The organism is Geobacillus sp. E263, from assembly GCF_007197795.1.
GTDB classification, from domain to species: domain Bacteria; phylum Bacillota; class Bacilli; order Bacillales; family Anoxybacillaceae; genus Parageobacillus_B; species Parageobacillus_B toebii.
On the sequence record NZ_CP041632.1, the window covers coordinates 1 to 115,343 of the forward strand.

Below are 115,343 nucleotides of genomic sequence, written 5' to 3' on the forward strand. Positions count from 1 at the left end.
CTAGTAATAATGCTTGTTGAAATGTGGATAAGTAAAAAAAGTAAAGGAAACACAGTCTGTCCACATGTGGATAGACTGTGTGTAACCATTCACTAGTTATTCACAATTGCTTTAGTTTCTCTTCAATCTCTTTTATATGTTTTTGCAATTGAGCATCTGTTTGGAGAAGCTTAGAAATTTTTTCATGGGCATGAATGACTGTCGTATGGTCACGGCCTCCAAATTCATCACCAATTTTCGGCAATGAACAATCGGTAAGTTCTCGCGAAAGGTACATAGCGATTTGGCGCGGAAAAGCGACAGATTTCGTTCTTTTCTTAGCTTTAAAATCTTCTAGTTTAATATTGAAATGCTGGCCGACAACGCGTTGAATATCTTGAATGGTAATGACTTTTGGTTTTGTACTCGGAATAATATCCTTTAACGCCTCTGCCGCTAAATCAGCAGTAATTTCTTTATTGATCAGCGATGAGTAAGCTACAACGCGTATGAGGGCTCCTTCCAGCTCACGAATGTTAGAGTCAATTTGATTAGCGATATACAGCATCACTTCATTCGGAATATCAAATCCTTCCGCCTTTGCTTTCTTTCTGAGGATAGCGATCCTCGTTTCTAAGTCAGGAGGAGTGATATCCGTAATAAGCCCCCATTCAAACCGTGAGCGAAGGCGGTCTTCCAATGTCGGAATCTCTTTTGGCGGCCGATCGCTGGAGATAACGATTTGTTTACTTTCTTCATGCAATGTATTAAACGTATGGAAAAATTCCTCTTGAGTTTGTTCTTTTCCCGCTAAAAACTGAATATCATCAATTAATAGGACATCAACGTTCCGATATTTGTTGCGAAAATCATCGGGGCGATTGTCACGAATCGCGTTGATAAATTCATTTGTAAATTTTTCTGATGATAAATACACTACTTTCGCGGACGGATTATGTTCAATGACGTAATGGCCGATCGCGTGCATTAAATGCGTTTTGCCTAAGCCAACCCCGCCGTAAATAAATAGCGGATTATATGCTTTCGCCGGCGCTTCTGCCACCGCTAAAGAAGCTGCATGGGCAAAACGATTGCCGGAACCGATGACAAACGTGTCGAACGTATATTTTGGATTCAGCATGCTTTGCGGAAAATCCGTTGATTCCTCGTATGACTTTCGATGCTTTTTCGAAGATCGCTGAAATTCAAAATCATCTTCGGATTGATTAGGGGGAGTAATGAACTTGATCAACAGTTCTTCTCCAGTGATGTCGTAAATGGTTTCAGCAATCAAGCGAGAGTAGCGGGAATCAAGCCAGTCTCTTGCAAATTCGTTTGGGGCTATGATGACAAGCGTGTCACCTCGTAAAGAGTGGGCTTTTGTTGATTTTAACCAAGTTTCAAAGCTTGGCTTGCTAATTTTCTTTTCGATTTCCCCGAGCACACGATTCCATAAATCATGGATGTTTTCCACCCGTTGCCCCCTCCTTTGAATCGTTTAAAAAAAGAATCTGTGGAAATAACATAATAATAAGGAAAAAAGATGGTATTTCGACAAAATCCACTACATGTGGATAACTTTATAAACAAGTTGTAAAAAAACATATCCACAACATATCCACAAAATGTGGATAAATTTTCTTATTCACACAATTATCCATAATGAAAACACAATAATAATAGCAAATAAACTAGCATGTTGCAATGGATTTTTAAAATTATCCACAAAAGAAAGACGTTGTGAAAAAATAATTATCCACATAGGTGAAAGATGTGAAAAAATTGTCGATAAATTATGTGGATATGTAAAATGGTGTCTAAAAAATTATCCACAACTTCGTGAACGAGGGAAAAATCCTGGAGCGGTTGACATTTTGCTAGATTGTTCAATATAATTAGAAAGACTGCCCGTAACAGTTATTCCTCAGGGAGGTGTCATAGATGAAACGGACATACCAACCAAATAAACGGAAGCGTAGCAAAGTTCATGGGTTCCGTGCGCGCATGAGTACGAGAAATGGCAGAAAAGTGCTTGCGCGTCGTCGTCGTAAAGGAAGAAAAGTATTATCCGCATAGGCCACTGAAACTTCAGTGGTCTTTTTTCTCAAGAGGATAGTGATTATAGAGATTGAAAAAGATGGAGTGTTTCCGCACGATGAAGAAAAAGTATCGCATAAAGAAAAACAAAGAATTTCAAGAAGTGTTCCAGCGCGGTACATCGATGGCGAATCGACAGTTTGTTATTTATATGCTTGACCGTCCTGAACAACCGTATTTCCGGATCGGTTTATCAGTGAGTAAAAAGCTTGGGAAGGCGGTTGTAAGAAATCGAATTAAACGTTACATTCGACAAGTTTTTTTGGAGATGAAAGACGATATTATGCCTCAAAAAGATTATGTGATTATTGCTAGGCTCCCAGTTGCAGAAATGACATATTTTGAGGTGAAGAAAAGCTTGCTGCATGTATTGCGCAAGGCGGGCGCGCTGAAAAGAGATATAAAATAAGGCATCTATTTTACTCCCGATGCTACGGTTTCTCGCTGAAAAAAGAGCGCCCATTTTGTTTGAAATGATGCTAAAATACATATTTAGGGTAATGTGAATTTGTCGGTTAGGAGGAAAAAGATGGTGAAGAGGCGAATTTGGTTAACGGTTGGGTTAATGGCATTGCTTGCACTCATATCGGGCTGTACGCAAATTAACGAACCAATTACGCCGGAGAGCAAAGGTTTTTGGAATGAGTATATCGTTTACCCGCTCTCTTGGCTAATTAAATATGTCGCTAATGCTTTAGGCGGAAACTTTGGATTGTCGATTGTTATTGTAACCATCTTCATTCGTTTGCTTATTTTACCGTTAATGATCCAGCAAACAAAAAATGCGAAAGCGATGCAAGCGCTGCAACCGGAAATACAAAAGCTTCGGGAAAAATATAGCTCTAAGGATATGCAAACACAACAAAAGCTCCAGCAAGAAATGATGTTGTTGTTTCAAAAACACGGTGTAAACCCGATGGCAGGTTGTTTCCCAATTCTTATTCAAATGCCGATTTTAATTGGATTTTATCATGCCATTATGCGTACGAGAGAAATTGCGGAACATAACTTTTTATGGTTTGATCTCGGCGAAAAAGACCCATATTTTATTTTACCGATTGTCGCAGGGATTACGACATTTATCCAACAAAAAATAATGATGGCTGGCGCTGGACAACAAAATCCGCAAATGGCGATGATGCTTTGGATGATGCCGATTATGATCGTGATTTTCGCGATTAATTTCCCAGCTGCTTTATCGCTTTATTGGGTAGTCGGGAATATTTTCTCTATTGTGCAAACGTATTTCATTAAAGGGCCGAATGTGGACTCTGCTCATTCAGGAGGAAAGAAAAAGTGAAAGAAGTAACCGCGACCGCCGCGACCGTAGATGAAGCTGTGCAGTTAGCGCTGCAACAGCTCGGTGTTTCGAGGGATCGTGCAGAAATTACGGTGTTGGATAAAGGAAGAAAAGGGCTGTTTGGGATTTTTGGAAGCAGACCTGCAGTGGTAAAAGCAAAACTTATGATAGATCCAGTAGAAGAAGCAGAGTTATTTTTAAAAAATGTTGTAAAACAGATGGGAGTAACAGCAGCAAAAATAGAGAAGCAACAAGATGGCAAGCGGATAACATTCATGATCACAGGAGAACAAGTAGGTTTATTGATCGGAAAACATGGACAAACATTAAATTCATTGCAATTATTGACTCAGCTTGTCGCAAACCGCTATGCAAAAGAATATGTTTCCATTATCGTCGATGCGGAAAATTATCGGGAACGAAGAGAAAAAACGCTGATTCAGCTGGCGCAGAAGTTAGCGGAAAAAGCGATAAAAACTGGAAAAGAAGTAAAGTTGGAGCCGCTTCCAGCGCATGAACGAAAAATTATTCATAATGCGTTAGCGAACTATAAAAAAGTAACTACTTATTCGGTTGGAGAAGAACCACATCGTTATGTTGTAGTATCTCCAATCATGTAAATCCACATTGATGAAAAGGGGCTATCTCTGAAACAAGCGAGGCAGCCTCTTTTTCTTCTTTTTTTGTTTACATTTTTTAGGTTTAAGGATGAGCACTTCATGTTGTTATTCACATGTGGATAAGTTAAAATTGAAATGATTAACGAAAAAATTGTGGATAGATCGTTATTGACAACGGTAGTTGTCTAACATATAGATAGATTGGCTTTTTGTCAGCAAAAAGAGGTGAGGAATTGATGGAATTTGATACGATTGCTGCGATCTCCACGCCGATGGGAGAAGGAGCAATCGCGATTGTCAGACTGAGCGGCGACGAAGCGATTGCGATCGCTGACCGCATTTTTCAAAGTCCAAGCGGAAAGCGTCTTAAAGACGTTCCGTCACATACGATTCATTACGGTCATATTGTGGATCCAAAAAGCGGCCAGACGGTCGAAGAGGTAATGGTATCGGTGATGCGAGCGCCAAAGACGTTTACAAGGGAAGACATCGTTGAAATTAATTGCCACGGTGGCTTAGTATCGGTCAATCGTGTATTGCAGCTCGTATTAACTAATGGGGCGCGGCTTGCTGAGCCAGGAGAATTTACAAAGCGCGCGTTTTTAAACGGACGAATTGACTTGTCTCAAGCGGAAGCGGTTATTGATTTGATTCGAGCGAAAACAGACCGAGCGATGAACGTGGCGCTGCAGCAAATGGAAGGGCGCTTATCGAAACGAATTCGCGAATTGCGGCAAGCGATTTTAGAAACACTTGCCCATGTGGAAGTGAATATTGATTATCCAGAATATGATGATGTGGAAGAGATGACGCCTCATCTGTTAATGGAAAAGGCACAATACGTGCGCGAGCAAATTGAAAAATTGCTGCAAACCGCGCAACAAGGCAAAATTCTGCGCGAAGGTTTAGCAACGGTCATTATCGGCAGACCGAACGTCGGGAAATCGTCGTTATTAAATGCGCTCGTTCACGAAAATAAGGCGATTGTGACGGATATTCCTGGAACGACGCGCGATGTGATCGAAGAGTATGTTAATGTCCGCGGTGTTCCGCTTCGGTTAATCGATACGGCGGGAATTCGCGAAACAGAAGATATCGTCGAGCGAATTGGTGTAGAACGTTCACGGCAAAAGTTAAAAGAGGCCGATTTAATTTTGCTTGTATTAAATTATCATGAGCCGCTGACAGAAGAAGATGAAAAGCTGTTCGAAATGGTAAAAGGGATGGATTTCATCGTTATCGTTAATAAAACAGATTTACCAAAAAATATCGATATGGATCGAGTCAAACAATTAGCGGACGGTCGCCCGATTATTACAACATCTTTATTGCACGAAAAAGGGATTGAAGATTTAGAAACAGCCATTTCCGACATGTTTTTCAGCGGTTCTGTCGAAGCAGGGGATCTTACGTATGTTTCGAATTCGCGTCATATCGCTTTGCTTCATCAAGCAAAAAAGGCGATAGAGGATGCGATTTCTGGAATTGAATCCGGAATGCCAGTCGATCTTGTACAAATCGATTTAACGAGAGCATGGGAGCTTCTTGGAGAAATTATTGGGGATACGGTGCATGAGAGCCTAATTGATCAGCTGTTTTCGCAATTTTGTTTAGGAAAATAATGAAGGAGGCATGTGGCTATGGACTATCATGGAGGTTCATATGACGTCATTGTCGTTGGCGCCGGCCATGCTGGATGCGAAGCGGCGTTAGCGGCAGCGCGCATTGGCGCCAAAACGTTAGTGATTACATTAAACCTTGATATGATCGCATTTATGCCATGTAACCCATCGATCGGCGGTCCAGCAAAAGGAATTGTTGTTCGTGAAATCGATGCGTTAGGCGGAGAAATGGCAAAAAATATCGATAAAACGTACATCCAAATGCGGATGCTCAACACTGGAAAAGGTCCAGCGGTGCGGGCATTGCGCGCGCAAGCAGACAAAGTGTTATATCAACGCGAAATGAAAAAAACGCTTGAAAATCAAGAAAATCTTACATTACTGCAAGGAAAAGTGGAACGTTTGATCGTGGAAGACGGTGTATGCAAAGGGGTTATTACCCATACGGGAGCACATTATTATGCAAAAACGGTTGTTATTACGACAGGGACATTTTTGCGCGGAGAAATTATTATCGGAGACATTAAGTATTCCAGCGGACCAAACAATCAACAACCGTCGATTAAGTTGTCCGAGCATTTAGAAGAGCTGGGTTTTGAGCTTGTCCGCTTTAAAACAGGAACGCCGCCGCGCGTCAACAGCCGCACGATTGACTATAGCAAAACGGAAATCCAGCCAGGTGACGATGTTCCGCGGGCATTTTCGTATGAAACGACGGAATATATTACCGACCAATTGCCATGCTGGCTTACGTATACAACGCCAGAGACACATCGGATTATCGACGAAAACTTACATTTATCGCCAATGTATTCCGGAATGATCAAAGGAACGGGTCCGCGTTATTGCCCATCGATTGAAGATAAAATCGTGCGTTTCCATGATAAACCGCGCCACCAAATCTTTTTAGAACCAGAAGGACGCGAAACGGAAGAAGTATATGTGCAAGGATTGTCGACAAGCTTGCCGGAGCATATTCAACGGCAGCTGCTTACGACGATTCCTGGTCTTGAAAAGGCGCAATTAATGCGGGCAGGCTATGCGATTGAATATGACGCAATCGTTCCAACTCAATTGTGGCCAACGTTGGAAACAAAACTAGTGAAAAACTTGTATACAGCTGGACAAATTAACGGAACGTCCGGATATGAGGAAGCGGCGGGACAAGGAATTATCGCTGGCATTAACGCAGCGCATCGGGCGCTTGGAAAAGAAGAAATTATTTTAAGTCGTTCGGATGCTTATATTGGCGTGTTGATTGACGATCTTGTCACAAAGGGAACGAATGAACCATATCGATTGTTGACATCCCGTGCGGAATATCGCTTGCTTCTTCGCCATGACAATGCCGATTTGCGTCTGACCGAACTTGGGTATAAAATCGGCCTTATTTCTGAGGAACGTTATCAAAAATTTTTGGCGAAAAAAGAAGCGATCGAAAGAGAGAAAAAACGGCTTCAAACCTATATCATTAAACCGACTCCAGAAGTACAAGAAGTGATTCGCCAAGCCGGCGGAAGCGAGTTGAAAGACGGAATTCGCGCTGCTGACTTGCTGCGGCGTCCGGAAATGACATATGAACATATTAAACAGCTTGCTCCGGCGGAAGAAGAGATTTCACCAGAAGTGGCGGAACAAGTAGAAATTCAAATTAAATACGAAGGATATATTCAAAAATCGTTGCAGCAAGTCGAACGCCTCAAAAAAATGGAAAATAAAAAGATTCCGGAAGATATCGATTATGATGCCATTCACGGCTTAGCGACAGAAGCGCGGCAAAAACTAAAACAAGTCCGACCATTGTCGATTGCACAAGCTTCGCGCATCTCAGGGGTAAATCCTGCCGATATTTCGATATTATTAGTGTATTTAGAACAAGGAAGAATCGCACGAGTGTCGAATGAATAAAAATTAGGGAAAGGATTGGAGTATGGATACAGCACAGTTTCATACCATGCTTGAGGAGAAAGGGATTTCTCTCTCTTCTCAAGCATTGGCACAATTTGAGCGGTATTATGAGTTGTTAATGGAATGGAATGAAAAGATGAATTTAACTGCCATCACGGACAAGCCCAGCGTGTATTTAAAACATTTTTTTGATTCTCTTTCTCCGGCTTTTTACTATGATTTTTCCCAATCATTATCCATTTGCGATGTAGGCGCAGGTGCAGGATTTCCAAGCGTTCCGTTAAAAATTTGTTTTCCGCATCTGAAATTGTCGATTGTCGATTCATTGCAAAAGCGCATCGCCTTTCTCGAGCATTTAGCAGCCGAGTTAGGATTAACCGATGTCGCCTTTTATCACGATCGGGCCGAAACGTTTGGAAGAAAAAAAGAATTCCGCGAATCATTTGATATTGTCACTGCAAGGGCAGTGGCGCGAATGTCCGTATTAAGTGAGTTGTGTCTTCCGCTTGTCAAAGTGAATGGCACCTTTATCGCCATGAAAGCCGCCTCGGCACAGGAAGAATTGGAACAAGGGAAAAAAGCGATTGATGTGCTTGGCGGGGAAATTTCCGCGATCGAGCGGTTTATGCTGCCGATAGAACAAAGTGAACGAACGATTATTTTTATTCAAAAAGTGAGAAATACGCCAAACAAATATCCTCGCAAACCGGGAATGCCAAATAAGCAACCAATTCAATGAATTTTTTACAATCTAGGGGAGAGTTTTTAAAGGTGGTGTAAGGGGAATGAAGCATCCTTTCTCTCGCTTCTTTAGCTTTGGAGAAAAGGAACAGGAAGAGACGATGGAAAAACAAGAAAAAGAAGAAGTAAGAAAAATTCCGGTTTCTAAAATTGTTCCAAACCGCTTTCAGCCACGGACGATTTTTGACGAAGAAAAAATTGAAGAACTTGCATTAACGATCCATACGCATGGCATTATCCAGCCGATTGTTGTCCGCGAGTGCGAGGATGGAAAGTTTGAAATTATTGCAGGAGAACGAAGATGGCGCGCCGTTCAAAAGCTCGGTTGGTCGGAAATTCCAGCGATTATTAAAAATCTAAATGACAAAGAAACCGCTTCAGTAGCATTAATTGAGAATTTGCAGCGTGAAGAGTTGACACCGATTGAGGAAGCGATGGCGTATGCGAAGCTATTAGAGCTACATAATTTGACACAAGAGGCGTTAGCGCAACGGCTTGGAAAAGGACAATCGACGATCGCAAATAAACTGCGTCTGCTGAAGCTGCCGCAAGAAGTGCAGGAAGCTTTGTTGCATCGAACCATTACGGAACGTCATGCACGCGCATTAATCGTCTTAAAAGATAAAGAAAAGCAATTAAAATTGTTGCAAGAAATCATTGATAAGCAATTAAACGTGAAACAAACGGAAGATCGTGTATTGAAAATGCTAGAAGCGGCGAATCCGAAACCGAAACCAAAACGAAAAGCATTTAGTAAAGATATGCGCATCGCCGTCAACACCATCCGGCAGTCGCTCACCATGGTGGCAAACAGCGGCGTTGCTGTTGATTCAGAAGAAGAAGAATTTGAAGACTATTATCAAATTACGATTCGCATTCCGAAAAAGTAATGAACCGAAGAATGTTTTGCCTCATCAAGTTATCTTTGATGGGGTTTTTTTTCTTTCTATAAATAGAAAACAAGTCCATTTTATTTGTTTCATGTTAAAATAAACAATATGAGTAAGAATTAGAGGTAGGTGGCATCGTGGGCAAAGTAATTGCAATCGCAAATCAAAAAGGCGGAGTCGGAAAGACGACGACAGCGGTTAATTTAGCAGCTTGTTTAGCGCATATTGGAAAAAAAGTATTACTTGTGGATATTGACCCGCAAGGAAATGCGACGAGCGGAATCGGAATTGAAAAAGGAGACGTCGATGAGTGTATTTATAACGTTATTATTGGGGATTTAAAAGCGAAAGATGTGATAAGACCAACCAATATTGAAAACTTACATATTATCCCGGCAACCATTCAATTAGCAGGGGCGGAAATTGAGCTCGTATCGGTTATTTCGCGTGAAATTCGTTTAAAAAATGCGCTCGATCCGTTGCGGGAAGCATATGACTTTATTATTATCGACTGCCCTCCTTCATTGGGATTATTAACGCTAAACGCGTTAACGGCAGCCAATTCCGTTCTTATTCCTGTTCAATGTGAATATTATGCGCTTGAAGGACTTAGTCAGCTTTTAAATACGATTCGGCTTGTACAAAAACATTTAAATCATGATTTACGGCTTGAAGGCGTTTTGTTAACGATGCTGGATGCCCGTACGAATTTAGGTATTCAAGTTATTCAAGAAGTAAAAAAATATTTCCGCGAAAAAGTATATAACACGATCATCCCGCGAAACGTCCGGTTAAGTGAAGCGCCGAGCCATGGAAAACCAATTATTTTGTACGATGTCAAATCACGGGGCGCGGAAGTATATTTAGAATTGGCGAAGGAGGTGTTAGAGCGTGGCTAAAGGTCTTGGCAAAGGAATTGATGCGTTGTTTTCCAATTTGACGTTAAAGGAAGAAGAAACAATAAAAGAAGTGGATATCCGCGAACTTCACCCAAACCCTTATCAGCCGAGGAAAGTGTTTCATCAGGAAGCGATTGAAGAATTAAAGCAGTCGATTTTGCAGCACGGGATTTTGCAGCCATTGATCGTGCGGAAAAGTATAAAAGGGTTTGAAATTGTCGTTGGGGAACGGCGTTATCGCGCCGCAAAAGAAGCGAATTTAAAAACCGTTCCGGTTGTCGTGCGTGAATTGACAGATGAGCAAATGATGGAACTGGCTCTGTTGGAAAATTTGCAGCGTGAAGATTTAAATCCGATTGAAGAGGCAATGGCTTATAAAATGTTAATGGAAAAGCTGCAGCTTACACAAGAAGAGATTGCCAGCCGCGTAGGAAAAAGCCGCCCTCATATCGCCAATCATCTTCGTTTATTGTCGTTGCCAAAGGACGTACAAAAGATGCTTGTAGATGGAACGCTTTCGATGGGGCATGGCCGTGCGCTGTTAGGGCTGAAGCACAAAAATAAGATGAAATTCGTTGTTGACCGTATTATTCGCGAGCAGTTAAACGTCCGCCAACTAGAAAAGCTCATTCAAGAAATGAATAAAAATGTTTCACGTGAAACACCAAAGCGAAAACCGGTGGAAAAAAGCGTTTTTCTGAAGGAAAGTGAATCTTTATTAAGGGAAAAATTTGGAACGAATGTAACGATTAAACAAACTCGAAAAAAAGGAAAAATTGAGATTGAATTTTTCTCTTCTGAAGATTTAGAAAGAATACTAGAATTGTTAGATGTGCGATTGGATGAATAAGTAGGCCATCATCTTTGGTGGTTTATTTTTTTATGGTAATGAACGGGAGGAAACGCATCGTGGTACTATTAGGGACGATTGTAAATGGAATTTGTATTGTGGTCGGGTCATTGCTAGGGAAATTATTCCAACATATCCCGGAACGATTAAAAGCAACGGTGATGGGAGGAATCGCACTGCTTGCGACGCAAATTGAGCGATGGGTGCCAAAAGAAATTGTCGATTCGTTCATTACTGAATCGACGGCAACAGGAGGAATTTTAATTATGGCGATTGGTTTAAATATGCTTGGTATTACGAACATACGTGTAGCGAATTTGCTGCCTAGCATTATAGTAACTGCTTTCGCGGTTTCCGTTCTTCATTTTTTTTAAAAACAAAGAACCCCCTTCTTGTTCATCACAACAAAGAGGGGATTTTTTATGATTAGAATGGCTGTTGGGAGTCTTTGACGATGGTTGTATTCGTCCAAAATTCCTTTCGGCTTAATTTTCGATCCGCCTCATAAATGCCGTTGGCGATCGTTTTTGCCATGTTCATCACAAGATGAAGACGAGTATTTTGCAAAACGAAAAATTCCATAAATCCGCTAACGTTCACTACTCCGGTAATATGAAGATCACCGACAGGTGGAAGCTGTTTATTCACCCCGGCGCCTGGCCGTACCGGCCCTTTTGCGATCGTAATGGCGCCAACGCTTTTGAGCCGTCCTAAGCAAGCGTCAATTGCAATCATGAATACGTCGTCATGAATTGAACGAATCGCGGTGATTTTTTCTTCTAGGTTTACGGCATGGATCGGCTCTTCCAATGTCCCATATACATGGAAGTGAGAAAGGTGTTTTTCTTTTAGCATCGTACCAACAAGCGGCCCGAGCGAATCGCCGGTAGAGCGATCCGTACCGATACAAACAATGGCGGCAGGCTGCGATAAAGGGGAAGGAAGCAGTGAAATAAGCCGCAGCGCTATTAATGTAGAAGCTCCTTGTTCATCATGAAAAATACGCTCTCTATCATCTTTGGATGAGAAAAAAATAGATGGTATACTCATCATACCCACTCCTAATTGTCATCAAAGTATTAACAGTATACGGAAAAAACGAAAATTATATACATTATGTTTATTGCTACAAATTGATTTGTAATCTTGTTAAAATAGTTGATGCAAAGCGTAAAATGATGCAGAGGTGTGAACAACATTGGATACAGTGAAAAAGATTTTAGACTCTTTATTTGGATTTGCTGCAAATGAAGATTTTTGGGTGAAATTAGGGGCAGGAACGCTCAAAATCATTATTATTTTAGTATTATGCATGATTGTGACGAAGGTTTTAAAAGTTGCGATCCATAATATTTTTAAAATGCGGCAAAAAGCTCCAATCCGCATTTCGGAGCGGCGGGAAGCAACGTTGTTGCGGCTTCTTGATAATGTGATTACGTACGTACTATATTTTATTGCGCTGATTATGATTTTAGATACGTTTGGCGTGGAAGTAAAAGCAATTTTGGCAGGTGCTGGTATTGTTGGACTTGCTGTCGGTTTTGGCGCGCAAAGCTTAGTGAAAGATGTCATTACCGGATTTTTTATTATTTTTGAGGATCAGTTTGCGGTTGGGGATTATGTACGAATAGGTAATTTTGAAGGATATGTTGAGGCAATTGGCCTAAGGGTAACCAAAATTAGAAGTTGGACAGGGGAAGTTCATATTCTGCCAAATGGAAGTATTGCGCAAGTGACGAATTATTCTTTGAATAATAGCATTGCGGTAGTGGATGTCAACATCGCTTATGAAGAGGACATTGAAAAGGTAGAGGAAGCGATTCTCGAACTTCTGCCGCAATTGCCGGCAAAATATGAAGATATGGTTGCCCCGCCTGAGTTGTTAGGCGTTCAAAATTTAACGAATTCTGAAGTGGTCATGCGTATTACTTGTGAAACGAAACCAATGCGCCACGTTTCCGTAGCAAGAGCGATTCGCAAAGAAGTAAAAATGCATTTAGATGAAAAAGGAATTAAAATCCCATATCCACGCTTTGTTCTTCATGATCGCAATGAACAAGAAAAACAATCTGCTCAGCAAGCAAAGGGAAACGCCTAAGCAAAAGACGGGGGTGAGCCAATGGAAAATAAAGAGTTTGGATTATACGATATCGTGGAAATGAAAAAGCCGCATCCGTGCGGAACAAACCGCTGGAAAGTGATTCGTTTAGGCGCCGATATTCGCATCAAATGCGAAGGTTGCGCCCATAGCGTGCTGCTTCCGCGAAAAGAATTTGTACGAAAGATGAAAAAAGTGTTAGTCAAGCATGAGGAGTAACGACCTCATGCTCTTTCTATAACGAAAAGGAGAGGAGAGTTATGGAAGAGATACGCGTCACATCTTGCTCGTTAAATTGTTAGGATGTGTGCGGATTAAAAGTAATGATTCAAAACGGAAAAGCAACAAAAGTAGACGGGGATGAAACACATCCGACATGTATATCGGGGATGGACGCGTTTTTGGCGATGGGAATTATAAAAGAAATGCTGCGCTTAGGTTTGGAAGACTGAGCGTTTATTGAACAGCATACCATTGGGTTTGCCGATGTCGAGGCGGTACTGGAAAGTATAACGATGGAAAAAATTGAGCGTCTCACGGAAGTAGACCGCGACGTGATGACGCAATTAGCTGTTATTTACGGAGAGCGTCCAACTGCGACATATTTAGGGCTTGGCATGCAGCGATATGCCAATGGCGGCAATACGATTCGCTGGATTGACGCGCTTGTAGCGATAAGCGGCAATGTTGGCATTCCGGGGGCGGGGCGAACTTCGGCAATCTACGAATGCGCTTGTCATTTTCTTTTGGACTCACTATAATGAGGAAAGATGTGAACGGAAAAGAGGAGTGGAAAAATTATGGGATTAACAGCAGGAATCGTCGGTTTGCCGAACGTTGGAAAGTCGACGCTATTTAATGCGATTACAAAAGCGGGAGCAGAATCTGCTAATTATCCTTTCTGTACAATTGAACCAAACGTTGGTATTGTTGAAGTGCCGGATGAGCGGTTGAAAGTGTTGACGGAAATGTTCAAACCGCAACGTACGGTACCGACCGTGTTTGAATTTACCGATATTGCCGGAATTGTCAAAGGGGCAAGTAAAGGAGAGGGGCTTGGGAATAAATTTTTATCGCACATTCGCCAAGTCGACGCCATTTGTCAAGTCGTTCGTTGTTTTACGGATGAAAATATCACCCATGTAGCGGGAAGAGTCGATCCGCTTGCCGATATTGAAACGATTAATTTAGAGCTAATTTTCGCCGACTTAGAAACGGTCGATAAACGCATAGACCGCGTCGGCAAAATAGCGAAACAAAAAGATAAAGACGCCGTTTTTGAATATGATATTCTGGTGCGCCTGAAAGAAACGTTCGAAGCAGGAAAACCAGCGCGTACGCTTTCATTTACAGAGGAAGAAATGAAAGTAGTCAAGCAGCTTCACCTATTAACGATCAAACCGATGTTATATGTTGCTAATGTCGGTGAAGAGGATGTCGCTAATCCAGATGCCAACCCGTTCGTCAAACAAGTTCGCGAATTTGCGAAAAGCGACAATGCTGAAGTGATCGTTGTTTGCGCGAAAATTGAAGAAGAAATCGCTCAATTGGATGATGAGGAAAAAGAGTTGTTTTTACAAGAACTTGGCATTCAACAATCGGGTCTAGATCAATTAATTCGTGCATCATATAACTTGCTTGGATTGGCAACGTTCTTCACTGCAGGGGAACAAGAAGTGCGCGCATGGACGTTCCGCCGAGGGATGAAAGCGCCAGAGTGCGCGGGAATTATTCACTCCGATTTTGAACGGGGATTTATTCGTGCGGAAACGGTTTCTTACGAGGATTTAATCGCAGCTGGGTCGATGGCGGCAGCACGCGAGGCAGGAAAAATCCGGTTGGAAGGAAAAGATTATGAAGTACAAGATGGCGATATTATTTATTTCCGCTTCAATGTTTAATATTGCTTATCGTTTTCTAGCATGATATAATCAAAAAATGTGAGTAATCTTTTACTCCTTGCCCTTATCAAAAGGGCCGTTTAGACCAAAAGGAGGTGACTAGCGTGAGAAAGTACGAAATCATGTACATTATCCGCCCAAATTTAGACGATGAAGCGAGACAAGCAGTAGTGGATCGTTTCAATAATATTTTAAAAGAAAATGGTGCGGAAATTACAAATGTGACGGATTGGGGCAAACGCCGCTTAGCATATGAAATTAAAAAATACCGTGACGGTCATTACATGATTTTGAATGTCGTCTCTGAGCCAAAAGCGGTGCAAGAGTTTGACCGTTTAGCAAGAATCAGCGACGATATTATCCGTCATATTGTCGTAAAAGAAGAAAAATAATTTTTTTTAAACATTAAGAGGTGGTTCTGATGATTAATCGCGTAATTCTTGTAGGAAGGTTAACGAGAGATCCGGAATTACGCTATACTCCAAGTGGGGTGGCTGTTGCCACGTTTACGCTTGCTGTCAATCGTCCGTTTACAAACCAGCAAGGTGAACGTGAAGCGGATTTTATTAACTGCGTTGTTTGGCGTCGTCAAGCCGAAAATGTCGCGAATTTCTTAAAAAAGGGAAGTTTAGCCGGAGTAGACGGTCGTTTACAAACCCGCAGCTATGAAGGTCAAGATGGAAGACGTGTATATGTGACGGAAGTGGTTGCTGATAGCGTCCAATTTCTTGAGCCGAAAAGTAGCGCAGAACAGCGTGGAGTGGCAGCAGGCGGCTACTATGGGGAGCCATTCCCATTTGGACCAGATCAGAACCATCGCAATCCAAACGAAAAAGATTTTAGTCGCATAGATGAAGATCCTTTTGCAAACGATGGTCAAACGATCGATATTTCGGATGATGACCTACCGTTTTAATCAAAAAGCAAAAGGCGCCTTGATCGGATAAAGATAAAGGAGAAAGGAGGATATATGATGGCAGGACGTAAAGGCGGACGCGCAAAACGCCGGAAAGTATGCTATTTCACAGCGAACGGAATTACACATATCGACTATAAAGATGTAGACTTGTTAAAGAAATTCATTTCGGAGCGCGGCAAAATTTTACCTCGCCGTGTTACTGGCACAAGCGCGAAATATCAACGTAAATTGACGGTTGCTATTAAACGCGCTCGTCAAATGGCATTATTGCCATACGTAGCAGACGAATAAAATACGAAAGCAGTAAGGGGGAAATCCTTACTGCTTTTTCTATTTATTTCTCCGTCATTGTGATACGATGGACGTAAGGAGGGAGAATGGAAAATTGCGAAAAACGCACATCATTACGGAGGCGGCGATTCAGCTTGCTCTGTTTGCCGTTTTATTTTTAGTTTCCCTATATGTACCGCTGTTAGGGATGATTGCTATATTATTTTTATCGCTGCCGTTTATGATTTTTACGATGAGGCACGGTTATGCATATGCACTTCTTTTGCTTGTGGCTTCGCTTATTATTTCTACGCTGATTGGTTCGCTTCTTTCCTTGCCGGTTGCATTGATGTTTGGAACAGCAGGGATTGCGATTGGGGGAATGCTTGCCAAAAATAAAAGCCGTTATATGATTTTACTGACGAGCGTGCTTATATTTCTTATGAACATAGTCATCGATTATGTCATCTCCGTAAAATTTTTGCAGATGGATATCATTCAGGAAACGCTCTCAGCATTTCGCCAATCATTTGAGACCGCGATGCAAATTATGAAAGGAATGGGGCAAACGCCGACAAAACAATTACAGGAACAATTTGAACAAGGATTGGAACTTATAAAATACGTAACCCCGACGTTGTTTGTCATCGCTGCTTTCTTGCTTGCCTACGCAACAATGGCCGTCTCTATCCCAATTTTAAAACGATTAAAGCTGCCAGTCGGCACGTGGCCTCCGTTTCGTGATTTTACATTACCAAAAAGCTTATTATGGTGCTATTTGCTCGTGCTTGTTATTTCATTCATTCCGTTAGAAAAAGGAACATTTGCCTATCTTGCCGTTTTAAACGTATATTATTTATTACAGCTGCTTTTTATTGTTCAAGGGTTTTCTTTCTTGTATTATGCTGCCAATAAAAAGAATGTACCGAAAGGAATCGTGATCGGTGGAACGATCCTATGCTTATTCCTGCCTTTTTTACTTTATCTTATCGCGATATTAGGTATAATTGATTTAGGATTTGATTTGCGAAAACGCATATGATAATTGAATAAGGCAGATTATTTTTCTATGTAGGAGCTGACTTTTGAATGTCTCATTTTTATGAAAGGAAAGCGTATCGCTATCCCTTATACGCTTTTATTGCATTATCGGTTGTTTTTGCAGCGTTTTTGTTTTATTTTCAATGGATATTAGGGATAGTTAGCTTTTTGCTCCTTGGTTTTGTACTTTATTACGTGATCCATTCACAACGGTCATTATATGCAGAGCTTGAGCAATATATTTCCAACTTGTCGTATCGAATTAAAAAAGTTGGCGAAGAAGCATTAATGGAAATGCCCATTGGAATCATGTTGATTAATGATGACTATGAGGTAGAATGGGCGAATCAATTTTTAGCTTCTTGCTTTAAAGAGCAGACGTTAATAGGCCGTTCGTTATATGATCTTTCTGATCCATTAGTCGCTTTATTGAAGCAGGAGCAAATAAATGAAGAAATCATTAACATTCATGGAAGGCAATTTAAAGTCATTATAAGACGCGAGGAAAGGCTTCTTTACTTTTTCGATGTGACGGAGCAGGTAGAATTACAAAAACAATATGAGGCAGAACGATTAGTATTGGCCATTATTTTCCTTGATAATTATGATGAAATTACACAAGGAATGGATGACCAGGCGAAAAGCCAGATGAATAGCCATGTGACGTCCATTTTGAACAAATGGGCGAATGATTATGGGCTATTTTTAAAACGGACGTCGTCCGAGCGGTTTATCGCTGTCTTGAATGAGCATATTCTCAAGCAATTGGAAAAAAGCAAGTTTTCCATTTTAGACGAAGTCCGTGAACAGACGATGAAATATAATGTCCAGTTAACGTTAAGTATTGGGATTGGCACTGGTGTATCATCGCTTCCGGAATTGGGATTGTTGGCACAATCCGGTTTAGATTTAGCGCTAGGCCGCGGCGGCGACCAGGTTGCCATTAAACAAGGCAACGGGAAAGTGAAGTTTTATGGTGGAAAGACCAATCCAATGGAGAAACGTACAAGGGTTCGTGCCCGTGTCACTTCTCATGCGCTTAGGGAATTGATTACAGAAAGCGACAAAGTGCTGATTATGGGGCATAAATACCCAGATATGGACGCACTTGGAGCTGCTATCGGAATTTTAAAGTTAGTACAATCCAATCAAAAAGAGGGATTTATCGTCATTGATACGGCACGAACGAATTCTGGGGCACAACGTTTAATTGAGGAATTGAAAAAGCATTCGGAGCTATGGTCAAGATTTATTAAGCCAGAACAAGGGCTTGAGTTGGTTACAGAGGATACGTTGGTTATTGTTGTTGATACGCACCGTCCTTCATTAGTCGTAGAAGAAAGATTATTATACCGTACAGATCATATTGTTGTTATTGACCATCATCGTCGCGGTGAAGAATTTATTAATGATCCGATTCTTGTTTATATGGAACCATATGCGTCTTCCACTTCTGAACTGGTGACTGAACTGTTAGAATACCAGCCAAAACGGATGAAGCTGTCGATGCTGGAGGCGACGGCGCTTCTTGCAGGAATTGTGGTTGATACGAAAAGTTTTACGCTTCGCACAGGTTCACGGACGTTTGATGCTGCTTCTTATTTACGTGCTCAAGGCGCTGACACTGTTTTAGTGCAAAAATTGCTAAAAGAAAGTATCACAAATTATGTAAAGCGGGCAAAAATTATTGAAAATGCGTCTATCGATTCGAGAGGAATCGCCATTGCAAAAGGGGATCCAACAGAAACATATGATCAAGTGTTAATTGCCCAAGCGGCTGATACGCTATTAACATTAAGCGGAGTCGTTGCTTCGTTTGTTATCTCAAAGCGAACGGACCAAACGATTGGCATTAGTGCTCGCTCCTTAGGAGATATCAATGTTCAAATCATTATGGAAAGCTTAGGAGGAGGCGGCCATTTAACCAATGCTGCTACACAGCTTTCCGATATAACGATAGAAGAAGCAGAACAGCGCCTGCGAGCAGCAATTGATGATTATCTAGAAGGAGGTAAGGAATCATGAAAGTCATCTTTCTTAAAGATGTAAAAGGAAAAGGAAAAAAAGGGGAAATTAAAAACGTCGCTGACGGATACGCAAACAATTTCCTTTTTAAACAAGGGCTTGCCATTGAAGCAACACCAGCAAACATAAAAGCGCTAGAGGCGCAAAAACGAAAAGAACAACGGCAAGCGGAAGAGGAGCTTGCAAAAGCAAAACAATTAAAAGAAAAGCTAGAACAAATAACGGTGGAATTGTCCGCGAAAGCTGGGGAAGGCGGTCGTTTATTTGGATCGATTACAAGCAAACAAATTGCTGAAGCTCTTCAATCCCAGCACCAACTTAAAATTGATAAGCGTAAAATCGAACTGGACGATGCCATTCGTTCATTAGGATATACGAATGTACCTGTAAAACTTCATCCGGAAGTCACAGCAACATTAAAAGTACATGTGACCGAACAAAAGTAAATTCGTTTCCCCATCAATATCGGTAACATGAGAATAAAATGTGATTTTATGAGGATGTTTTCCTCATATAATCACATTTTTCTTATGGCAGGAAAAACGGGGGAAAAAGGTGGTGAAATCACATGAACGATCTATTTTCAGAACGAATTCCTCCGCAAAGCATCGAGGCGGAACAGGCTGTGTTAGGTGCTATATTTCTTGATCCTTCCGCCTTAACATTAGCTTCGGAAATTTTAATTCCGGAAGATTTTTATCGTGCTTCCCATCAAAAAATTTTCCATGCGATGCTTCGCGTTGCGGATAAAGGAGAGCCTGTCGATTTAGTCACAGTGACGGCGGAGCTTGCCGATACGCAGCAATTGGAAGAAGTCGGCGGAGTGTCATATTTAAGCGAACTGGCCGATGCTGTACCAACGGCGGCAAACGTTGAATATTACGCGCGCATCGTGGAAGAAAAATCGGTGTTGCGCCGCTTGATTCGCACCGCCACGTCGATTGCGCAAGACGGTTACACAAGAGAAGATGAAGTAGATGTTTTGCTTGACGAAGCAGAACAGAAAATCATGGAGATTTCACAGCGCAAACATTCAGGCGCATTTAAAAATATTAAAGATGTCCTTGTGCAGACGTACGATAATATTGAAATGCTCCATAATCGAAAAGGCGAGGTGACGGGAATCCCGACTGGATTTACCGAGCTTGACCGCATGACATCGGGATTTCAGCGCAGCGATTTTATTATTGTTGCGGCCCGGCCTTCTGTAGGGAAAACGGCATTTGCTTTAAATATTGCGCAAAACGTAGCGACAAAGACGAATGAAAACGTCGCGATTTTTAGTTTGGAAATGAGCGCCCAGCAACTAGTGATGCGGATGTTGTGTGCGGAAGGAAATATCAACGCGCAAAATTTACGGACAGGGAGGTTAACGCCGGAAGACTGGGGCAAGCTAACGATGGCGATGGGAAGCTTGTCGAACGCCGGCATTTATATCGATGATACGCCTAGCGTCCGTGTCAGCGATATTCGCGCCAAATGCCGCCGCTTAAAGCAAGAAAGCGGTCTTGGCATGGTTGTCATCGACTACTTGCAGCTCATTCAAGGAAGTGGCAGAAATAGAGAAAACCGCCAACAAGAAGTTTCGGAAATCTCCCGTTCTTTAAAAGCGTTGGCTCGTGAATTAGAAGTGCCGGTGATCGCTTTATCCCAGCTTTCTCGAAGCGTCGAGCAGCGCCAAGATAAGCGGCCGATGATGTCCGATATCCGCGAATCCGGAAGCATCGAGCAAGATGCGGATATTGTCGCCTTTTTATACCGCGACGATTATTACAATAAAGATTCGGAGAATAAAAATATTATTGAGATCATTATTGCCAAACAGCGGAACGGCCCAGTCGGGACCGTACAGCTTGCATTTATTAAAGAATACAACAAGTTCGTTAATTTGGAACGCCGTTTTGATGATGCGCAAATTCCGCCAGGAGCATAACGAAGAACAGGTGCCGCTTTTTTAGAGGCACCTTATATTTTTTTCATTTTCACGAGAAGCCTCCCGATGCAGGCTCGAGTAGAAGGAGATCACCTTTCTTCTACGCGGAAGCTTTTTCGATGGAGGTAGTAAGAAACTCCCACCTCTTTATGGAATGAAGGTAGGAGAGGTTCATACACGAATAATAAATGATTAATATATATAAATGTTCGTGTTTTATTGACTTTCCCTTGAAAAACTGCTACACTTACAATGTTTATATCGAGTTAAAGGTGGAGGTGCTCGCCATGTCGTCAGTCGTCGTTGTCGGGACGCAATGGGGCGATGAAGGAAAAGGGAAAATTACTGACTTTTTATCAGAAAATGCGGAGGTCATTGCAAGATACCAAGGCGGAAACAATGCTGGGCATACGATTGTCTTTAATGGAGAGAAGTATAAATTGCATTTAATTCCGTCCGGAATTTTTTATAAAGATAAAATTTGTGTCATCGGAAATGGAATGGTAGTTGACCCGAAAGCATTAGTGGCGGAGTTGAAATATTTGCACGATCGCAGCATTTCAACTGATAATTTACGCATTAGCAATCGTGCGCATGTTATTTTGCCATACCATTTAAAACTGGATGAACTCGAAGAAGAGCGGAAAGGCGCAAACAAAATCGGCACGACAAAAAAAGGGATCGGACCTGCGTATATGGATAAGGCGGCGCGCGTCGGCATCCGCATTGTCGATTTGTTAGATCGCGAAGTATTTGAAGAAAAATTGGCTCGTAATTTGCAAGAGAAAAATGTCCTTTTTGAAAAAGTATACGGCGTCGAAGGATTTAAGCTAGAAGATATTTTAGATGAATATTACGAATATGGACAACAAATTGCCAAATATGTTTGCGATACGTCTGTAGTGTTAAATAACGCGCTTGATGAAGGGCGCCGTGTTCTCTTTGAAGGCGCACAAGGCGTCATGCTTGATATTGACCAAGGAACCTATCCATTTGTTACTTCCTCAAATCCAGTCGCTGGTGGCGTGACGATCGGTGCTGGCGTCGGACCAACGAAAATTAAACATGTCGTCGGGGTTGCAAAAGCGTATACGACTCGTGTCGGCGACGGTCCATTCCCGACAGAATTACATGATGAAATTGGCGACCGCATCCGCGAAGTCGGCCGTGAATATGGAACAACGACAGGCCGTCCACGCCGTGTCGGTTGGTTTGATAGCGTTGTTGTTCGCCATGCTCGTCGGGTTAGCGGTATTACAGATTTATCGTTAAACTCGATTGACGTTCTTACCGGTATTGAAACGTTAAAAATATGTGTTGCTTATCGCTATAAGGGAAAAGTGATCGAAGAATTTCCGGCAAGCTTAAAAGTGCTAGCGGAATGTGAGCCAATTTATGAGGAACTTCCAGGATGGTCAGAAGATATTACTGGTGTAAAAAGTCTGGACGAACTGCCAGTCAACGCCCGCCATTATGTAGAACGCATTTCTCAATTAACAGGCATTCCGTTATCGATTTTCTCTGTCGGTCCAGATCGTTCGCAAACAAATGTTGTTCGCAGCGTATATGCGTGAAATATTTATAATATGTATAATAAAAGCGTAGATGCAGCAATGTATCTATGCTTTTCTTTTTGTTTCTTCTTTAAATGGCAAATGGTTATGAGTGATTTCATTTTGATAACATGATAAATTAATAATGGTAAATCTATTTCTGATTCCATCGTAAAAGGAAGGATGTGAAGAGAATGATGGAAAAACGAATTCTCGTTGTTGATGATGAGAAGCCGATTGCGGATATTTTGCAATTTAATTTGCAAAAAGAAGGATATGAGGTAATTTGTGCTTACGATGGAGAAGAAGCGTTGCAAAAAGTCGAGGAAATAATGCCGGATCTTATTTTGCTTGATATTATGCTTCCACAAAAAGACGGTATGGAAGTTTGTCGGGAAGTACGGAAAAAATACGATATGCCAATTATTATGTTAACTGCAAAAGATTCAGAGATTGATAAGGTACTTGGTTTAGAATTAGGGGCGGATGACTATGTAACAAAGCCGTTCAGTACGAGAGAGCTGTTAGCGCGGGTAAGAGCGAATTTACGCCGTCATACACAAATTGTTGCACAGGAAGAAACGAACGATACGAATGAAATTATTATCGGTTCTCTTGTCATTCGTCCTGATGCATACATCGTTTCGAAACGAGGAGAAACGATTGAATTAACGCATCGCGAGTTTGAATTGCTGCATTATTTGGCAAAACATATTGGACAAGTCATGACAAGGGAGCACCTGTTGCAAACCGTATGGGGATACGATTATTACGGTGATGTTCGTACTGTTGATGTCACGGTGCGCCGTCTCCGCGAAAAAATTGAAGATAATCCATCACACCCTTCATGGATTGTCACACGACGGGGAGTCGGATATTATTTGCGCAACCCAGAACAGGAGTAACGAAAACAAATGAAAAAAGTAGGCCCATTTCGTTCGATTCATTTCAAGTTTGCCGTTATATACGTTTTGCTTATTCTCATAGCGATGCAAATTATCGGTGTTTATTTTGTTAGAAAGCTAGAAACGGAGTTAGTGCAAAGTTTTAAAAATTCCCTGAATGAACGGGTGACGCTATTAGCGTATAATGTGGAACAAGCGATGAATAAAGAAAGGGATTCGAAAAGTCCGATGTTAGAAGAAGATATCCGCTCCCTTCTCCGTGATTTTGTTTCCGATGACATTTCTGAAGTCCGTGTCATCGATCATAAAGGCAAAGTGTTAGCTACATCGAATCCATATATGCAAAATATCGTTGGAAAGCGGACAACGGAAATTTATGTGAAGCGATCGCTTGTGACTGGGGAAATCGTCGATCAAATGTTCATAGATCAGAAAGGACACCGTATGTATATTTCTTCTACTCCAATTAAATCGAGTGGAGAAATAAAGGGAGTTATTTACATCATTGCTTCGATGGAGAACGTATTCTCACAAATGAAACAAATTAATACAATTTTAGCAACGGGAACCGGAATTGCTCTTGCTATTACGGCTGTACTCGGTGTTCTTTTGTCACGCACGATTACTCGTCCGATTTCAGATATGCGAAAACAAGCGTTAGCGATGACAAAGGGAGATTTCTCCCGCAAAGTAAAAATTTACGGTTATGATGAAATCGGACAATTAGCAATGACGTTTAATAATTTAACGAAAAAGCTGCAAGAAGCTCAAGCGACAACAGAAGGGGAACGGCGTAAGCTTGAATCCGTATTAACACATATGACGGACGGAGTAATTGCCACGGACCGCCGCGGCAAAATTATACTCATTAATGATGCCGCCTTAAACATTTTGAATGTTTCACGTGAAACGGTACTGTCGAGTTCCATTATCGATGTGCTTGGAATTGGTGACCAATATACGTTTGAAACACTGTTGGAGGAGCAAGATTCGCTCATTTTAGATTTTAGTACGGATGAAGAGCTATATATTTTGCGTGCATCACTTTCTGTGATTCAAAAAGAAACAGGATTTGTTAATGGATTAATTGTCGTATTGCATGATATTACGGAACAAGAAAAAATTGACCGCGAACGTAGAGAATTTGTTGCCAATGTTTCACATGAGCTTCGCACTCCGTTAACAACAATGAAAAGTTATTTGGAAGCACTAGCGGAAGGAGCTTGGCAAGATAAAGCGATTGCTCCTCGATTTATCGAAGTAGTACAAACAGAAACAGAACGAATGATTCGCTTAGTCAATGACTTATTACAGCTTTCTAAACTGGACAGTAAAGATTATAAGCTAAATAAATCATGGGTAAATTTTTCGGAGTACTTTCATAAAGTGATTGACCGTTTTGAATTGACAAAAAGCGAAAACATTACGTTTGTGCGAAAAATCCCAAAAGAAGCGATTTTTATTGAAATCGATAAAGATAAAATTACGCAAGTATTAGATAATATTATTTCCAACGCCATCAAATATTCTCCACAAGGCGGAAAAATTACGTTTCGCGTTAGAGAGCTTGCCGATGAAATTATTGTGAGTGTCAGCGATGAAGGAGTCGGTATTCCTAAGGCGGATCTCGCGAAAGTGTTCGAACGGTTTTATCGTGTCGATAAGGCAAGATCACGCAAACTCGGCGGTACAGGGTTAGGATTAGCAATTGCGAAAGAATTGGTGATCGCTCATGGAGGAACCATTTGGGCGGAAAGTAAGGAGCATAAAGGAACAACGATTTTCTTTACTTTACCGTTGGAAAGAGATCAAAAGGATGACTGGGACGATGTATGAAGCAGCAAAAACAGTCGTGTTGACGTTTTTAGTATTAGTGAGTATTGTGCTGACGTTTGTATTATGGACATACCACCCAAAATACGATGTTTTGCAAAATGATGAGTACGTTCAGAACGTTTCCGTCAGCAACACCCAAGTAGATCCAGCGATGATTGTTCAACCTTCACAGCTGTTGTTTCATAAAAATAATGCTCATTATGGAATTGTACAAGAAGAAGAAGCAAACCAGATTTTAAAAGAAATCAAAAAATGGTCCATTGATGATTTTGAAAACATTTCCGATACGATTCCAAAAGGAAAATTTTTATCGTTTTTACACGAAAAAGAGAGACTAGAACTCGTTTATCCCGATAGCATCCCTATTGATGTTTATCGTTCCATTTTTCAAATTGAAGACAAAGGAATAAAACATATTAGTTTTGACCGTATAATCATTCCATTAGCGAACAAGGACGAGCTTTCTATTTATTTTATTTCTACGGAAAAACGCAGGGTATATAAAGCAATTGCAACGGACGTATCACTTTCTGAAATTAACAAACTAGCAATGGAATTAGATAAATACCCTCGTTATTTTCCTTATGTAATTAATGAAACAAAGCAAATTTTTTTGCCTGAAAAAGAGGTCACAATGAATCGTCTTCAATATTATACGGACGAGCTTGACTCTGATAAATTTAAAGAGGCGCTGTTTAGCGATCCTAGTTTTGTGAAAAAAGATTTAATTACATTTGGCGAGGAATATACCGATGGATCGCGATTAATGGATGTTGATTTTTTACAGCGAATGTTGTTATATGTAAACCCAGCAGCGCGGACATTGAACGGTAGCGAGAATCAAAAAAGCGATAATTTAATTCAAAAGAGCATTGACTTTGTCAATGAGCATGGCGGCTGGACCGATATGTATCGCTTTGCTAGATGGAATGAGGACGAACGGACCGTCGTATTTCGCCTAATAGTCAACAACCACCCTGTATTTAACGAATATGGCATGTCTGAAATAGTACAAATATGGGGAAGCAGCGATCTTGTAAAATATCAGCGTCCTCTATTTCGTTTAGAAGTTGCCGACCGTGTGAATGTGCCAAGGACGTTATTATCCGGTCATGAAGTGATTAAAAAAATAGAAATGATGGAGGGATTTAAAAAAGAATTAGTAAAAGATATTGTGGTAGGATATGAGCTGATAAAAGATCCGGAACGAGAAAAAGTGATTATTTTAGAACCATCATGGTTTTGTTTATACGGTCAGACGTGGAAGAAGATACCTTTAGATGACCAAGAAAAAGAACAAGACAGCAAAAAGAGAGGAGGGAACGTAAGTGGATTGGAGTAAAACAAAAACGATTTTTATTATTACGTTCCTCATCCTCGATTGTTTTTTAGGATATCAATTTATGGAAAAGCGAAATAGCAGCCAATTAGATGTCATTTTGGAAACAACGATTGAAGAACAATTGGAGGCAAACGGCATCACTTATGTAGAGCTTCCAAAAGAAATAACGAAAGCCACTTATGTCAGCGGGGAAAGCAAAAAGTTTACCGATGAAGAAATAAAAAAATTGCCTGGCCAAAAGGTGACGATAAACGATGGAACCGCTTTGAAAGGGACATTTATTCATCCGATATCGTTAAATTTCAAAGATCCATATCGATTGAAAGAATTTTTACAGCGGCATATTGTCAATGGAAAAAAGTATACGTTTTGGACATTTGACGAAAAGTCAAATACCGTCGTTTGCTACCAAACGTATGATGGAAAAATAATTTACAATAATGAAAGCAGTAAACTATTGATACATTTAAATGAAAAAAGCGAAGCGGTATCGTATGAACAAACGATGTTAGATGATTTACAAAAATATGAGAGAAAACAAGATATCGTCCCAGCTATTAAGGCAATTGAAACGTTATACAAAAAAGGGTATTTACAACCCGGGGACCGCGTCACATCGGTTGAACTAGGATATTACGGCCTGGTTCAGTTTACCACTTCTCAAGTATTAACGCCGACGTGGCATATCGTCATTAATGGAAAAAAAGACTATTTTATTAATGCATTCGAAGGACAAATCATTAATGATGAAGGAAAAATTTTGGAGTGAGAAAAATGGCGATGCAGTTTAGCGTTTTAGCAAGCGGCAGTACAGGAAATGCATTTTATATAGAAACAGGACAACAGAGGCTGCTTGTCGATGCGGGATTAAGCGGAAAGCAATTAGAACAATTATTCGAGCAAATTGATCGCGATTTGCGTGACTTAACGGCGATTTTAGTGACACATGAGCATAGCGATCATATTAAAGGATTAGGCGTCATTGCCCGAAAGTATAAACTGCCTATTTATGCGAATGAAAAAACGTGGAAGGCAATGGAAGGGTTAATTGGCGATATTCCCACCGAGCAAAAGTTTATTTTTCCATTAGGCAAAGTGCGTTCTTTTGGCGATCTTGATGTAGAGTCGTTCGGTGTATCACACGATGCGGCAGAGCCGATGTTTTACGTATTTTATCATGAAGGAAAAAAACTTGCGTTAATTACGGATACAGGCTATGTTAGCGATCGGATGAAAGGGACGATCAAAAATGCCGATGTATTTATTTTTGAAAGCAATCATGATGTGGAAATGCTGCGAATGGGAAAGTATCCGTGGAACGTCAAGCGCCGCATTTTAAGCGATGTTGGTCATGTTTCTAATGAAGAGGCGGGGCTAGCGTTAGCCGATGTGATCGGAGACCGCACAAAACGAATTTATTTAGCGCATCTAAGTCAGGATAATAATATAAAGGAATTGGCTCGGATGACGGTGGCGCAAACGTTGGCAAACAGAGGATTGGCAATCGGAGATCAGTTTGATTTATATGATACTGACCCGAAAATAGCAACGAAACTTGTGTATGTATAATCGCCATTTCGTCAAAAATAGGTAAATATGTTTGTCATGAGTGTTGGTTCATCAGCACGTCTATGTGTTGATAAATGGATTTTCTATTCTTTAAAAGAGTATAATGGGAATAGATATGCTTTCTTATTGAACAATTATCGTTGCTGAAAGGGTTGATGCGCATGGGATATTACGATGATCACTACGAATACCAGCAAAAACAAAAGGGAAACCGTGGCCGCTGGTTTTTTTCCGCGTTAGTTGGCGCTGTTTTAGGAGGGTTATTAGTAGTAATTTCTGTTCCAGCTCTTTCAAAATGGAATGTGCTTCCTTATCAAGTTACACCGAGAGAGAGTGAACAGGTACAAAATGAAGAAACAGCAAAAGAACCTGCTATACGGCAACAAGTTTCTGTCGATGTGTCAAGCCAAGTAACAAAAGCGATTGATAAAGTATCCGATGCGGTTGTTGGCATTGTAAACATTCAAGCAGCGAACTTTTGGTCGCAGGGCGGAGAAGCGGGAACTGGTTCAGGCGTCATCTATAAAAAAGAAAATGGGAAAGCATTTATTGTGACGAACCATCATGTTGTCGAAAACGCCAGTGAATTAGAAGTAAGCTTAAAAGATGGAACAAGAGTGCCAGCGAAGCTGTTGGGAAGCGATGTGTTAATGGACTTAGCAGTATTGGAAATTGATGCGAAGCATGTCAAAAAAGTAGCTGAGTTTGGCAATTCAGATACAGTCAAACCGGGAGAACCAGTCATTGCGATCGGAAATCCGCTTGGGTTGCAATTCGCTGGCTCTGTTACGCAAGGAATTATATCAGGAACGAATCGAACCGTAGAAGTTGACTTAGACCAAGATGGTACTCCGGATTGGAATGCAGAAGTATTGCAAACGGATGCTGCCATTAACCCGGGCAATAGCGGTGGCGCCCTTGTCAATATTCAAGGGCAAGTTATTGGCATTAACTCCATGAAAATTGCCCAAGAAGCAGTGGAGGGAATTGGATTTGCCATCCCAATCAATACGGCGATTCCGGTAATTTCAGATTTAGAAAAATACGGACAAGTACGCCGCCCATATATGGGGGTAGAACTTCGCTCCTTAAGCGATATTTCTTCTTATCATTTGCAAGCAACCTTGCACTTGCCAAAAGATGTAACAGAAGGTGTGGCTGTCATTCAAGTAGTGCCAATGTCTCCAGCAGCGCAAGCGGGATTAAAGCAATTTGATGTGATCGTAGCATTAGATGATCACAAAATTCGTGATGTGTTAGATTTAAGAAAATATTTGTACACAAAAAAATCGATTGGCGATACAATGAAAGTAACATTTTATCGAGACGGAAAAAAACATACAGTGACGATAAAATTAGAGAAAGAATCGTTTTAACCATAAATAAAAAAACAAGGAGCGCTATATTCGCTCCTTATTCTTTTTCCACATGTGGATAAAAGGAGATGAGAACATGTTTTTCTGCTGTGAAGAACATATCGATATAGCCATCGACATGTATGTGGATAAAATGGAACAAGCGCCGAATATTTCGTTTATTTCTGTGGATAAGTCAGAGAAATCATGCGATTTTTGTACGAATAAAGCCGTATATATAGTGGGGAACTAATGTTTTTTACACAATATGTGGATATATACTGTGTATATGTGGATAAATGTTGTTGATATTTTGTTTGTAAAGTGGGGATGAGTTGTGCATATTCACATTATTTCTGTTGGTAAGTTAAAAGAAAAATATTTGATGCAAGGGATTGACGAATATAAAAAACGATTATCCAGTTATGCGAAAGTTGATATCATTGAAGTTCCTGATGAAAAAGCGCCAGAACATTTAAGTGAACAAGAAATGGAGCAAATTAAACAGCGGGAAGGGGAACGCATTTTAGCGAAAATTCCCAATGACGCGTATGTGATTGCCTTAGCGATCGAAGGAAAGATGAAATCGTCCGAGCAATTTGCCGCCAGCCTAGACAAACTTGCCACTTACGGAAAAAGCAAAATCGCCTTTATCATCGGCGGTTCGCTCGGCTTAAGCAAACAAGTGATGCAGCGCGCCGATGAAGCGTTATCGTTTTCCAAAATGACGTTCCCGCACCAGCTGATGCGTCTCATTCTCCTTGAACAAATTTACCGTGCGTTTCGGATTAACCGGGGGGAACCGTATCACAAATAGGTAATGGTTAGGTTTAAAATATAACCCTTTCAAGAGAAGAGGGGTTTTATTGTTGGTACTATGTAGGCTTGGATCTGTAGGATCCAAGTCTCTATCTGGAATGTGAGCTATAAAGGAAAAGTAAATATTTTGAAGTTCCTTTTTGTTTGCTTCTATTCTTTCAATAGAAGTAACAAGAAGTTGCCTAAATTCCAAAACCGATAAATATTCTTTCAATTCCAGGAACTCTTGAAGCTGTAATTTAATGAACTCAGGAGAGGCGGAAAACACTGGGGAACAATTCCGGCACCGATAGCGCTTTACCTTGACGAACAAGTACACCGGCTGATGGAAAATCGCCAAATCCCGTACTTTTCTTGTCCGTCTGTCGTGGACAGAGGAAGTGGCAAACCCACAATGAGGGCAACGTTCCTGTGTCTCTGTTTTCTCTACATGAATCGCATAACCATAGGAAAGAAGTTCTTGTTTAATCACTTTAAATTCTGGCAATCCTAGTGATATAGAAAGCACTTACGAGACCTCCTTAATGTTTGTTTCGTCGCTAACATTATTGCCAGGATCTCGTTAGTGCTTTCTCTTTTTTGTCACTAAATCACAAAATTTGGTGATGAACCAAATTTTATACATCATCGTTTAATACTAAGTCATAGAACTACATAATAATTTATTGACAGGACAAGCTAAAAAGTGTTAGCATGAGTTTTAAATAACCAATAATGAATGATGGATATGTAATTGTCTGATTTGATATCCACGTATATGGTTATGAAATATAATACCCTTCATTGATTTTAAGCATTGAATCGATGCGATGACCCGAAAGGTGAGATTACGAGCGGTTGCTTGTCAATCGAAGGTGGATTTGAAAGGAGCTATTCAATGAAAGAGTTTCATACGTTCGGTTGGTATGCCGCCAGGATTTCTCCACATTTGCCGAAAAAGGCGTTTCAACCTGTTCCGTCCCGCCTATTTGGAGGTTTCGCTTATTTGTCGTTAACCATCGGCTGCATCCTCGCTGTTTCTCTCTTGCATCTTCATCCGGTATGGAATCTCCTCCTAGCTGTTGTGTTAGGTTTCAGCTTTGCGGCATTGGGGTTTTTAGGACATGAAATTTTGCACGGCACGGTCGTACGAAAGCCGTGGCTGCGTGATATTCTTGGCGCAATCGCATTTTGGCCGCTATGCACAGGTCCGAAGCTGTGGCGAAAATGGCACAATGTGACTCATCATGTACACACACAAGATGAAGAAATGGATCCGGATGCATGGCCTAGTTTAGAAAGGTTAGCCAAAAGCCGTCTATTGCGCTGGGTATACAAAATTCCGTTTCCAATTCGTGCGTTTTTCGCTTTTAGTTCATTGTCTGTTATGTTTACGCTTCATTCTATCAAGATGTTAATCTATTTCTTCAAAGATTTTCAGCCGAAAAATCGCAGTGTGGTGCTGCTTCAGTTTTTCCTGCCATGGTCCACATGGATTGGGCTGTTGTTTTTCATTGGATTTGAGCGTTGGTTTTTTGCCTTTTTGTTGCCTTTGCTGATTGCTAATTTTATTGTGATGAGCTATATCTCTACGAACCATCGTTTAAATCCGTTAGTGCCGGTAAATGATCCGCTGGCAAACAGCCTTACCGTAACGGTGCCAAAGTGGATAGATGTGCTTCACTTTAACTTCTCGTATCATACCGAACATCATCTGTTTCCAGCGATGAGCTCGAAATATTACCCGTTAGTGAAGGAGCACATTAAACGAATGTGGCCGGATCGGTATCACGAATTGCCAATGGGAAAAGCGTTAGCCGCGCTTTGGAAAACACCGAGAGTATATTATCAGCAAAACGAGCTGATCGAGCCGCGGCAAGGACATGTTTACGGTTCGTTAGGCAATGGGTTGGATCCTGAAAATATTACTTATCGAAACATGGAGGCAATGCCGTTTTCCAGCTTGGAAGAGAAACCGATAATCATAAAAAAAGCAGTGGGAAAAGAGAATAAGTAACAAAAAGGATTCTTCATCATGAGAGTGATGAAGAATCCTTTTTACTTGATGTTGTCTTGTTCATGACGCCTGTCATCCATCGTTTCGTTTGAACCATATTTGACACTCCTTTTTCTTATTTTTACAATCATTATGATAAAAAAGAAAATTGAAGCGATTATTGTGAAAATGTTGAAGAAGGAAGGAGATGTGTTGTATCCATTTACAAAGGGGTTATCGTTAATCGGATGATGAAGATTTTAGGGAGAAATATAGATGTGATGGAATGAGAAGGTATCATTATTGGTTTTGGAGATAAAGAGAAAATTGGTCATGTTCATGAGGGCGTTGTTTGTATGAAAGGGGAATCTGTTATGGATATTCAAGTAAGCGCCGCAGGAGCCATCGTAGCACTGGTTGTTGCCATTGTGTTGATTTTACGGAAAGTTTCCCCCGCCTACGGGATGATTGCTGGTGCTTTTGTCGGCGGAATCATTGGCGGGGGAAACGTGACAGATACGGTCACGGTGATGATGGATGGAGCAAAAGAAATGATTCCTGCGGTATTGCGTATTTTGGCGGCAGGAGTGTTAGCCGGGGTTTTAATGGAATCGGGGGCAGCGGCAGCGATCGCTGAAACGATCGTTCGAAAGCTTGGGGAAACGCGGGCTTTGCTTGCGCTTTCAGTGGCGACAGCGCTGCTGACTGCGATCGGCGTGTTTGTGGATGTCGCAGTCATTACCGTTGCGCCGATTGCGTTAGCGATCGCAAGCCGCGCCAACTTATCAAAAACGGCGATTTTGCTGGCGATGATTGGCGGCGGGAAGGCGGGGAACATTATGTCACCGAACCCGAACGCCATCGCTGCTGCGGATGCATTCCATATTCCGCTGACATCATTAATGGCAGCTGGAGCCGTTCCAGCAATATTCGGGCTCGCTGTTACGTATATCATCGCCAGAAAACTTGCGCAAAAAGGAACGCTTATTTATGACGTGCAGGAAAGAAAAAGCAGCGGACAAACTCCTTCGTTCTTTGCGGCTATTATTGCTCCGCTTGTCGCGATAGTATTGCTTGCATTGCGGCCGTTGTTTGATATTGCGATTGACCCAATGATCGCCCTTCCGGTTGGCGGTATCGTTGGTGCGTTGGCGATGAAAAAAGGGAAGAAGTTGAATGATTATGCCATATCCGGGTTATCCAAAATGTCTGACGTTGCCATCATGTTAGTCGGAACAGGGACATTAGCGGGCATTGTTGCCAATTCCTCGCTAAAAGATGTTATCATTAACGGTTTGGATCATTTCGGGTTACCAGCATACGTGCTGGCGCCGATTTCCGGGATTTTGATGTCTGGGGCGACTGCTTCCACGACGGCGGGAACAGCTGTTGCCAGCAGTGTATTTGGTGAAACGATGATAAGTCTAGGTATTTCCGCATTAGCCGGGGCAGCGATGGTTCATGCCGGGGCGACCGTATTGGATCATTTGCCGCACGGAAGCTTCTTCCACGCGACAGCGGGCAGCGTCCATATGGAGGTCAAAGAACGGCTGAAACTAATTCCGTATGAGTCACTCATCGGCTTGACACTGGCTGTCGTATCGATGCTGATTTTCGGAGTCTTCCAATGATTTTCATAATCACAATGAGGAGGAAAGAGGATGAAAGTGATTATTGCGCCAGATTCGTTTAAAGAAAGCTTATCCGCGCTTGAGGTGGCGAACGCGATTGAAAAAGGGTTCCGCGATATATTTCCTGAAGCGGAATACGTGAAAATTCCGATGGCAGACGGCGGAGAAGGGACGGTTCAATCATTGGTCGATGCGACAGGCGGGCGAATTGTGAAAACGGAAGTGACAGGACCACTTGGGGATCGTGTCCAAGCCTTTTTTGGCATGCTTGGGGATGGAAAAACAGCAGTCATTGAAATGGCGGCCGCCTCTGGATTGCACCTTGTTCCGAGTGAAAAGAGAAATCCGCTTGTGACGACAACGAGAGGGACAGGGGAATTGATTCTCGCTGCGCTAGATGAAGGAGCCGAGCATATTATTATCGGCATCGGTGGAAGCGCGACAAACGATGGCGGGGCTGGCATGATTCAGGCGCTTGGCGGGCGTCTTTTAAACCGACATGGACAGGAAATCGGACCAGGGGGCGGGAGCTTATCCGAGCTTGCCGACATTGATTTGTCAGGACTCGATCAACGGTTAAAATGTGTAAAAATTGAAGTTGCGTGCGATGTTGACAATCCGTTGACAGGTCCAAAAGGCGCCTCGGCGATTTTCGGTCCACAAAAAGGAGCGACGCCCGAAATGGTCGCGACACTGGATAACAATTTAAAGCACTATGCGGATGTCATTGAACGAGTGTTAGGAAAGCAAGTAAAAGATATTCCTGGTGCCGGGGCGGCTGGAGGACTTGGCGCTGGATTGCTTGCCTTTCTCGAGGCGAAGCTGAAGCGCGGAGTGGAGATTGTGTTAGAAACGGTGAATTTTCATGAACGAATTCAAGGCGCATCGCTAGTGATTACGGGGGAAGGACGAATCGATAGGCAGACGATTTTTGGAAAAACGCCGATCGGCGTAGCAAAAGCGGCCAAGCGATACAATATTCCAGTCATTGCCATCGCCGGCTCTGTATCCGATGACAGCGATGTTGTGCGAAGCTATGGAATTGATGCGCTTTATAGCATTGTCCCGGGAATTATTCCATTAGAAAAAGCATTAGCAAATGCTCGGTATTATGTTACTCAAACCGCTCGGAACATTGCAGCGGTTTGCAAAATTGGAACAAATATGAAGTAAAAAAGGTTCTTTATCCCAGAACCTTTTTTAATTTTTACTATTAAAAGAAAATTTAAAATATTTTATAATAAATATTATTATAGTAAATACAGGGGGATGAATATGGAACAATTTGTGAATTGGTTAAACAGCATTATTTGGAGCAAATATTTAGTCTATCTTTGTTTGGCAACCGGTCTTTTCTATTCGTTGCTCACTCGCTTTTTGCAAGTGAGGCATATGAAAGAAATGATTAAACAAATGTTTCAAGGCAAGAGCTCTGAAGCAGGAATTTCTTCTTTCCAGGCTTTATCGCTCGCGTTGTCCGGACGGGTTGGGACAGGAAACATAGCAGGTGTCGCGACTGCTATTGCATATGGAGGTCCTGGTGCCGTATTTTGGATGTGGCTCATTGCTTTCGTAGGGGCAGGTTCCGCTTTTGTGGAAGCAGCGCTCGCGCAGGTGTATAAAACGAAGCAGGACGGTCAGTTTCGCGGCGGACCAGCCTACTATATTGAAAAAGGGCTAAAAATGAAATGGTATGCGGTATTGTTTGCTATTGTTACAGTGTTGGCGACCGGGGTGCTGTTGCCGGGTGTGCAAGCCAACAGCATTGCCGCGGGAATGGAAAACGCGTTTGGCATCAGTCCGACGATTACAGGAATCGGAATTGCCGTTCTTTTAGGCGCCATTATTTTCGGGGGTGTGAAGCGGATTGCCCGTGCGGCCGAATTGATTGTTCCATTTATGGCGTTAGGATACATTATAGTGGCTTTATTTATCGTATTTGCGAATATTACCGAACTCCCTCATGTACTCAGCTTAATTTTCCGAAGCGCCTTTGGTATGGATGCGGCGTTTGGAGGAATTCTTGGTGCCGCAATTTCGTGGGGAGTCAAACGGGGAATTTATTCCAATGAAGCGGGACAAGGAACTGCACCGCATGCAGCCGCTGCCGCAGAGGTGTCGCACCCAGCAAAACAAGGCTTAGTTCAAGCATTTTCAGTCTATGTCGATACATGGTTTGTTTGTTCGGCAACTGCATTTATGATTTTAATTACCGGCATGTATAACGTGACACCGGAAGGAAAGGCGCCGATTGTGCAAAAACTTGGCGATGTAGAGCCGGGACCTATTTTTACGCAGAAAGCAGTTGAAACGGTATTCCCAGGATTCGGTGCTCCATTTGTTGCGATTGCTCTATTTTTCTTTGCGTTTACGACCATTATGGCGTATTACTACATGGCAGAGACAAATTTAGCGTATATTACAAGGAGAATGAAAGCTAGCTGGCCGCAATATGCGTTAAAAGTGGCGATTTTAGGGGTAGTGTTTTACGGATGCGTCAAAACGGCAAAACTCGCTTGGGCACTTGGCGATATCGGTGTCGGAAGCATGGCATGGCTCAACATTATCGCGATTCTTTTATTAACGAAACCAGCATTAAAAGTTCTTAAAGATTTTGAAGAACAGAAAAAGGCTGGCAAAGACCCAGTCTTTGATCCGGTGAAACTAGGCATTACCGGCGCGGACTTTTGGGAAAAAGAATATCCAACTTCCCATGCTAAAGCGGTAAATGAAGATTGATTATATCGTAAAAAGAAAGGGAGCTGTCTCATATTTAAGAGGCAGCTCCTTTTTGTACTAGAGGCCATGAAGCAATCATTTCGAGCGTTCCGTTTATGGAAAAACGCCCAAATTGATATGGAAGAATGAAATGATCCCCTTTTTTTAGATCGTATGAACCGCCTTCCGACACTAGCTTGCCTTCTCCATTAAGGACGCTAACGATGAGAAAATGTTTCGTTTGGTCCAAGTTGACAGTTCCATTAATCTCCCATTTTTGTACGCCAAAGTAGTCGCTTTCGATAAATGTTGTAATGGTGGCATCGTCAACTTGGGTGATGTTCGGATGAACATTCGCGTCGCGATGTGGAACGGTAATGACGTCTAACGCTTTGTCTAAATGCAGTTCGCGTTTTTTCCCGTTGCTGTCGACGCGGTCATAGTCATAGACGCGGTATGTTGTGTCAGAGCTTTGTTGTGTTTCTAAGACAAGCGTCCCTTCGCAAAGGGCGTGAATTGTGCCGCTAGGGACATAGAAAAAGTCGCCAGGTTTAATCGGAATTCTGCGAAGCAACTTGTCCCATTGACCGGTTTCCATCATTTCTTTCAGTTCTTCTTTCGTTTTCGCATGATGTCCGTAAACAAGTTCCGCATCTTTTTTGCAGTCAATAATATACCAACATTCTGTTTTTCCAAATTCGCCATTTTCATGTTTTTGTGCGTATGCGTCATCAGGATGCACTTGCACTGATAAATCAGCGTTGGCATCTAAAATTTTCGTCAACAAAGGAAAACGGTCTGATGGAAAGTGGCCGAATAAGTCGCGTCGCTCTTCCCATAATTGTCCAAGCGTCATTCCTTGAAACGGCCCGTTTTTGATCACGGTTTGTCCGTTTGGATGTGCGGAAACTGCCCAGCATTCCCCTGTGTGTGTTGACGGGATGGAATAGCCGAATTCATCCGCCAATTTCGTGCCGCCCCAAATTCGCTCTTGAAAAATAGGAGTGAGAAAAATTGGTTCGATTTGCACGGAAATCACCCCTTTTATATACAATGTGCCTGATATGATTATACAAAAAAGAAAGGCGTTTTGCACTGATCACGAAGAGCACAAATGTAAGAGCATTCTATTAGCATAATGATATAGTTTGCAGATGCAACAAAGGGCCGCCTTATCGGGCAGCCCTTTGTTATGATGGATCGTCCTCTATTTTGTTTAAAGGATATTTCGCCGGTCCTTCGATGACATCGCCGTGAATGGAGAATCGCGAGCCGTGGCAAGGGCAGTCCCATGTGCGGTCGCCGCTGTTCCATTCCAGTTCACATCCCATGTGGGTGCATGTCGTGTCAACGATGAACAATGTCCCGTTTTCGTCCTTATACGTACCGGCACGTTTCCCGTTCACGACAACAACTGCGCCTTCGCCGTTTGCCAAGTCTTCCGGATTGCGGACGACCACCTCCACTTTTCCTTCGATGAGGTGTTTGGCGACATCAAGGTTTTGCGTGAGAAAATGTTTGACGCTCGGATCGGCATAAAAGCGCGACGGCGTATATAAGTCATGGTAGCGGTTGTTGCGTCCCATGACTAAGTCGCTGAGCAATAGCCCCGCGATTGTCCCGTTGGTCATCCCCCATTTCCGGTATCCTGTCGCGACATAGATGTTCGGCGTGCCTGCGGTCATGTTTCCAATGTAAGGAACTTTATCAAGTGTCGTTAAATCTTGCGCCGACCAACGGTATGGGATGTCAGTGACGGTAAATAGCTGAGAGGCAAAGCTTTGCAGTGCCTCGTAATGTCGCATCGTCGGGACGCCCTGTCCTGTCTTGTGGTTTTCGCCTCCGATTAAAATCAAGTTTTCCCCGTTCATCGTTGTGTAGCGGATGGACCGCTTCGGGTTATCAGCGCTCAAATACATGCCGCCTGGGTATTGCTCCGCTATTTTGGCTGCCAATACGTAAGAGCGCTCTGCGTACATGCGTGAAAAATAAAAGCCGCCGTCATAAAACGGAAAATGGGAACAAATGATGACATGTTTACACGTAACCCGTTTTTTGTCGCGGGTGACGACGGCAAGCGCCGCTCCTTGCTCGATATCGGCGGCGGGCGTGTATTCGTAGATTTTTCCACCTGCCTCGACAACAGCGTCGACTAGTTTCATTAAGTATTTCAGCGGGTGAAATTGCGCTTGATTTTTCATCAACACCGCAGCTTTCACAGGGATCGGAAGAGGAATCGATTCAACAAACGCTCCGTCAATGCCAAGCTTTTCATACGCCTTCCATTCGTTTATTAATTTTGTTAACGATGAGGAGGAATTGGTGTATATATATGCATCTTGCTCAATAAAATCGCAGTCAATCGCTTCTTGTTCGATTGTACTTCGAATAAAACGCAATGCTTCCGTACATGCTTCGTAGTACAGTTTCGCCTTTTCCTGTCCAAGGTGGTTGATTAATTCATCATAAATGATATCATGCTGAGCAGTAATTTTCGCGGTCGTATGCCCTGTCGTTCCGTTCAGAAGACGATCCGCTTCTAATAAAGTGACGCGCACTCCCTGTTTAGCGAGCAAATAAGCGGTCGTGATACCAGAAATTCCTCCGCCGATAATGGCGACATCGGTGCGAATATCTTCTTCTAGTTTCGGAAACGATGGAAGCTTGACAGATGTCCGCCAATACGGCTCTAGTGATGAAGGAAGAGATAGCATATGTAACAAAATCCCCCTTACTGTGTTTTAATTTATATTAGTTTTGCTCACTTTTAGAAAAACTATCCATCTATTTTCCAACATGCAATAAACGTGTTGGGCATCTTCTTTCTTCTTTTTTTGGCAACTACACGCAACGAAAACGAAAGATGATACAATAAGAATAAAGAAGGAAGTAAATATTTTTATAAAATAATAATTAAAGGAAGATCGGAAGTGAATAAATATTCAAGTTTTTATGATGGGAATTCAACTGTTTGGCATGATAGTTCCATTTTGGAACACTATGGACTGCATGAATTAAATTTTGAATCGGTGAAAAGCTACCGGGAAAAGTTTGCAGCTGTCAAGCCAAACCATCCATGGAATGGGTTGGAGACGAAAGAATTTTTATACAAGATCGGTGCATGGGGAAAATTGCGAGATAGCAGCAAAGAAGGAGTTACATTAGCAGGGTTATTGATGTTTAGTGAGGAACGGATTATTACAGAAGTTTTACCGCAATATTTTCTCGAATATCGGGAAAGTTTGAACGGTATAGTAACGAACGATTGGACAAAGCGATTCACCTCTCAAGATGGTACATGGTCTGGCAACTTATACGATTTTTATTTTAAAGTGATCTCACAGCTTAAAAATAATGATATGGATCGCTCCATGCAAATTGCGCTGCACGAGGCGCTTGTAAACGCGATTGTTCATGCGGATTATTTAGGAGAAGGCGGGATTATTGTAGAAAAAGAAAACGGTGTGTTTCGCTTTGCCAATCCAGGATTATTTCGCATTCCGATTGATTCTGCTCTTTCCGGTCATATGAGCAATCTTCGCAATCCGAATTTGTTTAAAATGTTTATTTTGATCGGTCTTTGCAAGCGGGCTGGTTTCGGGTTAAAGCATATTGTTACAACATGGAGCAACCCTCAATACAAGCAGCCTGAATTTATTCAACATTCGAATCCAGAACGAACTGTCGTGATATTATATCCGTTCGATTTTCCAGATGAAACAGCTGCATCATATGAAACAGATATATATCAAGATATAGAACAGCATGATGATAGTGAAATGGATCTTACATTAACGGAAGAAGACTTGAACTCCATAAATAAGCAACAAAACTCCGTAAATAACGAAGATAGCTCTATAAATAGCGAAGAAAAGTCCGTAAATAAACAAGACAACTCCGTAAATAAATCGCCAAACTCCATAAATAACGGCGTTGACTTCGTAAATAACGATGCTGACTCCGTAAATAACGAACCTAACTTCATAAATAAAGGTTCGGACTCCATAAATAATGAACCATCTTCATCTGATCTGTACAAAGAGAAGAGCGAAATCGATGAAAAACTATGGAACATTGCGGAGTTGGCGAGAAGGAAAAAACGATTGCCTCCAAGTGTGATGGAAAATATTATTTTGCAGCTTTGTGCGCTAAGACCGCTGATGTTAAAGGAATTAGCGGCTCTGTTGGAGAGAACACCGGACGGATTAAGGAACAACTATTTAGGGAAATTATTAGAGGAAGGGAAAATTTGCTTGAAATATCCTGACCAACCGAATCATCCGAGACAGGCATATATGAAAGCGCCAGAATAGAGGTTGCCCCATCGATTTAGTTCATATTATTGTCAGTCGTTTAAAGGAGTTTACAACAAGCCTTCTCCATCGAAAAAGGATGGCTCCTATGTTCGCTGGTAAAGCGCGGTGAGCCATCCTTTTTCTGTGTGTATATCCCAAAGTCCCACTCTGCGGCGAAGGAATTGAGAAAGCCATTTGCTGATCTTCTAAACATAATATAGGTGTTAGATTATCTATATATATGTGAAATCAGAAAAAAACTCTTACATTACGTAAGAGGCGTGCTATTTTCCGTTCCATTTAAGATTTGTTGGGCCATTTGTACGCTTTCTTCCGAAGGAGGTTCAATTCCTTCCAAAGGATACTTCAATCCAAGCGCTTTCCATTTGTATACTCCTAATTTATGATATGGGAGAATTTCAATTTTTTCTACATTATTTAACGTGCGAATAAAAGCGGCGAGACTGCGCAAATCATTCGGGTCGTCTGTAATGGTTGGAACGAGAACATGCCGGATCCAAACAGGAACGTTTTTTTCGGATAAGAACCGAGCAAATTGTAAAATATGTTGATTTGTTTTTCCTGTCAGTTTCCGATGTTTTTTTTCATCGATATGTTTTAAATCAAGCAAAATTAAATCCGTATAGGAAAGCAATTCGTTTAATTTTTGCTGGAACGACGCTTCCGCTGTGTAGCATCCTCCTGACGAATCGATCGCTGTATGAATGCCGAGTTTTTTGCATGCTTTAAATAGCTCGATTAAAAAGTCGATTTGCAACAAAGGTTCCCCTCCGCTGACGGTAATTCCGCCGCCGGAAGCGTTGATAAACGGCAAATACGTTTTTACATCATCGATAATTTCTTCTACGGTCATTTCTTTTCCTTTTCCGATTTCCCATGTGTCGGCGTTATGACAATATTGACAGCGCAGCAAGCATCCTTGTGTGAAGATGACATAGCGAAGGCCTGGGCCGTCGACAGTGCCGCATGTCTCAATCGAATGAATAAACCCTTTCATCGGATGGTCTCCTTCCTAAGAGAAATATCCCCCCTCAAGAAGGAGGGGGAGATCGTTACATCGTTTCGTGGAATGTGCGGTTAATGACGTCAATTTGTTGTTCACGAGTTAGTTTAATGAAGTTGACGGCATATCCAGAGACGCGAATCGTTAATTGCGGATATTTTTCTGGATGTTCCATTGCATCTAATAACGTTTCACGATTCAACACGTTAATGTTGAGATGGTGTCCGCCTTTTTCCATGTAACCATCTAAAATGGCGACAAGGTTGCGAACACGGGCATGTTCTTCTTTTCCTAAAGCTTTCGGCACGATTGAGAACGTATTAGAAATGCCATCTAATGCATGTTCAAATGGCAATTTCGCGACAGAGCTTAACGAAGCGAGCGCTCCCTTCGTGTCACGGCCGTGCAGCGGGTTCGCTCCCGGGGCAAACGGTTCGCCAGCGCGACGGCCATCTGGCGTATTTCCTGTCTTTTTCCCGTATACGACGTTCGATGTAATCGTTAAAATCGATAACGTATGTTTCGAATCGCGATACGTTTTATGTTTTTTCAATTTCGTCATAAAACGTTCGACTAAATCAACCGCAATTTGGTCGACGCGATCATCGTTATTTCCGTATTTCGGGAAATCTCCTTCGATGTCAAAATCAACGGCAATGCCGTTTTCATCTCGAATCGGTTTGACTTTTGCGTATTTGATCGCACTTAACGAATCAGCGACAACCGATAGTCCGGCGATACCAGTTGCCATCGTGCGTAAAATATGCGAATCATGAAGCGCCATTTCAATGCGTTCATAACAATATTTATCGTGCATGTAATGAATGACATTGAGTGTATTAATATAAAGTTCCGCAAGCCATTCAAGTACATGATCAAACTTACGCATGACTTCATCGTAATCTAAATATTCGGATGTAATTGGCGCAAACTCAGGACCAACTTGTATTTTTAATTTTTCATCAACGCCGCCATTAATCGCATATAACAATGCTTTCGCAAGGTTGGCGCGCGCTCCGAAAAATTGCATTTGCTTGCCAATTCTCATTGGCGATACGCAGCAAGCAATTCCGTAGTCATCGCCGAATTCCACGCGCATTAAGTCGTCGTTTTCATATTGAATCGAGCTTGTTTTTATCGACATTTTCGCGCAATATTCTTTGAACGCTTCCGGCAATTGTTTCGACCAAAGTACCGTTAAGTTTGGCTCTGGCGCAGGTCCTAAGTTATCCAACGTATGAAGGAAGCGGAACGAGTTTTTCGTGACTAACGGACGACCATCGATCGCCATTCCGCCGATCGATTCTGTTACCCATGTCGGGTCGCCGCTGAATAGTTCGTTATATTCCGGTGTTCTGGCGAATTTGACAAGGCGCAATTTCATCACAAAATGGTCGACAAGTTCTTGCGCTTCTTTTTCTGTTAGCGTACCTTCTTGTAGGTCGCGTTCGATATAAATGTCTAAGAAGGTGGACACGCGGCCTAAGCTCATCGCTGCGCCGTTTTGTTCTTTAATAGCGGCAAGATAAGCGAAATAGAGCCATTGGAATGCTTCGTGTGCGTTTTGCGCTGGTTCGGAAATGTCGTAACCGTAGCTTAATGCCATTTGTTTCAATTCGTTTAACGCGCGAATTTGTTCAGCAATTTCCTCGCGAAGGCGGATAATGTCTTCCGTCATCGTTCTTGCGCCAGTGTTTTTCAAATCCTTTTGTTTTTCTTCAATCAGACGATCGACACCGTATAACGCCACGCGGCGATAGTCGCCAATAATGCGGCCGCGTCCGTATGCGTCTGGAAGGCCGGTGATAATTCCCGCTTTGCGCGCTAATTTCATCTCTTCGGTGTAAACGTCAAACACACCTTGGTTATGGGTTTTTCGGTATTCGGTAAAAATTTTTTTCACTTCGTCGCTTACTTTGTAGCCGTATGCTTCGCATGATTGTTGCGCCATGCGGATGCCTCCGAACGGCATTAATGCGCGCTTAAACGGTTTATCTGTTTGAAAACCAACAATTTTTTCCAAGTCTTTGTTTAAATAACCCGGTCTGTGGGAAGTGATGGTGGAAACAATGGATGTATCCATATCGAGAACGCCGCCTTTTTCGCGTTCTTGTTTCGACAATTCCATCACTTGTTCCCATAGTTTCTTCGTCGCTTCTGTAGGCCCTTCTAGAAATGACTCATCCCCATAGTAAACGGTGACGTTGTTTAAAATAAAGTCACGGACGTCAATGGACTTTTTCCATTTTGACCCTTTAAAATTTCGCCACGGGTCTAATACAGCAGTAGCTTGTTTCATAACAGATCCCCTCCCAATCGCCTGTAACTATAACAGGCTGAAAAAATATATATATAACAGATTTCAACTATACAATACTATATTTATTGGCGCCTAGAACTATCTATTATTGAATAGTTTGTGAAATATTGAACAATATTAAATGAATGATGGTGTTGGTATGTAACAGGGGGAAGGGAGAAAGGATCATCAATGAACATGGAGAAGGATGTAAAAAAATAAACATCTCCATCCCTATAAAAGGGATGGAGACGGTTGTTTAGCTAACTTGTTTTTTATCAGAAGGGTAGGCATGGCGCTTATGCATGCCTTTTGCATAATAGACGACAACGAGCAAGATGAGCCAGGCTGGTCCAATGATAAGTGCGATTCGTGTGTCAGGGAAATATGCCATTAAACCGACAACTCCGACTAAAAAGGCGAGAGCGATATAAGAGCTATAAGGATAAAGCGGCATTTTATACTTTAATTGTTTTTGCTTTTCTGGGCTTAAGCGTTTACGGAAGTGCAATTGCGAAAGCAAAATAATCGCCCATGTCCAAATCGCGCCAAATGTCGCGACACTTGTGACCCATTGGAATACTTTTTCGGAAACGTAGTTTAAATACACACCGACTAACATCGCTAACGCCGTGACGATGAGGGCGACGCCTGGAATTCCGCGCTTTGTCAGTTTAGCGAAGGAAGGCGGTGCTTCTTTTTGCTCAGCCAAGTTGAAGAGCATGCGGCTTGTGCTGAAAATTCCACTGTTGCAGGAAGACAACGCAGCCGTTAAAACGACAAAGTTGATGATTCCCGCAGCGGCGTGAATGCCGATTTTTTCAAATGTTAAGACAAACGGGCTTCCTTTTTCGCCGATTTCGTTCCAAGGGTAAATGGACATGATGACAAATAATGCGCCCACGTAGAAAATTAAAATGCGCCAAAATACGCTATTGACCGCTTTGGTCAGCGATTTTTCCGGATTTTTCACTTCGCCGGCCGTAACGCCGAGCATTTCAATTCCTAAGTAGGCGAACATCACCATTTGCAAAGACATTAACACACCGGTAAAGCCGTTCGGGAGAAATCCGCCATGTTCCCAAAGGTTGCTGATGCCTGTGGCGACTCCGCCATTGCCGATTCCGAACAGAATCATACCCAAGCCAACGATGATCATAAATACAATGGTGACAATTTTAATAAGCGCAAACCAAAATTCTAATTCCCCGTACGCCTTGACAGCGAGGAAATTGATTAATGTCATCATTATTAAAGCGGCTAGCGCCCATATCCATCTTGGCGTATCAGGGAACCAAAATTGCATATAAATGCCGGCAGCGGTGATTTCCGCGATGCAAGTAACTACCCATAAAAACCAATAGTTCCACCCGGTTAAATAACCAGCAAGCGGACCTAAATAGTCGTGTGCATATCGGCTAAATGAACCGGCGACGGGATTTTCCACAGCCATCTCTCCGAGAGCGCGCATAATCAAGAACATGACCGCGCCGCTTATCGCATAAGCAAGCAAAATGGCTGGTCCCGCGAGTTTGATGGTAGATGCAGAGCCAAGAAATAGACCGACCCCAATCGCGGCTCCAAGAGACATAAGAGAAATATGTCTTTCCTCTAATCCACGATGTAATTTTTGTTCATTTTTTGGAGTTTGCATAATCGTTTCCTCCTATCGATCGGGACAATTTTGTAAAAAGCAAATAAAAAAATAAATTATTTTAAAAAATTTTTAAAGCGTTTACATTTAATATAGTACATGCTGGATAAATATTTGTAAATGTATTTATATATGAAATAAGTGGTATCTTTGTTATTTAAATAAAATTAATAATATTCTAATAAATATATCATTTGCTTTGTAATATGTATTATGGTTCATGATAGGCAATAAAAAAATGGGAATGTATGGATTTATTAAGAAGTTTTTCGGCTTGTTGTGTTTGCTCGCATTGTCAAAATTTTGTACAATGAGATTCGTTCTAAGCAAATATAAGAGGAAACGAAGGTGATGGCAATGAACGAGCAAGAAGCAAAAGCGTTCATTGAACAGCTGCAAAAAGAAGGGGTGTTGACGGAAGAAACGCGTCTTATTTGGGAAATGATTTTACCGGAACGGTTAAAGCGGATGTATGATGTACTTCAAAAGCGGACGCGTTATATTACGGTATTGACTGAAGCAGTCGACGATCCGCATAACCAAGCGGCGGTGTTGCGGACAGCGGAAGCGTTTGGCGTGCAGGATGTGTATGTCGTCACTGGAAAAGCGCCGTTTCAGCCGAACCCGCTTGTGACGCGACATGCCGATAAATGGCTGACGCTGCAGCAAAAACCGGATATTGTAACGACGATTAAAGAGCTGCAAGCAAAAGGGTATCAAGTGTATGCCAGCTATCTCGGCGAGGGAACGCTTCGCCTTGGCGACATCGATGTGTCGCGGCCGACGGCGCTTCTATTTGGCAACGAGCATAGCGGTGTGTCGCAAGAGGCGATTCGTGCCGCTGATGCGACGTTTATGATTCCAATGTATGGGTTTGTCCAAAGTTTTAATATATCAGTGGCGGCAGCGCTTTCGTTATATGATGTAACCGAGAGAGCGCGCCAACAAGCAGGCGAGCGCTACTATTTACCATTTCAAGAAAAAAAGGAGCTATTTGAAAAATGGATGTGGCAAACGTTAAATCCGCGCATTCGCGAACGGCTGGCAAAGCAGCTGGGTCGTTCTGTTTAGCCTTCCCTAAATGCGAGGGAAGGATTCTTTTTTGTTTGCGGATGGAAACAGCATGGCGAAGACCAGCTTTTTGCTGTTGTGGTCCGTAAAAAACCTTGTCGCTTCGTCCACTTTTGGCTTCAAGTCGCTTCCTTTTGGGAACATCAGCCCGTAAAACTCAGACTCGAAATGTTCTGGATCGGCGATGGTTTTGATTTTTTTATCCGGATTGTTTTTCACATACTCGCTTGCCACCGCGTTGTCCGTAACGACCGCCTCGACGCCGCCGTTTAATAAGTCCATAATCGCCACAACCGTATTTTCGAATTTTTTAATGTTTTTATTTTCTTTTCCAAGCAATTTTTCTACTGCTGCTTGTCCCGTGGTGCCGTTTTGGACGCCGATCGTTTTTCCTTTTAAGTCAAGCGCATTTTTGATTGGACTATTTTCTTTCACCATAATCATATAGGTGGATTCAAAATAAGGAATGGAGAAATCGTATGTTTGTTTCCGCTTATCATTGATCGTGATGCCGGAGATCGCCATATCGATTTCTTTGCTTTGCAATGCGGCAAAGAGCGGATCCCAGCCGTCTTGAAACAAATGAATATTCATTTTTATAAAATAATGTAGCAGAAGTGGGGTGGTTTATTTTTATATTATAAATTAATTGAATATTCGTTTTGTTTTTTGGAAAACCTTATAATATATTTATGTTCTAAACAATTGGAAAATTATAATTATTATTGTAAAAATAATATTCTTTCGTTATGATGATAGAGAAGGCAACAAAGGAAAGGGGAGAATGCCTTGGTATTGATTTCTGTCGCAGTGTATATGATTGGGATGCTTCTTATTGGGTATTGGGCTTATAAACGTACGTCCAACCTTTCCGATTATATGCTTGGGGGAAGGACGTTAGGCCCTGCGGTCACAGCGCTCAGTGCGGGGGCTTCCGATATGAGCGGTTGGCTGTTGATGGGGCTTCCAGGAGCAATGTATGCGCAAGGATTAAGTGCATCATGGATTGTTATTGGGCTTACGCTCGGAGCATATGCGAACTGGTTATATGTTGCGCCTCGTTTGCGTGTATATACGGAAGTAGCAAATGATTCGATTACGATTCCGGAATTTTTGGAAAATAGATTCGGCGATACATCGAAGCTGCTTCGGTTAATTTCCGGTCTTGTTATTATGATTTTCTTTACCTTTTATGTATCTTCTGGTCTTGTGTCTGGAGCGGTGCTGTTTCAAAACTCATTTGGTACAAGTTATCATACAGGGCTATGGATTGTTGCTGGTGTCGTTGTTGCGTATACATTGTTTGGAGGATTTTTGGCTGTTAGTTGGACCGATTTTGTGCAAGGAACGATTATGTTTATTGCTCTTATTCTTGTCCCGGCCGTAACGCTTTTCCATACGGGCGGTGTCGGCGATACGTTTACTACCATTAAAAACATTGATCCTAATTTGCTCGATTTATGGAAAGGAACTAGCTTCCTCGGTATTATTTCGCTGTTTGCGTGGGGTCTCGGTTATTTCGGACAACCGCACATTATTGTCCGTTTTATGGCGATTTCATCGGTCAAGGAAATGAAAAATGCCCGCCGCATTGGAATGGGGTGGATGATTTTCTCCGTTGTCGGCGCGATGTTGACAGGGTTATTTGGAATCGCCTATTTTTCTGAGCACGGTCCGAAGCTTGGCGATCCGGAGACCGTCTTTGTCAAGCTCGGAGAAATTTTATTTCATCCGCTCATTACTGGATTTTTGCTTTCGGCGATTTTAGCGGCGATTATGAGCACGATTTCTTCGCAGCTTCTGGTGACGTCAAGTTCCTTAACGGAAGATTTATATAAAGTATTATTCCGCCGTTCGGCTTCGGATAAAGAATTAGTTTTCATCGGCCGGCTTTCCGTGCTCATTGTAGCGTTAGTAGCGTCGGCGTTGGCGTATACGAAAAACGATACGATTTTAAACTTGGTCGGCTATGCGTGGGCAGGTTTTGGCGCTTCGTTCGGTCCCGTCATTTTATTAAGTCTGTTCTGGCGGCGCATGACGAAATGGGGTGCGCTTGCCGGCATGGTTGCAGGAGCAATGACCGTTATTCTCTGGACGCAATCAGCGTATTTAAAAAGCTTGCTTTATGAAATGATTCCAGGCTTCGCTGCGAGTTTGGCGGCGATTGTGATCGTCAGCTTGTTAACAAAGGCGCCGGAAGGTAAAATTGCTGAGCAGTTTGACCGTTTCAAAGCATCGTTATAAGAAAAAAACCCGGACGTGTTGTCGCATCCGGGGTTTTTTTCGTTAAATCGGCAGCAATTCCACTTCCGTTTTCGTTTTTAAGTTTTCTATCATGTCATGCCAGGCGTCTGATTTGTTTGGCAAAATTGCATAGTACGTCTGAAGAAAGCGGACGATGAGATCGGCCGGCAGCGTGTCTCCCTTATGGCTATAAGATAGGAAGCAAAAATCAAGGGCGGATACCGCTTCCCCATCATTTTTCCACGAAGGGTGGACGTACGGAAAGTTAAGCTTGCGGTAGCCGATATGGGACAACACTTCGCGGCGGACGTAAGGGTCCATCGGTTTAATGCCGCCGAACGAATGATCTTGCACGCGATAAGGGTCGTAAATTTCCGCAAACATGCCCAATAGCTCGTTGCCGTGCTTGGCGGCCATCCCTAGCAAATCTTTCTCGCGGTGTTCCATTAAAAAGCGGCCGATGCCAAGCCCTTCTTTACCGATGATTGTAAAGTCCGTCATTGCGACGTTCATGTCCGGGTAGTAGCGGTATTCGGTCGCACCGATGACATTATCGTCTAGTATGGCGACACAGACGCGCAAATTCTGGTCTTGGAGCGGTTCTTTCCACAGCTCAAACTCGAGCACTTCTTCTTCTGGAAATACTGTTTTTAGCAACTCATACATTTTTGCAAAAAGCGGGTCGTCAATGCTTGTAATTCGTACGTATTTCATCGATTCGTCCTCTCCCTTATTTCCAATCTGGGTACAAGTCGGTGCGGCGGTCGCGCCATGTCGTCACCGAACCTTTTTCCCGCACTTTATACAACAGCGACAAGTCGAGGTCGGCGGTGACAATCATGTCGTCGTTGATTTCCCCTTCGACTAAAATGCCGCGCGGTGGGAACGGAATATCGTTTGGTGTAATGACCGCGGCTTGGCCGAAGTTGGCGCGCATGAAGTCGACGGTTGGCAGCGAGCCGACCGTGCCTGTCGTGACGACATACACTTGGTTTTCGACGGCGCGCGCGTGGCAGCAATACCGTACGCGATGGAATCCATGGCGGTCATCGGTGCATGATGGGCAGAAGATGACGTCCGCCCCTTTGGCGCGAACGATGCGAACGGCTTCCGGAAACTCAATGTCATAGCACGTCAAAAGCGCGATCGTCCCTTTTTCTGTTTCGAACACATTGATGCTTTCTCCCGGAGTAATGCCCCATTCTTTTACTTCCGTCGGAGTAATATGCAGCTTTGCTTGTTGATGAATTTGTCCGTCTGGTGTAAATAAATGGGCGACATTATATAACTTTCCGTTTTTGCGAATAACATGTGTGCCGCCAATTAAGTACATGCCCGTTTGTTTCGCTAACGAAGTGAATAGCTCGTAATACGGTTCTGTATAATTTGGCAAGTCATCAATGGTTGCGGCTTTTCCTGAATTGGTCGGAATGGATAACAGCTGGGTGGTTATAAATTCGGGAAACAGGACAAATTCCGCTTCGAACTCTTGTGCGGTTTTTACGTAATGGGTTACTTGATCGGCAAATTGCTGGAACGAATCAATGGTATGGAGATGGTATTGAACAGCAGATACTCTCAATCGATTCACACATCCTTCTTTTAATAAATTATTTGTTTTTTATAATATTATCACGTTTGTTTTTTTGTATAAAGCAAAAGGAAAGCAGGAGATATTCCTCCTGCCTCATTATTGATGATAGCGGCGGTACGCGCCATGATTTGTTGGCCCGACATATTGGTTGAGCGGGAAAGAATGGCGAATTGCTTCCGTAATGAACTCCTTCGCCGTTGCGATCGCTTCTTTCACCGGCTTTCCTTTCGCAAGTTCTGCAGCGATCGCAGCGGAGAACGTGCAGCCTGCGCCGTGTGTATAAGTTGTTTCGATGCGATCGGATTCCAACAATTCGAACGTTTTTCCATCGTATAGGACGTCGATCGCTTTTTCATGAGGAATTTTGCGTCCGCCTTTTACGATTACATATTTTGCGCCAAACTCATGGATTCTTCCCGCCGCTTCCTTCATATCTTCCACCGTTTCAATGCGGCTTAGCCCGCTTAATTGTGCTGCTTCGAATAAGTTTGGTGTTACTACTGTCGCTTTTGGCACAAGCACTTCGCGATAGCATACTGTATTTTCCGGATGAAGCGGTTCGTCCGCTCCTTTACATACCATTACCGGGTCAATGACAACATTGGTCAATTGATGTTTTTCAATCGTTTTTGCGGCAAGTTCAATGATATCTGTTGTCGGAAGCATGCCGGTTTTCATCGCGTCAACTCCGACGCCAACAATAATGGTTTCGAGCTGCGCTTCGATAGTAGCGAGATCGATCGGAAACACTTGATGAAACCATTGTTTATGTGGATCCATCGCGACGATCGTCGTAATCGCGGTCATTCCGTATACGCCAAGTTCTTGAAACGTTTTTAAGTCCGCTTGAAGGCCAGCGCCGCCGCTGCTGTCAGAACCGGCGATGGTCAGTGCTTTAGGCATTGCCATGGTGCATTCCTCCCTCGTATGTATCATGATTCTTTAATAATAGCATAAAATCACTTCGATAAGATAGAAAAGTGGTTGTGGCAAAGGAATAAAAAACCGGCACTGCGCCAGGCGCGCAGTACCGGTATGATGGATTAATTTGCGGTTAGTTGTTTTCCTAACGCTTCTTCCACTGGGACATAGTTGTAGCCAAGGTCGCGGGCAACTGCTTCGTAAGTGATTTCGCCGTTTGCGACGTTGACGCCAAGTTTTAACGCCGGGTTGTCTGCGACGGCTTGATGAACACCTTTGTTAGCGATTTGCAGAGCGTATGGAATCGTTACATTCGTTAATGCGAGCGTGGATGTTCTTGGAACCGCTCCAGGCATGTTGGCAACCGCATAGTGAACGACACCGTGTTTGACGTATGTTGGGTTGTCGTGCGTCGTGACGTGGTCGCTTGTCTCGACGATACCGCCTTGGTCAATCGCGACATCGACAATGACGGAACCTGGTTTCATCGCTTTGACCATTTCTTCTGTAACAAGTTTTGGTGCTTTTGCTCCTGGGATTAAAACAGCGCCGATCACAAGATCCGACTCTGCGACCGCTTGAGCGATGTTCATTGGGTTGGACATTAATGTCGTAATTTGGTGGCCGAAAATGTCATCTAGCTCGCGAAGGCGGTCTGCGCTTAAATCGATGATTGTTACATCTGCGCCTAAACCGACTGCGACTTTTGCCGCATTCGTTCCGACAGTACCGCCGCCGATGATCGTCACTTTACCGCGGCTTACTCCTGGAACACCACCGAGAAGAATGCCTTTTCCGCCTTTTGGTTTTTCTAAAAATTGCGCGCCGATTTGCGCCGCCATGCGTCCTGCTACTTCGCTCATCGGCGTAAGAAGCGGAAGGGTGCGGCCGACTTGTACAGTTTCGTATGCGATCGCAATTACGCCTTTTTCTTTCAGTGCACGCGCCAATTCCGGTTCTGCAGCAAGATGCAAATACGTGAATAAAATTAATCCTGGGCGGAAATAGTTATATTCGCTTGGCAGCGGCTCTTTTACTTTCATGATCATATCCGCTTTTGCCCATACGTCTTGTGCTTGATCGATAATTTGCGCTCCAGCGCTTGCATAATCTTCATTAGTGAAACCGCTTCCAATTCCTGCGTCTTTTTCCACTAACACCGTATGTCCAGCTTGAACGAATGACATAACGCCCGCCGGCGTGATCGCAACACGGTTTTCGTTATTTTTAATTTCTTTTGGTACCCCAATAATCATGAGTGAAATTCCTCCCTCGTATTTTGGCCTTAATTATAGTATAAATGGTTGTAATAATTTTTTCTTTGTTAAGAAGGAAAAAAGAAGCGCTATCATTTTGTGGATTTCCACAAATTAATGGAGCGCTTCATATTTGGCAAGTTTAATATCGATATATAGTTTTACTTTTTGATTGATATCATGTAAGTCAATTTCACCAATTTCGGCGATGCGTTTTAGTCGGTAAGCAAGGGTGTTTGGATGAATGTTTAACGCTTTCGCCGTTTCATTGACATTGCTGTCGTGGTCGAAAAAGATTTCAAATGTTTCGACTAAATCGCTATGGTGTTTTTGATCGTACGATTGTAATTTGAGTAAAGCCGTGTTGGTAAACTCTCCTTGTCGTTTTTTCTCTAACAATAAATCAAAAAATTGATAAATGCCCAATTGTTGATATCCATAAATGGAGCTGATTTGCGCCGGAAACTTTTCTTTCATTTTCAGCACTGTTAAAGCTTCCTTGTAGCTTTTTTCGATGCATGTATACGTTTCGTATATACCGCCGAAGCCGCTTTGAATGCTGCTAATGTGAAATCGCTCCTTCATTTTCGTCGCGAATGATTGGATAAAGCAGTTAAACTCTTGCAGCGGTTGATTTACATTTTTCGGTGTTGCCAATAAAATGACATCATTCCGGTCTGTCGTATACAGAAGAAGTTGAATTTGTTGAGTTGTCTGTAACAGATAAGAAATTTGTTTTTCAATCTCTCTCGTAATTTCGTTGGCAAGCCGAAAAACGATGACGGAAAATAAAGGAGCGGTCGGGATTTGCATCATCTCGAAATTTTCTTTAATTTCTTCCTCTGTCGTCATATGTCCTGTCAACAGCTTCCAAAAAAATTCCTGAACCCGTTCTTCTTTTTTATTTTTGCGCATATACAGCTGCAATACTTTATTTTTCGCTGCTTTTGCTGCTTTTTTTAACAACTCCATATCCTCTTTCGATAACGTGCGGTCTGTTTCCAATGCCCAAATAAATCCGATTACTTCGTCGTTTTTCCAAATCGAGACGGCGACACGACTGCCAAGACCGACTTCGGAAATGGCCGCGACACGGACAGGGTCACGACTGCTTAATAACGCCGGGATCGCCCCTTGCTTCCATAAACTATTAATCACTTTTTCGGGTACGCGCCGGCTGATAATCGTTGCGGTACGCGCCGGATCGGTATAGTCATCGTGAGCGCTATAGGCGATGAGCCGATGGTTTGCGTCTTCAATCGTAATCGGACATTGCAACAGATCGCTAATATGGTCCGCAAATTCTTCGAGGCTGTCGAAGTTCCCTTGAAATGGGTCATCGTGATGGGTCATATCCGTTTCCCTCGTTTCATAACGTGAATTTGTGGAAATGCACAAACAAAAAATTGTTTGTTTTTATTTTAGCACGAAACCAATTTTTGAGAGGAGTGTGCAGGGGCTTTATTATAAAGGAACCGATTATCGAAGTGTAGCAACAGATGGCATAAAAACTTCTGACATCGGCGGGAAATTGACTATCCGTGAAGTGGCGGACGAGATTTGCCGATGCTTAAGACAATGAGCATAGCCAAAATATGAATTTCCAATGAACTTATATCGTTATTCTTTGACAAATTTGGCATTTCCATTTACCCTAAATATGAAAAAGGATGGGGTTGTGACTGCGACTGCAGGCAAGACCTAAGACGAACACGATGGTGGCGTTTTAGGTTTTTTTTGTTCATTTATCTCGTTTATTTAAAAAAGAAGAAAGGATGGACTACATGTTTAAAAAATGGTTTGGCAAAAAAGAAAAGCCGACTCATGAAGATGTGGTTGCGCCGTTGACAGGCACAATCAAGCCTCTAGAAGAAGTTCCTGATCCCGTTTTTTCGCAAAAAATGATGGGAGACGGTATCGCGATTGAACCAACGGAAGGAGAAGTTGTTGCGCCTGTCAATGGGGAAGTCGTACAAGTATTTCCAACAAAACACGCGGTCGGTTTGCGTTCGGAAGCGGGCGTAGAACTGTTAATTCATGTGGGATTGGAAACGGTTTCGATGAATGGCGAAGGATTTACAGCGCATGTAGCAGCCGGAGACCGTGTCAAAGCCGGCCAGCGTTTATTAACGGTAGACCTAGATCTTGTCAAACAAAAAGCGAAAAGCACGGTCACACCGATTATCGTGACAAACGGTGATGTGGTGGCAAGCTTGCAAAAAACGTCCGAAACGAAGGCGACAAAAGGAGAAACGGCCATTTTCCGCATTGACACCAACGCGTAATGGTGATGAAGCCATGGCGTTAAGAATCCATAAAATTTTAAATAACAATGCGGTTGTCGTGGTAGATGTTAGACCGCGGTTTTGAATTTTACGCCCCGCAAACGATGCTTGATGCAAAAGGACGGCGCATTTTAATCGCCTGGATGGGAGTTCCTGGTCAAGATGAGGATAAGCATCCGACCATTGCGCATCGCTGGATTCATGCGCTAACATTGCCGCGTGAGTTGAAACTGAAAAATGGTAAGTTATATCAAACACCAGTTGAAGAGTTACAAATGTTGCGAAAGGATAAAATTGCATATTCAAATGTCACGATTGCGAACGAAGAAATGATGTTAGAAGGAATCAGCGGGGATGTTATCGAGCTTAATCTAGAGAATATTCGATTATTAGGGGGCATAATGGAAATTGCTATTCGCAATACGGCGCGCATCATTTACAACAGCGGTGAACGCGTGCTAACGTTGGAGCGCAAAAGTTTTGCCAACGGTCTGACCGAAAAAAGACAATGCCGTTTGGAACGTTTGCATTCGCTGCATATGTTTTTAGACACGTCCTCGATTGAGGTATTTGTGAATGAAGGGGAAGAAGTATTTACGGCACGGTTCTTTCCGTATAAAAATAATCAAACGATTTCATTCGCCGCAAATGGGCACCTTGTTTTTGACATCCAAAAATGGAGTTTGTAACGCCGCACCTGCCATAGGTGGCGGCGTTATTTTTTGCTAAAATAAGGGAGAACGATATCAAAAATAATGGGGGATCGGGATGAAATGGCAAACGACGCAACAATTAAAGCAATTGCTTTGTCATTTAGTTGAATATCCAAGCATTAGCGGGACAGAAGCGGAAGTGTTACTTGCACAATACATCACGGAACAGTTGTGCACACTTGATTATTTCCGGGAAAATAATAAATTTGTGCAATTGCATCCGACAGGTGATGGCCGTTATTTTGTAACCGCACTGGTGAAAAAAGCGGAACAAGTGCGCGATACCGTCATTCTCATCAGCCATTTTGATGTGGTCGATGTGCAAGATTACGGGGCATGGAAGGACGCCGCATTTTCTCCCGAAAAGCTGACGGAGCGGTTTTACGAACAGAAACAACAGCTTCCTTCTGATGTGCAAGCTGATATGGAAGAAGGGGAATGGTTATTTGGCCGCGGCGTGATGGATATGAAGTGCGGTCTTGCTCTTCATATGTCGCTGATCGAGCAAGCATGCCAAGGAAAGTTTGAAGGAAATTTACTGCTGCTTACGGTACCGGATGAGGAAGTGAGCTCGGTAGGAATGCGTGCGGCCGTGCCGATCCTTGTCGAAATGGCAGAAAAATACGGATTAACCTATCGGCTTGTGCTTAATTCCGAACCGATGTTTACTCGCTATCCAGGGGACAAAGCGAATTACATTTACACCGGCTCGATTGGAAAAGTGCTGCCGGGCTTTTATTGTTACGGAAAAGAAACGCATGTCGGAGAACCGTTCGCAGGGCTAAATGCCAATTTCATGGTGGCGCAAATCGCTAATGAATTAGAATTTAACACTGATTTTTGCGAAGTGTTTAGCGGGGAAGTCAGTCCGCCGCCGACAAACTTATTGCAGACCGATTTAAAAGAAGAATATTCTGTGCAAATACCGCATCGCGCGGTAACATTATTTAATTTATTTTTGCAGAAAAGGTCGCTCGATGATGTGACAAACTCGTTAATCGCGATCGCAAAGCGGGCGGCAAAACGCATCGAAGAGCGTTATAACGATGAGGCGTCCCGTTTTGCGAAACTCGAAAAATGGGCACCGAAACCGCTGTCTGTCAACGTATTCACTTTTTCAGAGTTAAGAAAGAAAGCAGTGGAGATGGTTGGATTAGAAAGAATTGAACAGCTTGAAGCAAGCGTTCTATCAACGGAAACAGCGAAAGACGAGCGGGAGAAAACGATCAAACTAGTTGACCGGCTTGCTATGCTTTGTAAAGATTTCGCGCCGATGATCGTTCTTTTTTATGCTCCTCCGTATTACCCGGCTGTCAACGCCAGCAGCGATCCGCTCGTTCAGCGTCTTGTTGCGAAGCTGCAAAAATACGCGCAAGAAAAGCATGGCATTTCTCTTGTGCAGCAACATTACTTCGGCGGAATTTCCGACTTAAGCTATGTCGGCTTGCAGCAATCTTCATCTTCTTTACGAGCTCTTACCGATAACATGCCGGTGTGGAATCGCGGCTATCATTTGCCGTTTGATGCGCTGGCAAAATTTCAAGTTCCGGTGCTCAATGTCGGTCCGGTCGGACGCGACGCCCATCAATGGACCGAGCGCCTCAACGTTCGTTTTGCGTTTGAAACAGTGAAGGAGTGGCTGGAATATACGATTAAAGAAGTATTTGCAAGATAATTTGGTATAACTAGCTAAGTTTATTCTGGTTATATTTTCAAGGAGAAGAGGAAAAAATTTTAAGTAAGTTTGTGTATGGGGTGTTATGGGGATTTCCGGCAACCGCGTTTTTATTGCTGATTATCGCTTTATGTTTAAAAGCTTCTTTTCCATTCATTTTATCAATCGGGCTAGGGATAGGAGGTTGGGGAATATTTCTTATGATGCAAAACATTCTATTTAAAAATATCTTTTATTGAATCATCCAGCAAAACCCCCTATAATGATGTAAAAAAGGTGTCTTTACACTTGTAAAAATAGGAGGATTTACATGATTCAACAAACGATTTCGCAGCGAAAGCTGTTAGGAGTTGCCGGGCTTGGCTGGATGTTTGACGCGATGGATGTTGGCGTGCTGTCGTTTATTATCGCGGCGTTGCAAAAAGATTGGAACTTAAGTGTCGAACAAATGGGATGGATCGGCAGCATCAACTCCATCGGTATGGCAGTTGGCGCGCTGTTATTCGGATTGTTGGCCGACCGCATCGGCAGAAAAAACGTGTTTATTATTACACTATTATTATTCTCGATCGGAAGCGGACTATCTGCCTTAACGACGACATTGACGGCGTTTTTAGTTTTACGGTTTCTCATAGGCATGGGGTTGGGCGGAGAACTGCCGGTTGCTTCGACGCTTGTATCGGAAAGCGTGCCGGCGCAAGAACGTGGAAAAGCTGTTGTGCTGCTGGAAAGCTTTTGGGCAGTCGGCTGGTTGTTATCCGCGTTAATTTCATATTTTGTCATTCCAACATACGGTTGGCAAACAGCGCTATTGCTTGCGGCGATTCCGGCGTTATACGCCCTATATTTACGATGGGGATTGCCTGATTCGCCAAGGTTTACAAGTGCGCGCAAAGAAGAAACCGTATGGGACAACATCGTCAAGGTTTGGTCGTCTTCTTACCGGAAAGAAACGTTCATGCTTTGGGTGCTTTGGTTTTGCGTCGTATTTTCTTACTACGGTATGTTTTTATGGCTGCCAAGCGTAATGGTCATGAAAGGGTTTAGCTTAATTAAAAGCTTCGAGTATGTCTTGATTATGACGCTGGCGCAATTGCCTGGCTATTTTAGCGCCGCATGGCTTATTGAACGAGCGGGTCGGAAATTTGTGCTCATCACGTATTTGATTGGTACGGCCGTTAGTGCCTATTTCTTTGGCAATGCGGATTCGCTTGCACTGCTCATGACCTTTGGCATTTTACTATCGTTTTTTAACCTTGGCGCATGGGGAGCGTTATACGCCTATACTCCAGAGCTTTACCCGACTTCGATTCGCGGCACGGGAGCTGGGATGGCGGCGTCATTTGGACGCATCGGCGGCATTTTAGGACCACTTTTCGTTGGCTATCTTGTCAATAGACATATTACGATTACAACGATTTTTCTGATTTTCTGTATTTCTATTTTCATTGGCGTTATTGCGGTATGGGTGTTAGGAAAAGAAACGAAGCAACAGGAATTGGCATAGCGGTTGACAAAAAGGGGGAGGAGCTTATACCTTAAGGGTAATTGCTCCTTCTTTTTTGTGGGGAGAAAAAGAGAGGCGGTGAGCGGACTTTGCGTCCCTTTGTATCGGTTGTCGTTCCCACCTATAATCGTCTGTATCCGCTTGCGGAATTATTAGAATCATTAAACAGACAGACATATCGTTATTTTGAAGTGATCGTTGTAAATGATGGTGGCGAGCGTGTTGATGATATTGTCGCGTTATATCCAGAGTTGCGCGTCCATCTCATCCATTGCCGCGACAATGTCGGACATGTCGAGGCGAGAAATATCGGCGTTAAAGCGGCAAAAGGGGAACTCATTATGCTTTGCGATGATGACGATATATTGCTTCCTTGTCATATAGAGCAAATGGTTGCGGAAATTGCCGATGTGGACTTCGTTTATTCAGATGTAGAAATTTTCCATTATCGAATCGAAAACGGACAGCGTATCCCGACAGACCGCTTCTTATTCGCTTATGAATATGACCGGGAAGCGATGCGGAGATTTTCTACATACGTTCCATCCGGGAGTTTATACCGAAAATCGATTCATGATCACCTCGGTTATTTTGATCCGAATGTTCACCATTATTGGGATTGGGACTTTTTTTTACGCGTGTCCGAGGCGTTTCGCATCAAGCGTGTCGCGGTCGCGAGCGTATTGTACGCTTTTTCCAATGATGGAGACAACTTGTCGCGACAGATGAGCGACAAACGACAAATGTACTTAAATCGGTTAAGCGAAAAGCATGGGCTTGGAAATTTGCCGATGAAAAACTTTTGGTTGCTGCTTGATGAGCCGGAAGTGAAAAAACGAAGAGCAAAAAGCAAGATTGTTTGGGATGGAACGCCGATAATATCAAGACTGTGTCGTTTAAAACATGTTTAAAAAATGGTGTTGGCCATTGACGATCGTTTTTTGATTTTGCTATTATAATTAGCAAAATGGAATATGCTGTAGCGATGATGGATCGATAGTAGTTAGCCCTCTCTTCCATAGCGAGCCGGGGACGGTGGAAGCCTGGCGAAGATGGTTAATGAAACGGCAGTCCGGAGTTACTTTCCTGAAAAAGTGGATGCGCAGGTCGCATCAACTAGGGTGGAACCGCGGGAGTCACGCTCTCGTCCCTAGGCATAAGGCCTAGTGGCGAGAGCGTTTTTGTATGTCTAAAGAAAACAGTAAAGGAGGAAACAGTTATGTCAGTGACAATGGAGCAAATTGTTGCTCATGCAAAACATCGCGGCTTTGTATTTCCAGGTTCAGAAATTTATGGCGGCTTAGCAAACACATGGGATTACGGTCCATTAGGAACGGAATTAAAAAACAACATTAAGCGGGCATGGTGGAAAAAGTTCGTTCAAGAATCACCTTACAACGTTGGTTTGGACGCGGCGATTTTAATGAATCCAAAAACGTGGGAAGCATCCGGCCATTTAGGCAACTTCAATGACCCAATGATTGACTGTAAACAATGCAAAGCTCGTCACCGTGCTGACAAGCTGATCGAAAATGCGTTAGAAGAAAAAGGAATCGAAATGGTCGTCGATGGTCTTCCGTTTGAAAAAATGGAAGAGCTCATTAAAGAGCATAACATCGCCTGCCCAGAATGCGGCAGCCATGATTTTACGAACATTCGTCAATTTAATTTAATGTTTAAAACATATCAAGGAGTAACGGAATCAAGTGCAAACGAAATTTATCTCCGACCGGAAACGGCGCAAGGCATTTTCGTGAACTTTAAAAACGTCCAGCGTACGATGCGAAAAAAACTGCCGTTCGGCATCGCGCAAATCGGCAAAAGCTTCCGCAATGAAATTACGCCAGGAAACTTTACGTTCCGTACCCGCGAATTCGAGCAAATGGAGTTAGAATTTTTCTGTAAACCTGGTGAGGAGCTAGAATGGTTTGATTATTGGAAACAGTTTTGCAAGCAATGGCTGTTGTCATTAGGCATGAAGCCGGAAAACATCCGTCTTCGCGACCATACGAAAGAAGAATTGTCGCACTACAGCAACGCCACAACCGATATTGAATACAAATTCCCGTTTGGCTGGGGCGAGCTATGGGGAATTGCGTCACGTACGGATTATGATTTAAGACAACATATGGAATATTCCGGCGAAGATTTCCGATATATTGACCAAGACACGAACGAACGTTATATCCCTTATTGCATTGAGCCATCTCTTGGGGCGGACCGCGTGACGCTTGCGTTCATGATTGACGCCTACGATGAAGAGGAGCTGGAAGACGGTACGACACGGACAGTGATGCGTCTGCATCCGGCGCTAGCTCCTTATAAAGCAGCTGTCTTCCCGCTGTCGAAAAAACTATCGGAAGGCGCGCGCCGCATTTATGAAGACCTATCGAAATATTTCATGGTGGACTATGACGAGTCTGGTTCGATCGGCAAACGTTATCGCCGTCAAGATGAAATTGGTACACCGTTCTGTATTACGTACGATTTCGATTCCGAACAAGACGGCATGGTGACGGTGCGCGACCGCGACACAATGGAGCAAGTGCGAATCCCGATTTCAGAGTTAAAAAGCTTTTTAGAAGAAAAAATTCAATTTTAATTTGGAAGGAGAGCGCCTTTATGGATAAGGCGCTCTCAGTTTATCGACAAGCTGAAGACGATTGGCAAACGCTTAAACATCATTGATTTCATCTGCAACGAATTCGAATATGTGGCGCTGTTCATTTGGCTATTTCAGTTTCTCGCTGAACAATTTAATAATAAAATGAGTTGTGATACATTAATGATGAACAAATGAAAAGGAGTATGGGGGTATGGCAATTTTAAAAAATGACTGGGCTCCATTGCTCGAAGAAGAGTTTCATAAGCCGTACTACATAAAGTTGCGTGAGTTTTTAAAAGAGGAATATCGCACGAAAACGATTTATCCGGATATGTATGATATTTTTAATGCGCTTCATTATACACCGTATGCACAGGTGAAAGTGGTGCTTTTAGGACAAGATCCGTATCACGGACCGGGACAGGCGCACGGGTTGAGTTTTTCTGTCAAACCAGGGGTTCCGCTGCCGCCATCGCTAGCCAATATTTTTAAAGAGCTTCATGACGATTTAGGTTGCTACATTCCGAACAACGGTTATTTAGTAAAGTGGGCAAAGCAAGGAGTATTATTGTTAAACACTGTATTAACCGTACGGCGCGGGCAAGCGAATTCACATAAAGGAAAAGGATGGGAATTTTTTACGGACCGCGTGATTGAGCTTGTCAATGAAAAACAAGATCCCGTTGTCTTTCTTTTGTGGGGGCGGCATGCGCAAGCGAAAAAAGAACTGATTACCCATCCGCATCATTACATTATTGAAGCGCCACATCCAAGCCCGTTTTCCGCTGCGCGCGGCTTTTTTGGGCATCGCCCGTTTTCGCGGACAAATGCTTTTTTGCAAAAAGTGGGGCGTGAACCGATTGATTGGCAGATTGAAAATATTTAATCTGTCGATGTCAGCAAATCCGCATCTTTAAGCGATTCCGATATTGGAAAGAGGAGAAACGGACAGGAAAAGAATCATTATGTGTTGGAGTTCAGCGTGATTTTATGTAGATAGGAGTGAAAGGAGTTGCATATACCAATCACCACCATTTTAACGAAAATGGAGGAACAGCTGCGGCAGGCGAAGACGACTGCCAGCCCGCAGCATTTGCGCGAGCATATCGCCATTGTCCGTGCTCTTTGCGATTTGGTGTTAGAAGAAGAAACAAAAGAAATGACCGTTTCTCCTTCCGTGGAGGTGTCGCCGCTTTCCATCTCACAAGGGAAAAGTGAGCGGATCGAAATCGGAGATGACGCAAACGGACCATCGTTATTCGATTTTTAAGTTAAGATTTTCTTTTCTCATAATCGGTAGACAAAAGGGAATAATGGTCAATAAGCGGAGGTGACCATATGCCAGATCGTTTTGATTTTTTCCCTTTTGTCGATACCGATGCAAATGAAGTAAAATTGACCCATGATCGTTACGAAGTATACGTAAACGGCGATTTTGTCGGATATAAAACATTGTTTAGCCCAAAAGAGGAAATCATTGATATTGAAGAGTTTTTGCATCATCAAGGATTTTCGAATGTGACGGCAAAAGTGGATGGAGATCACTATGAAATTCATGCCGATCGCGATTCGGCGGAAAAAGTAAAACAAGTATTAGAGATGTATTTGCAGCAGCGATAATGCGGCCCTTCTTGAGCAGAAGGGTTTTTCTTTTGTGTGGAAATACGTTATCATAGTGATGAAAAATTGTTCATGAGGGGACGGAGATCAATGAAAATGTTTGTGCTCCTTGGAGCGATCAATGCATTTTTAGCGGTTGCGCTCGGGGCGTTCGGAGCGCATGGGTTAGAAGGAAAAATTCCGGACCGTTACTTAGAAATATGGAAAACGGGCGTGCAATATCAAATGTTCCACGCACTCGGCTTGTTTGTCGTTGGTCTATTGCTTGGCAAGTTTCCGAATATCAGCCTATTGACAACAGCTGGCTGGATTATGTTTATTGGCATTTTCCTTTTTTCCGGAAGCTTATATGTGTTAAGCGTGACGCAAATCAAACCGCTTGGGATGATCACTCCATTTGGTGGCGTTGCCTTTTTAATCGCGTGGGTGCTGATCGGTTATGCAGCAATGAAAATAAGTTGAAAGGAGCGGTTCCATGAAGCGCTCCTTATTTTTTGGAATATAAACAGTTCTTTGCGGGTGGCAAATGACCGAAAGTTTTTCTGACGTTCGTTTACAGGGATATGCCAAAAACAAAGAGCAATCCGAAGACCCAGTGATGCCAGGCCGCCCATTTCATGCCGATAATTTCACCCATCCGTTCGGCCCCATGGCGGAAACACCAGCGAAGCCGAATGGCTAGCGGTAGAGCGAGCAAGGCCGCTCCCGCTGTCCATGGAACGATATGAAAAGCGATCAAACTAATCATGGACAAGTAGGCGAGAGTGAGTATAACGGAAAGAAGATGTACAGCGCCCGCGCGTCCAAGAACGATCGCCAAGGTGCGACGAAATATCGCCGCAAACATGTCGGCGCGGCGTGGGATGGCATAAAAAAATAAGGTTGCCGCTAGCAACCTTATTTTTTGCGGTTATCGCGGGGAATAGCTGCTCAATTGCGCTGTCGCCCCAGCAAACGGATATTCGTAGGCAATTTCCCCGTCAAACGTAATATAATCAAGGTAAATCATCGGCAATAAGTAGCGCATTTCCGTTTGCGGGTCTCTCAAGATTAAATGGTCGCGCCCCGCCGCTTCGATGGTTCCGCGGAATATTTTTGCGTTCCACTCGCGGTTGTTTTCAAACGTCATATATACGGTAACGAGTTTTCCTTTATTGAGGCGCAAAATGTTTTCAATGTAAGACTGTTCGATTGGCAGCATGCCAGGGATAGACGGCTGGCTTGCCATTGTCGGTGTTTGGGCCGCGAAAGAAGGCGCCTGCAAACCAAATTCAGAAGTTGGCGCCATCATTGGCTGTTGGTACGCTGTCATTAGTTGTTGGTAGTATGGATAAGCCATTGGGTAGTAGGTTTGTGGGTACATATATCCATATGGATACTGCTGATAAGGTTGATAAAATTGATAAGGTTGATACGGTTGTTGACGCTCATCTTCTAGCGGGTTATACGCATTTTCATATGAATGATTGGACATAGGGGAAACCTCCTCCATGAAAATTTAATAATATACTCTTGGGCAATCACTCGGTGATGGCGCAAAAAAGCAATGCGACTTATAACGGCCGACGTTCCGTTGACCAAACCACTGCGGTGGACAATCTGCGCCCGCTGGAGGTTTAAAAAACCAAAGCGCATAGGTGGCCGGATGGTACCGCCAGCCGCGAAGCACTTGACGGGCTAATTGCATGTCTAGTTGTCTTGCTCGTTGATAAAAATATCCTTTTTGCACTGCTTCAAAGCCGCCCGGGCTTTGAAACACCATTTGACGGATGGTGCGTATCCCTCGAAAGTCAAGGCAATCGGCAATGCAGCGGTTCACTCCGACGTTTCCTACCATTAACATGCCAAGTCTTCCGTCACCTTCTGCTTCTGCTCGCATCAGTCTTGCCAGCAGTCTTACGTCTTCCTCTGTATGTGCCACAACAGCCATGTCGTCACCTCAATTGTCTTTTTTCTCGACAATAATAGGCTATTGCGGAAGCGAGAAATGGTGACAAATTTATAAACGAATTTCTGATTTTATATTTATGGGGAAGAAAAACGGTATATGACAGAAAAAACGGAGATTGTCCAAAAAAAAATCGGGGATGCTTGATGCATCCCCGTCGAGGTTACACGTGTAAAAATACCGGTACTTTTTCTACTGTTAAACGATTTCCAACAAAGAACGATCCAAATTCCCCGTAGCGGGCACTGACCTCGTCAAAACGCATCTCATAAACAAGCTTTTTAAATTGCAATGCGTCATCAGAGAATAATGTAACGCCCCATTCAAAGTCATCTAAACCGACGGAGCCAGTGATAATTTGCGTCACTTTGCCGGCATATTTTCGACCTGTCAGACCATGGGCGCGCATTAAATTGCGGCGTTCTTCCATGGAAAGCATATACCAGTTGTCATTGCCTTGACGACGCTTGTCCATAGGATAGAAGCAAACATGTTTCGTTTTCGGCAAAATTGGATAGAGGCGGCGGCGCACTTCCGGAATTTGATAAGGATCCTCGTCGCCGGAGGCTAAGTAGTTGCTTAGCTCGACAACAGAAACATATGAATAGGCCGGCACCAAAAATTCGGCTAGTTTTGTTTTGTTTAGCGCCGTTTCGATTTCATTTAATTCTTCGATCGTCGGACGTAAAATCATAAACATAATATCTGCCTTTTGACCGACGATGGTATAAATGGCGTGGCTGCCTTCTTGTTTATCTTCTGTTTCTTGCCATTTTTCGACTAAAGATAAAAACTCACGAATCGCTGCTTCACGCTCATCACTCGTTAACGTTTTCCAAGCGCTCCAATCGATCGAGCGGAAATCATGAAGACAATACCAACCATCGAGTGTTTGTGCAGCTTCACTCATTATATTCACTCCTTATATGTAATTTACAGTTCTACTATACCATAGTTTAGCCAAAAAACACGCGAATGTCGCATGTGGAAGTCAGTAAACTGAATTATTTTAATAAATCGACTATTCATTGCAAGTGCTTAAATTGGTTGCGTTTCTACATAATAAGAGTATCCTAGTATATGGGGATTTTTTATATTGAGGAGGATTATTCGTGAGTAGCGATTTATTTTCTGCCTTAAAAGAAAAAGTAGTAGGAAAACAACGGAAAATTGTGTTTCCAGAAGGTCTTGACGAGCGTATTTTAACTGCGGTAAGCCGTCTGGCCAATGAACAAGTTGTCATACCGATTGTGATCGGCAACGAGGAAGCGGTAAAACAAAAAGCAAATGAGCTTGGATTGACCCTTCCGAATGTCGAAATCATCGACCCGCATCAATACGAGGAAATGGATGAGCTTGTCAAAGCATTTGTCGAACGCCGCAACGGAAAAGTGACAGAAGAAGCGGCGCGGGAAATGCTTCTCGATGAAAATTACTTTGGCACCATGCTTGTGTACATGGATAAAGCGCATGGGCTTGTAAGCGGTGCGGCACATTCGACTGCCGATACAGTAAGACCTGCATTGCAAATTATTAAAACGAAACCAGGCATCCGCAAAACGTCAGGCGTATTTATTATGGTGCGCGGTGACGAGAAGTACGTGTTTGCCGATTGCGCGATTAACATTGCGCCAGACAGCCAAGATTTAGCGGAAATTGCTGTAGAGAGCGCCAACACCGCAAAAATGTTCGATATCGAACCACGTGTGGCGATGTTAAGCTTTTCGACAAAAGGATCGGCGAAATCACCGGAAACGGAAAAAGTCGTCGAAGCGGTGCGGCTTGCGAAAGAAATGGCGCCAGACTTAGTGTTAGACGGCGAGTTTCAATTCGACGCGGCGTTCGTTCCATCTGTCGCGAAAAAGAAAGCGCCGGATTCGGTCATTCAAGGAGATGCGAATGTATTTATCTTCCCAAGCTTAGAAGCGGGAAATATCGGTTATAAAATCGCTCAGCGTCTCGGTAATTTTGAAGCAGTCGGTCCGATTTTGCAAGGGCTGAATAAGCCTGTTAACGACCTGTCTCGCGGCTGCAATGCGGAAGATGTGTACAAGCTTACGCTCATTACCGCGGCGCAATCGCTATAATCGAAAAAAGGGTGACAAGCGGTCACCCTTTTTTCATATTGTGATATAATTTTTGGCAGATTACTTCGTTAAGGAGAAAAGCAATGGTTCACGAATTGTTGCAACAGGCGAAATGGCGCATTATTGATCAGTCGAATTTCGGCCCGATGTTTGATGCGAAACAATCGTTTGCGATCGATGATACACTTTGCACATCGGTAGGAACGGGACAGTCTGATACGGTCGTTCGTACATGGGTTCATTACAATACGGTAGTATTGGGGATTCAAGATGCGAAGCTCCCCTATTTGCATGATGCGGTGTCATTTTTAAAGGCGCAAAAGTACAATGTCATTGTCCGTAATTCTGGGGGGCTTGCCGTCGTGCTGGATGAAGGGGTGCTCAATATATCCCTCATTTTTCCGGAAACAACGAAAGCAATTGATATCAACCAAGGATATGAAGCGATGTGGCAGCTTATACAGGCGATGTTTTCGGCTTACAATAAAACGATTGAAGCAAGGGAAATCGTCGGTTCGTATTGTCCGGGAAGCTATGATTTAAGCATTGCTGGAAAAAAATTTGCCGGTATTTCTCAGCGGCGCGTGCGCGGTGGAGTCGCGGTGCAAATTTATTTATGCATAAATGGAAGCGGATCAGCGCGGGCGGAGTTAATCCGGCAGTTTTATGAGCTTGGACTAAAAGGAGAAACGACGAAGTTCGTATACCCGACGATTGTTCCAAGCACGATGGCATCGCTTTCCGAATTGTTAAACGAGGATTTGACGATACCGTCGGTCATGCTTTTGTTGCTTCGCACGCTGCAATCGTTTGGCGGCGAGCTTTATTCGTCCGCTTTGACCGGGGAGGAGCTATCGCTATACGAATATTATTGGGATCGGATCGTCAAGCGGAATGAGAAAGCGTTGATGACACAATAATGGCTGCCTCGATGGAACCGGGCAGCCATTATTTATTCTGCGATTTTTTCCAGATTTCCGTTTTGGTCCATTCGGAATTTGAGCGTTTGCCGCTCTTCTTCCTCTTGCAAGACAAGTTTGCGGGCTCTATTAATAATTCTTACTAATGTTTCATAATCTTCTTGAATCGTGGAAGAGTTTTCTTCTAATTTGGCAATTTTCTTTTCTAATTCTTCATTTTTTGCGCGCATTTCTTCATTTTCTTTTCGTAAACGCTCGTTTTCTTTTGCTAATGCTTCGTGGTTGCGGTGAGTTGTTTTTAATGTTTGTAAAAAGGCAATCACGTGATCGATCGTCATCGATGCTGTTTCATTGGAAGGAGATACAACAGCTGGTAATTGGGCGATTTCTCCGATTTCCCCCAAAGAAGGAACTGGTGGATTGTACAACAATTTTTTCTTCCCGCCTTGCTGTTTTCCTAAAAGGCGCTGCCGTTCTTTTCGCTGCCGTTTGGCGAGCTGCAATGCTTGCTCATAGCGACGACGGACAACTGCGTTCCAGCGGAATCCGCAGGCGGCTGATGTTCGGTTTAGTTTGTCTCCAACTTCTTCAAACGCGTTAAGCTGTGTACTTCCTTCCCGCACATGCCGCAACACCGTTTCCGCTAATAGCAAATCATCTTCTTCTGTCCATGCATCTTGACGTTGTTTCATTATTCTCAACTCCCCTTTTTTCTTGTTTGCTAGTAGAAGCATGGACAAAAATAGTAAATTTTATACTATTTTTAGTTTCCGTGAATAAAAATTTGCAAGAGTTGCTGTCTATGCGAAAAAAGAACTTGCTAACTTTCGTTATACAAACATAAGGAAGTAAATGGAATCAAGACTTCAAGCAAATAAACTTGCATTGGTGAAAAAGAAGCGTTAGAATACACGTTAGTTTAATCTACACGGCAAGCGAAGAGAAAGGGTGACAAGAGATGGCGAATGAATTTCGCGTCTGTGACGATTGTAAAGCGCCAAATTTAAAAACGTTGATTCCCCGTTTGAAAAAGCTGGATCCAAACGCGACGATTAAAATTGGCTGTCAGTCGTATTGCGGTCCCGGCCGCAAAAAAACGTTTGCCTTTGTCAATAACCGTCCAGTCTCCGCGCTGACAGAAGATGAGCTTATTGAGAAAATTGCCGAAAGATTAAAGAAAAGCTAAAATCGCCTTCATTTTTTAAGAAGAAGGTGATTTTTTGTTTCTATTTTTAGGAAATACTGATAGGTGAAGGAGGAAAAATCAAGTATTTTTTTATCATTTGAAACGGCTTATAATAGATTCATGTTAGAAATGAAAGAGGGGATAACATGGTATATCCCGGCGGGCAACTGAGTGAGGAAAAAGTATTTAAAGATCCAGTTCATCGATATATACACGTTCGCGACAAAGTCATTTGGGATTTAATCGGAACGAAGGAATTTCAGCGATTGCGCCGCATTAAACAGCTCGGTACGACGTATTTGACGTTCCACGGCGCCGAGCATAGCCGCTTTAACCATTCGCTTGGAGTCTATGAAATTATTCGCCGCATTGTTGATGATGTGTTCGTCGGCCGCGAACATTGGGATCATAGCGAACGGCTCCTATGTTTATGTGCGGCCCTGCTGCACGATTTAGGCCACGGTCCGTTTTCCCATTCATTTGAAAAAGTATTTCATCTTGATCATGAAGATTTTACCCAGGCGATTATTTTAGGGGATACGGAAGTAAATGAAGTGCTTCGGCGCGTAGGAGAGGATTTTCCAAAAAAAGTGGCCGAAGTCATTGCGAAAACATACCCGAATAAACTGGTTGTCAGCTTAATTTCGGGTCAAATTGACGCCGACCGAATGGATTATTTGTTAAGAGATGCGTATTATACCGGCGTCAGTTATGGCAATTTTGATATGGAGCGGATTTTGCGCGTCATGCGTCCGCGCGAAGATCAAGTGGTCATTAAGCGAAGCGGCATGCATGCGGTGGAAGACTATATTATGAGCCGCTATCAAATGTATTGGCAAGTATATTTTCATCCAGTGACGCGCAGTGCCGAAGTCATTTTAACGAAAATTTTGCATCGGGCGAAAAAGTTGCATGAAGAAGGATACAATTTTCAAACGAAACCGGTTCATTTTTATTCTCTCTTTACTGGAAAGGTAGATTTACAAGATTATTTAAAGCTTGATGAAGCGGTCATATTATTTTATTTCCAGCAATGGCAAGACGAGCGTGACGCGATTTTAAGCGACCTATGTCGTCGTTTTGTAAATCGTCATTTATTCAAATATGTCGAATTTAATCCAACAAATGAACAGATGACAAAGCTGATCGAACTGACAAACTTATTTAAAAAAGCGGGCATTGATCCGGAATATTATTTAGTTGTCGATTCTTCTTCCGATTTGCCGTACGATTTTTATCGTCCGGGCGAAGAAGGGGAGCGGCTGCCGATTTACTTGTTAATGCCGAACGGAGAGCTCCGCGAACTGTCACGGGAATCGGTGCTTGTCGATGCGATTTCTGGAAAGCGGAGAACCGACCATAAGCTATATTTTCCAGCTGATTTCATTTATGATTTTTCAACGAAGCGGACAACCAAGAAAAAAATTATCGAAATTTTAGAGGGTTAGGAGATGACGGGGAGTGTTCACAGAGCATGCAAAAGTGATGAAGGCGTTGGCGGCAGCTGGGGAAATTGTTGGTCGCAAAAAGCTACAAAAAATGATTTATATCGCGAAAAAATTACAGTTTCCATTTTACGAGAAGTTTGACTTTCACTTCTATGGACCGTATTCCGAAGAATTGACATGCCGCGTTGAGGAGCTTTGCGATTTAGGATTTTTGCATGAAGTAAAAGAGAAAAAGGGCGGTTATTTCCAATATCGCTACACGTTGACGGAAGCAGGAAAGCAGTTTTTAAACCACTACGAGTTGGACATGCCTCATTTACAAGAATGTATGCAAGATATGAATGAACAAAATTCGCGGTTTTTGGAACTCGTATCGACAGTGCTGTATTTTGAGCATTTAACGAAAGATGAAGTGAAAGAAAAAGTATTTTTATTAAAAAGCAAGCAACGGTATACGGAAGAAGAAATTGAGCAGGCGTATGCATACATAGAGAAATTGCGCGCCAAAGTAAAAAACGAAGTCCACGCCTGAACGGGACTTCGTTTTTTATGCGCCGGTTAATGTGGTAAAAAGGCGAGCTGATAGAAGAAGAGGACGGCAAAAAGATACACGAGCGGATGTACTTCGCGCCATTTGCCGCGCGTCATTTTTAACAGCGGATAAGAAATAAAGCCGAGCGCGATTCCTGTTGCGATGCTGGAAGTGAGCGGCATGCTTAAAATAATGAGAAACGCCGGGAATGCCTCATCTAATTGATCCCACTGAATGTGAGCGATGCTGCCCATCATTAAGCTTCCGACGATAATTAACGCTGGAGCTGTGATCGCCGAAATGCCGGATACGGCGCCAACAAGCGGTCCGAAAAAGGCGGATAGCCCAAATAATATGGCGACCGTTAGCGCTGTAATACCGGTGCGCCCTCCGGCGGCAACGCCTGAAGAAGATTCAATATAAGCGGATGTTGGGCTAGTGCCGAACATTGCTCCGATCGTGGTTGCGATAGAGTCGGAAAGCAATGCTTCACGGGCGCGAGGCATCGTTTTTCCTTTCATCAGTCCGGCTTGCTGGGCTACGCCAATCATCGTTCCCGTCGTGTCAAAAATTGTCACAAGCAAAAAGGAAAATACAACGGCATACAATCCGTAATGGATGACATCGCCGATGGCCGTAAACGGGTTGGCGACAACAAGCCCTTCCGGAAGCGATGGCATAGAAACGAAGCCTTTTTCAAATTTCAATTGTCCGGTGAAATAAGCAATCACTCCGGTGATGACCATTCCGAAAAAGAGCGCGCCGTTGACGCCAAGCGACATGAGCACAAGCGTAACCGCTAAACCGACCAACGTAAGAATGGCCGATGGCGAGTGCAAATCGCCTAACGCGACTAAGTTTTGCGGATGCGCTTGAATAATGCCGGTGAGGCGCATGCCGATAAATGCGATAAACAAGCCGATTCCAGCGGTAATGCCATGTTTTAAGTTTTCTGGAATCGCTTCGATCAGCTTGCTGCGGAACGGCGTCAGCGACAAAATCACAAAAATGATTCCGGCAACGAACACAGCCGAGAATGCTACTTCATAGGAAATATTGCCATGCGATCCGACAACGGAGTAGGCAAAATACGCGTTTAACCCCATTCCCGGCGCAATTGCGATCGGATAGTTCGCAAACAGCGCCATCCATAGCGTTCCGATGACGGTAGCGATAATCGTGGCGGTGAACACTTGGGAAAATGGAACGCCGGCATCCGATAATACAACAGGGTTCACGACGATGATATATACCATCGTTAAAAACGTTGTAAATCCGGCAATGATTTCTGTTTTTAAGTTAGTGTTATGTTTCGCTAAATCAAACATCGTTTACCTCCAAAACACGAACATTTTAAATCACATATATAATAATATTCGTTTTTTGAAAAATTGGCAATAAAAAAAGCAAGGAACATAAAAGTTCCTTGCCCGCATGTTTATTGCTCGTCGCTCAAACGTTTTCCGCCGACAGCGTAATGATTTTTCGACATTTCTTCAATAAAAACGACAATTTTGTCTTTCGAGGCGCCTGTTGTTTCGGCGACCGCCTCTGTCACTTTTTCGACAAGCGCTTTTTTCTGCTCTTCCGTGCGTCCTTCGAGCATTTTGATCGTAACGTAAGGCATGGCCCGTCCCGTCCTCCTTTTGGTCATCTGTCGTGTTTATTATATCATGAAAAATGGAACTTCAGTCCACTTTTTCCGTCAAATCATGTATACTAGGTAATAAATTGATGGAAAAAGGAGTTAAAAAAAGTGGAACATTTACTTCCTTATTCGCTTCAGCAAATTCCATATGTGTTTATGACGCTTGCGATTGCTTTTTCGGTTCATGAATTCGCCCACGCATATACCGCTTATAAGTTCGGAGACCCGACGGCCAAAAACGAAGGAAGATTAACGTTATCGCCGTTTGCTCATCTTGATTTGCTCGGTACATTGCTTATTTTCCTTGCTGGGTTTGGCTGGGCAAAGCCCGTTCCCGTGAATCGGTTTAACTTTAAACATCCTCGCCTTGCTGGGATTCTTGTGTCGGTTGCCGGTCCTTTAAGCAATCTTCTTCTTGCCGCATTCGGATTTCTTGTGTGGTATAGCATGATTCATTTCGGGATTATGACGGCGATTCCAGATTGGTTTGCTGCGGGATTTGATTTATTTTTTCAAATTTTTATCAGCTTAAATGTGGTGTTGTTTATCTTTAACTTGCTTCCATTTCCGCCGCTCGATGGGTATCGTATTATCGAGGATTTAGCCCCGCAAGGCGTTCGCGCGAAAATGACGCAGTGGGAAAGCTATGGAGCGCTTATTTTTCTTATTCTTGTGTTGACGCCGCTTGACCGTTATACGATACAGCCGATTTTTAATGTAGCAATTCCGTTTGTATTAGAAAATTTGCAATCGTTTTTTTCTACATTATTCTTTTAGGTGATAAAGGAGGGTATTTGGATGGAGAAGAAAAAGAAAAATATCGGGTTTAATATCATTAAAGATGATCCAACCGACGGCCACGGCGGGTTTGGCGCAGGAGTATTAAGCTTGGAAAACGTTTCCCCGGTGATTATCGATGTCGAAGCGGGGGAAGCGTTCGTGGATATGGGGGCAATGCATGCCCGCAGCGCAGTGGAACGGGGAATTAAATTTTTGCCAAATCGCGATGAAGTGCCAAACGGAAAACCGTATTGGATCGTATGGGTAACGATTGAGCGAAAAGAAGATGGACCGTATTATGCCGGCGTAACGGCGTGCGAAATGACGGTCGACAGGGAGGCTCGCCGCGGCTATAAACTGCTTCCAGAGCATGTAAATCGTTTAGATAAGTCATTAAAGCGCCATATTATCGTGGATCATATGGATGAGAAATCAAAACGGGTGCTTGCGGACTTTTTAAAGAAACACGATATCGAAATGTGGAATCGTTCGAGTGAGGAATTGAAAAAAGGACTCGAAGGCGAAAAATAACAAGAGAAGATGCCCATGCTTTCATGAAATTCCATATATGTGACATTTTTGTGAATGTTATGTGACGAATACTTGTCGTCTAACAGGAAACAGGGTAAACTAGACCTAAATGTATAACACAATAAAACTAGGACAGGAAAACCCCTCAAGCGATTTCGCTTGAGGGGTTTTCCTTTAGAACCAAGGGAACAGTTTTTCAAACCAATTTTTCTGCTTTTCTTTTTTCTTTGATTTCTTTTGATGTAAATGGTCGGTGCAGTAGTCGTTCGGTTCTGAGCCAGAGATATAATAAGTAAGACGCTTTACCGGACATGACTTTGTCGCAAGTTTGCCGTTATCCGGGTCGACATAGACCCCAACGACCCCTTTGGTTGGTTTAAACTTTTTCTTTGGTTTTCCTTGCAAACTTTTTTCCATAAATTGCACCCAAATTTGTTTTGCATATTGTTTCTCCGCAATTTTATCAATCGTTTCCCCGCGGTCGTAACCGGTCCATACCCCTGCAACTAGTTGTGGCGAAAATCCAATCATCCAGCTATCTGTTTCTGTTGTTCCCGATTTTCCTGCGTATGGGCGTGTGATCTCCTTTCGAATCGATTGCCCGGTGACTGTTGTATAATCATTTAATTTCGGATCAAACATGCCTGTCATCAGCTGAGTCGTTACATATGCGGCGTCCGGATCTAGCACTTGTTTGCTTGATGGTTTGTATTCGTAAATTGTTTCTCCATGATGATTGACGACTTTTTTAATAAAAACTGGCTCGACTTTTTTGCCGTTATTGGCAAATACGCTGTAAGCTTTCACCATATCGATCACTTTCACCGGCGATGTTCCGAGCGCGAGTGAAGGAACAGCTTTTAATTTGCTTGTAATGCCTAGTTTTTTCGCTGTCTCTACCAGTTTTTCCTCACCGATAAACAAATGCGTTTTTACAGCAAATACGTTGTCTGATAGCGCGATGGCTTGAGCGAGCGTAATCGAGTCGTTCGCATAGTAGTTATTGTAGTTATGTGGTGTATACGTTGCTTTTCCATTGTCAAAGGCAAAGGTGGTCAACTCGCTTCGCATTTGTGTCGACGGCGTAAATCCCTGTTGAATGGCTGCATAGTATAGAAATGGTTTAAACGTAGAGCCCGGCTGCCGTTCCGCTTGCACGGCGCGGTTGAAAGGGCTTTTGTTGTAATCTCTGCCGCCGACGAGCGCTTTTACTTCTCCTGTGCGCGGATCCATCGCTACAAGTGCCGCTTGAATGTTCGAGTGAGGGTCAATGATGTCATGAATGTTTTGTTCCGCAGTTTCCTGCATTTTCGTATTCAGCGATGTATACACGCGCAATCCGCCCATTTCAATCGTGCGTTCATCCAATCCTAATTGATTTCGCAGCACATATTTCACTACATCTTGAAAATAAGGGGCGATCTTTTTCGTTTCTATTTTGTGATGGGGAGAATAAACAAGCGGTTCTTTATACGCTTGTTCCGCTTCTTTTTTGCTGATGTATCCAGTTTCCGCCATTGACAAAAGCACCGTTTTTTGCCGCGCTTTTGCCCGCTTCTCATCAATAAGTGGCGAATAGTAATATGGACCTTTCGGAATTCCGGCTAACATTGCCGCTTCGCTTAAGGTAAGCTGTTTTGCCGGTTTTCCAAAATAATGATGAGCAGCCGCTTCAATTCCGTAAGCGCCATGGCCGTAGTAAATGGTGTTTAAGTATCCTTCTAAAATTTGTTTTTTGCTGTAATTCGCTTCGAGGCGAATCGTATATAATGCTTCTTGCAATTTCCGCGTCCATGTTTTCTCGTGATTCAAAAATAAATTTCGCGCATATTGCTGGGTGATGGTGCTTGCTCCTTGCACTTTCGCCATCGCCTTTATATCGGCGATAATGGCCCCGATAATGCGCTTTATATCAAAGCCGTGATGTTCATAAAATTTCCGATCTTCTACAGCAACCGTTGCTTGTACAATATAGGGGGATATATCATCAAGGTCTACCCAGTAACGCGTCTGCCCGTTATCGCTCTCGCCGATTTTTGTGCCATCATCTGCATAAAAAATCGTCGTTTGCGGCACTGCTAAAGGCGGGGCTCCTTTTAATTTGGCAAACGCGATCAAACCGGCAAGCGTAACAACGAATAAGATTGCTAGGATAAAACTAATAAAAACGAACGCCCGAATGTATTTCCATGTTCCGCGAAACCGGCTGCTTGGAATGATTTCCAACGTTCATCACCTCATGATCGTCTTTGTATTAGTATGCAAAATTTTTTTTTATTTTAAACATTTTTCTATTAAGTTTCACTTGCATTTTTGCTAGATTGCTCTATACTTTTTCATGTTTGGTTTTTTCTTTACCAGGGAAAGATGAAAAGTAGTATATAGTTATGATAGACGAAACGAGTAAAGGAAGGGTTGTTGAAGATGGAATTATGGTTTACGGAAAAGCAGACAGAGCATTTTGGCATTACAGCGAGAATTAAACGAACTTTACATACAGAGCAAACCCCATTTCAAAAGCTGGACATGGTGGAGACAGTAGAGTTCGGCAATATGCTTATTTTAGACGGAATGGTGATGACAACGCAAAAAGATGAGTTTGTGTACCACGAAATGGTTGCACACGTTCCGCTCTTCACCCACCCGAATCCGGAAAATGTGCTTGTCGTTGGCGGCGGCGATGGCGGTGTTATTCGTGAAGTGTTAAAACACCCGAGCGTAAAAAAAGTGACATTAGTGGAGATTGATGGAAAAGTGATTGAATGCTCAAAAAAATTTCTTCCGGAAATTGCTGGAAAGTTAGATGACCCGCGTGTAGAAGTAAAAGTGGATGACGGTTTTATGCATATTGCGAAAAGTGAAAACGAATATGACGTCATTATGGTCGATTCGACAGAGCCAGTCGGCCCGGCTGTCAACTTATTTACAAAAGGTTTTTATGCTGGAATCGCAAAGGCTTTGAAAGAAGACGGCATTTTTGTCGCACAAACAGACAACCCTTGGTTTAAAGCAGACTTAATCCGTAATGTTTATCGCGATGTTCGCGAAATTTTCCCGATTACGCGTCTATACACTGCCAATATCCCGACATATCCAAGCGGTCTATGGACGTTTACGATCGGCTCGAAAAAATACGATCCGCTTGAAGTAAGCGATGAACGCTTCCACGATATTGAGACGAAATATTACACAAAAGAGCTTCATAAAGCTTGCTTTGTTCTGCCGAAATTTGTCGCTGATTTATTGAAGTAAGGGAGGGGCATGACGATGCGATTTGATGAGGCGTATTCGGGTAATGTGTTTATTAAAAGCCATCCGAATTTTGAGGAAAGCGAAGCGGTGATTTACGGAATGCCGATGGATTGGACGGTAAGCTACCGTCCTGGTTCCCGCTTCGGTCCGGCACGCATTCGCGAAGTATCGATCGGCTTGGAAGAATATAGCCCGTATTTAGATCGCGAACTTGAAGAGGTAAAATATTTTGATGCGGGCGATATTCCGCTTCCGTTTGGAAACGCGCAGCGCAGTTTAGAGATCATTGAAGACTTCGTGGATAAAATTTTAGCGGCCGATAAATTCCCGCTTGGCATCGGCGGCGAACATCTCGTTTCTTGGCCGGTCATTAAAGCGGTATATAAAAAATATCCCGATTTAGCGGTCATCCATATGGACGCTCATACCGACTTGCGTGAACATTATGAGGGCGAACCGCTGTCCCATGCGACGCCGATTCGCAAAGTAGCAGAGCTTATCGGCCCGACCAACGTATTTTCGTTCGGCATTCGTTCTGGCATGAAAGAAGAATTCGAGTGGGCGAAAGAGAACGGGATGTACATCGCAAAATTTGAAGTGCTCGAGCCGCTAAAAGAAGTGCTTCCAAAGCTAGCTGGACGTCCGGTGTACGTGACGATTGACATCGACGTTTTGGACCCTGCCCATGCCCCGGGCACGGGAACGGTCGACGCCGGCGGCATTACGTCTAAAGAACTGTTGGCGGCGATCCATGAAATCGCGAAATCGGATGTTCGCGTCGTCGGAGCGGATTTAGTGGAAGTAGCTCCTATTTACGACCATTCGGAACAAACCGCCAACACCGCAAGCAAACTCATTCGCGAAATGATTCTCGGCTGGGTGCAAAAACGGAACGCATAAACGAGGTGGAAGGTCGTTTTTCTGGCGCAGGCAAAAAGCATCCTTGCTATGGTAGCGAGATATGCCCATGACAAAATATTTGCAACGAAAATCCTGCCTTTGATTGAAAAAGGCAGGATTTTTTATATTTTTTGGGAATATAGACCGATACTTACGATTTATTCATGATCCGCACGTCTCATCCTCTTGAACATTAGGAAACGATTCCTTTATACTTAATAAAGTTAGTTATTACTTGTTTTGGATCATAAGGATGTGTCCTTGATGGAAAAGCAACACGGAATTCCTATTCGCCTCAAGCAAATTACCAATATTCGCGACGGATTTCGCAAAGAAACGGTTGCTTTGGAAACGGAAGGATTTTACTACATAAAAGAAAATGCCGTTTATTTGCAATTTGAGGAACAGCAAGAACTAGGCAAAGTAAACACGGTGATGAAAATAACGGATCATGAAGTTGTCGTAATGCGGTCCGGAGCGGTTCGGATGCGCCATGTCTTTCGCAAAACAGAAGAAACGACTGGACACTACCATACTCCGTTTGGACAGTGGACGATAAAAACAAAAACGGACAATATTGAATTTCGGTATAATGAAAAAAGAAAGAAAGGACACCTATTTTTATCGTATCAATTGGAGATGCAAAACGAACAAGCAGGACGTCATGCGATGACGATCATGTTTAAGGAGGCATAGATTCATGAATATTGTCGAACAAATGAAAGAACGCATTAAAGAGGAAATTAAACGCGCTGTCGTAAGCGCAGGGCTTGCTGCGGAGGAAGAAGTGCCAGATGTCATTTTGGAAGTACCGAGAGAGAAAGCGCATGGGGATTACTCGACAAATATGGCGATGCAGCTAGCGCGCATTGCAAAAAAACCTCCGCGCGCAATTGCCGAAGAAATCGTCCAGCATATGGATAAAACAAAAGCGTCGATTGAAAAAATTGATATTGCCGGTCCTGGCTTCATTAACTTTTACATGGACAACCGTTACCTTACGGAGCTCATTCCAACGATTATTCAAGCCGGTGCATCTTACGGTGAAACAAATGTCGGAAAAGGACAAAAAGTCCAAGTGGAGTTTGTTTCCGCGAATCCGACTGGGGACTTGCATTTAGGGCATGCGCGCGGCGCGGCGGTTGGAGATTCTTTATGCAATATTTTAGAAAAAGCGGGGTTTGACGTAACGCGCGAATATTATATTAACGATGCCGGAAATCAAATTTACAATTTGGCGAAATCAGTGGAAGCTCGTTATTTCCAAGCGCTCGGGATCGATAAAGAAATGCCGGAGGACGGCTATTATGGCGAAGATATTATCGAAATCGGGAAAAAGCTCGCCGAGGAGCATGGCGACAAGTATGTTCATATGGATGAACAAGAACGTCTCGCCTTTTTCCGCGAGTACGGACTCAATTATGAATTAGAAAAGATTAAAAAAGATTTGGCAGACTTCCGCGTGACGTTTGACGTTTGGTATTCGGAGACATCTTTATACACAAGCGGAAAAATTGATGAAACGTTAGCCATATTGCGCGAACGCGGGCATATTTACGAAAAAGATGGCGCGACATGGTTCCGTTCGACAACGTTTGGCGACGACAAAGACCGCGTCTTAATTAAGAAAGACGGTACATATACGTATTTGTTGCCGGATATCGCCTACCACCAAGACAAGCTGCGTCGCGGCTTTACAAAAATCATTAACATTTGGGGCGCAGACCACCATGGTTATATTCCTCGGATGAAGGCGGCAATTGAGGCGCTTGGCTATGATCCTGACGTGCTCGAAGTCGAAATCATTCAATTAGTCAATTTGTATCAAAACGGCGAAAGAGTGAAAATGAGCAAACGGACCGGAAAAGCGGTGACCATGCGCGAATTAATGGAAGAAGTCGGTCTTGACGCGACGCGTTACTTCTTTGCGATGCGCTCAAGTGACACCCATTTAGACTTTGATATGGACCTTGCCGTATCGCAGTCGAATGAAAACCCAGTGTACTACGTACAATACGCTCATGCGCGCGTTTCTAGCATTCTTCGTCAAGGGGAAGAACTGCAGTTATCGTACGAAGGAGATTTGCAGCTTGATTATATCCAAACCGAAAAAGAAATCGAGCTATTGAAAAAACTAGGGGAATTTCCAAGCGCAGTTTCGGAAGCGGCGATCAAACGGATGCCGCATCGGATCACTGGCTATGTTTTTGAGTTAGCATCAGCATTGCATAGCTTTTACAATGCAGAAAAAGTACTAGATCCAGAAAACATCGAAAAAAGCCGTGCCCGTTTAGCGTTAATGAAAGCCGTCCAAATCACGCTACAAAACGCTTTAGCGCTCATTGGCGTATCCGCTCCAGAAAAGATGTAAGAAAATCGGCGGATCAGCGTGAAAGACGGAAAGCAGTAAAAACGGAAGACGTTTTTCGACAATAATGATACAATAGACATGGGATAGAGGGGGACTTTCAGAGTGACCCCTCTTTCTTATGGGCATAATGACAATAAAAAAGCACACATGGAGGAAAACCGATGAAAGAAGTGATTTTATCATTAGTGACAGGCATCGTGGTCGGTTTCTTATTTACGCTGTTTCGTTTGCCGATCCCTGCTCCTCCAGCATTAGCGGGCATTGCTGGCATTGTTGGAGTATACCTAGGAATGAAAGTGTTTGAATGGGTAAGTTATTTTTGGAAATAAAACAATGTTGAGGGCGATTCCCTCAACATTGTTTTTTAAATCATACGCTACAGCCATGCAGAAAGGAGGGTAGATATCGATTCTTTGCCGCGCTGCCATAATGTGCGCTTTTTCCAAAAATCGAGCGTCAGCGGTTCCGAGCGAGCCAGATCATGCCTGATCGCTTCTTTTACTTGCTGCACAAAATTGCGATCATAAATATAACAATTGATTTCGCTATTTAAGAAAAAGCTTCGTTTATCAAAGTTAGTCGTACCGATATCACAACAATCTTCGTCAATGACCATCGTTTTGGCGTGATAAAATCCTTGATAAAACCGATAAATATGTGCTCCAGCTTTTAAAAGGCGGTAAAAATAAGGATATGCGGCTTCTTTGACAAATAAGTGATCGGCTTTTAACGGTACGAGAATCGTCACCTTTACTCCGCGGGAGAGTGCATCAAGCAGTGCGTTCATCACAGCGCTGCTAGGGATAAAATACGGACTTCCAATGATCAATTCTTTTTTCGCTTGGCGAATGAGATCGATGAATTGTTGTTCTAACAAATAACCGTTCGTGGCAGCAAACTGGTGAGAAACCGTTCCTTTTTGAAGAGGAGGGAAATATTGATCTTCCACAATCGATGTATTTGTCGCTTCTTTCCAATCACGGCAAAACTGCATTTGTAAATCGCCAACCCCTTCTCCTACTATTTTCAAATGGTAATCACGCCACTCGCCGAATTTTGGATCTTGTCCAACATATTCTTTGCCGATATTAAAGCCGCCTATATATCCGATTTTTCCATCAATGACGGTAATTTTCCGGTGATTCCGCCGGTTTAGCCGATAAAAGAAAAATGGAAAACGAGGTTTATGTGCATATGCGAATTCGATGCCGCTTTCTTTTAAGGAACGTATCAATTTTTTTGGCAATCCGAAGCTGCCGACCCAATCGACAAGAAGACGAACGCGAACGCCTTCTTCTGCTTTTTGTTTTAACAATTGAAAAAATTGCTGGCTAATTTCATCCGTCTTCACGATATAAAACAAAATGTGTATATGATGTGTTGCCTTGCGAATTTCTGCAAAATAATCGGCAAATAGATGTGTACCGTTTATGAAAAAAGAAAGATCGCTTTGGCGCTCTGGATACACGATTTTTTCTTTTTTCTTTTTGTAAAAGTATTCTCCCAGCTTGTCATCGAGATAAATTAGCGCTAATATAATAACAATAACGAAAAGTACAATCATTTCGTGCCCTCCTGATTACATCGTTATTTATTAATGTACCCGTCATGAGAAAAAATAGCAGGACAACTTGTAAAAACATTATTGACTGAATGCTCATTCATTATGTAAAATAAACACAAAGTTATAATTCTGAAAATTTATTCTGTTGTCAATATTTTTGATGATCATCTCATCGATTCAAAGGGGGAAGGGGAGACAATAATGAATTCACTGTTAGTCATTAATTTTCTCGCATTTTTAATTGTAACCGCTTACGCTGTCTACTTGTTTGTCTACTTGGTTAAAACTCGTGCCGCTTACATTAAACTCGGTAAAAAAGTCGAGTTTGATGACAAAGTAAAAGAGCGTCTCCAAAAAATTTGGGTGAACGTATTTGGACAGAAAAAGCTATTAAAGGATAAAAAAAGCGGAATCATTCACGTTATGTTTTTCTACGGGTTTATTCTTGTTCAATTCGGGGCGATTGACTTTATTATTAAAGGTCTTGTCCCTGGGGCGCATCTTCCGTTAGGGCCGCTTTATCCAGGCTTTACGTTTTTCCAAGAAATCGTTACTTTGCTCATTTTGATCGCAGTGTTCGCCGCGTTTTATCGCCGCTATATTGAAAAACTCGTCCGTTTAAAACGAGATTTCAAAGCTGGCCTAGTGTTGATTTTTATCGGCGGATTAATGATCTCCGTCTTGTTTGGAAATGGAATGAGCATGATTTGGCACGGTGAGGAAGCCTCGTGGAGCGAACCGGTCGCATCATTCATCGCTGGCGCTTTCAGCTGGGTCGGCGAAACAGGTGCAGCCGTATTGTTCTTTATCGCTTGGTGGGTGCACTTATTGATTTTGCTTACATTTTTAGTATATGTACCACAATCGAAGCATGCTCATTTAATTGCTGCGCCGATTAATGTCTTTTTCAGCCGTTTGTCCCGGCCAAAGCTGTCGAAAATCGATTTTGAAGATGAAACGCAGGAAGCGTTTGGCGTCGGAAAAATTGAAGATTTTACGCAAAAGCAGCTCATCGATTTATACGCCTGTGTCGAATGCGGACGATGCACAAGCATGTGTCCGGCAACAGGAACTGGGAAAATGTTGTCGCCAATGGATCTAATTTTAAAACTGCGCGACCACCTGACTGAAAAAGGGGCGGCCGTTACGTCCCGCGCTCCGTGGGTGCCGACGTTTGCCTTTAAAAATACGAGAGGTAACCAATTGGCGTTTGCCGCGCAAGGAGTGCAGGAACAAGCGGCGGCATTGGAGATGCCAAGCCTCATCGGCGACGTCATTACCGAAGAGGAAATTTGGGCCTGTACGACATGCCGCAACTGTGAAGACCAATGCCCGGTCATGAACGAGCATGTCGACAAAATTATTGATTTGCGCCGCTATCTTGTGCTGACGGAAGGAAGAATGAACCCAGATGCGCAGCGGGCGATGACCAATATCGAACGTCAAGGAAACCCATGGGGACTCAACCGCAAAGAGAAAGAAAACTGGCGCGAGCTTCGCGATGATGTGCATATTCCAACAGTAAAAGAAGCGAAAAAAGCTGGCGAAGAGTTTGAATATTTATTCTGGGTCGGCTCAATGGGGGCATTTGACAACCGCAGCCAAAAAATCGCTTTGGCGTTTGCGAAATTGTTAAACGAAGCTGGTGTGAAATTTGCGATTTTAGGAAATAAAGAGAAAAACTCTGGCGACACGCCACGTCGCTTAGGAAACGAATTTTTATTCCAGGAACTCGCGGCCAACAATATCGCGGAATTTGAAAAAGCGGGCGTGAAAAAGATTGTGACGATCGACCCGCACGCGTACAACACGTTTAAAAACGAATATCCTGATTTTGGATTAGAAGCGGAAGTATACCATCATACAGAACTGCTTGCGAAGCTTATTGAAGAAGGCAGATTAGTACCAAAATACGAAGTAAAAGAAAGAGTTACTTTCCATGACTCCTGTTATTTAGGCCGCTACAACGATGTGTACGATGCGCCGCGTAAAATTTTGCAAGCAATTCCGGGCGTGGAGCTCGTGGAAATGGAACGTAACCGCGAACGAGGCATGTGCTGCGGTGCAGGCGGCGGTTTAATGTGGATGGAAGAAACAACAGGCAATCGGATTAATGTTGCTCGTACAGAACAAGCGCTTGCCGTCAACCCAACGGTCATCAGCGCTGGCTGTCCATACTGCTTAACGATGTTAACCGACGGTACAAAAGCAAAAGAAGTCGAAGATCGCGTCACTACTTACGATGTCGCAGAACTGCTTGCTAAATCCGTATTTGGCGAAGAAAAGGAAGCCGCTTCATAAAAAAGAATTGAATATATAATTCTCATTTTTTAAAATATTAGTATAATAGATAGAGAGGGTGTGCGCTCCAATGTACACCTTCTCTTGACCATCAACATCGAGCGAGCGTTCAGTCTGCATTGTTGTAATCGCTTTCTTGAACTGGTGGTCAAGACATATAAACAAAGGGGAGAGGTTTTATGGGAAAAACGGTTATTTTAAGTGGGGTTCGCACACCGTTTGGAAAATTCGGTGGAGCACTGCAGCCGCTTACGGCACCCGAGCTTGGCGGCATTGCGATCAAAGAGGCGCTTCATCGAGCTAACATTAGCGGTGAGCAGGTCGATCAGGTGATTTTAGGAACGGTGCTGCAAGGTGGACAAGGACAGCTTCCATCCCGTCAAGCGATGCGTTATGCCGGCATTCCATGGGAGGTGCGGACGGAAACGATTAATAAAGTATGCGCTTCAGGAATGCGGAGCGTTACTCTTGGTGATCAAATTATCCGCCTAGGAGATGCGGAAGTCATCGTCGCAGGCGGAATGGAATCGATGAGCAACGCGCCATATATTTTACCAAATGCTCGTTGGGGATTACGAATGGGCGATTCTACCGTAAAAGATTTAATGGTGTATGACGGGCTGACATGCAGTTTCACCGGTGTGCATATGGGTGTGTACGGTGGTGAAACGGCGAAAGAATTAGAAATTTCCCGCAAAGAACAAGATGAGTGGGCATACCGCAGCCATCAGCGGGCGATCGCCGCGATGGAAGCCGGATTATTAGCGGAAGAAATCGTACCAGTGGAAGTTCCGCAACGTAAAGGAGCGCCGCTATTGGTGGAGCATGACGAAGCACCAAGAAAAGATACATCTCTCGAAAAGCTGGCGAAGCTTCCGCCTGTATTTGACCCAGAAGGGACGGTAACAGCGGGGAATGCACCTGGGGTCAATGATGGTGCTGCGGCGCTCGTGTTAATGAGCGAGGAAAGAGCGGCGCGGGAAGGAAGAAAACCGCTCGCAACGATTTTGGCACACACATCGATTGCAGTGGAAGCAAAAGACTTTCCGAAAACGCCAGGGCTTGTGATTAACGAATTGCTTCGCAAAACAGGGAAAACGGTCAATGACATCGATTTATTCGAAATTAACGAAGCGTTTGCCGCAGTTGCATTGGCTAGCATCAAAATCGCTGGCATCGATCCAGAAAAAGTGAACGTCAATGGCGGCGCGGTCGCATTAGGCCATCCGATCGGCGCAAGCGGTGCGCGCATTATCATTACATTGATTCACGAATTAAAACGCCGTGGCGGCGGCATCGGAATCGCGGCGATTTGCAGCGGCGGCGGTCAAGGCGATGCCATTATGGTACAAGTATAGAAAAGCTGAGGTCGCCCCAATTTCGCCTAAAGGCGGCCCGCATCCTGCGGGCAACGGCGAAATGTCGCCGTCCTGGCTCCGCGAAACGCGCTGGAGGGCCCGCGAGGAGGCTCAGACCAAACAAAGTTTGGTCTTGCGTGGGTTGTTCAGGGAAGTTAACTCAATGTGTTGCCGCCGGAGCTAGACAGAGAGAAAAGCGGAGGCAGCGCAATTTCGCCTAAAGGCGGCCCGCATCCTGTGGGCAACGGCGAAATGTCGCCATCCTGGCTCCCTCGAAGCGAAATGTTCTTTGCGCGCGGAAGTGCTTGCACTTCAAGCGAAGGTTATTTCGCACAAGGGAGCTAGCCTCTGGAGCTAGACAATAAGAAAAGCAATGGTCTCGATATTCCATCAGACAAACTGTACTTCACTTAGAAATGACTAAGGATAGGGGATGTGGAACAATGGACGTCAAAACGATTATGGTTATCGGTGCAGGACAAATGGGATCTGGCATTGCGCAAGTGTGCGCGATGGCAGGATACGACGTTTTCTTGCATGATATTAGCCAACAACAGCTCGACAAAGGATTGGCGAATATCGAAAAATTGCTGTCACGCCAAGTCGAAAAAGGAAAATTGACAGAAGAGGAAAAAGAGGCGACATTGTCGCGGCTTACTCCTTCAACCGATTTGCAAAACGCCGCGAAAGCCGATTTAGTCATTGAAGCGGTCGTCGAAAACATGGATGTTAAAACAAAGTTGTTTGCCCAGCTTGATGAAATTGCTCCGCCGCACACGATTTTGGCGACAAACACATCTTCACTGCCAATTACGGAAATCGCAGCGGCGACGAAGCGGCCGGAAAAAGTGATTGGCATGCACTTTATGAATCCGGTTCCTGTAATGAAACTTGTAGAAATTATCCGCGGATTGGCTACCGCCGATGAAGTATATGAAACGATTGAAGCGATTACGCGCAAGCTGAACAAAGTTCCGGTGGAAGTCAATGACTTCCCAGGCTTTATCTCGAACCGCGTGCTCATGCCGATGATTAACGAAGCGATTTACGCGTTATATGAAGGGGTCGCGACAAAAGAAGCGATTGATGAAGTAATGAAGCTTGGCATGAACCATCCGATGGGGCCGTTGACATTAGCGGATTTTATCGGGCTGGACACGTGCTTATACATTATGGAAACACTTCATGAAGGATTTGGCGATGATAAATACCGCCCATGCCCGTTATTGCGCAAATATGTGAAAGCCGGCTGGCTTGGCCGCAAAACAGGCAGAGGTTTTTACACGTACGATTAATCAGCAAAGAAGGTGGCATACATGAATTTACACTTTACAGAAGAGCAAGAAATGATGCGGAAGATGGTGCAAGAATTCGCGCAAACGGAAATCGCTCCATTTGTTGAACGTATGGAACAAGGCGAATTTCCGCGCCCGATTTTAAACAAAATGGCCGAACTCGGTTTGATGGGAATTACCGTTCCTGAAGAGTACGGCGGTGCGGGAATGGACTTTATTTCCTACATTATCGCCATCCATGAAATTTCGAAAGTTAGCGCTACAGTTGGTGTCATTTTATCGGTGCATACGTCGGTCGGCACCAATCCGATTTTATACTTTGGAACGGAAGAGCAGAAGAAAAAATACGTTCCAAAATTAGCCAGCGGCGAATATTTAGGCGCTTTTTGCCTTACTGAACCGGGCGCCGGATCGGATGCGAAAAGTTTAAAAACGAAAGCGGTCCGCCAAGGAGACTACTACATTTTAAACGGCTCGAAAATTTTTATCACCAACGGCGGGGAGGCGGATACGTATATCGTATTTGCCCGCACCGATCCGAATGAAAAAGGAAGCCGCGGCATTTCCGCCTTCATCGTCGAAAAAGATACGCCGGGATTTATCATTGGCAAAGACGAGAAAAAAATGGGGCTTCATGGTTCACGGACGGTGCAAATTACGCTGGAAGACGCGAAAGTGCCGGCAGAAAACTTGCTTGGCGAAGAAGGGCAAGGCTTTAAAATCGCAATGGCTAACCTCGATGTCGGACGCATTGGCATCGCCGCGCAATCGCTAGGCATTGCCGAAGCGGCGCTCGAACATGCGACCGCTTATGCGAAAGAACGCATCCAGTTTGGCAAACCGATCGCCGAACAGCAAGGCGTTGCTTTTAAGCTTGCCGATATGGCGACAGCGGTCGAAGCGGCGAAACTGCTTGTCTATCATGCCGCGTTTTTGCGCGCGCAAGGCCTCCCATGCGGAAAAGAAGCATCGATGGCGAAATTGTTTGCCTCCAGAACGGCGATGGAAAACGCCATTGAAGCGGTGCAAATTTTCGGTGGCAATGGCTATACGAAAGATTATCCGGTCGAGCGGTTGTTCCGCGATGCAAAAATTTGTGAAATTTACGAAGGAACAAGCGAAATTCAACGTCTAGTCATTAGCAAATATTTATATCAATAAATAAATGGGGGATCGGGATTATGAACTTTCAGTTAAGTGAAGAGCATGAAATGATAAGAAAAATGGTGCGCGAATTTGCTGAAAAAGAAGTAGCACCGACTGCAGCCGAACGGGATGAAGAAGAACGATTTGACCGCGAAATTTTTAATAAAATGGCTGAATTAGGCCTTACCGGAATTCCATGGCCGGAAGAGTACGGCGGTATCGGCAGCGATTATTTAGCGTATGTCATCGCAGTAGAGGAGTTATCGAGAGTATGCGCGTCTACCGGGGTAACGTTGTCTGCGCACATTTCACTCGCAAGCTGGCCGATTTACAAATTCGGCACAGAAGAGCAAAAGCAAAAATATTTGCGCGCGCTTGCGACAGGTGAAAAACTTGGCGCATATGGCCTTTCGGAACCAGGTGCCGGTTCGGACGTCGCCTCCATGAAAACGAGAGCTGTAAGAGATGGCGACTATTACGTGCTAAACGGCTCGAAAGTATGGATCACCAACGGCGGCGAAGCAGAAATTTACGTGGTGTTCGCCGTAACCGATCCAGAAAAGCGCCATAAAGGAATCAGCGCCTTTATCGTTGAAAAAGGCACACCAGGCTTTTCGATCGGGAAAAAAGAGAAAAAACTCGGCATTCGTTCATCGCCGACAACCGAGCTTATTTTTGAAGATTGCCGCATTCCGAAAGAAAACCTTCTCGGGCAAGAAGGGGAAGGATTTAAAATCGCGATGATGACGCTTGACGGCGGCCGAAATGGAATCGCTGCACAAGCGGTCGGTATCGCGCAAGGAGCCTTAGACGCAGCGATTGAATATGCAAAACAACGGGTGCAATTTGGCAAACCGATCGCTGAACAGCAAGGAGTTGCTTTTAAACTTGCTGATATGGCGACCGCCATCGAAGCGGCGCGCCTGCTTACGTATCAAGCGGCATGGCTCGAAACAAACGGTCTTCCATACGGCAAAGCATCGGCGATGGCGAAATTGTTTGCCGGCGATACAGCGATGAAAGTAACGGTCGATGCCGTGCAAATTTTCGGAGGCTATGGCTATACGAAAGATTATCCAGTCGAACGGTTTATGCGCGACGCAAAAATTACACAAATTTATGAAGGAACGCAAGAAATTCAACGTCTCGTTATTTCGCGGATGCTTACAAGATAAGCATTCCGCGGCATACAGGTGATGCATATGAAAAAACGGGAAGTGATAGCGTCCGTAAAAGATGAAAAACTGGTGAAAAAACGCCGTAATCAAATGATTAAAGGGGCCATTGCCTTGTTTAAACAAAAAGGATTTCACCGCACGACAACGAGAGAGATCGCGAAAGCCTCGGGGTTTAGCATTGGAACGCTTTATGAATACATTCGCCAAAAAGAAGATGTTTTATATCTTGTCTGTGACCGTATATATGACGAAGTGCGCGAACGGATGGAAAAAGATATCGACACCCATCACGGGACATTGGAAAGCTTTAAATTAGCGATTGCCCGTTATTTTAAAGTCATCGATGATTTGCAAGACGAAGTGCTTGTAATGTATCAAGAAGCAAAATCGCTTAGTAAAGAATCGCTGCCATATGTGCTCAATAAGGAAATACAAATGGTCGCGATGTTTGAAAAAATTTTGCAGACGTGTGTCGACAATGGGGTATTTCAACTAACAGAACAAGAAATTAAATTGTTCGCCCATAACATCTTTGTTCTAGGGCAAATGTGGGCGTTCCGCCGCTGGGCGCTGCAAAAAATGTATACGCTCGATGAATACATTGCATTGCAAACGGAATTATTGCTAAAGGGAATTATGGAGAAACGGTCATCATGACAAAGGGGGAGAAAGGGTGGCACATATTTACCGTCCAAAGCATCATGTTCGTTTTGTGACAGCTTCTAGCTTATTTGACGGACATGACGCATCGATTAACATCATGCGCCGCATTTTACAAGCAAGTGGAGCGGAAGTGATTCATTTAGGACATAACCGTTCCGCTAATGAAATTGTGAATGCCGCTATTCAAGAAGATGTGCAAGGAATTGCGGTATCTTCCTATCAAGGCGGACATATGGAATTTTTCAAATATATGTATGACCTGCTTCAAGAACGTGGCGCTTCCCACATCCGCATTTACGGCGGTGGCGGCGGCGTCATTATTCCAAGGGAAATAAAAGAGTTGCACGAATACGGAATTGCGCGTATCTTTTCGCCGGAAGATGGCCGCAAGCTCGGATTGCAAGGCATGATTAACCTCATGCTCGAAGAATGTGATTTTCCGACTGTAACAGAAATTACCGATGAATTAGAGCGGCTGCCAAAAGGGGACGTTCAGGCGATCGCTCGCTTGATCACGCTATGTGAAAACCGTGTTGATGTGACGAATGAAGCAGCTGCGGCGATGGAAACAGTGATGGAAAAAGTAAAAGAGCTGACGAAACCGGTGCCAGTTATCGGAATTACCGGTACAGGCGGATCGGGAAAGAGTTCGCTTACCGATGAGCTTGTCCGCCGTTTCTTAAACGAAATACCAGATATTAAAATCGCGATTTTATCGATTGACCCGACGAAACAAAAAACAGGCGGCGCGCTTTTAGGTGACCGCATTCGCATGAATTCGATCAACACACCGCGCGTGTATATGCGCAGTTTAGCGACGCGAAATTCCCGTTCCGAATTGTCGCTTGCGATTAAAGATGCCATCTCGGTCGTCAAAGCGGCAGGGTTTGATTTAATTATCGTCGAAACAAGCGGGATCGGCCAAGGTGACGCGGCGATTACCGAAGTATGTGATATTTCGATGTATGTGATGACAAGTGAATTCGGAGCGCCAACACAGCTTGAAAAAATCGATATGATTGATTATGCGGATTTAATCGTCATTAACAAATTTGAACGAAAAGGCTCCGAAGATGCGAAGCGTCAAGTGCAAAAACAATATCAGCGCAGTCATCAATTATTTGATAAAGACCTTTCCGAAATGCCGGTATATGGCACGATTGCGAGTCAATTTAACGACCCGGGAACGAATACGCTATTTGTGGCGCTTGTTGACCTCATTAATCAAAAAGCAGGAACCAATTGGAAAACAAGCTTAAAAACCGTATCGAATGTCGAAAAACATAACGTCATTATTCCGAGCGAACGCCGCTACTATTTGCGCGAAATTACCGAAACCGTTCGCAACTATCATAAACGCGTCGAACGGCAAGTAGAAATCGCGCGCCGCTTATTCCAAATCGAAGGAGCGATTGAAGCGGCAAAAGAGCGCGGTGAAAGCGAAGACGTCATCGCGTCTTTAGAGACGCTCAAACAACATTACGAAAACGAACTAACGCCGGAATCAAAACGAATTCTTGATTCATGGGAAGACTTGAAGGCAAAATACTCCGCAAAACAATTCGTGACTAAAGTTCGCGATAAAGAAATCGTAACGGACTTAACGACCAAAAGTTTATCAGGATTAGATATTCCAAAAGTGGCGTTGCCGAAATTCAAAGACTATGGCGAAATTTTGCGCTGGGTGTATAAAGAAAACGTTCCGGGTTCGTTCCCATATACAGCAGGCGTCTTTCCATTTAAACGGCAGGGAGAAGATCCGAAACGGCAGTTTGCCGGGGAAGGAACGCCAGAACGGACGAACCGTCGCTTCCATTATTTATGTAAAGAAGATAAAGCGAAGCGCCTAAGCACCGCGTTTGACTCGGTAACGCTTTACGGTGAAGACCCAGATTACCGGCCAGACATTTTCGGGAAAATTGGGGAAAGCGGCGTCAGCGTCTGTACGCTCGATGACATGAAAAAATTATATAAAGGCTTTGACTTATGCGACCCGCTAACGTCCGTATCGATGACAATCAACGGTCCAGCACCGATTATTTTAGCGATGTTTATGAATACGGCAATTGACCAGCAAGTCGAAAAGCGGGAAAAAGAGCTAGGCCGCCCGCTTACGAAAGAAGAGTACGAAGAAGTAAAAGCATATACGCTGCAAACGGTGCGCGGTACGGTGCAAGCTGATATTTTAAAAGAAGACCAAGGACAAAATACGTGTATTTTCTCCACCGATTTCGCCTTAAGAATGATGGGCGACATTCAAGAATACTTTATTAAAAATAAAGTTCGCAACTATTACTCTGTTTCGATATCGGGATATCATATCGCCGAAGCAGGAGCAAATCCGATTACACAGCTTGCATTTACGCTTGCCAACGGCTTTACGTACGTCGAATATTATTTAAGCCGCGGCATGAAAATTGATGATTTCGCGCCAAACCTTTCGTTCTTCTTCAGCAACGGCTTAGATCCGGAATATTCGGTTATCGGCCGGGTGGCGCGCCGCATTTGGGCGATCGCCATGCGGGAAAAATATGGAGCAAACGAACGCAGTCAAAAGCTGAAATATCATATTCAAACATCAGGCCGGTCGCTTCATGCGCAAGAGATTGATTTTAATGATATCCGCACAACATTGCAAGCGTTAATAGCGATTTATGATAACTGCAACTCGCTGCACACCAATGCCTATGATGAAGCGATCACAACACCGACCGAAGAGTCGGTCCGCCGAGCAATGGCGATTCAGCTAATCATTACGAAAGAATTTGGTCTCGCGAAAAACGAAAACCCGCTTCAAGGCTCTTTCATTATTGAAGAGCTTACCGATTTAGTCGAAGAAGCAGTGTTAAAAGAGTTTGAGCGCCTCAACGACCGCGGCGGCGTGTTAGGCGCGATGGAAATGCAATATCAGCGCGGAAAAATTCAAGACGAATCGATGTATTATGAAATGAAAAAACATAGCGGCGAGCTTCCGATTATTGGAGTAAACACATATCTCAACCCGAACCCGCCGTCTGAAGAAGAGCTGAACAATATACAGCTAGCGCGCGCGACATATGAAGAAAAAGAATTGCAAATTAAGAACTTGCGTGAATTCCAAGAGAGAAATAAAGATAAAGTAGATGCGGCGCTAGAGCGTCTCAAACAAGTCGCGATTAGTGGCGGCAATATTTTCGAAGAGCTAATGGAAACCGTAAAGGTCGCAAGCCTTGGACAAATTACGCGCGCTCTCTATGAAGTTGGCGGTCAATATCGCCGCAATATGTAACGTTGAAAAAAGGAAATCGCTTGCCGATTTCCTTTTTTCATGGCATAAAAAATATGGGTTATGATCTACAATTTCGCTGCAAAACATGCTTTCTACGATTGTCAAAACAATTTTATGAGGAAATTCGCATTTTTTTCAGTAAACATCTAGCATAAACAACGAGAATTTGTTTATAATGAATGGTATGTATTCGAATCGCATTCATCGTCAGTTTACATAGGAAAGGGAGTGCCGAATTTGAGTTTGCAGCAATACTCTCAAGAGGAATTGCGAGAAATGTCGTTTGTGGAACTCGCTAGTCTCGTTTTATCTGAAAAAAGGGAAGCGTTATCGTTCCAACAGCTTGTGAATGAAGTTGCTGCGCTAATTGGTTTATCGGAGCAAGAAGTAAAACAGCGGCTTGCTCAATATTATACAGATTTAAATATTGACGGTCGTTTTATTTGTGTTGGAGAAAATGTCTGGGGTCTGCGCGTTTGGTATCCGTTTGATCAAACAGAAGATGAAACGGTAATGATCGCCAAGCCGAAGAAGAAAAAAGCCCTTGATGATTATGAGGATTACGATGATATTATCGATGATGAAGATATCGATTATGATGATCTTGACGAATATGATGAAGACGAGCTTGATCTTGATGAAGACGAGCTTCTCGATGATGACGAATTTGATCTCGACGACGACGAGGCGTTTGATGACGAACTTCTTGATGACGATGAATTTGACTTAGGGGATGACGAACTGGACGAAGATTTAGATATAGACGTCCCGGAAGAAGACGAGTAATATTCTCTTGACTTTATCCATGGAACTATGTAAAATCTTATCTGGGCTCTTAAAAACAGACAGTACAAATATATCGCTCCCTTACATATACGTAAGCGGAGCGTTTTTTATTTTTGTATTTGGCACACACTTAAACTGTTATATATATTTCGGCAGGGGGGAACACAATATGACAAAATATATTTTTGTTACCGGCGGTGTCGTATCATCGTTAGGAAAAGGGATTACGGCGGCGTCGTTAGGCCGGTTATTAAAAAATCGCGGCTTGAACGTAACGATTCAAAAGTTTGACCCATATATCAATGTAGACCCGGGAACGATGAGTCCGTATCAACATGGAGAAGTGTTCGTTACCGACGATGGCGCAGAAACGGACCTCGATTTAGGACACTACGAGCGCTTTATTGATATTAACTTAAATAAATATAGCAACGTAACAACGGGAAAAATTTATTCCGCTGTGATCAAAAAAGAGCGCCGTGGGGATTATTTAGGAGGAACGGTGCAAGTTATTCCGCACATTACGAACGAAATTAAAGAACGAGTATTTCGGGCCGGTCAAGAAACCAATGCGGATGTTGTCATTACGGAAATTGGCGGAACGGTCGGCGATATTGAGTCGTTGCCATTTTTAGAAGCGATTCGCCAAATCAAAAGCGACGTTGGCCGCGACAATGTAATGTACATTCATTGTACGCTTGTTCCATATATTAAAGCGGCTGGCGAAATGAAAACAAAACCAACCCAACATAGCGTAAAAGAACTACGGAGCCTTGGCATTCAACCAAACGTCATCGTCGTTCGCACCGAGATGCCAATTTCTCAAGATATGAAAGAGAAAATTGCGCTATTTTGTGATATTGATCCGAAAGCGGTCATTGAAGCGCGCGATGCGGATACTTTATACGCTGTTCCGCTTATGCTACAAGAGCAAAAATTAGACCAAATCGTTTGTGAACATTTGAAGTTAGACTGTAAAGAAGCGGACATGACGGAATGGAAGGCGCTTGTCGAAAAAGTGCGCAATTTGTCACGGACAACGAAAATCGCGCTTGTCGGAAAATACGTGGAATTGCAAGATGCGTATATTTCTGTAGTAGAAGCGTTGCGTCATGCCGGATATGCGTTTGACACCGATATTGATATTAAATGGATTAACTCCGAGCATGTAAATAAGGAAAACGCAGCCGACTTATTGAGCGATGCGGACGGCATTCTCGTGCCAGGCGGATTTGGCGACCGCGGCATTGAAGGAAAAATTGAAGCGATTCGTTACGCGCGCGAGCAGAAAGTTCCATTCCTCGGAATTTGTCTCGGAATGCAGCTTGCTTCGATTGAGTTTGCCCGCAATGTAGTGGGGCTGAAAGAAGCTCATTCCGCTGAATTTGACCCGAATACACCTCATCCAATTATCGATTTATTGCCGGAACAAAAGGATATAGAAGATTTAGGCGGAACGCTTCGACTAGGTCTTTATCCTTGCAAATTGTCAGAAGGAACGCTTGCCTACGAAGCATATCAAGATGAAGTCATTTATGAACGCCATCGCCATCGTTATGAATTCAACAATCAATATCGTCAAATAATGGAACAGCACGGATTCGTCTTTTCCGGTACAAGTCCGGACGGCCGTCTCGTCGAAATTATTGAGCTAAAAGATCATCCTTGGTTCGTCGCTGCCCAATTCCATCCGGAATTTACATCACGGCCGACAAGACCGCAACCATTGTTCCGTGATTTTATTAAAGCATCATTAAAACAATAACTGTGGTTGCACAAAAAAGGACTATCTTCCGCATAGGTTAGATAGTCCTTTATTATTTACTCGTATTCTTCTAAAATGTCATAAATGGTAAGCAACAGACAATAGTATGCAAACGAGGCTGTAATGACCGTCGGGAAGCCAATGCGGCTGCCGTCGTCTTTCGGAACGATCGGCTTTAGCAATTTGCTATCGATATGGACATCGGCAATGTCAACTAGTGAGGGTTGCTCGTCTTTGACCACAGCGGAAATGGCGGCAATTTCAAGACCTTGTTCTTTTAATCGTTCGGCAAGACGGATGGCGTCTTTATCATTGGAAAATCGCGCAATCAATAAAACGCGATCCGTTTCATCGATATCATTGCGAAGATGTCCATTTTCCATTAAGCGTACCGCTTTTGGAAGCTTATCTTGTCCGCAGAGAGCCTCGATGACAACGGCTTCCATTTCGTGAAATCCGTGAAGCAAAATGCGTCCGTCTCCGATGATCGCCTGTGCGAGCAGACGCGCCCCATCCTCGAATGCCATTTCTTCTTCTTCGGCAATTTTTTTCAAATAACCGATCATTTGAGTCGTAAAAATTTTCACTGTTCGTCCCCCTTTCGTTGCTATTATATAATAAAATGATTTGTTAATTGGAATTTATCCAAATGCAAAAAATTTGGCAGGAAAATAACTGAACGATGCGAAACTAATAACATGGAAGAAAAACAAAGAATTGAGGTGCATAATAGAGATGGGCAGTAAAATTTTAATTGTTGATGATCAATACGGGATTCGCATTTTGTTAAATGAAGTGTTTCAAAGAGAAGGATATACGACATATCAAGCCGCTAATGGCATACAAGCGCTGGAAATTGTCCGCAAACATCAACCCGATTTAGTGTTATTAGATATGAAAATTCCTGGAATGGATGGAATTGAAATATTAAAGCGATTAAAAGAAATTGATCCAGATATTAAAGTGATTATTATGACTGCTTACGGAGAACTCGATATGATTCAGGAAACAAAAGAATTAGGCGCGATTATGCATTTTGCGAAACCGTTTGATATCGATGATTTGCGCGAGGCAGTAAAAAAGCATTTAGTTTCGTAAGAAAGTTGTCATTGTTTGTTCTAAGTTACAATGTTGCTGTTTTGTCTGTAAGTTGGTATGCTTATAATGTAAGGATCATTTACGCCTTTCATACATATACCACGCCGGAATAACGCATAGCTATTTAAGAAAGGCGAAGACGTTAAAGCATAAGGAGGATTTTACTATGCCTTTAGTATCCATGAAAGAAATGCTTAATAAAGCGTTGAAAGAAAAATACGCTGTCGGTCAATTCAACATTAATAACTTAGAATGGACGCAGGCGATTTTAGCCGCGGCAGAAGAAGAAAAGTCACCGGTGATTCTCGGAGTGTCTGAAGGCGCGGCGCGTTATATGAGCGGTTTTAAAACGGTAGTAAATATGGTTAAAGGATTAATGGAAGATATGAATATTACCGTTCCGGTAGCGATTCATCTTGACCATGGTTCTAGCTTCGAAAAATGTAAAGAAGCAATCGATGCCGGTTTTACTTCTGTCATGATTGACGCCTCCCATCATCCATTTGAAGAAAACGTCAAAATCACCTCTCAAGTGGTGGAATATGCTCATGCACGCGGTGTATCGGTAGAAGCAGAATTAGGTACGGTCGGCGGCCAAGAAGATGATGTTATTGGGAAAGACATTATTTATGCGGATCCGAAAGAATGTGAAGAATTAGTCAAACGGACGGGAATTGACTGCTTGGCTCCTGCATTAGGTTCTGTGCACGGTCCGTATAAAGGGGAGCCAAAATTAGGTTTTGCGGAAATGGAACAAATTCGTGATCTAACTGGCGTTCCGCTCGTGCTTCACGGTGGTACAGGCATCCCAACAGAACAAATTCAACGTGCTATTTCTCTCGGTACATCCAAAATTAACGTCAATACAGAAAACCAAATGGCATTTACAAAAGTCGTCCGCGAATTGTTAGCGAAAGACGAAAAAGTATATGACCCTCGCAAAATTATCGGTCCTGGCCGCGATGCGATTAAAGCGACAGTAATCGGGAAAATGCGCGAGTTTGGTTCTTCCGGAAAAGCAGTCCAATAACATTTTCATTGGTAAAAAAGGAAAAACCGCCTAACGGAACAACGAACGTTGTGACGTTATCGCGGTTTCCTTTTCTTGCCCCATCAATGATAAGGGAGGATATCGCCATGAAATTTTTTATCGATACGGCAAATTTAGAAGAAATTAAAAAAGCGAATGAGCTTGGGATTTTAGCCGGTGTGACGACAAACCCTAGTCTTGTTGCGAAAGAAAATGTCCCATTCCATGATCGTCTTCGCGAAATTACGTCCATTGTTTCTGGGTCGGTTAGCGCGGAAGTGATTTCCACGGATGCAGAAGGAATGATCGAAGAAGGCGAAGAACTAGCAAAAATTGCCCCGAACATTACGATTAAAGTGCCGATGACAAAAGAAGGGCTTAAAGCGGTAAAGGTATTTAGCGAAAAAGGGATTAAAACGAACGTTACATTAATTTTTACAGCAAACCAAGCGCTATTAGCAGCACGTGCCGGAGCAACATACGTATCCCCATTTCTTGGCCGTTTAGACGATATCGGTCATAACGGTTTTGAACTCATTTCCACCATTGCCAACATTTTTAATATCCACGGAATCGATACAGAAATTATTGCTGCCTCCATTCGCCATCCGCTTCATGTGACAGAAGCAGCACTAAGAGGAGCGCATATCGCTACTGTTCCGTACAAAGTATTAATGCAATTGTTTAACCATCCGTTGACGGATCAAGGAATTGAAAAGTTTCTAGCAGATTGGAATCGGCAAAAATAGAAGTCAACTTCTCGTTAAAGAAGGGAGACTATAATGGAAAAAATCAAAATTATCGGCGGTGATCCGCTGCAGGGAACGATCAAGGTAAGCGGGGCAAAAAATAGCGCCGTTGCCCTCATCCCTGCTACGATTCTCGCTGATTCACCGGTTACAATCGAAGGATTGCCGGACATTTCTGATGTGCGAATTTTAGGCGACTTAATTAAAGAGATTGGCGGAACGTTCCATTTCGATGGCAAAAAAGCGGCCATCGATCCGACCAATATGGTACCGATGCCGCTGCCGAATGGAAAAGTAAAAAAATTGCGCGCTTCGTATTATTTAATGGGAGCAATGCTTGGTCGTTTTAAAAAAGCGGTTGTCGGGCTGCCAGGAGGCTGCCATCTAGGTCCGCGCCCGATTGACCAGCATATTAAAGGCTTTGAGGCGCTAGGAGCGAAAGTAACGAACGAGCAAGGTGCGATTTATTTGCGCGCGGAGGAATTGCGAGGTGCCCGTATTTTTTTAGATGTGGTAAGTGTAGGGGCAACGATTAACATCATGTTGGCCGCGGTGCGCGCCAAAGGCCGGACGATTATTGAAAACGCTGCAAAAGAGCCGGAAATTATTGATGTGGCGACATTGCTTTCCAACATGGGAGCAAAAATTAAAGGCGCCGGAACCGATGTCATTCGCATCGACGGTGTTGAGAAATTATCAGGATGTCGTCATTCGATTATTCCGGACCGCATTGAGGCTGGTACATATATGATTGCTGCGGCAGCGATGGGGAAGGAAGTAATCATCGATAACGTTATTCCTCAGCACGTTGAATCATTGACCGCAAAATTACGCGAAATGGGCGTGCATGTGGAAACGAGCGACGATCAAATCCTTGTTTCTAGTGTACCAGCTTTAAAAGCAGTAGATGTGAAAACGCTTGTTTATCCTGGTTTTCCAACCGATTTACAGCAACCATTTACAGCGCTTTTAACAAAAGCGCACGGGACAAGCGTTGTCACGGATACGATTTATAGCGCCCGCTTTAAGCATGTCGATGAACTTCGCAGAATGAATGCGAACATAAAGGTGGAAGGTCGTTCCGCCATTATTACCGGTCCGGTTCGGCTGCAAGGCGCAAAAGTGAAAGCGAGTGATTTGCGCGCAGGCGCAGCCCTTGTTGTTGCTGGTTTAATGGCAGAAGGGCTTACGGAAATTACGGGAGTAGAACATATTGACCGCGGATATAGCAATCTTGTCGAAAAGTTAAATAGCATAGGAGCAACGATTTGGCGAGAAAAAATGACGGACGAAGAGATTGAACAAGTCAGAAATGCATAGGCAACAAAGGGAAGGGGAGAAGTGGCGATGGAAAGAAGTTTATCCATGGAGCTGGTTCGTGTCACAGAAGCAGCTGCTCTTGCCGCCGCTCGATGGATGGGGCGAGGCAAAAAGAACGAAGCAGACGAAGCAGCGACATCGGCCATGCGCGATGTATTTGATACCATTCCGATGAAGGGAACGGTCGTCATCGGTGAAGGAGAAATGGACGAAGCACCGATGTTATATATTGGAGAAAAGCTCGGCAACGGCTATGGGCCTCGTGTGGATGTTGCAGTAGATCCGCTAGAAGGAACAAATATCGTTGCTTCCGGAGGTTGGAACGCATTAGCGGTCGTTGCGGTGGCGGACCATGGCAATTTGCTTCACGCTCCTGACATGTACATGGATAAAATCGCCGTCGGTCCTGAGGCGGTCGGAATGATTGATATTGAAGCACCGGTGATTGATAATTTAAAAGCGATTGCAAAAGCGAAAAACAAAGATATTGAAGATGTCGTTGCTGTCGTATTAAACAGGCCGCGCCATGAACGGCTCATCGCTGAGCTAAGAGAAGCAGGAGCGCGCATTAAGCTGATTAATGACGGCGATGTTGCCGCTGCGATTAATACCGCATTTGACCATACAGGTGTGGATATTTTGTTCGGTTCTGGCGGGGCGCCGGAAGGAGTATTGGCTGCGGTAGCACTGAAATGTTTGGGAGGAGAAATTCAAGGAAAATTATTGCCGCAAAATGAACAGGAAGTAGAACGATGCAAAAAAATGGGGATTGATGTAACGAAAGTGCTTCGCATGGAAGATTTGGTGAAAGGCGACGACGCTATTTTTGCCGCAACTGGCGTAACAGATGGGGAATTGTTGCGAGGCGTTCAATTTAAAGGTGCATATGGCGAAACTCACTCCGTTGTGATGCGTGCGAAATCAGGAACCGTTCGTTTTATTGAAGGGCGGCACAGCTTGAAGAAAAAACCAAATTTAGTCATCAAGTAAAAGCGAATGCCAGCGGGGCGAAAAAGGTTCAACCTGTCGCCCTTGCTTATTTTATATCACGAAATAAAAAACTGTTGATTAAAAAACGATAAAAAGGGTAAAATAGTCATGCTGCGTGTGCATAAAATAAGCTCTGCCATTTCTACTTCATTTTCAGCCTTCATCGCCTTCTTTTCATCCCATCCGTTTTAAAATTCATAATAAATTGAAGGTTTGGAGTGAGTATGGAAGAACATGAAAAATTGCAAAAGTGTGGTGTCGAAATGGAGTTAACACTTTCTACATTAGAAAATATGAAACTGAAAGAGCTCTATGAGCTTGCTCGCCAATATAAAATTTCTTATTACAGTAAGCTAACAAAAAAAGAGCTTATTTTTGCCATTTTGAAAGCGCGTGCGGAACAAGATGGATTGTTTTTTATGGAGGGCGTGCTTGAAATCATTCAATCAGAAGGATTCGGCTTTTTACGTCCGATCAACTATTCCCCAAGCTCCGAAGATATTTATATTTCCGCGTCACAAATTCGCCGATTTGATTTGCGAAACGGGGATAAAGTGTCTGGAAAAGTGCGTCCTCCAAAAGAAAATGAACGCTATTTCGGATTGCTTCATGTCGAAGCAGTCAATGGCGAAGACCCAGAAGTCGCAAAGGAACGTGTGCACTTCCCGGCATTAACACCTTTATACCCAAATCGACAAATGAAATTAGAAACAACCCCGGACAAGCTATCAACGAGAATTATCGACTTAATTGCCCCGGTCGGATTCGGGCAGCGCGGATTGATTGTAGCTCCTCCAAAAGCGGGAAAAACGATGTTATTAAAAGAAATCGCCAACAGCATCACGACCAATCATCCAGAAGTAGAACTCATTGTTCTCCTCATTGACGAACGTCCAGAGGAAGTAACAGACATCGAGCGGTCGGTCAATGGTGACGTTGTCAGCTCGACGTTTGACGAAGTGCCGGAAAATCATATTAAAGTAGCGGAATTAGTGTTAGAAAGAGCGATGCGTCTTGTCGAACATAAACGAGATGTCGTTATTCTTATGGATAGCATCACTCGTTTAGCACGCGCTTATAACTTAGTCATCCCGCCAAGCGGCCGCACGCTTTCAGGGGGGATTGATCCGGCTGCGTTCCACCGTCCGAAACGGTTTTTCGGGGCGGCCCGCAATATTGAAGAAGGCGGCAGTCTAACGATTTTAGCTACTGCTCTTGTTGATACAGGTTCACGTATGGATGATGTAATATACGAGGAATTTAAAGGCACCGGAAATATGGAACTCCATCTTGACCGATCGCTGGCGGAGCGGCGTATTTTCCCAGCCATCGATATTCGTCGCTCAGGTACGCGTAAAGAAGAGTTGCTCATTCCGAAAGAGCATCTTGAAAAATTATGGGCGATTCGAAAAACAATGTCTGATTCCCCGGATTTCATTGAGCGGTTCTTAAGCAAACTCCGTCAAACAAAATCAAACGAAGAATTTTTTGCGATGCTTGATGAAGAATGGAAAAGTAATGGAGCCGTGCGAATTTAATAGAACCGAGGGAAGAAATCGGCAAAAATCACTGGTTGCAAAAGAACATTAAAGTTGTTATAATTTTACCATGTGTGTTTTGACAAACGCCAAAATATGATAAAAATAATGATATACAAACTCTGTTTCGAAATGATACAGGGCGGAAGGAGTGAAGATCATGAAACCAGGAATTCATCCAGAGTACAAAAAAGTAATCGTACGTTGCGCATGTGGAAACGAATTTGAAAGCGGTTCTGTAAAAGATGAATTGCGTGTAGAAATTTGCTCCGAATGTCATCCATTCTTTACAGGACGTCAAAAATTTGTTTCTGCTGCAGGACGTGTCGATAAATTCAACAAAAAATACGGCTTGAAATAAGAAAAGCGGAGGGCGCTTGCTCATCGGCGACACGCGCTGGAGGACCCGCGAGGAGGCTGTCGCCGCCACAGCGGGGCCGAAGCGTCGCGAGCCGATAGCGCCCGGAGCTGGACAATAAAGAAAAGCGGAGGCGAGCTGCTTAACCGCGAAGGGCAAATGTTCTTCGCCCGTAGGGGTGCTTGCACCCTGAGGGAGAAGGTTATTTGACCCCGAGCGGTTGCGAGCCGAGCTAGACAATAAGAAAAGCGGAGGGCGCTTGCTCATCGGCGACACGCGCTGGAGGACCCGCGAGGAGGCTGTTGCCGCCACAGCGGGGCCGAAGCGTCGCGAGCCGATAGCGCCCGGAGCTGGACAATAAGAAAAGCGGAGGGCGCTTAAGCGTCTATCACGTCCTAACGAATTCCATGAAAAACAGGCAAGCGGCTGATTCTTGCCTGTTTTTTTATGGGCAAACAAGGTACAATAAAACATACATACGCCGGCAGATGAGAACGAAGGGAGAGGCATTTCATGTATATTATGAAGCAGTCCGGCTGGCTTGAAGTCATTTGCGGAAGCATGTTTTCCGGAAAATCAGAAGAATTGATCCGCCGCGTTCGTCGCGCGACATTTGCCAAACAAGAAGTGAAAGTATTTAAACCGACCATTGATAATCGTTATAGCGACGAAGCGGTTGTGTCGCATAACGGCAATTCGGTGATCGCCATTCCTGTTTCCTCGCCGAAAGAAATTTTTGAGCATATTTCAGAAAAAACAGACGTTATTGCTATCGACGAAGTGCAGTTTTTTTCCGATGACATTATCGATGTCGTGCAGACGCTGGCAGACCGCGGCTATCGCGTCATTGTCGCGGGGTTGGACCAAGATTTCCGTGGCGAACCGTTTGGACCTGTACCAACGTTAATGGCGATTGCCGAATCAGTCACAAAACTGCAAGCGGTATGCACGGTATGCGGTTCCCCTGCAAGCCGGACGCAGCGGCTCATTAACGGCGTTCCGGCCTCTTATGATGATCCGGTGATTTTAGTAGGCGCCAGCGAGGCATACGAACCGCGCTGCCGCCATCATCATGAAGTTCCCGGCAAACCGAGGAAAACGGATAAAACAAACCATCATTTCGCCCGTTAAACGGTGAATCCTACCATCTATATTTTTGGGAATGCGGGAAAACCTAACAGCAGGGAGGCGACAAATGATGAGAAACTTGCTGCTGTTAGGTTTTGCTATGGTTCTTTCCGCTTGTTCGATGAATCCAAATCATGCTTCTTACCACGAGCAAAGCGAAGACAAAAATGGCACGAAGCTAATGACCGATGATAAAGCGAAAAGCGATTATGACCGCTATTTATATAACAACTTTGACGACCCGGAAAAAACACGGCAAAATCCGAATTTCATCAACACCACAGACAACAGTGGAAATGATCGCGCCGATGTTAGGAAAGCCGTACAAGTCATCGAGACATATACCGATTATGAATTAGGGTCTGTTTGGATGAACGGAAACAATATGTACGTGACGGTTCACGTTCCTTCCTCGATGTCAGAGGAAAAACGGCAAAAAGAACAGAAACAGATTCATCAGTTGCTCACAAAAGCCATTCCGACGTACGATATTCATGTGCGTTTAGATTAAGGATTCATCTTCTGAGAAGAAGATGGATCTTTTTCTTCATCAAATATTGTAATTTGATGGTTAGTTATGCTTTTTTATACGTTTTTGAGCAAAAAAGAAAAATTTGGCTAAATTCAACGGAAAAGAGGTATCCAATTTATTATATGTCGAGAATACACCTAAATTGATATAATTGAATGTAGGAATATACATAATGGTGTCGAATAAAATGTCCTTTAGATGACTTTGACAACTTTTTGGTTAGGTGGGTAATATGAATATTCATAAATTCGTGATGCCGGAGATCATTTTTGGGAATGGTGCTATTGAGCATGTAGGGGAAAGCTCTTTGCGGCTTGGAGCAACCAACGTTTTAATTGTCAGCGACCCAGGAGTGATCGAAGCCGGATGGTTGGATGTCGTCGTAAAAAGCTGCAAACAGGCGAATTTAAAATACACGATATTTCACGATGTAACGGTTAATCCAAAAGATATCGAAGTGGAAAAAGGATGCAAAGTTTACATAGAAAATGAATGTGATGCGATCATAGGAATTGGTGGAGGAAGTCCTTTAGATGTGGCGAAGGCCATTGCCATTTTGGCCACCAATGGAGGAAAGATTCACGATTATGAAGGGGTGGACAAAATCAGAAACCCATTGCCTCCACAAGTGATGATTCCTACAACGGCTGGATCAGGTTCTGAAGTATCACAATTTTCCGTCATCGTAGATACATTAGGACAAAAAAAGATGACGATTATTTCCAAATCTCTTATTCCAGATATTGCAATTATTGATCCAGAAACATTATCGACAAAAAGCGCTCGTTTAACTGCTTCGACTGGCTTGGATGTTTTAACACATGGCATCGAAGCATACGTAAGTTTGGCCGCAACCCCATTAACGGACGTTCAAGCAAAAAACGCTATTTCTTTAGTATCAGAATATTTGCGTCCATCTGTTGCTTCAAAAATAAACAAAGAAGCAAAGACACATATGGCAATGGCTAGTTTGCAGGCTGGCCTTGCGTTTTCTAACTCCATTTTAGGCGCGGTGCATGCGATGTCGCATGCGGTCGGAGGAAAGTATCCCGTTCTTCACGGCGATATTAATTCTATTTTACTTCCATATGTGATGGAATATAATCTATTGGCCAATCCGAAAAAATTTGCGGATATCGCGACATTTCTCGGTATTGATATTCGAGGATTGTCGCACATGGAAGCGGGAAAAAAAGCGATTGAGTATATCAAACAATTAACAATGGAGATTGACGCTCCGCAACGATTATCCGATATAGGATTAGAAAAAGACGAAATACCGCATATGAGTGTCATCGCCCTCCATGATGCTTGTATGATCACCAATCCTAGAGATGTCACCGTAGAGGATATTGAAGAAATATTTAGAAGGGCATGGTAGAGATGGAAGTAAAAGATCGGCAACAAATGATTAACTTATTAACTGGCGTTCAGTCTTCGAAAAAAAGTTACTATAACGAATTAAAGAAAACGGTGATTGAGCTCAAAAAGAAAAATATGCAGTTGGAAATTATTAATGATGTAACAAAAAGTTTTAATGTCGATATGTCCATCGATGAAATGTTGAAAAACGTTTTTGATAAGTTGCAAACGATTTTTCCCATCGAAAGAATTAGTTTATCTATGTATGAAAATGAAAAATTGATTTTAACCAATGTTTATCCTCCTCACTCATTGTATTTTCCGATTGGATTTGAGTTGTCAAAAGAGCATTCCCTTTATTGGAAAGCAGTTGAATCACTTGAAAAAATCTTTTATCAAGTAGATTCCAATAAAGAAAACTATGAAGACTATATAGAAAATAAAGTATATGAATCTTTAGGAATTCGCAGTGTATTGTTAGTCCCGCTTATTCACAAAGGGAAAGTCATCGGTGTGTTCAGTATAGGAAGTAAAGAAATGATGGAATATGACGAAGATGATTTGACCTTCTTTCAACAGTTTTGTGACCAGTTAGCCGTGTGCATCGAAAACGCTCGTCTTTATAACGAGGTTCTCACTAGCAAAAAAGAGTGGGAGGAAACATTTCGCGCGGTTTCAGAGATGATTTTAGTCGTTGATTTAGAAGGAAATATTTTGAAATATAATGACGCAGCGAAAGATTTTTTCCAGCTGCATTTATATAAAAGTGAGAAACGAAACTTTCATCAACTTTTGTCGATAGACGTTCATAACAGTCCCGTGCTGAAAATGGTTCAAACAAAAAAGCCTGTCTATCAGGAGATTCATTTTCAAAAGCGAATATGTGAATTGCGTGCTTATCCAGTATTCAATGAAAGTCAACACATCTATGCCATTATTATTTACATTAATGACATCACGGAAAAACGCCGGATTGAAGCGCAGTTAGTTCAATCAGGAAAGTTGGCCGCGATCGGAGAGATGGCGGCGGGAATCGCCCATGAATTGAATAACCCATTGACGGCTATTTTAGGCAATGCCCAATTGCTGTTAAGAACAGCAGATGATCGATCCTACAAATTGCTTTCCGATATTTATTCGTGCGGAAAGAGATGTAAAACGATTATCCAAAATTTATTGACTTTCTCAAGGCAAGATGAATATATGTTTGAAGATTGCTCTGTCAATGAAGCGGTGGAGCAAGTGCTAGGGTTAATCGGTGATCAAATTAAGAAACAAAATATCACCATTCAGAAAAAATTAGATCATTCACTGGAATTGATTGAAGGAAATATTCAGCAAATCGGACAAATTGTTTTAAATCTTTTAATTAATGCAAAAGACGCATTGGAAGAAATGGATATTCCAAAAAAAGTTATTTCTATTGAAACGAAATCGGTGACGGAAGACGGCAAGAAGTGGATTCTTTTATCGGTTCAAGATAACGGCAAAGGAATTGAAGAACAATACTTGCAAGAGATTTTTAATCCTTTCTTTACAACGAAAAGGCCAGGGAAAGGAACGGGACTTGGATTATCCGTCAGCTTAGGAATCGCGCAAGCTCACGGAGGAACCATCGAGGTGATAAGCCATCCTGGAAAAGGAAGTACATTTATGTTAAAGCTGCCGGCAAAGCAATAAACGTGGGAGTGAACAATCAATGCCCAATGTGTTAGTGATTGACGACGAACGAGAAGTATGTACATTTTTCCTTCATTTGTTAGAGGGAAAAGGATATCATGTCAAGTTAGGATGGAATGGAAAAGACTTTTTCAAATTAATTCAACAGTATTCATTTGATCTTGCCTTAATTGATGTAAAGCTGCCAGACACAAACGGTTTGGAACTATTAAAACAGTTAAAAGCCGTTCAACCATCGTGCAAGGCTATTATTATGACGGGATACAGCACCGTGAAGACTGCGGTAGAAGCAATTAAGTATGGTGCAAGTGATTATATTGAGAAGCCATTTGATAATATTGATGAGTTAGAAAAAATCATTGAAGAATTGCTCGATAGTGAAATCCATTCGTCTCAACATGATATGTATAAGTTGGCGGAAGCGCTCGGTTTTGTTATCGGAACGAATAAAGAAATGAACGATTTAATCAAGCTTGCTTATAAAATTGCGAAAAAAAATGTAAACGTATTAATTGAAGGAGAGACCGGAACGGGAAAAGAAGTGCTCGCGCATTTTATTCATCAAGCAAGCATGCGTTATGACCAGCCTTTTATTGGAATCAACTGCGGGGCGCTGTCGGAAACGCTGCTTGAAAGCGAATTGTTTGGCCATGAAAAAGGGGCGTTTACGGGAGCGTTGAAAGAAAAGAAAGGAATTTTCGAAATCGCGAACAGAGGAACATTATTTTTGGACGAAATAGGGGAAGCATCCTTAGCTACACAAGTAAAATTATTACGTGTGTTGGAAACGGGAGAGTATATTCGCGTCGGTGGCGAAACCGTCCGTAGAACCAATGCTAGAATTATCGCCGCTTCCCATGTCAATCTCAGTCAGGCGGTAAAAGAAAAAACGTTTCGTGAAGACTTATTATACCGATTAGATGTAGTAAAATTAACGATCCCTCCTTTAAGAGAACGAATAGATGATTTACCTATTTTGATCAAGCACTTTTTAAAAAAGTTGAATTCTACTCTTACTTTTTCCGACGATGCTATTTTGCAAATGAAACAATATCCATGGCCGGGAAATGTAAGAGAGCTTTTTAACATCGTAAAAAGAGCGGTGACGTTGGCGGAAGGCGAAACGATGGTCATCACTCCTGATTATCTTCCGGAAAAAATAAGAACGGAAACGAATATGTTTTCTACTCCATCGGATGAAACGAAAAATCACAAAGAAATGGATTTAGAATCTTACTTGCAAAACTGGACCAGCTATATTTTATCATTGTGGAAAGAAAACAATGAGCGGCTCGATCTTCAACATGTTTTAGATGCCGTAAAAGATTTAGAAACACAGATCGGACGATTTTTCGTTTGGAAAACGTTGAAGGAAACATTAGGAGATAAAAAAGAAGCGGCAGAACGGTTAAACATTACGGTGCGCCAGCTTCGCTATTTATTGAAAGAAAAAGGGACTGCTTTAAAAGAATAAAATTTAAAAGCAGTCCCTTTTTAACATATTATTTTTATTTTTCAGAAAAATCCTTGGGCTTTTGGACTGTAACTTACCAATAAGTTCTTTGTTTGTTGATAATGGGATAGCATCATTTTATGTGTTTCCCGTCCAAATCCAGATAGTTTATAACCGCCAAATGCAGCATGGGCTGGATACGAGTGATAACAATTCGTCCATACCCTACCAGCTTGAATACCTCTACCAAAACGATAGGCAAGATTAATATTTCGTGTCCAAACTCCTGCGCCTAAGCCATATAATGTATCATTGGCAATTTCTAATGCTTCCTTTTCATCTTTAAATGTAGTAACAGATACAACCGGTCCAAAAATTTCTTCTTGAAAGATTCTCATTTTATTATGACCTTTAAATACAGTCGGCTTAATATAATATCCATTTTCGAATCCTTCAATAATGTTTTTTTCTCCACCGATGAGGCATTCTGCTCCTTCTTGTTTACCAATTTCAATGTAAGAAAGTATTTTTTCCATTTGTTCGGATGAGGCTTGTGCACCCATCATTGTATCAGTATCTAATGGGTTTCCTGTTTTAATATTTTTTACTCTCTCTAACGCTCGTTCCATAAAATCATCATAAATTGATTCATGAATGAGCGCTCGAGATGGGCATGTACATACTTCTCCTTGGTTGAGAGCAAACATCGCAAATCCTTCAATGGCTTTGTCTAAAAATTCGTCTTCTTGATCCATCACGTCAGGGAAAAATATGTTTGGAGATTTGCCGCCTAGCTCAAGAGTAACTGGGATGATATTTTGGGAAGCATATTGCATAATAAGCCGACCTGTTGTCGTTTCTCCGGTAAAGGCGATTTTGGCGATACGTGAACTCGAAGCTAGAGGTTTTCCAGCTTCAAGACCAAATCCATTAACGACATTTAGTACTCCTGGTGGCAATAGATCACCGATAAGTTCCATCAGCACCATAATGGAAGCAGGAGTTTGCTCTGCTGGTTTTAACACAATGCAATTGCCCGCTGCCAGTGCGGGAGCGATTTTCCATGCAGCCATTAATAACGGAAAGTTCCAAGGAATAATTTGTCCAACAACGCCTAACGGTTCATGGAAATGATAAGCTACTGTATCATCATCAATTTGGCTGATCGTGCCTTCCTGGGCGCGGATAACTCCGGCAAAGTAACGAAAATGATCAATACATAACGGTAAGTCAGCATTCAATGTTTCTCGAATAGGCTTACCATTGTCCCACGTTTCAGCTACCGCGAGCATTTCTAGATTAGCCTCAATGCGATCGGCAATTTTATTTAAAATTAACGCTCTTTCCGCTGGAGAAGTTTTTCCCCATGATTCTTTTGCAGCATGGGCAGCGTCTAACGCTAACTCAATATCTTCTGCTTGGGAGCGAGCGACTTCACAAAACACTTCGCCAGTTACAGGGGTGATATTTTCGAAATATTGCCCTCCAATAGGCGGAACCCATTCACCATTAATATAATTATCATATCTTGTTTTAAATTGTACTTTTGCGTCTTTTTCTCCTGGGCGGCTATAAATCATGCTTTTTCCCTCCTATAATGTCATTTTGAATAGGGAGCGGTCAAAAAGACCGTCTCCCGTGTGGATCATATGTTCCATTAACGGTTTACACCGATTGTTAAAACGACCCGGCCGTTAATTTTTCCTTTTTCCATTCTCTCAAATACTTCATTGATTTGTTCTAGTGGAGCGGTTTCTACAATAGGGCGTACTTTTCCTCTCGCAGCGAAATCCAACGCTTCTTGCATATCTTTTCTCGTACCGACGATCGATCCTTTCACCGTAATTCCATTTAATACCGTATCGAAAATAGGGATTGGCAGTTCATCGTTAGGCAATCCAACAACAACAAGGCATCCGCCGCGTCTTACAGATTTATAGGCTTGTTCGAACGCTTTTTTCGTTACGGCAACACTAATAGCAGCATGTACTCCGCCTACTTTTTCATGAATAGCTTCGACTGGATCCTCTTTTAGTCCATTAATAGCAATATCCGCCCCTAATTGTTTGGCAAGATCTATTTTTTCATCGCTAATATCGACCGCAACAACGTTGAATCCCATTGCTTTCGCGTATTGAAGAGCAATATGCCCTAATCCTCCGATTCCGTAAATGGCTACCCATTCTCCCGGTTTGGCGTTAGACACTTTTAGCGCTTTGTATGTCGTTACTCCCGCGCAGAGAATTGGCGCGACTTCCACTGGATCTAAATTTTCTGGGATTTTTGCGACATAATCGGCAGGTGCTTTGCAGTATTCCGCATATCCCCCATCGACGGAATATCCACCGTTTAATTGATGTGGGCAAAGTGTTTCTTGCCCGCTCAAGCAATATTCACATTCTCCGCAAGCGGAGTATAGCCATGGGACACCGACACGGTCACCTACTTTAACGGATTTTACTCCTTCTGCTACTTCGACAACAATCCCTACCCCTTCGTGTCCAGGAATTAAAGGCAATTTTGGCTTGACTGGCCAGTCTCCGTGCGCAGCATGCAAATCGGTGTGGCAAACCCCGCAAGCTTCAATTTTGATAAGTACTTCTCCATAGTTTAGCTTCGGTTTTTCCACCTCTTTAATTTCTAATTGTTGCTTAAATTCATTGACAACCGCTGCTTTCATTCTCCCTACCCCTTTCTAAATTTGAAAAATAGTTTCGCTAATTTACTTTGCAAAAAGTATGCCAATAGAAAAAAACGATTTTTCTATGACCAATACCTATTTTTTGCCGAATTTTTGTTAAAATTGAACGAAATCTCGATGATTTTGACTAATTTTCGTAATATTATTTTATTTGGCTTGTGAAACTCTCTTATACTATACACACTTTTCTGTTTCATATATTTGGGATATAATAATAAATTAGACTGTGCATCGAAAAACAGAGGTGAAAAACGTGTTTGAACGTCTGGAAGCAGTAGAAGAACGTTATGAAAAATTAAATCAACTGCTCATGGATCCGGAAGTCATTAACGATCCAAAAAAACTTCGCGACTATTCGAAAGAGCAATCGGATTTATCAGAAACGGTACAAACGTATCGCGAATACAAATCGGTCCGCAAGCAGCTGGATGAGGCAAAAGCGATGTTAGAAGAGAAGCTTGATCCAGAAATGCGGGAAATGGTGAAAGAAGAAATTGATGAGTTGGAACAAAAAGAAGAAGAGCTTGTCAATAAGTTGAAAATTCTTCTTCTTCCGAAAGATCCGAACGATGAGAAAAACGTTATTATGGAAATCCGTGCCGCGGCAGGCGGCGAGGAAGCGGCGCTATTTGCCGGCGACTTGTACCGGATGTATACACGCTATGCGGAATCGCAAGGATGGAAAACGGAAGTGATTGAAGCGAGTCCGACCGGGCTTGGAGGATATAAAGAAATTATTTTTACGATTATCGGAAAAGGAGCGTATTCCAAGCTGAAATACGAAAACGGCGCGCACCGAGTGCAGCGCGTCCCGGAAACGGAATCTGGCGGACGTATTCACACATCGACGGCAACGGTTGCTTGTTTGCCGGAAATGGAAGAAATCGAAGTCGAAATTAACGAAAAAGATATTCGCGTTGATACGTTTGCATCGAGCGGACCGGGTGGACAAAGCGTGAACACCACGATGTCGGCGGTTCGTTTGACGCACATTCCAACGGGAATTGTCGTAACGTGCCAAGACGAAAAATCGCAAATTAAAAACAAAGAAAAAGCAATGAAAGTGTTACGCGCCCGCATTTATGACAAATACCAACAAGAAGCGCGCGCGGAATACGATCAGACGCGCAAACAAGCAGTTGGAACAGGGGATCGTTCGGAGCGAATTCGCACGTATAACTTCCCGCAAAACCGTGTGACCGACCATCGCATTGGATTGACGATTCAAAAGCTTGATCAAGTGTTAGACGGCAACCTCGATGAAATTATTGAAGCACTGATATTAGACGATCAATCAAAAAAATTGGAGCAAGCGAACAATGAGCTATAAAATTTACGAAGTCCTCACATGGGCTTCTTCTTTTTTAAAACAACATGGCAAAGAAGAGCGGGCCGCGGAACTATTGCTTTGCCACCATTTGCAAATCACAAGAGCGCAGCTGTTTGCCCGGCTGCGCGATCCAATCGATGAAAACGTGCGCCAATCATTTGAAGCAGATGTTCGTAAGCATGTGTATGAACATGTTCCGGTGCAGCATCTGATCGGTTTGGAACAATTTTACGGCCGGCCGTTTCTCGTCAATCGCAATGTGCTGATCCCCCGCCCGGAAACAGAGGAATTAGTGGAAGGCGTGCTAACCAGAATCACACAATTATTCCCGGGAAATAAAACGATCGATGTGGTCGACGTCGGGACAGGAAGCGGGGCGATTGCGATTACGCTGGCATTAGAAAACAAATCGCTTCGCGTTGCGGCCATCGATATTGCTCCCGAGGCTCTGGAAGTGGCAAAGCGAAATGCGGAACGTCTTGGAGCGGATGTTGCATTCATTTGCGGCGACTTATTGCAGCCTCTTGTAGAGGCCAGTCGCAAAGTAGACGTTGTCGTTTCCAATCCGCCATATATTCCGGAGAATGAAATTGCTTCGCTTTCCCCTGTCGTAAAAGATTATGAGCCTTTACGGGCGCTTTCCGGCGGCAAAGACGGCCTTGATTTTTACCGCCGTTTCGCCCGCGAGCTGCCATTCGTATTAAAAGAACGCGCGCTTGTCGCGTTCGAAGTAGGAGCTGGGCAGGGAGAGGCGGTCGCGGCAATATTGCGGCAGACGTTTCCACAAGCAGAGGTGGAAGTTGTTTTCGACATTAACGGAAAAGACCGAATGGTATATGCATCATTAGGAAAATAACTTCCAGTACCACCTGGAAGTTATTTTTTAGATTGATAGAGTTTAAAATTTGCTTGCGCTGTCCACAATGAAAAGTGAAAGGACGGTGCAAGCAAATGAACCAAAAAAATATCGGAATTATTTTATATATACTTCTATTAATCATCGGGGTGCTGGTAAATGTATATGGCCATCAAACGAAAGCGGGGGAAAACGCGACGGTCGCTATTCCGGACGAAGCGATCCGTCTGCGGATTTTAGCCAATAGCGATTCTGCGGAAGATCAAGCGTTGAAACGAAAAGTGCGCAACGCGGTGAATGCGCAAATTAATGGGTGGGTAGCCGATTTAACGTCTTTTCAAGAGGCAAAGCAAGTGATTCGATCCCATATTCCAGAAATTGAACAAACTGTAGCGGATGTGTTGCGAAAAGAACACAGCGATCAATCGTATAAAGTACAGTTCGGAAAAGTCGATTTTCCGACAAAAATTTATGGGAATTACGTTTATCCAGCCGGGCAATATGATGCTGTTTTAATTACGCTTGGCGAGGGAAAAGGAGCAAACTGGTGGTGCGTTTTATTTCCGCCGCTTTGTTTTCTTGATTTTAGCAATAGCGATGCGGTGCGAATGAACGAGCAACCATACGACGCCAATGACAATAAAAAAGAGGTGTTCGCTCCTGCACAAGGAGAGAATAAGGAAACGGTAGAAACAGACGAACAGCAAGAACAAAGCAGCAAGAAGGAAAAAA

At 43.2% G+C, this 115,343-nt stretch carries 107 protein-coding genes and 3 pseudogenes (1 of these 110 running past the window's edge); 84 read left to right on the plus strand and 26 right to left on the minus strand.

Translation table 11 applies throughout. The features are described from left to right. Positions 1–100: 100 nt before the first annotated feature. Positions 101–1,453 (minus strand): chromosomal replication initiator protein DnaA, encoded by a 1,353-nt coding sequence (gene dnaA / locus FNL97_RS00005; protein WP_062679405.1) that lies wholly within the window; start codon positions 1,451–1,453, stop codon positions 101–103. 467 nt (positions 1,454–1,920) lie between these two features. Here dnaA and rpmH point away from each other — a divergent pair, with 467 nt between their 5' ends. The 11 genes from rpmH to FNL97_RS00060 all read left to right on the plus strand — a co-directional run bounded on the left by rpmH (position 1,921) and on the right by FNL97_RS00060 (position 11,280). Continuing rightward, positions 1,921–2,055 carry a 50S ribosomal protein L34 gene (gene rpmH, locus FNL97_RS00010; RefSeq protein ID WP_015865427.1) on the plus strand — a complete coding sequence of 45 codons (135 nt, stop codon included), beginning with the start codon at positions 1,921–1,923 and terminating at the stop codon, positions 2,053–2,055. Positions 2,056–2,134: 79 nt separating this feature from the next. Then, complete coding sequence (rnpA, locus tag FNL97_RS00015) at positions 2,135–2,485, plus strand: ribonuclease P protein component (protein WP_015865426.1); 351 nt, start codon at positions 2,135–2,137, stop codon at positions 2,483–2,485. 120 nt (positions 2,486–2,605) lie between these two features. Then, complete coding sequence (gene spoIIIJ, locus FNL97_RS00020; RefSeq protein WP_062679404.1) at positions 2,606–3,376, plus strand: YidC family membrane integrase SpoIIIJ; 771 nt, start codon at positions 2,606–2,608, stop codon at positions 3,374–3,376. After that, positions 3,373–3,996: an RNA-binding cell elongation regulator Jag/EloR gene (jag, locus tag FNL97_RS00025; protein WP_015865424.1), complete on the plus strand. Its 624-nt coding sequence runs from the start codon at positions 3,373–3,375 to the stop codon at positions 3,994–3,996. Before spoIIIJ ends, jag begins: the two co-directional genes overlap by 4 nt. Positions 3,997–4,232: 236 nt before the next feature. Continuing rightward, positions 4,233–5,618 carry a tRNA uridine-5-carboxymethylaminomethyl(34) synthesis GTPase MnmE gene (mnmE, locus tag FNL97_RS00030; RefSeq protein WP_143414742.1) on the plus strand — a complete coding sequence of 462 codons (1,386 nt, stop codon included), beginning with the start codon at positions 4,233–4,235 and terminating at the stop codon, positions 5,616–5,618. Positions 5,619–5,636: 18 nt separating this feature from the next. Further along, complete coding sequence (gene mnmG / locus FNL97_RS00035) at positions 5,637–7,526, plus strand: tRNA uridine-5-carboxymethylaminomethyl(34) synthesis enzyme MnmG (protein WP_062679402.1); 1,890 nt, start codon at positions 5,637–5,639, stop codon at positions 7,524–7,526. A gap of 22 nt (positions 7,527–7,548) precedes the next feature. Then, positions 7,549–8,265, plus strand: a complete 717-nt coding sequence (gene rsmG / locus FNL97_RS00040; protein ID WP_062679401.1) for a 16S rRNA (guanine(527)-N(7))-methyltransferase RsmG — start codon at positions 7,549–7,551, stop codon at positions 8,263–8,265. 46 nt (positions 8,266–8,311) lie between these two features. Next, positions 8,312–9,157, plus strand: coding sequence for a nucleoid occlusion protein (noc, locus tag FNL97_RS00045; RefSeq protein WP_015865420.1), 846 nt, complete (start codon positions 8,312–8,314; stop codon positions 9,155–9,157). Positions 9,158–9,294: 137 nt separating this feature from the next. Further along, positions 9,295–10,056, plus strand: a complete 762-nt coding sequence (locus tag FNL97_RS00050; RefSeq protein ID WP_015865419.1) for a ParA family protein — start codon at positions 9,295–9,297, stop codon at positions 10,054–10,056. Next, complete coding sequence (locus FNL97_RS00055) at positions 10,049–10,906, plus strand: ParB/RepB/Spo0J family partition protein (protein WP_015865418.1); 858 nt, start codon at positions 10,049–10,051, stop codon at positions 10,904–10,906. Before FNL97_RS00050 ends, FNL97_RS00055 begins: the two co-directional genes overlap by 8 nt. Positions 10,907–10,965: 59 nt before the next feature. Beyond that, positions 10,966–11,280 carry a DUF554 family protein gene (locus FNL97_RS00060; protein ID WP_143414743.1) on the plus strand — a complete coding sequence of 105 codons (315 nt, stop codon included), beginning with the start codon at positions 10,966–10,968 and terminating at the stop codon, positions 11,278–11,280. Between the two features lie 52 nt (positions 11,281–11,332). Here the strand turns inward: FNL97_RS00060 and yyaC are convergent, their stop codons facing one another. Then, on the minus strand, positions 11,333–11,956 hold the full coding sequence (yyaC, locus tag FNL97_RS00065; RefSeq protein WP_041269771.1) for a spore protease YyaC: 624 nt from the start codon (positions 11,954–11,956) through the stop codon (positions 11,333–11,335). Positions 11,957–12,104: 148 nt separating this feature from the next. Here yyaC and FNL97_RS00070 point away from each other — a divergent pair, with 148 nt between their 5' ends. From FNL97_RS00070 to rlmH, 20 genes and pseudogenes are all read left to right on the plus strand, one after another. Further along, positions 12,105–13,004 (plus strand): mechanosensitive ion channel family protein, encoded by a 900-nt coding sequence (locus tag FNL97_RS00070; RefSeq protein ID WP_143414744.1) that lies wholly within the window; start codon positions 12,105–12,107, stop codon positions 13,002–13,004. A gap of 21 nt (positions 13,005–13,025) precedes the next feature. Further along, positions 13,026–13,223, plus strand: a complete 198-nt coding sequence (locus tag FNL97_RS00075; RefSeq protein WP_015865414.1) for a DUF951 domain-containing protein — start codon at positions 13,026–13,028, stop codon at positions 13,221–13,223. A gap of 158 nt (positions 13,224–13,381) precedes the next feature. Then, positions 13,382–13,732, plus strand: a pseudogene (locus FNL97_RS18790) (molybdopterin-dependent oxidoreductase); the annotation flags it as partial. Positions 13,733–13,804: 72 nt separating this feature from the next. Continuing rightward, complete coding sequence (gene ychF / locus FNL97_RS00085) at positions 13,805–14,905, plus strand: redox-regulated ATPase YchF (RefSeq protein WP_062679397.1); 1,101 nt, start codon at positions 13,805–13,807, stop codon at positions 14,903–14,905. A 104-nt stretch (positions 14,906–15,009) separates the two neighbouring features. Then, positions 15,010–15,297, plus strand: a complete 288-nt coding sequence (rpsF, locus tag FNL97_RS00090; protein ID WP_015865412.1) for a 30S ribosomal protein S6 — start codon at positions 15,010–15,012, stop codon at positions 15,295–15,297. A gap of 29 nt (positions 15,298–15,326) precedes the next feature. Beyond that, on the plus strand, positions 15,327–15,821 hold the full coding sequence (ssb, locus tag FNL97_RS00095; protein ID WP_062754533.1) for a single-stranded DNA-binding protein: 495 nt from the start codon (positions 15,327–15,329) through the stop codon (positions 15,819–15,821). Positions 15,822–15,875: 54 nt separating this feature from the next. Further along, entirely contained in the window at positions 15,876–16,115 is a 240-nt protein-coding gene (gene rpsR / locus FNL97_RS00100) for a 30S ribosomal protein S18 (RefSeq protein WP_003253854.1), read from the plus strand. 94 nt (positions 16,116–16,209) lie between these two features. Beyond that, a complete protein-coding gene (locus FNL97_RS00105) occupies positions 16,210–17,136 on the plus strand; it encodes a YybS family protein (RefSeq protein WP_143414745.1) in 927 nt (308 codons plus the stop codon). Positions 17,137–17,183: 47 nt separating this feature from the next. Beyond that, a complete protein-coding gene (locus tag FNL97_RS00110; RefSeq protein WP_015865409.1) occupies positions 17,184–19,160 on the plus strand; it encodes a DHH family phosphoesterase in 1,977 nt (658 codons plus the stop codon). Beyond that, positions 19,157–19,606, plus strand: coding sequence for a 50S ribosomal protein L9 (gene rplI / locus FNL97_RS00115; protein ID WP_143414746.1), 450 nt, complete (start codon positions 19,157–19,159; stop codon positions 19,604–19,606). The genes FNL97_RS00110 and rplI overlap by 4 nt, the downstream gene beginning before the upstream one ends. 122 nt (positions 19,607–19,728) lie before the next feature. After that, entirely contained in the window at positions 19,729–21,093 is a 1,365-nt protein-coding gene (gene dnaB / locus FNL97_RS00120) for a replicative DNA helicase (RefSeq protein ID WP_062679392.1), read from the plus strand. 287 nt (positions 21,094–21,380) lie between these two features. Further along, complete coding sequence (locus FNL97_RS00125; protein ID WP_143414747.1) at positions 21,381–22,667, plus strand: adenylosuccinate synthase; 1,287 nt, start codon at positions 21,381–21,383, stop codon at positions 22,665–22,667. Between the two features lie 176 nt (positions 22,668–22,843). Next, positions 22,844–23,551, plus strand: a complete 708-nt coding sequence (gene yycF / locus FNL97_RS00130; protein ID WP_062754555.1) for a response regulator YycF — start codon at positions 22,844–22,846, stop codon at positions 23,549–23,551. Positions 23,552–23,560: 9 nt separating this feature from the next. Beyond that, positions 23,561–25,387 carry a cell wall metabolism sensor histidine kinase WalK gene (gene walK / locus FNL97_RS00135; RefSeq protein ID WP_143414748.1) on the plus strand — a complete coding sequence of 609 codons (1,827 nt, stop codon included), beginning with the start codon at positions 23,561–23,563 and terminating at the stop codon, positions 25,385–25,387. Then, entirely contained in the window at positions 25,380–26,729 is a 1,350-nt protein-coding gene (locus FNL97_RS00140; RefSeq protein ID WP_143416262.1) for a YycH family regulatory protein, read from the plus strand. Before walK ends, FNL97_RS00140 begins: the two co-directional genes overlap by 8 nt. After that, complete coding sequence (locus tag FNL97_RS00145; RefSeq protein ID WP_143414749.1) at positions 26,716–27,498, plus strand: two-component system regulatory protein YycI; 783 nt, start codon at positions 26,716–26,718, stop codon at positions 27,496–27,498. The genes FNL97_RS00140 and FNL97_RS00145 overlap by 14 nt, the downstream gene beginning before the upstream one ends. 5 nt (positions 27,499–27,503) lie before the next feature. After that, entirely contained in the window at positions 27,504–28,298 is a 795-nt protein-coding gene (yycJ, locus tag FNL97_RS00150; protein ID WP_015865401.1) for an exodeoxyribonuclease YycJ, read from the plus strand. Positions 28,299–28,459: 161 nt separating this feature from the next. Continuing rightward, a complete protein-coding gene (locus FNL97_RS00155) occupies positions 28,460–29,674 on the plus strand; it encodes a S1C family serine protease (RefSeq protein WP_015865400.1) in 1,215 nt (404 codons plus the stop codon). A 76-nt stretch (positions 29,675–29,750) separates the two neighbouring features. Next, a complete protein-coding gene (locus FNL97_RS00160; protein WP_143414750.1) occupies positions 29,751–29,906 on the plus strand; it encodes a CxxH/CxxC protein in 156 nt (51 codons plus the stop codon). A gap of 84 nt (positions 29,907–29,990) precedes the next feature. Further along, complete coding sequence (gene rlmH, locus FNL97_RS00165; RefSeq protein WP_015865398.1) at positions 29,991–30,470, plus strand: 23S rRNA (pseudouridine(1915)-N(3))-methyltransferase RlmH; 480 nt, start codon at positions 29,991–29,993, stop codon at positions 30,468–30,470. 255 nt (positions 30,471–30,725) lie between these two features. Here rlmH and FNL97_RS18645 read toward each other — a convergent pair. After that, positions 30,726–30,980, minus strand: a pseudogene (locus tag FNL97_RS18645) (transposase family protein); the annotation flags it as partial. A 369-nt stretch (positions 30,981–31,349) separates the two neighbouring features. Between FNL97_RS18645 and desB the strand changes: the two are divergent. From desB to FNL97_RS00190, 4 genes are all read left to right on the plus strand, one after another. Continuing rightward, entirely contained in the window at positions 31,350–32,468 is a 1,119-nt protein-coding gene (gene desB, locus FNL97_RS00175) for a Delta(10) desaturase DesB (RefSeq protein ID WP_143414751.1), read from the plus strand. A 353-nt stretch (positions 32,469–32,821) separates the two neighbouring features. Next, on the plus strand, positions 32,822–34,078 hold the full coding sequence (locus tag FNL97_RS00180) for a GntP family permease (RefSeq protein WP_143414752.1): 1,257 nt from the start codon (positions 32,822–32,824) through the stop codon (positions 34,076–34,078). Between the two features lie 30 nt (positions 34,079–34,108). Beyond that, positions 34,109–35,251: a glycerate kinase gene (locus tag FNL97_RS00185; RefSeq protein ID WP_143414753.1), complete on the plus strand. Its 1,143-nt coding sequence runs from the start codon at positions 34,109–34,111 to the stop codon at positions 35,249–35,251. A 102-nt stretch (positions 35,252–35,353) separates the two neighbouring features. Then, positions 35,354–36,817 (plus strand): alanine/glycine:cation symporter family protein, encoded by a 1,464-nt coding sequence (locus FNL97_RS00190; protein WP_143414754.1) that lies wholly within the window; start codon positions 35,354–35,356, stop codon positions 36,815–36,817. A 34-nt stretch (positions 36,818–36,851) separates the two neighbouring features. On the opposite strand, the gene manA is transcribed toward FNL97_RS00190, so the two are convergent. Both manA and FNL97_RS00200 read right to left on the minus strand, forming a co-directional pair. Further along, the gene (gene manA / locus FNL97_RS00195; RefSeq protein WP_013877703.1) at positions 36,852–37,826 is read right to left on the minus strand and encodes a mannose-6-phosphate isomerase, class I; all 975 of its coding nucleotides are present in this window, start codon (positions 37,824–37,826) and stop codon (positions 36,852–36,854) included. Between the two features lie 160 nt (positions 37,827–37,986). After that, positions 37,987–39,510, minus strand: a complete 1,524-nt coding sequence (locus FNL97_RS00200; RefSeq protein ID WP_143414755.1) for an FAD-dependent oxidoreductase — start codon at positions 39,508–39,510, stop codon at positions 37,987–37,989. Between the two features lie 216 nt (positions 39,511–39,726). Between FNL97_RS00200 and FNL97_RS00205 the strand changes: the two genes are divergently transcribed. Further along, a complete protein-coding gene (locus tag FNL97_RS00205) occupies positions 39,727–41,109 on the plus strand; it encodes a DUF8451 domain-containing protein (RefSeq protein WP_143414756.1) in 1,383 nt (460 codons plus the stop codon). Between the two features lie 250 nt (positions 41,110–41,359). Here FNL97_RS00205 and pflA read toward each other — a convergent pair whose 3' ends face one another. The 3 genes from pflA to FNL97_RS00220 form a co-directional block, all read right to left on the minus strand. After that, positions 41,360–42,109, minus strand: a complete 750-nt coding sequence (pflA, locus tag FNL97_RS00210) for a pyruvate formate-lyase-activating protein (protein WP_015865388.1) — start codon at positions 42,107–42,109, stop codon at positions 41,360–41,362. A 55-nt stretch (positions 42,110–42,164) separates the two neighbouring features. Next, positions 42,165–44,414, minus strand: coding sequence for a formate C-acetyltransferase (pflB, locus tag FNL97_RS00215; RefSeq protein WP_143414757.1), 2,250 nt, complete (start codon positions 44,412–44,414; stop codon positions 42,165–42,167). A gap of 259 nt (positions 44,415–44,673) precedes the next feature. Further along, positions 44,674–46,068: an amino acid permease gene (locus FNL97_RS00220; protein ID WP_143414758.1), complete on the minus strand. Its 1,395-nt coding sequence runs from the start codon at positions 46,066–46,068 to the stop codon at positions 44,674–44,676. Positions 46,069–46,425: 357 nt separating this feature from the next. Here FNL97_RS00220 and FNL97_RS00225 point away from each other — a divergent pair, with 357 nt between their 5' ends. Then, positions 46,426–47,139: a TrmH family RNA methyltransferase gene (locus FNL97_RS00225; RefSeq protein WP_143414759.1), complete on the plus strand. Its 714-nt coding sequence runs from the start codon at positions 46,426–46,428 to the stop codon at positions 47,137–47,139. Between the two features lie 6 nt (positions 47,140–47,145). On the opposite strand, the pseudogene FNL97_RS00230 reads toward FNL97_RS00225, so the two are convergent. Further along, positions 47,146–47,709 (minus strand): annotated as a pseudogene (locus FNL97_RS00230) (transporter substrate-binding domain-containing protein); the annotation flags it as partial. A 219-nt stretch (positions 47,710–47,928) separates the two neighbouring features. On the opposite strand from FNL97_RS00230, the gene putP reads away from it, so the two are divergent. Further along, complete coding sequence (gene putP / locus FNL97_RS00235) at positions 47,929–49,383, plus strand: sodium/proline symporter PutP (RefSeq protein WP_062678992.1); 1,455 nt, start codon at positions 47,929–47,931, stop codon at positions 49,381–49,383. Between the two features lie 42 nt (positions 49,384–49,425). Here putP and FNL97_RS00240 read toward each other — a convergent pair whose 3' ends face one another. The 5 genes from FNL97_RS00240 to FNL97_RS00260 all read right to left on the minus strand — a co-directional run bounded on the left by FNL97_RS00240 (position 49,426) and on the right by FNL97_RS00260 (position 54,507). After that, entirely contained in the window at positions 49,426–50,097 is a 672-nt protein-coding gene (locus FNL97_RS00240; RefSeq protein WP_143414760.1) for a GNAT family N-acetyltransferase, read from the minus strand. Positions 50,098–50,113: 16 nt separating this feature from the next. After that, on the minus strand, positions 50,114–50,965 hold the full coding sequence (locus tag FNL97_RS00245) for a carbon-nitrogen hydrolase family protein (protein ID WP_081188532.1): 852 nt from the start codon (positions 50,963–50,965) through the stop codon (positions 50,114–50,116). 108 nt (positions 50,966–51,073) lie between these two features. Continuing rightward, a complete protein-coding gene (pdxK, locus tag FNL97_RS00250; RefSeq protein WP_015865382.1) occupies positions 51,074–51,886 on the minus strand; it encodes a pyridoxine/pyridoxal/pyridoxamine kinase in 813 nt (270 codons plus the stop codon). 134 nt (positions 51,887–52,020) lie between these two features. Further along, on the minus strand, positions 52,021–53,154 hold the full coding sequence (gene ald / locus FNL97_RS00255; RefSeq protein WP_015865381.1) for an alanine dehydrogenase: 1,134 nt from the start codon (positions 53,152–53,154) through the stop codon (positions 52,021–52,023). 114 nt (positions 53,155–53,268) lie between these two features. Next, on the minus strand, positions 53,269–54,507 hold the full coding sequence (locus tag FNL97_RS00260) for a PucR family transcriptional regulator (protein ID WP_143414761.1): 1,239 nt from the start codon (positions 54,505–54,507) through the stop codon (positions 53,269–53,271). 431 nt (positions 54,508–54,938) lie between these two features. Here FNL97_RS00260 and FNL97_RS00265 point away from each other — a divergent pair, with 431 nt between their 5' ends. The 10 genes from FNL97_RS00265 to FNL97_RS00315 all read left to right on the plus strand — a co-directional run bounded on the left by FNL97_RS00265 (position 54,939) and on the right by FNL97_RS00315 (position 64,021). Beyond that, entirely contained in the window at positions 54,939–55,439 is a 501-nt protein-coding gene (locus tag FNL97_RS00265; RefSeq protein WP_062678996.1) for a PTS sugar transporter subunit IIA, read from the plus strand. 65 nt (positions 55,440–55,504) lie between these two features. Beyond that, complete coding sequence (locus tag FNL97_RS00270) at positions 55,505–56,128, plus strand: glycoside hydrolase family 32 protein (RefSeq protein ID WP_286173425.1); 624 nt, start codon at positions 55,505–55,507, stop codon at positions 56,126–56,128. Positions 56,129–56,207: 79 nt separating this feature from the next. Beyond that, complete coding sequence (locus FNL97_RS00275; protein WP_143414762.1) at positions 56,208–57,827, plus strand: M20/M25/M40 family metallo-hydrolase; 1,620 nt, start codon at positions 56,208–56,210, stop codon at positions 57,825–57,827. A 310-nt stretch (positions 57,828–58,137) separates the two neighbouring features. Next, a complete protein-coding gene (locus FNL97_RS00285; protein WP_143414763.1) occupies positions 58,138–59,334 on the plus strand; it encodes an MFS transporter in 1,197 nt (398 codons plus the stop codon). An 89-nt stretch (positions 59,335–59,423) separates the two neighbouring features. Then, positions 59,424–60,245, plus strand: coding sequence for a glycosyltransferase family 2 protein (locus FNL97_RS00290; RefSeq protein WP_015865374.1), 822 nt, complete (start codon positions 59,424–59,426; stop codon positions 60,243–60,245). Positions 60,246–60,553: 308 nt separating this feature from the next. Next, positions 60,554–61,936: a glycine--tRNA ligase gene (locus FNL97_RS00295; RefSeq protein WP_143414764.1), complete on the plus strand. Its 1,383-nt coding sequence runs from the start codon at positions 60,554–60,556 to the stop codon at positions 61,934–61,936. A 214-nt stretch (positions 61,937–62,150) separates the two neighbouring features. After that, positions 62,151–62,825: a uracil-DNA glycosylase gene (locus FNL97_RS00300; protein ID WP_143414765.1), complete on the plus strand. Its 675-nt coding sequence runs from the start codon at positions 62,151–62,153 to the stop codon at positions 62,823–62,825. A gap of 126 nt (positions 62,826–62,951) precedes the next feature. Continuing rightward, positions 62,952–63,209 (plus strand): YwdI family protein, encoded by a 258-nt coding sequence (locus FNL97_RS00305; protein ID WP_015865371.1) that lies wholly within the window; start codon positions 62,952–62,954, stop codon positions 63,207–63,209. A gap of 68 nt (positions 63,210–63,277) precedes the next feature. Continuing rightward, a complete protein-coding gene (locus FNL97_RS00310) occupies positions 63,278–63,559 on the plus strand; it encodes a hypothetical protein (protein ID WP_015865370.1) in 282 nt (93 codons plus the stop codon). A gap of 90 nt (positions 63,560–63,649) precedes the next feature. Next, complete coding sequence (locus tag FNL97_RS00315) at positions 63,650–64,021, plus strand: DUF423 domain-containing protein (RefSeq protein WP_143414766.1); 372 nt, start codon at positions 63,650–63,652, stop codon at positions 64,019–64,021. A 91-nt stretch (positions 64,022–64,112) separates the two neighbouring features. Here the strand turns inward: FNL97_RS00315 and FNL97_RS00320 are convergent, their stop codons facing one another. The 4 genes from FNL97_RS00320 to hemQ all read right to left on the minus strand — a co-directional run bounded on the left by FNL97_RS00320 (position 64,113) and on the right by hemQ (position 66,417). Beyond that, positions 64,113–64,454, minus strand: coding sequence for a UbiA prenyltransferase family protein (locus tag FNL97_RS00320; RefSeq protein WP_143414767.1), 342 nt, complete (start codon positions 64,452–64,454; stop codon positions 64,113–64,115). A 15-nt stretch (positions 64,455–64,469) separates the two neighbouring features. Further along, positions 64,470–65,033 carry a spore coat protein GerQ gene (gene gerQ, locus FNL97_RS00325; protein WP_143414768.1) on the minus strand — a complete coding sequence of 188 codons (564 nt, stop codon included), beginning with the start codon at positions 65,031–65,033 and terminating at the stop codon, positions 64,470–64,472. A gap of 24 nt (positions 65,034–65,057) precedes the next feature. Then, the gene (locus tag FNL97_RS00330; RefSeq protein WP_081159784.1) at positions 65,058–65,489 is read right to left on the minus strand and encodes a cell wall hydrolase; all 432 of its coding nucleotides are present in this window, start codon (positions 65,487–65,489) and stop codon (positions 65,058–65,060) included. Positions 65,490–65,670: 181 nt separating this feature from the next. Further along, on the minus strand, positions 65,671–66,417 hold the full coding sequence (hemQ, locus tag FNL97_RS00335; protein ID WP_015865366.1) for a hydrogen peroxide-dependent heme synthase: 747 nt from the start codon (positions 66,415–66,417) through the stop codon (positions 65,671–65,673). A 202-nt stretch (positions 66,418–66,619) separates the two neighbouring features. Here hemQ and pta point away from each other — a divergent pair, with 202 nt between their 5' ends. Both pta and lipL read left to right on the plus strand, forming a co-directional pair. After that, positions 66,620–67,594: a phosphate acetyltransferase gene (pta, locus tag FNL97_RS00340; RefSeq protein WP_097353988.1), complete on the plus strand. Its 975-nt coding sequence runs from the start codon at positions 66,620–66,622 to the stop codon at positions 67,592–67,594. Between the two features lie 83 nt (positions 67,595–67,677). Continuing rightward, positions 67,678–68,514, plus strand: a complete 837-nt coding sequence (lipL, locus tag FNL97_RS00345; protein ID WP_015865364.1) for an octanoyl-[GcvH]:protein N-octanoyltransferase — start codon at positions 67,678–67,680, stop codon at positions 68,512–68,514. Between the two features lie 32 nt (positions 68,515–68,546). Here lipL and FNL97_RS00350 read toward each other — a convergent pair whose 3' ends face one another. Next, positions 68,547–69,206, minus strand: coding sequence for an RsfA family transcriptional regulator (locus FNL97_RS00350; RefSeq protein ID WP_143414769.1), 660 nt, complete (start codon positions 69,204–69,206; stop codon positions 68,547–68,549). A gap of 266 nt (positions 69,207–69,472) precedes the next feature. On the opposite strand from FNL97_RS00350, the gene FNL97_RS00355 reads away from it, so the two are divergent. The 3 genes from FNL97_RS00355 (at position 69,473) to FNL97_RS00365 (ending at position 71,680) form a co-directional block, all read left to right on the plus strand. Beyond that, a complete protein-coding gene (locus FNL97_RS00355) occupies positions 69,473–69,700 on the plus strand; it encodes a YuzB family protein (protein WP_015865362.1) in 228 nt (75 codons plus the stop codon). Between the two features lie 146 nt (positions 69,701–69,846). Then, on the plus strand, positions 69,847–71,148 hold the full coding sequence (locus FNL97_RS00360; RefSeq protein WP_015865361.1) for an HD domain-containing protein: 1,302 nt from the start codon (positions 69,847–69,849) through the stop codon (positions 71,146–71,148). Between the two features lie 13 nt (positions 71,149–71,161). Continuing rightward, positions 71,162–71,680, plus strand: coding sequence for a YwgA family protein (locus FNL97_RS00365; RefSeq protein ID WP_015865360.1), 519 nt, complete (start codon positions 71,162–71,164; stop codon positions 71,678–71,680). 26 nt (positions 71,681–71,706) lie between these two features. Here the strand turns inward: FNL97_RS00365 and FNL97_RS00370 are convergent, their stop codons facing one another. Together FNL97_RS00370 and thmT are read right to left on the minus strand one after the other, a co-directional pair. After that, on the minus strand, positions 71,707–73,008 hold the full coding sequence (locus FNL97_RS00370) for an NCS2 family permease (RefSeq protein ID WP_143414770.1): 1,302 nt from the start codon (positions 73,006–73,008) through the stop codon (positions 71,707–71,709). 110 nt (positions 73,009–73,118) lie between these two features. Beyond that, positions 73,119–73,307, minus strand: coding sequence for a 2-hydroxymuconate tautomerase (gene thmT / locus FNL97_RS00375; protein WP_062678163.1), 189 nt, complete (start codon positions 73,305–73,307; stop codon positions 73,119–73,121). Positions 73,308–73,436: 129 nt separating this feature from the next. Between thmT and FNL97_RS00380 the strand changes: the two genes are divergently transcribed. Next, on the plus strand, positions 73,437–74,105 hold the full coding sequence (locus FNL97_RS00380) for a site-2 protease family protein (RefSeq protein ID WP_143414771.1): 669 nt from the start codon (positions 73,437–73,439) through the stop codon (positions 74,103–74,105). 21 nt (positions 74,106–74,126) lie between these two features. After that, on the plus strand, positions 74,127–74,639 hold the full coding sequence (locus tag FNL97_RS00385; protein ID WP_143414772.1) for a YwhD family protein: 513 nt from the start codon (positions 74,127–74,129) through the stop codon (positions 74,637–74,639). Between the two features lie 174 nt (positions 74,640–74,813). Here the strand turns inward: FNL97_RS00385 and FNL97_RS00390 are convergent, their stop codons facing one another. Then, positions 74,814–76,865, minus strand: coding sequence for a transglycosylase domain-containing protein (locus tag FNL97_RS00390; protein WP_143414773.1), 2,052 nt, complete (start codon positions 76,863–76,865; stop codon positions 74,814–74,816). Positions 76,866–77,063: 198 nt separating this feature from the next. On the opposite strand from FNL97_RS00390, the gene speE reads away from it, so the two are divergent. From speE to FNL97_RS00415, 5 genes are all read left to right on the plus strand, one after another. After that, positions 77,064–77,891 (plus strand): polyamine aminopropyltransferase, encoded by an 828-nt coding sequence (speE, locus tag FNL97_RS00395; protein ID WP_015865354.1) that lies wholly within the window; start codon positions 77,064–77,066, stop codon positions 77,889–77,891. Between the two features lie 15 nt (positions 77,892–77,906). Next, entirely contained in the window at positions 77,907–78,791 is an 885-nt protein-coding gene (gene speB, locus FNL97_RS00400) for an agmatinase (protein ID WP_081188512.1), read from the plus strand. 264 nt (positions 78,792–79,055) lie between these two features. After that, positions 79,056–79,487 carry a YwiB family protein gene (locus FNL97_RS00405; RefSeq protein WP_062678157.1) on the plus strand — a complete coding sequence of 144 codons (432 nt, stop codon included), beginning with the start codon at positions 79,056–79,058 and terminating at the stop codon, positions 79,485–79,487. A gap of 4 nt (positions 79,488–79,491) precedes the next feature. Then, positions 79,492–81,162 (plus strand): arginine--tRNA ligase, encoded by a 1,671-nt coding sequence (gene argS, locus FNL97_RS00410; RefSeq protein ID WP_062678156.1) that lies wholly within the window; start codon positions 79,492–79,494, stop codon positions 81,160–81,162. Between the two features lie 161 nt (positions 81,163–81,323). Then, on the plus strand, positions 81,324–81,491 hold the full coding sequence (locus FNL97_RS00415) for a XapX domain-containing protein (protein WP_015865350.1): 168 nt from the start codon (positions 81,324–81,326) through the stop codon (positions 81,489–81,491). Positions 81,492–81,538: 47 nt separating this feature from the next. Here FNL97_RS00415 and cls read toward each other — a convergent pair whose 3' ends face one another. After that, positions 81,539–82,726 (minus strand): cardiolipin synthase, encoded by a 1,188-nt coding sequence (gene cls, locus FNL97_RS00420; protein ID WP_143414774.1) that lies wholly within the window; start codon positions 82,724–82,726, stop codon positions 81,539–81,541. Positions 82,727–82,927: 201 nt separating this feature from the next. Between cls and FNL97_RS00425 the strand changes: the two genes are divergently transcribed. The 9 genes from FNL97_RS00425 to pyrG all read left to right on the plus strand — a co-directional run bounded on the left by FNL97_RS00425 (position 82,928) and on the right by pyrG (position 96,486). After that, a complete protein-coding gene (locus tag FNL97_RS00425; protein WP_143414775.1) occupies positions 82,928–85,027 on the plus strand; it encodes a heterodisulfide reductase-related iron-sulfur binding cluster in 2,100 nt (699 codons plus the stop codon). Positions 85,028–85,206: 179 nt separating this feature from the next. Then, positions 85,207–86,385, plus strand: coding sequence for an acetyl-CoA C-acetyltransferase (locus FNL97_RS00430; RefSeq protein ID WP_143414776.1), 1,179 nt, complete (start codon positions 85,207–85,209; stop codon positions 86,383–86,385). Between the two features lie 443 nt (positions 86,386–86,828). Beyond that, complete coding sequence (locus tag FNL97_RS00435) at positions 86,829–87,680, plus strand: 3-hydroxybutyryl-CoA dehydrogenase (RefSeq protein ID WP_015865346.1); 852 nt, start codon at positions 86,829–86,831, stop codon at positions 87,678–87,680. Positions 87,681–87,701: 21 nt separating this feature from the next. Beyond that, on the plus strand, positions 87,702–88,841 hold the full coding sequence (locus FNL97_RS00440) for an acyl-CoA dehydrogenase (protein WP_062678151.1): 1,140 nt from the start codon (positions 87,702–87,704) through the stop codon (positions 88,839–88,841). 20 nt (positions 88,842–88,861) lie between these two features. After that, the gene (locus tag FNL97_RS00445; RefSeq protein WP_062678150.1) at positions 88,862–90,001 is read left to right on the plus strand and encodes an acyl-CoA dehydrogenase; all 1,140 of its coding nucleotides are present in this window, start codon (positions 88,862–88,864) and stop codon (positions 89,999–90,001) included. 27 nt (positions 90,002–90,028) lie between these two features. After that, the gene (locus FNL97_RS00450) at positions 90,029–90,661 is read left to right on the plus strand and encodes a TetR/AcrR family transcriptional regulator (RefSeq protein ID WP_015865343.1); all 633 of its coding nucleotides are present in this window, start codon (positions 90,029–90,031) and stop codon (positions 90,659–90,661) included. Between the two features lie 16 nt (positions 90,662–90,677). Further along, positions 90,678–93,935 (plus strand): fused isobutyryl-CoA mutase/GTPase IcmF, encoded by a 3,258-nt coding sequence (gene icmF / locus FNL97_RS00455; protein WP_081188496.1) that lies wholly within the window; start codon positions 90,678–90,680, stop codon positions 93,933–93,935. Positions 93,936–94,172: 237 nt separating this feature from the next. Beyond that, complete coding sequence (gene rpoE, locus FNL97_RS00460) at positions 94,173–94,721, plus strand: DNA-directed RNA polymerase subunit delta (protein WP_205729479.1); 549 nt, start codon at positions 94,173–94,175, stop codon at positions 94,719–94,721. Positions 94,722–94,890: 169 nt separating this feature from the next. Next, positions 94,891–96,486 carry a CTP synthase gene (gene pyrG, locus FNL97_RS00465; protein ID WP_143414778.1) on the plus strand — a complete coding sequence of 532 codons (1,596 nt, stop codon included), beginning with the start codon at positions 94,891–94,893 and terminating at the stop codon, positions 96,484–96,486. A 56-nt stretch (positions 96,487–96,542) separates the two neighbouring features. On the opposite strand, the gene FNL97_RS00470 is transcribed toward pyrG, so the two are convergent. After that, positions 96,543–97,073: a DUF2529 domain-containing protein gene (locus FNL97_RS00470; protein WP_143414779.1), complete on the minus strand. Its 531-nt coding sequence runs from the start codon at positions 97,071–97,073 to the stop codon at positions 96,543–96,545. 148 nt (positions 97,074–97,221) lie between these two features. On the opposite strand from FNL97_RS00470, the gene FNL97_RS00475 reads away from it, so the two are divergent. From FNL97_RS00475 to FNL97_RS00530, 12 genes are all read left to right on the plus strand, one after another. After that, on the plus strand, positions 97,222–97,584 hold the full coding sequence (locus tag FNL97_RS00475) for a response regulator (protein WP_015865338.1): 363 nt from the start codon (positions 97,222–97,224) through the stop codon (positions 97,582–97,584). Positions 97,585–97,750: 166 nt separating this feature from the next. Beyond that, positions 97,751–98,614, plus strand: a complete 864-nt coding sequence (locus tag FNL97_RS00480) for a class II fructose-bisphosphate aldolase (protein ID WP_143414780.1) — start codon at positions 97,751–97,753, stop codon at positions 98,612–98,614. A gap of 107 nt (positions 98,615–98,721) precedes the next feature. Further along, the gene (gene fsa, locus FNL97_RS00485; RefSeq protein WP_143414781.1) at positions 98,722–99,363 is read left to right on the plus strand and encodes a fructose-6-phosphate aldolase; all 642 of its coding nucleotides are present in this window, start codon (positions 98,722–98,724) and stop codon (positions 99,361–99,363) included. A 33-nt stretch (positions 99,364–99,396) separates the two neighbouring features. Further along, positions 99,397–100,683 carry a UDP-N-acetylglucosamine 1-carboxyvinyltransferase gene (gene murA / locus FNL97_RS00490; protein ID WP_143414782.1) on the plus strand — a complete coding sequence of 429 codons (1,287 nt, stop codon included), beginning with the start codon at positions 99,397–99,399 and terminating at the stop codon, positions 100,681–100,683. A 27-nt stretch (positions 100,684–100,710) separates the two neighbouring features. Then, positions 100,711–101,673, plus strand: a complete 963-nt coding sequence (gene glpX, locus FNL97_RS00495) for a class II fructose-bisphosphatase (protein ID WP_062678142.1) — start codon at positions 100,711–100,713, stop codon at positions 101,671–101,673. A gap of 263 nt (positions 101,674–101,936) precedes the next feature. Next, on the plus strand, positions 101,937–103,211 hold the full coding sequence (rho, locus tag FNL97_RS00500; RefSeq protein WP_015865333.1) for a transcription termination factor Rho: 1,275 nt from the start codon (positions 101,937–101,939) through the stop codon (positions 103,209–103,211). Positions 103,212–103,371: 160 nt separating this feature from the next. Next, entirely contained in the window at positions 103,372–103,572 is a 201-nt protein-coding gene (gene rpmE, locus FNL97_RS00505) for a 50S ribosomal protein L31 (protein WP_015865332.1), read from the plus strand. A gap of 510 nt (positions 103,573–104,082) precedes the next feature. Further along, complete coding sequence (locus FNL97_RS00510; RefSeq protein WP_081188486.1) at positions 104,083–104,700, plus strand: thymidine kinase; 618 nt, start codon at positions 104,083–104,085, stop codon at positions 104,698–104,700. Between the two features lie 64 nt (positions 104,701–104,764). Continuing rightward, complete coding sequence (locus FNL97_RS00515) at positions 104,765–105,208, plus strand: hypothetical protein (protein ID WP_286173427.1); 444 nt, start codon at positions 104,765–104,767, stop codon at positions 105,206–105,208. A 253-nt stretch (positions 105,209–105,461) separates the two neighbouring features. Further along, a complete protein-coding gene (locus FNL97_RS00520; RefSeq protein WP_143414783.1) occupies positions 105,462–106,610 on the plus strand; it encodes an iron-containing alcohol dehydrogenase in 1,149 nt (382 codons plus the stop codon). Positions 106,611–106,612: 2 nt separating this feature from the next. Further along, entirely contained in the window at positions 106,613–108,271 is a 1,659-nt protein-coding gene (locus FNL97_RS00525; RefSeq protein ID WP_143414784.1) for a sensor histidine kinase, read from the plus strand. Positions 108,272–108,290: 19 nt separating this feature from the next. Beyond that, on the plus strand, positions 108,291–109,745 hold the full coding sequence (locus FNL97_RS00530; protein WP_143414785.1) for a sigma-54-dependent transcriptional regulator: 1,455 nt from the start codon (positions 108,291–108,293) through the stop codon (positions 109,743–109,745). 41 nt (positions 109,746–109,786) lie between these two features. Here the strand turns inward: FNL97_RS00530 and adh are convergent, their stop codons facing one another. Both adh and adhP read right to left on the minus strand, forming a co-directional pair. After that, positions 109,787–111,304, minus strand: a complete 1,518-nt coding sequence (adh, locus tag FNL97_RS00535; protein WP_081188478.1) for an aldehyde dehydrogenase — start codon at positions 111,302–111,304, stop codon at positions 109,787–109,789. 77 nt (positions 111,305–111,381) lie between these two features. Continuing rightward, the gene (gene adhP, locus FNL97_RS00540) at positions 111,382–112,404 is read right to left on the minus strand and encodes an alcohol dehydrogenase AdhP (RefSeq protein WP_143414786.1); all 1,023 of its coding nucleotides are present in this window, start codon (positions 112,402–112,404) and stop codon (positions 111,382–111,384) included. A 274-nt stretch (positions 112,405–112,678) separates the two neighbouring features. Here adhP and prfA point away from each other — a divergent pair, with 274 nt between their 5' ends. The 3 genes from prfA to spoIIR all read left to right on the plus strand — a co-directional run. Continuing rightward, positions 112,679–113,755, plus strand: coding sequence for a peptide chain release factor 1 (prfA, locus tag FNL97_RS00545; protein WP_015865328.1), 1,077 nt, complete (start codon positions 112,679–112,681; stop codon positions 113,753–113,755). Beyond that, a complete protein-coding gene (prmC, locus tag FNL97_RS00550; RefSeq protein ID WP_015865327.1) occupies positions 113,745–114,611 on the plus strand; it encodes a peptide chain release factor N(5)-glutamine methyltransferase in 867 nt (288 codons plus the stop codon). The genes prfA and prmC overlap by 11 nt, the downstream gene beginning before the upstream one ends. A 95-nt stretch (positions 114,612–114,706) precedes the next feature. Then, positions 114,707–115,343, plus strand: the 5' portion of a protein-coding gene (spoIIR, locus tag FNL97_RS00555; RefSeq protein ID WP_015865326.1) for a stage II sporulation protein R. The gene runs 128 nt beyond the window's last position; 637 of the gene's 765 nt are visible here — the first part of the coding sequence; the start codon lies at positions 114,707–114,709; its stop codon lies beyond the right edge, outside the window.

Bases quoted from the DNA above. Each gene is read 5' to 3' on its own strand.
- rpmH (WP_015865427.1), top strand. From the start codon at position 1,921: ATGAAACGGACATACCAACCAAATAAACGGAAGCGTAGCAAAGTTCAT.
- rnpA (WP_015865426.1), top strand. From the start codon at position 2,135: ATGAAGAAAAAGTATCGCATAAAGAAAAACAAAGAATTTCAAGAAGTG.
- spoIIIJ (WP_062679404.1), top strand. From the start codon at position 2,606: ATGGTGAAGAGGCGAATTTGGTTAACGGTTGGGTTAATGGCATTGCTT.
- mnmE (WP_143414742.1), top strand. From the start codon at position 4,233: ATGGAATTTGATACGATTGCTGCGATCTCCACGCCGATGGGAGAAGGA.
- mnmG (WP_062679402.1), top strand. From the start codon at position 5,637: ATGGACTATCATGGAGGTTCATATGACGTCATTGTCGTTGGCGCCGGC.
- rsmG (WP_062679401.1), top strand. From the start codon at position 7,549: ATGGATACAGCACAGTTTCATACCATGCTTGAGGAGAAAGGGATTTCT.
- noc (WP_015865420.1), top strand. From the start codon at position 8,312: ATGAAGCATCCTTTCTCTCGCTTCTTTAGCTTTGGAGAAAAGGAACAG.
- yyaC (WP_041269771.1), bottom strand. From the start codon at position 11,956: ATGAGTATACCATCTATTTTTTTCTCATCCAAAGATGATAGAGAGCGT.
- FNL97_RS00075 (WP_015865414.1), top strand. From the start codon at position 13,026: ATGGAAAATAAAGAGTTTGGATTATACGATATCGTGGAAATGAAAAAG.
- ychF (WP_062679397.1), top strand. From the start codon at position 13,805: ATGGGATTAACAGCAGGAATCGTCGGTTTGCCGAACGTTGGAAAGTCG.
- ssb (WP_062754533.1), top strand. From the start codon at position 15,327: ATGATTAATCGCGTAATTCTTGTAGGAAGGTTAACGAGAGATCCGGAA.
- rpsR (WP_003253854.1), top strand. From the start codon at position 15,876: ATGATGGCAGGACGTAAAGGCGGACGCGCAAAACGCCGGAAAGTATGC.
- FNL97_RS00110 (WP_015865409.1), top strand. From the start codon at position 17,184: ATGTCTCATTTTTATGAAAGGAAAGCGTATCGCTATCCCTTATACGCT.
- rplI (WP_143414746.1), top strand. From the start codon at position 19,157: ATGAAAGTCATCTTTCTTAAAGATGTAAAAGGAAAAGGAAAAAAAGGG.
- dnaB (WP_062679392.1), top strand. From the start codon at position 19,729: ATGAACGATCTATTTTCAGAACGAATTCCTCCGCAAAGCATCGAGGCG.
- FNL97_RS00125 (WP_143414747.1), top strand. From the start codon at position 21,381: ATGTCGTCAGTCGTCGTTGTCGGGACGCAATGGGGCGATGAAGGAAAA.
- yycF (WP_062754555.1), top strand. From the start codon at position 22,844: ATGGAAAAACGAATTCTCGTTGTTGATGATGAGAAGCCGATTGCGGAT.
- walK (WP_143414748.1), top strand. From the start codon at position 23,561: ATGAAAAAAGTAGGCCCATTTCGTTCGATTCATTTCAAGTTTGCCGTT.
- FNL97_RS00140 (WP_143416262.1), top strand. From the start codon at position 25,380: ATGTATGAAGCAGCAAAAACAGTCGTGTTGACGTTTTTAGTATTAGTG.
- yycJ (WP_015865401.1), top strand. From the start codon at position 27,504: ATGGCGATGCAGTTTAGCGTTTTAGCAAGCGGCAGTACAGGAAATGCA.
- FNL97_RS00155 (WP_015865400.1), top strand. From the start codon at position 28,460: ATGGGATATTACGATGATCACTACGAATACCAGCAAAAACAAAAGGGA.
- FNL97_RS00160 (WP_143414750.1), top strand. From the start codon at position 29,751: ATGTTTTTCTGCTGTGAAGAACATATCGATATAGCCATCGACATGTAT.
- desB (WP_143414751.1), top strand. From the start codon at position 31,350: ATGAAAGAGTTTCATACGTTCGGTTGGTATGCCGCCAGGATTTCTCCA.
- FNL97_RS00180 (WP_143414752.1), top strand. From the start codon at position 32,822: ATGGATATTCAAGTAAGCGCCGCAGGAGCCATCGTAGCACTGGTTGTT.
- FNL97_RS00185 (WP_143414753.1), top strand. From the start codon at position 34,109: ATGAAAGTGATTATTGCGCCAGATTCGTTTAAAGAAAGCTTATCCGCG.
- FNL97_RS00190 (WP_143414754.1), top strand. From the start codon at position 35,354: ATGGAACAATTTGTGAATTGGTTAAACAGCATTATTTGGAGCAAATAT.
- FNL97_RS00200 (WP_143414755.1), bottom strand. From the start codon at position 39,510: ATGCTATCTCTTCCTTCATCACTAGAGCCGTATTGGCGGACATCTGTC.
- pflA (WP_015865388.1), bottom strand. From the start codon at position 42,109: ATGAAAGGGTTTATTCATTCGATTGAGACATGCGGCACTGTCGACGGC.
- pflB (WP_143414757.1), bottom strand. From the start codon at position 44,414: ATGAAACAAGCTACTGCTGTATTAGACCCGTGGCGAAATTTTAAAGGG.
- FNL97_RS00220 (WP_143414758.1), bottom strand. From the start codon at position 46,068: ATGCAAACTCCAAAAAATGAACAAAAATTACATCGTGGATTAGAGGAA.
- FNL97_RS00225 (WP_143414759.1), top strand. From the start codon at position 46,426: ATGAACGAGCAAGAAGCAAAAGCGTTCATTGAACAGCTGCAAAAAGAA.
- FNL97_RS00240 (WP_143414760.1), bottom strand. From the start codon at position 50,097: ATGAAATACGTACGAATTACAAGCATTGACGACCCGCTTTTTGCAAAA.
- pdxK (WP_015865382.1), bottom strand. From the start codon at position 51,886: ATGGCAATGCCTAAAGCACTGACCATCGCCGGTTCTGACAGCAGCGGC.
- ald (WP_015865381.1), bottom strand. From the start codon at position 53,154: ATGATTATTGGGGTACCAAAAGAAATTAAAAATAACGAAAACCGTGTT.
- FNL97_RS00260 (WP_143414761.1), bottom strand. From the start codon at position 54,507: ATGACCCATCACGATGACCCATTTCAAGGGAACTTCGACAGCCTCGAA.
- FNL97_RS00265 (WP_062678996.1), top strand. From the start codon at position 54,939: ATGTTTAAAAAATGGTTTGGCAAAAAAGAAAAGCCGACTCATGAAGAT.
- FNL97_RS00270 (WP_286173425.1), top strand. From the start codon at position 55,505: ATGTTAGACCGCGGTTTTGAATTTTACGCCCCGCAAACGATGCTTGAT.
- FNL97_RS00275 (WP_143414762.1), top strand. From the start codon at position 56,208: ATGAAATGGCAAACGACGCAACAATTAAAGCAATTGCTTTGTCATTTA.
- FNL97_RS00285 (WP_143414763.1), top strand. From the start codon at position 58,138: ATGATTCAACAAACGATTTCGCAGCGAAAGCTGTTAGGAGTTGCCGGG.
- FNL97_RS00295 (WP_143414764.1), top strand. From the start codon at position 60,554: ATGTCAGTGACAATGGAGCAAATTGTTGCTCATGCAAAACATCGCGGC.
- FNL97_RS00300 (WP_143414765.1), top strand. From the start codon at position 62,151: ATGGCAATTTTAAAAAATGACTGGGCTCCATTGCTCGAAGAAGAGTTT.
- FNL97_RS00310 (WP_015865370.1), top strand. From the start codon at position 63,278: ATGCCAGATCGTTTTGATTTTTTCCCTTTTGTCGATACCGATGCAAAT.
- FNL97_RS00315 (WP_143414766.1), top strand. From the start codon at position 63,650: ATGAAAATGTTTGTGCTCCTTGGAGCGATCAATGCATTTTTAGCGGTT.
- gerQ (WP_143414768.1), bottom strand. From the start codon at position 65,033: ATGTCCAATCATTCATATGAAAATGCGTATAACCCGCTAGAAGATGAG.
- FNL97_RS00330 (WP_081159784.1), bottom strand. From the start codon at position 65,489: ATGGCTGTTGTGGCACATACAGAGGAAGACGTAAGACTGCTGGCAAGA.
- hemQ (WP_015865366.1), bottom strand. From the start codon at position 66,417: ATGAGTGAAGCTGCACAAACACTCGATGGTTGGTATTGTCTTCATGAT.
- lipL (WP_015865364.1), top strand. From the start codon at position 67,678: ATGGTTCACGAATTGTTGCAACAGGCGAAATGGCGCATTATTGATCAG.
- FNL97_RS00350 (WP_143414769.1), bottom strand. From the start codon at position 69,206: ATGAAACAACGTCAAGATGCATGGACAGAAGAAGATGATTTGCTATTA.
- FNL97_RS00355 (WP_015865362.1), top strand. From the start codon at position 69,473: ATGGCGAATGAATTTCGCGTCTGTGACGATTGTAAAGCGCCAAATTTA.
- FNL97_RS00360 (WP_015865361.1), top strand. From the start codon at position 69,847: ATGGTATATCCCGGCGGGCAACTGAGTGAGGAAAAAGTATTTAAAGAT.
- FNL97_RS00370 (WP_143414770.1), bottom strand. From the start codon at position 73,008: ATGTTTGATTTAGCGAAACATAACACTAACTTAAAAACAGAAATCATT.
- thmT (WP_062678163.1), bottom strand. From the start codon at position 73,307: ATGCCTTACGTTACGATCAAAATGCTCGAAGGACGCACGGAAGAGCAG.
- FNL97_RS00385 (WP_143414772.1), top strand. From the start codon at position 74,127: ATGGAGAAGAAAAAGAAAAATATCGGGTTTAATATCATTAAAGATGAT.
- speE (WP_015865354.1), top strand. From the start codon at position 77,064: ATGGAATTATGGTTTACGGAAAAGCAGACAGAGCATTTTGGCATTACA.
- speB (WP_081188512.1), top strand. From the start codon at position 77,907: ATGCGATTTGATGAGGCGTATTCGGGTAATGTGTTTATTAAAAGCCAT.
- FNL97_RS00405 (WP_062678157.1), top strand. From the start codon at position 79,056: ATGGAAAAGCAACACGGAATTCCTATTCGCCTCAAGCAAATTACCAAT.
- argS (WP_062678156.1), top strand. From the start codon at position 79,492: ATGAATATTGTCGAACAAATGAAAGAACGCATTAAAGAGGAAATTAAA.
- FNL97_RS00415 (WP_015865350.1), top strand. From the start codon at position 81,324: ATGAAAGAAGTGATTTTATCATTAGTGACAGGCATCGTGGTCGGTTTC.
- cls (WP_143414774.1), bottom strand. From the start codon at position 82,726: ATGATTGTACTTTTCGTTATTGTTATTATATTAGCGCTAATTTATCTC.
- FNL97_RS00425 (WP_143414775.1), top strand. From the start codon at position 82,928: ATGAATTCACTGTTAGTCATTAATTTTCTCGCATTTTTAATTGTAACC.
- FNL97_RS00430 (WP_143414776.1), top strand. From the start codon at position 85,207: ATGGGAAAAACGGTTATTTTAAGTGGGGTTCGCACACCGTTTGGAAAA.
- FNL97_RS00435 (WP_015865346.1), top strand. From the start codon at position 86,829: ATGGACGTCAAAACGATTATGGTTATCGGTGCAGGACAAATGGGATCT.
- FNL97_RS00440 (WP_062678151.1), top strand. From the start codon at position 87,702: ATGAATTTACACTTTACAGAAGAGCAAGAAATGATGCGGAAGATGGTG.
- FNL97_RS00445 (WP_062678150.1), top strand. From the start codon at position 88,862: ATGAACTTTCAGTTAAGTGAAGAGCATGAAATGATAAGAAAAATGGTG.
- FNL97_RS00450 (WP_015865343.1), top strand. From the start codon at position 90,029: ATGAAAAAACGGGAAGTGATAGCGTCCGTAAAAGATGAAAAACTGGTG.
- pyrG (WP_143414778.1), top strand. From the start codon at position 94,891: ATGACAAAATATATTTTTGTTACCGGCGGTGTCGTATCATCGTTAGGA.
- FNL97_RS00475 (WP_015865338.1), top strand. From the start codon at position 97,222: ATGGGCAGTAAAATTTTAATTGTTGATGATCAATACGGGATTCGCATT.
- FNL97_RS00480 (WP_143414780.1), top strand. From the start codon at position 97,751: ATGCCTTTAGTATCCATGAAAGAAATGCTTAATAAAGCGTTGAAAGAA.
- fsa (WP_143414781.1), top strand. From the start codon at position 98,722: ATGAAATTTTTTATCGATACGGCAAATTTAGAAGAAATTAAAAAAGCG.
- murA (WP_143414782.1), top strand. From the start codon at position 99,397: ATGGAAAAAATCAAAATTATCGGCGGTGATCCGCTGCAGGGAACGATC.
- glpX (WP_062678142.1), top strand. From the start codon at position 100,711: ATGGAAAGAAGTTTATCCATGGAGCTGGTTCGTGTCACAGAAGCAGCT.
- rho (WP_015865333.1), top strand. From the start codon at position 101,937: ATGGAGTTAACACTTTCTACATTAGAAAATATGAAACTGAAAGAGCTC.
- rpmE (WP_015865332.1), top strand. From the start codon at position 103,372: ATGAAACCAGGAATTCATCCAGAGTACAAAAAAGTAATCGTACGTTGC.
- FNL97_RS00510 (WP_081188486.1), top strand. From the start codon at position 104,083: ATGTATATTATGAAGCAGTCCGGCTGGCTTGAAGTCATTTGCGGAAGC.
- FNL97_RS00515 (WP_286173427.1), top strand. From the start codon at position 104,765: ATGATGAGAAACTTGCTGCTGTTAGGTTTTGCTATGGTTCTTTCCGCT.
- FNL97_RS00520 (WP_143414783.1), top strand. From the start codon at position 105,462: ATGAATATTCATAAATTCGTGATGCCGGAGATCATTTTTGGGAATGGT.
- FNL97_RS00525 (WP_143414784.1), top strand. From the start codon at position 106,613: ATGGAAGTAAAAGATCGGCAACAAATGATTAACTTATTAACTGGCGTT.
- FNL97_RS00530 (WP_143414785.1), top strand. From the start codon at position 108,291: ATGCCCAATGTGTTAGTGATTGACGACGAACGAGAAGTATGTACATTT.
- adh (WP_081188478.1), bottom strand. From the start codon at position 111,304: ATGATTTATAGCCGCCCAGGAGAAAAAGACGCAAAAGTACAATTTAAA.
- adhP (WP_143414786.1), bottom strand. From the start codon at position 112,404: ATGAAAGCAGCGGTTGTCAATGAATTTAAGCAACAATTAGAAATTAAA.
- prmC (WP_015865327.1), top strand. From the start codon at position 113,745: ATGAGCTATAAAATTTACGAAGTCCTCACATGGGCTTCTTCTTTTTTA.